Annotated in this window: 97 protein-coding genes, 1 tRNA gene and 4 pseudogenes (1 of these 102 only partly in view); 62 read left to right on the forward strand and 40 right to left on the reverse strand. The window is 60.9% G+C overall.

The genetic code is table 11. The features are described 5' to 3' along the window. The 3 genes and pseudogenes from ASF84_RS29375 to ASF84_RS13345 form a co-directional block, all read left to right on the forward strand. Positions 1-1,537: pseudogene (locus ASF84_RS29375) on the forward strand (DUF4347 domain-containing protein); the annotation flags it as partial. A 4,372-nt stretch (positions 1,538-5,909) separates the two neighbouring features. Next, on the forward strand, positions 5,910-7,385 hold the full coding sequence (locus ASF84_RS13340) for a TolC family protein (protein WP_056839104.1): 1,476 nt from the start codon (positions 5,910-5,912) through the stop codon (positions 7,383-7,385). 520 nt (positions 7,386-7,905) lie between these two features. Then, positions 7,906-8,262 carry a hypothetical protein gene (locus ASF84_RS13345; RefSeq protein ID WP_056839105.1) on the forward strand — a complete coding sequence of 119 codons (357 nt, stop codon included), beginning with the start codon at positions 7,906-7,908 and terminating at the stop codon, positions 8,260-8,262. Between the two features lie 328 nt (positions 8,263-8,590). Here the strand turns inward: ASF84_RS13345 and ASF84_RS13350 are convergent, their stop codons facing one another. After that, on the reverse strand, positions 8,591-9,301 hold the full coding sequence (locus ASF84_RS13350) for a hypothetical protein (protein ID WP_177339467.1): 711 nt from the start codon (positions 9,299-9,301) through the stop codon (positions 8,591-8,593). A gap of 57 nt (positions 9,302-9,358) precedes the next feature. Continuing rightward, positions 9,359-10,543, reverse strand: coding sequence for an aldo/keto reductase (locus ASF84_RS13355; protein ID WP_056839109.1), 1,185 nt, complete (start codon positions 10,541-10,543; stop codon positions 9,359-9,361). A 188-nt stretch (positions 10,544-10,731) separates the two neighbouring features. Between ASF84_RS13355 and ASF84_RS13360 the strand changes: the two genes are divergently transcribed. Next, positions 10,732-11,712 (forward strand): AraC family transcriptional regulator, encoded by a 981-nt coding sequence (locus ASF84_RS13360; protein WP_056839111.1) that lies wholly within the window; start codon positions 10,732-10,734, stop codon positions 11,710-11,712. 22 nt (positions 11,713-11,734) lie between these two features. Continuing rightward, a pseudogene (locus ASF84_RS30210) lies at positions 11,735-11,821 on the forward strand (IS5/IS1182 family transposase); the annotation flags it as partial. 43 nt (positions 11,822-11,864) lie between these two features. On the opposite strand, the gene ASF84_RS13365 reads toward ASF84_RS30210, so the two are convergent. Together ASF84_RS13365 and ASF84_RS28490 are read right to left on the reverse strand one after the other, a co-directional pair. Further along, positions 11,865-12,587, reverse strand: a complete 723-nt coding sequence (locus ASF84_RS13365) for a FadR/GntR family transcriptional regulator (RefSeq protein ID WP_056839113.1) — start codon at positions 12,585-12,587, stop codon at positions 11,865-11,867. A 224-nt stretch (positions 12,588-12,811) separates the two neighbouring features. Continuing rightward, a pseudogene (locus ASF84_RS28490) lies at positions 12,812-13,002 on the reverse strand (dihydroxy-acid dehydratase); the annotation flags it as partial. Positions 13,003-13,192: 190 nt separating this feature from the next. Between ASF84_RS28490 and ASF84_RS13370 the strand changes: the two are divergent. The 5 genes from ASF84_RS13370 to araH are packed head-to-tail and all read left to right on the forward strand — an operon-like array spanning position 13,193 to position 19,194. After that, positions 13,193-14,773, forward strand: coding sequence for an aldehyde dehydrogenase (NADP(+)) (locus ASF84_RS13370; RefSeq protein WP_056839115.1), 1,581 nt, complete (start codon positions 13,193-13,195; stop codon positions 14,771-14,773). Positions 14,774-14,809: 36 nt separating this feature from the next. Beyond that, positions 14,810-15,673: an SMP-30/gluconolactonase/LRE family protein gene (locus tag ASF84_RS13375; RefSeq protein ID WP_056839117.1), complete on the forward strand. Its 864-nt coding sequence runs from the start codon at positions 14,810-14,812 to the stop codon at positions 15,671-15,673. Positions 15,674-15,712: 39 nt separating this feature from the next. Then, complete coding sequence (locus tag ASF84_RS13380; RefSeq protein WP_056839119.1) at positions 15,713-16,717, forward strand: substrate-binding domain-containing protein; 1,005 nt, start codon at positions 15,713-15,715, stop codon at positions 16,715-16,717. Next, positions 16,714-18,216 (forward strand): L-arabinose ABC transporter ATP-binding protein AraG, encoded by a 1,503-nt coding sequence (araG, locus tag ASF84_RS13385; RefSeq protein ID WP_056839121.1) that lies wholly within the window; start codon positions 16,714-16,716, stop codon positions 18,214-18,216. Before ASF84_RS13380 ends, araG begins: the two co-directional genes overlap by 4 nt. A 9-nt stretch (positions 18,217-18,225) precedes the next feature. Further along, on the forward strand, positions 18,226-19,194 hold the full coding sequence (araH, locus tag ASF84_RS13390) for an L-arabinose ABC transporter permease AraH (protein ID WP_056839123.1): 969 nt from the start codon (positions 18,226-18,228) through the stop codon (positions 19,192-19,194). 121 nt (positions 19,195-19,315) lie between these two features. Here the strand turns inward: araH and ASF84_RS13395 are convergent, their stop codons facing one another. Further along, on the reverse strand, positions 19,316-20,464 hold the full coding sequence (locus ASF84_RS13395; protein WP_056839125.1) for an aldose epimerase family protein: 1,149 nt from the start codon (positions 20,462-20,464) through the stop codon (positions 19,316-19,318). A gap of 136 nt (positions 20,465-20,600) precedes the next feature. Here ASF84_RS13395 and ASF84_RS13400 point away from each other — a divergent pair, with 136 nt between their 5' ends. Beyond that, positions 20,601-21,368: an SDR family NAD(P)-dependent oxidoreductase gene (locus ASF84_RS13400; protein WP_056839127.1), complete on the forward strand. Its 768-nt coding sequence runs from the start codon at positions 20,601-20,603 to the stop codon at positions 21,366-21,368. 329 nt (positions 21,369-21,697) lie between these two features. On the opposite strand, the gene ASF84_RS13410 is transcribed toward ASF84_RS13400, so the two are convergent. Beyond that, positions 21,698-22,429: a GntR family transcriptional regulator gene (locus tag ASF84_RS13410; protein ID WP_056839132.1), complete on the reverse strand. Its 732-nt coding sequence runs from the start codon at positions 22,427-22,429 to the stop codon at positions 21,698-21,700. A gap of 145 nt (positions 22,430-22,574) precedes the next feature. On the opposite strand from ASF84_RS13410, the gene ASF84_RS13415 reads away from it, so the two are divergent. The 4 genes from ASF84_RS13415 (at position 22,575) to ASF84_RS13430 (ending at position 27,734) form a co-directional block, all read left to right on the forward strand. After that, positions 22,575-23,414 carry an ABC transporter ATP-binding protein gene (locus ASF84_RS13415; RefSeq protein WP_056839133.1) on the forward strand — a complete coding sequence of 280 codons (840 nt, stop codon included), beginning with the start codon at positions 22,575-22,577 and terminating at the stop codon, positions 23,412-23,414. Then, entirely contained in the window at positions 23,411-24,403 is a 993-nt protein-coding gene (locus tag ASF84_RS13420; RefSeq protein ID WP_056839135.1) for an ABC transporter substrate-binding protein, read from the forward strand. The genes ASF84_RS13415 and ASF84_RS13420 overlap by 4 nt, the downstream gene beginning before the upstream one ends. 7 nt (positions 24,404-24,410) lie before the next feature. After that, a complete protein-coding gene (locus tag ASF84_RS13425; protein ID WP_056839136.1) occupies positions 24,411-25,160 on the forward strand; it encodes an ABC transporter permease in 750 nt (249 codons plus the stop codon). A 189-nt stretch (positions 25,161-25,349) separates the two neighbouring features. After that, a complete protein-coding gene (locus ASF84_RS13430) occupies positions 25,350-27,734 on the forward strand; it encodes a hypothetical protein (protein WP_056839139.1) in 2,385 nt (794 codons plus the stop codon). Between the two features lie 154 nt (positions 27,735-27,888). Here the strand turns inward: ASF84_RS13430 and ASF84_RS13435 are convergent, their stop codons facing one another. From ASF84_RS13435 to ASF84_RS13445, 3 genes are all read right to left on the reverse strand, one after another. Next, the gene (locus tag ASF84_RS13435; protein ID WP_056839141.1) at positions 27,889-29,220 is read right to left on the reverse strand and encodes an OprD family porin; all 1,332 of its coding nucleotides are present in this window, start codon (positions 29,218-29,220) and stop codon (positions 27,889-27,891) included. Between the two features lie 63 nt (positions 29,221-29,283). After that, complete coding sequence (locus tag ASF84_RS13440) at positions 29,284-30,834, reverse strand: MFS transporter (RefSeq protein WP_056839144.1); 1,551 nt, start codon at positions 30,832-30,834, stop codon at positions 29,284-29,286. A gap of 9 nt (positions 30,835-30,843) precedes the next feature. Then, positions 30,844-32,052 (reverse strand): aspartate transaminase, encoded by a 1,209-nt coding sequence (locus ASF84_RS13445; protein ID WP_056839146.1) that lies wholly within the window; start codon positions 32,050-32,052, stop codon positions 30,844-30,846. A 286-nt stretch (positions 32,053-32,338) separates the two neighbouring features. On the opposite strand from ASF84_RS13445, the gene nac reads away from it, so the two are divergent. The 12 genes from nac (at position 32,339) to ASF84_RS13505 (ending at position 41,991) form a co-directional block, all read left to right on the forward strand. Then, the gene (gene nac / locus ASF84_RS13450) at positions 32,339-33,244 is read left to right on the forward strand and encodes a nitrogen assimilation transcriptional regulator NAC (protein ID WP_056839147.1); all 906 of its coding nucleotides are present in this window, start codon (positions 32,339-32,341) and stop codon (positions 33,242-33,244) included. A gap of 114 nt (positions 33,245-33,358) precedes the next feature. Next, entirely contained in the window at positions 33,359-33,772 is a 414-nt protein-coding gene (locus tag ASF84_RS13455) for an acetyl-CoA carboxylase biotin carboxyl carrier protein (RefSeq protein ID WP_056839149.1), read from the forward strand. A gap of 32 nt (positions 33,773-33,804) precedes the next feature. Beyond that, positions 33,805-35,157, forward strand: coding sequence for an acetyl-CoA carboxylase biotin carboxylase subunit (gene accC, locus ASF84_RS13460; RefSeq protein WP_056839150.1), 1,353 nt, complete (start codon positions 33,805-33,807; stop codon positions 35,155-35,157). Continuing rightward, positions 35,154-35,810 carry a 5-oxoprolinase subunit PxpB gene (pxpB, locus tag ASF84_RS13465; protein WP_056839152.1) on the forward strand — a complete coding sequence of 219 codons (657 nt, stop codon included), beginning with the start codon at positions 35,154-35,156 and terminating at the stop codon, positions 35,808-35,810. The genes accC and pxpB overlap by 4 nt, the downstream gene beginning before the upstream one ends. Beyond that, positions 35,807-36,781 (forward strand): biotin-dependent carboxyltransferase family protein, encoded by a 975-nt coding sequence (locus ASF84_RS13470; RefSeq protein ID WP_056839154.1) that lies wholly within the window; start codon positions 35,807-35,809, stop codon positions 36,779-36,781. Before pxpB ends, ASF84_RS13470 begins: the two co-directional genes overlap by 4 nt. Next, positions 36,778-37,170: a hypothetical protein gene (locus ASF84_RS13475; protein ID WP_056839156.1), complete on the forward strand. Its 393-nt coding sequence runs from the start codon at positions 36,778-36,780 to the stop codon at positions 37,168-37,170. Before ASF84_RS13470 ends, ASF84_RS13475 begins: the two co-directional genes overlap by 4 nt. After that, the gene (locus tag ASF84_RS13480) at positions 37,167-37,940 is read left to right on the forward strand and encodes a LamB/YcsF family protein (protein ID WP_056839157.1); all 774 of its coding nucleotides are present in this window, start codon (positions 37,167-37,169) and stop codon (positions 37,938-37,940) included. The genes ASF84_RS13475 and ASF84_RS13480 overlap by 4 nt, the downstream gene beginning before the upstream one ends. A gap of 93 nt (positions 37,941-38,033) precedes the next feature. Beyond that, positions 38,034-38,786 (forward strand): SDR family oxidoreductase, encoded by a 753-nt coding sequence (locus tag ASF84_RS13485; protein ID WP_056839159.1) that lies wholly within the window; start codon positions 38,034-38,036, stop codon positions 38,784-38,786. A gap of 109 nt (positions 38,787-38,895) precedes the next feature. Next, positions 38,896-39,597, forward strand: coding sequence for an amino acid ABC transporter permease (locus ASF84_RS13490; protein ID WP_056839161.1), 702 nt, complete (start codon positions 38,896-38,898; stop codon positions 39,595-39,597). A 6-nt stretch (positions 39,598-39,603) separates the two neighbouring features. Continuing rightward, positions 39,604-40,347, forward strand: coding sequence for an amino acid ABC transporter permease (locus ASF84_RS13495; RefSeq protein ID WP_056839163.1), 744 nt, complete (start codon positions 39,604-39,606; stop codon positions 40,345-40,347). A 23-nt stretch (positions 40,348-40,370) separates the two neighbouring features. Continuing rightward, on the forward strand, positions 40,371-41,099 hold the full coding sequence (locus ASF84_RS13500) for an amino acid ABC transporter ATP-binding protein (RefSeq protein WP_177339473.1): 729 nt from the start codon (positions 40,371-40,373) through the stop codon (positions 41,097-41,099). A gap of 58 nt (positions 41,100-41,157) precedes the next feature. Further along, a complete protein-coding gene (locus ASF84_RS13505) occupies positions 41,158-41,991 on the forward strand; it encodes an ABC transporter substrate-binding protein (RefSeq protein WP_056839167.1) in 834 nt (277 codons plus the stop codon). A gap of 375 nt (positions 41,992-42,366) precedes the next feature. Here the strand turns inward: ASF84_RS13505 and ASF84_RS13510 are convergent, their stop codons facing one another. Then, positions 42,367-43,281, reverse strand: coding sequence for a LysR family transcriptional regulator (locus tag ASF84_RS13510; RefSeq protein ID WP_056839169.1), 915 nt, complete (start codon positions 43,279-43,281; stop codon positions 42,367-42,369). 343 nt (positions 43,282-43,624) lie between these two features. Between ASF84_RS13510 and ASF84_RS13515 the strand changes: the two genes are divergently transcribed. From ASF84_RS13515 to ASF84_RS13525, 3 genes are all read left to right on the forward strand, one after another. Then, entirely contained in the window at positions 43,625-44,647 is a 1,023-nt protein-coding gene (locus ASF84_RS13515) for a zinc-dependent alcohol dehydrogenase family protein (protein ID WP_056839171.1), read from the forward strand. Between the two features lie 571 nt (positions 44,648-45,218). Next, entirely contained in the window at positions 45,219-46,721 is a 1,503-nt protein-coding gene (locus ASF84_RS13520) for a hypothetical protein (RefSeq protein WP_056839174.1), read from the forward strand. Between the two features lie 77 nt (positions 46,722-46,798). Further along, positions 46,799-48,196: an aminotransferase-like domain-containing protein gene (locus ASF84_RS13525; protein WP_056839176.1), complete on the forward strand. Its 1,398-nt coding sequence runs from the start codon at positions 46,799-46,801 to the stop codon at positions 48,194-48,196. Between the two features lie 79 nt (positions 48,197-48,275). Here the strand turns inward: ASF84_RS13525 and ASF84_RS13530 are convergent, their stop codons facing one another. Continuing rightward, entirely contained in the window at positions 48,276-48,536 is a 261-nt protein-coding gene (locus tag ASF84_RS13530; protein WP_056839178.1) for a DUF1652 domain-containing protein, read from the reverse strand. A gap of 325 nt (positions 48,537-48,861) precedes the next feature. On the opposite strand from ASF84_RS13530, the gene ASF84_RS13535 reads away from it, so the two are divergent. Further along, positions 48,862-49,941 carry a polyamine ABC transporter substrate-binding protein gene (locus ASF84_RS13535; protein ID WP_056839180.1) on the forward strand — a complete coding sequence of 360 codons (1,080 nt, stop codon included), beginning with the start codon at positions 48,862-48,864 and terminating at the stop codon, positions 49,939-49,941. Here ASF84_RS13535 and ASF84_RS29105 read toward each other — a convergent pair. Beyond that, complete coding sequence (locus ASF84_RS29105; protein ID WP_152034995.1) at positions 49,925-50,221, reverse strand: hypothetical protein; 297 nt, start codon at positions 50,219-50,221, stop codon at positions 49,925-49,927. The genes ASF84_RS13535 and ASF84_RS29105 overlap by 17 nt on opposite strands. On the opposite strand from ASF84_RS29105, the gene ASF84_RS13540 reads away from it, so the two are divergent. Together ASF84_RS13540 and ASF84_RS13545 are read left to right on the forward strand one after the other, a co-directional pair. After that, the gene (locus tag ASF84_RS13540) at positions 50,204-50,887 is read left to right on the forward strand and encodes a hypothetical protein (RefSeq protein WP_056840133.1); all 684 of its coding nucleotides are present in this window, start codon (positions 50,204-50,206) and stop codon (positions 50,885-50,887) included. The genes ASF84_RS29105 and ASF84_RS13540 overlap by 18 nt on opposite strands. A 102-nt stretch (positions 50,888-50,989) precedes the next feature. After that, complete coding sequence (locus tag ASF84_RS13545; RefSeq protein WP_056839182.1) at positions 50,990-51,886, forward strand: polysaccharide deacetylase family protein; 897 nt, start codon at positions 50,990-50,992, stop codon at positions 51,884-51,886. 278 nt (positions 51,887-52,164) lie between these two features. Here ASF84_RS13545 and ASF84_RS13550 read toward each other — a convergent pair whose 3' ends face one another. Beyond that, entirely contained in the window at positions 52,165-53,061 is an 897-nt protein-coding gene (locus ASF84_RS13550; RefSeq protein ID WP_056839184.1) for a LysR substrate-binding domain-containing protein, read from the reverse strand. Between the two features lie 172 nt (positions 53,062-53,233). Between ASF84_RS13550 and ydiJ the strand changes: the two genes are divergently transcribed. Then, the gene (gene ydiJ / locus ASF84_RS13555; RefSeq protein WP_056839185.1) at positions 53,234-56,275 is read left to right on the forward strand and encodes a D-2-hydroxyglutarate dehydrogenase YdiJ; all 3,042 of its coding nucleotides are present in this window, start codon (positions 53,234-53,236) and stop codon (positions 56,273-56,275) included. Positions 56,276-56,480: 205 nt separating this feature from the next. Continuing rightward, the gene (locus tag ASF84_RS13560) at positions 56,481-57,587 is read left to right on the forward strand and encodes a Gfo/Idh/MocA family protein (RefSeq protein ID WP_056839187.1); all 1,107 of its coding nucleotides are present in this window, start codon (positions 56,481-56,483) and stop codon (positions 57,585-57,587) included. 68 nt (positions 57,588-57,655) lie between these two features. Here ASF84_RS13560 and ASF84_RS13565 read toward each other — a convergent pair whose 3' ends face one another. Continuing rightward, complete coding sequence (locus tag ASF84_RS13565; protein ID WP_056840134.1) at positions 57,656-59,419, reverse strand: glycoside hydrolase family 15 protein; 1,764 nt, start codon at positions 59,417-59,419, stop codon at positions 57,656-57,658. A gap of 451 nt (positions 59,420-59,870) precedes the next feature. Between ASF84_RS13565 and ASF84_RS13570 the strand changes: the two genes are divergently transcribed. The 3 genes from ASF84_RS13570 to ASF84_RS13580 all read left to right on the forward strand — a co-directional run bounded on the left by ASF84_RS13570 (position 59,871) and on the right by ASF84_RS13580 (position 61,100). Beyond that, a tRNA-Gln gene (locus ASF84_RS13570) sits at positions 59,871-59,945 on the forward strand. Between the two features lie 208 nt (positions 59,946-60,153). Further along, positions 60,154-60,612 (forward strand): antitoxin Xre/MbcA/ParS toxin-binding domain-containing protein, encoded by a 459-nt coding sequence (locus ASF84_RS13575; protein ID WP_056839188.1) that lies wholly within the window; start codon positions 60,154-60,156, stop codon positions 60,610-60,612. After that, positions 60,609-61,100: an RES family NAD+ phosphorylase gene (locus ASF84_RS13580; protein ID WP_056839189.1), complete on the forward strand. Its 492-nt coding sequence runs from the start codon at positions 60,609-60,611 to the stop codon at positions 61,098-61,100. Before ASF84_RS13575 ends, ASF84_RS13580 begins: the two co-directional genes overlap by 4 nt. Before the next feature lie 15 nt (positions 61,101-61,115). Here ASF84_RS13580 and ASF84_RS13585 read toward each other — a convergent pair whose 3' ends face one another. The 4 genes from ASF84_RS13585 to ASF84_RS13600 form a co-directional block, all read right to left on the reverse strand. Beyond that, positions 61,116-62,921: a sigma-54-dependent Fis family transcriptional regulator gene (locus ASF84_RS13585; protein ID WP_056839191.1), complete on the reverse strand. Its 1,806-nt coding sequence runs from the start codon at positions 62,919-62,921 to the stop codon at positions 61,116-61,118. An 82-nt stretch (positions 62,922-63,003) separates the two neighbouring features. Next, complete coding sequence (locus tag ASF84_RS13590) at positions 63,004-63,894, reverse strand: transporter (protein WP_056839193.1); 891 nt, start codon at positions 63,892-63,894, stop codon at positions 63,004-63,006. Between the two features lie 70 nt (positions 63,895-63,964). Then, positions 63,965-65,083, reverse strand: a complete 1,119-nt coding sequence (locus ASF84_RS13595) for an NAD(P)-dependent alcohol dehydrogenase (protein ID WP_056839195.1) — start codon at positions 65,081-65,083, stop codon at positions 63,965-63,967. A gap of 42 nt (positions 65,084-65,125) precedes the next feature. After that, on the reverse strand, positions 65,126-66,595 hold the full coding sequence (locus ASF84_RS13600; protein ID WP_056839196.1) for a benzaldehyde dehydrogenase: 1,470 nt from the start codon (positions 66,593-66,595) through the stop codon (positions 65,126-65,128). A 266-nt stretch (positions 66,596-66,861) separates the two neighbouring features. Here ASF84_RS13600 and ASF84_RS13605 point away from each other — a divergent pair, with 266 nt between their 5' ends. Both ASF84_RS13605 and ASF84_RS13610 read left to right on the forward strand, forming a co-directional pair. Next, positions 66,862-68,397 (forward strand): sensor domain-containing diguanylate cyclase, encoded by a 1,536-nt coding sequence (locus ASF84_RS13605; protein ID WP_056839198.1) that lies wholly within the window; start codon positions 66,862-66,864, stop codon positions 68,395-68,397. 75 nt (positions 68,398-68,472) lie between these two features. Continuing rightward, a complete protein-coding gene (locus ASF84_RS13610; protein WP_056839200.1) occupies positions 68,473-68,931 on the forward strand; it encodes a metallophosphoesterase family protein in 459 nt (152 codons plus the stop codon). Between the two features lie 12 nt (positions 68,932-68,943). Here ASF84_RS13610 and mapR read toward each other — a convergent pair whose 3' ends face one another. After that, positions 68,944-70,353, reverse strand: a complete 1,410-nt coding sequence (gene mapR, locus ASF84_RS13615; protein ID WP_056840135.1) for a GntR family transcriptional regulator MpaR — start codon at positions 70,351-70,353, stop codon at positions 68,944-68,946. A gap of 214 nt (positions 70,354-70,567) precedes the next feature. Between mapR and ASF84_RS13620 the strand changes: the two genes are divergently transcribed. Together ASF84_RS13620 and ASF84_RS13625 are read left to right on the forward strand one after the other, a co-directional pair. Beyond that, positions 70,568-71,161 carry an amino acid synthesis family protein gene (locus ASF84_RS13620; protein WP_056839202.1) on the forward strand — a complete coding sequence of 198 codons (594 nt, stop codon included), beginning with the start codon at positions 70,568-70,570 and terminating at the stop codon, positions 71,159-71,161. A 286-nt stretch (positions 71,162-71,447) separates the two neighbouring features. Then, entirely contained in the window at positions 71,448-72,143 is a 696-nt protein-coding gene (locus ASF84_RS13625; RefSeq protein WP_330219667.1) for an alpha/beta fold hydrolase, read from the forward strand. Between the two features lie 87 nt (positions 72,144-72,230). Here ASF84_RS13625 and alkB read toward each other — a convergent pair whose 3' ends face one another. The 3 genes from alkB to ASF84_RS13640 are packed head-to-tail and all read right to left on the reverse strand — an operon-like array spanning position 72,231 to position 73,458. Continuing rightward, positions 72,231-72,890, reverse strand: coding sequence for a DNA oxidative demethylase AlkB (gene alkB / locus ASF84_RS13630; protein ID WP_109511781.1), 660 nt, complete (start codon positions 72,888-72,890; stop codon positions 72,231-72,233). A gap of 59 nt (positions 72,891-72,949) precedes the next feature. Further along, on the reverse strand, positions 72,950-73,129 hold the full coding sequence (locus ASF84_RS13635) for a hypothetical protein (protein ID WP_056839206.1): 180 nt from the start codon (positions 73,127-73,129) through the stop codon (positions 72,950-72,952). 23 nt (positions 73,130-73,152) lie between these two features. Further along, on the reverse strand, positions 73,153-73,458 hold the full coding sequence (locus ASF84_RS13640) for a DUF1883 domain-containing protein (protein ID WP_056839208.1): 306 nt from the start codon (positions 73,456-73,458) through the stop codon (positions 73,153-73,155). A gap of 172 nt (positions 73,459-73,630) precedes the next feature. On the opposite strand from ASF84_RS13640, the gene ASF84_RS13645 reads away from it, so the two are divergent. Beyond that, complete coding sequence (locus ASF84_RS13645) at positions 73,631-73,981, forward strand: hypothetical protein (RefSeq protein ID WP_056839210.1); 351 nt, start codon at positions 73,631-73,633, stop codon at positions 73,979-73,981. A 46-nt stretch (positions 73,982-74,027) separates the two neighbouring features. On the opposite strand, the gene ASF84_RS13650 is transcribed toward ASF84_RS13645, so the two are convergent. After that, complete coding sequence (locus tag ASF84_RS13650) at positions 74,028-74,309, reverse strand: hypothetical protein (RefSeq protein ID WP_056839212.1); 282 nt, start codon at positions 74,307-74,309, stop codon at positions 74,028-74,030. 243 nt (positions 74,310-74,552) lie between these two features. On the opposite strand from ASF84_RS13650, the gene ASF84_RS13655 reads away from it, so the two are divergent. From ASF84_RS13655 to ASF84_RS13670, 5 genes and pseudogenes are all read left to right on the forward strand, one after another. After that, positions 74,553-75,914, forward strand: a complete 1,362-nt coding sequence (locus tag ASF84_RS13655; RefSeq protein WP_056839213.1) for a UDP-glucose dehydrogenase family protein — start codon at positions 74,553-74,555, stop codon at positions 75,912-75,914. Between the two features lie 42 nt (positions 75,915-75,956). Continuing rightward, a complete protein-coding gene (gene galU / locus ASF84_RS13660) occupies positions 75,957-76,796 on the forward strand; it encodes a UTP--glucose-1-phosphate uridylyltransferase GalU (RefSeq protein WP_056839215.1) in 840 nt (279 codons plus the stop codon). 27 nt (positions 76,797-76,823) lie between these two features. Continuing rightward, complete coding sequence (locus ASF84_RS30215; protein WP_156684269.1) at positions 76,824-76,934, forward strand: hypothetical protein; 111 nt, start codon at positions 76,824-76,826, stop codon at positions 76,932-76,934. Continuing rightward, on the forward strand, positions 76,934-78,292 hold the full coding sequence (gene gorA / locus ASF84_RS13665; protein ID WP_056839217.1) for a glutathione-disulfide reductase: 1,359 nt from the start codon (positions 76,934-76,936) through the stop codon (positions 78,290-78,292). The genes ASF84_RS30215 and gorA overlap by 1 nt, the downstream gene beginning before the upstream one ends. Positions 78,293-78,407: 115 nt before the next feature. Further along, a pseudogene (locus tag ASF84_RS13670) lies at positions 78,408-80,075 on the forward strand (ATP-binding protein); the annotation flags it as partial. A gap of 37 nt (positions 80,076-80,112) precedes the next feature. Here the strand turns inward: ASF84_RS13670 and ASF84_RS13675 are convergent. Further along, on the reverse strand, positions 80,113-81,096 hold the full coding sequence (locus tag ASF84_RS13675; RefSeq protein WP_056839219.1) for a DNA-binding protein: 984 nt from the start codon (positions 81,094-81,096) through the stop codon (positions 80,113-80,115). 179 nt (positions 81,097-81,275) lie between these two features. Between ASF84_RS13675 and ASF84_RS13680 the strand changes: the two genes are divergently transcribed. The 3 genes from ASF84_RS13680 (at position 81,276) to ahpF (ending at position 84,599) form a co-directional block, all read left to right on the forward strand. Next, a complete protein-coding gene (locus ASF84_RS13680; protein ID WP_056839221.1) occupies positions 81,276-82,235 on the forward strand; it encodes a site-specific integrase in 960 nt (319 codons plus the stop codon). Positions 82,236-82,348: 113 nt separating this feature from the next. Continuing rightward, positions 82,349-82,912 (forward strand): alkyl hydroperoxide reductase subunit C, encoded by a 564-nt coding sequence (gene ahpC, locus ASF84_RS13685; RefSeq protein ID WP_056839222.1) that lies wholly within the window; start codon positions 82,349-82,351, stop codon positions 82,910-82,912. Positions 82,913-83,036: 124 nt separating this feature from the next. After that, positions 83,037-84,599 (forward strand): alkyl hydroperoxide reductase subunit F, encoded by a 1,563-nt coding sequence (gene ahpF / locus ASF84_RS13690; protein ID WP_056839224.1) that lies wholly within the window; start codon positions 83,037-83,039, stop codon positions 84,597-84,599. A 67-nt stretch (positions 84,600-84,666) separates the two neighbouring features. Here ahpF and gloA read toward each other — a convergent pair whose 3' ends face one another. Continuing rightward, on the reverse strand, positions 84,667-85,188 hold the full coding sequence (gene gloA, locus ASF84_RS13695) for a lactoylglutathione lyase (RefSeq protein ID WP_056839225.1): 522 nt from the start codon (positions 85,186-85,188) through the stop codon (positions 84,667-84,669). Positions 85,189-85,353: 165 nt separating this feature from the next. On the opposite strand from gloA, the gene ASF84_RS13700 reads away from it, so the two are divergent. Further along, entirely contained in the window at positions 85,354-85,911 is a 558-nt protein-coding gene (locus ASF84_RS13700) for a DUF4946 domain-containing protein (protein ID WP_056839227.1), read from the forward strand. A 569-nt stretch (positions 85,912-86,480) separates the two neighbouring features. On the opposite strand, the gene ASF84_RS13705 is transcribed toward ASF84_RS13700, so the two are convergent. The 6 genes from ASF84_RS13705 to ASF84_RS13730 all read right to left on the reverse strand — a co-directional run bounded on the left by ASF84_RS13705 (position 86,481) and on the right by ASF84_RS13730 (position 94,772). Next, positions 86,481-86,846 (reverse strand): histone-like nucleoid-structuring protein, MvaT/MvaU family, encoded by a 366-nt coding sequence (locus ASF84_RS13705; RefSeq protein ID WP_056839228.1) that lies wholly within the window; start codon positions 86,844-86,846, stop codon positions 86,481-86,483. Positions 86,847-87,189: 343 nt separating this feature from the next. Further along, positions 87,190-88,275, reverse strand: a complete 1,086-nt coding sequence (locus tag ASF84_RS13710; protein ID WP_056839231.1) for a tetratricopeptide repeat protein — start codon at positions 88,273-88,275, stop codon at positions 87,190-87,192. Positions 88,276-88,533: 258 nt separating this feature from the next. Then, on the reverse strand, positions 88,534-89,946 hold the full coding sequence (locus ASF84_RS13715) for an efflux transporter outer membrane subunit (protein ID WP_056839233.1): 1,413 nt from the start codon (positions 89,944-89,946) through the stop codon (positions 88,534-88,536). Next, positions 89,946-93,137 carry an efflux RND transporter permease subunit gene (locus ASF84_RS13720; RefSeq protein WP_056839235.1) on the reverse strand — a complete coding sequence of 1,064 codons (3,192 nt, stop codon included), beginning with the start codon at positions 93,135-93,137 and terminating at the stop codon, positions 89,946-89,948. The genes ASF84_RS13715 and ASF84_RS13720 overlap by 1 nt, the downstream gene beginning before the upstream one ends. A gap of 12 nt (positions 93,138-93,149) precedes the next feature. Beyond that, the gene (gene mexE / locus ASF84_RS13725) at positions 93,150-94,391 is read right to left on the reverse strand and encodes a multidrug efflux RND transporter periplasmic adaptor subunit MexE (RefSeq protein WP_056839237.1); all 1,242 of its coding nucleotides are present in this window, start codon (positions 94,389-94,391) and stop codon (positions 93,150-93,152) included. Positions 94,392-94,544: 153 nt separating this feature from the next. Beyond that, the gene (locus ASF84_RS13730) at positions 94,545-94,772 is read right to left on the reverse strand and encodes a hypothetical protein (RefSeq protein WP_056839239.1); all 228 of its coding nucleotides are present in this window, start codon (positions 94,770-94,772) and stop codon (positions 94,545-94,547) included. Between the two features lie 131 nt (positions 94,773-94,903). On the opposite strand from ASF84_RS13730, the gene ASF84_RS13735 reads away from it, so the two are divergent. Then, on the forward strand, positions 94,904-95,821 hold the full coding sequence (locus ASF84_RS13735; RefSeq protein WP_056839241.1) for a LysR family transcriptional regulator: 918 nt from the start codon (positions 94,904-94,906) through the stop codon (positions 95,819-95,821). On the opposite strand, the gene ASF84_RS13740 is transcribed toward ASF84_RS13735, so the two are convergent. Both ASF84_RS13740 and ASF84_RS13745 read right to left on the reverse strand, forming a co-directional pair. Then, positions 95,812-96,255, reverse strand: a complete 444-nt coding sequence (locus tag ASF84_RS13740; RefSeq protein WP_056839243.1) for a GlcG/HbpS family heme-binding protein — start codon at positions 96,253-96,255, stop codon at positions 95,812-95,814. The two genes, ASF84_RS13735 and ASF84_RS13740, sit on opposite strands and share 10 nt — an antisense overlap. Before the next feature lie 2 nt (positions 96,256-96,257). Continuing rightward, the gene (locus tag ASF84_RS13745; RefSeq protein ID WP_056839245.1) at positions 96,258-97,601 is read right to left on the reverse strand and encodes a metal-dependent hydrolase family protein; all 1,344 of its coding nucleotides are present in this window, start codon (positions 97,599-97,601) and stop codon (positions 96,258-96,260) included. Positions 97,602-97,842: 241 nt separating this feature from the next. On the opposite strand from ASF84_RS13745, the gene ASF84_RS28495 reads away from it, so the two are divergent. Both ASF84_RS28495 and ASF84_RS13755 read left to right on the forward strand, forming a co-directional pair. Further along, positions 97,843-98,163, forward strand: a complete 321-nt coding sequence (locus ASF84_RS28495; RefSeq protein WP_082481570.1) for a transcriptional regulator — start codon at positions 97,843-97,845, stop codon at positions 98,161-98,163. Continuing rightward, positions 98,150-98,461: a helix-turn-helix domain-containing protein gene (locus ASF84_RS13755; RefSeq protein ID WP_056839250.1), complete on the forward strand. Its 312-nt coding sequence runs from the start codon at positions 98,150-98,152 to the stop codon at positions 98,459-98,461. Before ASF84_RS28495 ends, ASF84_RS13755 begins: the two co-directional genes overlap by 14 nt. 91 nt (positions 98,462-98,552) lie before the next feature. Here ASF84_RS13755 and ASF84_RS29720 read toward each other — a convergent pair whose 3' ends face one another. The 6 genes from ASF84_RS29720 to ASF84_RS13780 form a co-directional block, all read right to left on the reverse strand. Beyond that, the gene (locus ASF84_RS29720) at positions 98,553-100,223 is read right to left on the reverse strand and encodes an ABC transporter permease subunit (protein WP_082481572.1); all 1,671 of its coding nucleotides are present in this window, start codon (positions 100,221-100,223) and stop codon (positions 98,553-98,555) included. Further along, positions 100,220-100,354, reverse strand: a complete 135-nt coding sequence (locus ASF84_RS29920) for a hypothetical protein (protein WP_269084917.1) — start codon at positions 100,352-100,354, stop codon at positions 100,220-100,222. Before ASF84_RS29920 ends, ASF84_RS29720 begins: the two co-directional genes overlap by 4 nt. A 59-nt stretch (positions 100,355-100,413) precedes the next feature. Next, a complete protein-coding gene (locus ASF84_RS30220) occupies positions 100,414-100,542 on the reverse strand; it encodes an imm11 family protein (RefSeq protein WP_442963048.1) in 129 nt (42 codons plus the stop codon). Beyond that, on the reverse strand, positions 100,535-100,861 hold the full coding sequence (locus ASF84_RS29725) for an imm11 family protein (protein WP_442963049.1): 327 nt from the start codon (positions 100,859-100,861) through the stop codon (positions 100,535-100,537). Before ASF84_RS29725 ends, ASF84_RS30220 begins: the two co-directional genes overlap by 8 nt. A gap of 83 nt (positions 100,862-100,944) precedes the next feature. Next, entirely contained in the window at positions 100,945-102,564 is a 1,620-nt protein-coding gene (locus tag ASF84_RS13775) for an ATP-binding response regulator (protein WP_082481574.1), read from the reverse strand. Between the two features lie 141 nt (positions 102,565-102,705). Next, complete coding sequence (locus ASF84_RS13780) at positions 102,706-103,329, reverse strand: response regulator (protein ID WP_056839253.1); 624 nt, start codon at positions 103,327-103,329, stop codon at positions 102,706-102,708. A gap of 270 nt (positions 103,330-103,599) precedes the next feature. Between ASF84_RS13780 and ASF84_RS13785 the strand changes: the two genes are divergently transcribed. Both ASF84_RS13785 and ASF84_RS13790 read left to right on the forward strand, forming a co-directional pair. After that, positions 103,600-104,271 (forward strand): hypothetical protein, encoded by a 672-nt coding sequence (locus ASF84_RS13785; protein WP_056839255.1) that lies wholly within the window; start codon positions 103,600-103,602, stop codon positions 104,269-104,271. After that, positions 104,265-104,657 carry a hypothetical protein gene (locus tag ASF84_RS13790; protein ID WP_056839257.1) on the forward strand — a complete coding sequence of 131 codons (393 nt, stop codon included), beginning with the start codon at positions 104,265-104,267 and terminating at the stop codon, positions 104,655-104,657. Before ASF84_RS13785 ends, ASF84_RS13790 begins: the two co-directional genes overlap by 7 nt. A gap of 65 nt (positions 104,658-104,722) precedes the next feature. Here the strand turns inward: ASF84_RS13790 and ASF84_RS13795 are convergent, their stop codons facing one another. After that, entirely contained in the window at positions 104,723-105,859 is a 1,137-nt protein-coding gene (locus ASF84_RS13795) for a hypothetical protein (RefSeq protein ID WP_236709424.1), read from the reverse strand. A 332-nt stretch (positions 105,860-106,191) separates the two neighbouring features. Between ASF84_RS13795 and ASF84_RS13800 the strand changes: the two genes are divergently transcribed. The 5 genes in view from ASF84_RS13800 to ASF84_RS13820 are tightly spaced (at most 35 nt apart) and all read left to right on the forward strand, a layout consistent with a single transcriptional unit that may run on beyond the window. Next, positions 106,192-106,974, forward strand: coding sequence for a YfaP family protein (locus tag ASF84_RS13800; protein ID WP_056840140.1), 783 nt, complete (start codon positions 106,192-106,194; stop codon positions 106,972-106,974). A gap of 35 nt (positions 106,975-107,009) precedes the next feature. After that, the gene (locus ASF84_RS13805; RefSeq protein WP_056839261.1) at positions 107,010-108,785 is read left to right on the forward strand and encodes a DUF2138 domain-containing protein; all 1,776 of its coding nucleotides are present in this window, start codon (positions 107,010-107,012) and stop codon (positions 108,783-108,785) included. A 23-nt stretch (positions 108,786-108,808) separates the two neighbouring features. Next, the gene (locus tag ASF84_RS13810) at positions 108,809-109,420 is read left to right on the forward strand and encodes a DUF1175 domain-containing protein (protein ID WP_421957948.1); all 612 of its coding nucleotides are present in this window, start codon (positions 108,809-108,811) and stop codon (positions 109,418-109,420) included. Further along, complete coding sequence (locus ASF84_RS13815; RefSeq protein WP_082481576.1) at positions 109,417-113,991, forward strand: alpha-2-macroglobulin family protein; 4,575 nt, start codon at positions 109,417-109,419, stop codon at positions 113,989-113,991. The genes ASF84_RS13810 and ASF84_RS13815 overlap by 4 nt, the downstream gene beginning before the upstream one ends. Before the next feature lies 1 nt (position 113,992). Beyond that, on the forward strand, positions 113,993-115,107 hold the 5' portion of the coding sequence (locus ASF84_RS13820; protein WP_056839265.1) for a DUF2300 domain-containing protein. The gene runs 508 nt beyond the window's last position; only the first 1,115 of its 1,623 coding nucleotides appear in the window; the start codon lies at positions 113,993-113,995; its stop codon lies off the right edge, out of view.

Genomic DNA, 115,107 nt, shown 5'->3' on the forward strand with positions numbered 1-115,107 from the left:
TGCGACCCGCTATGCCAGTTATGTCTCGGGCGCCACCAGTGGCGCGCTGGTGTTCCAGTACACCGTGCAGGCGGGCGACACCGCCGCCAGCGGCCTGGACATCGGCAGCCCCCTGGACCTCAATGGCGGCAGCGTGCGCGATGCGGCCGGCAACGACCTGAACCTGAACCTCAATGGCCTGGGCAGCGCCGCCGGTGTGTTGGTGGATACCACGGCACCGACCGCCAATAGYATCGCTCTGGTCGATACCAACCCGACCACCAGCAGCAYGGTCAACTACACCGTGACCTTCAGCGAGGYCGTCAGCGGCGTGGACAGCGGCGACTTCGCGCTGGCCTTTACCGGCGGTGTCAGCGGTCGTATCGCCTCGGTCACCCAGGTCGATGCACGGACTTACCGCTTTACCGGCGGTGTCAGCGGTCGTATCGCCTCGGTCACCCAGGTCGATGCACGGACTTACCGTGTGCAGGTTGACAGCCTGACCGGCAACGGCAGCGTGCGCCTGGAYCTCAAKAGCAGCGGCACTGGCATCGTCGATGCCGCCGGCAACACCATCGCCGGTGGCCTGACAGGCGCCAGCTATACCATTGATCGCGTGGCCCCAGCGGTCACCGGTGTGGCCGTTCCGGCCAACGGCACCTATGTAGCCGGGCAGAACCTCGACTTCACGGTCAACTTCAGCGAGACCGTGACGGTGGATACGACAAGTGGTGCGCCGCGTATTGCCGTCACCCTGGAYACCGGCGGCACCGTGTACGCTGACTATGTGTCGGGCTCTGGCAGTAACGCCCTGGTGTTCCGTTTGACTGCCGCCAGCGGACAGTTGGACAGCAACGGCATCAMTTTGGGGAGCAGCCTCGACCTTAATGGCAGCCGCATCACCGACCTGGCCGGCAACAGCAGCGCCGCCGCACTCAACGGCGTGGCCAGCACGGCCGGTGTGAATGTCGATGGCGTGGTTCCGACCGTGCTCAGTGTCGGCACCCCAGTAGCCGATCTGTATAACGCCGGCGATGTGCTGACCTTTACCGTCAAGGCCAGTGAAGYCCTGCAAACCGGCACGCCGGCACCACGGCTGGCACTCGATGTGGGCGGTGTGACCCGTTACGCCACGTATGTCTCCGGCAGCGGCAGCGACACGCTGGTGTTCCAGTACGTGGTGCAGGCCGGTGATACCGACAGCAATGGCATCGCGGTGGGCAGCCTGGACCTGCGCGGTGGCGCGCTGACCGACGTGGCCGGCAACGACCTGAACCTGMCCCTGAACAACATCGGCGACCTGACCGGTGTGCAGGTCGACACCACGGCACCGACCGCCAATAGYATCGCTCTGGTCGATACCAACCCGACCACCAGCAGCAYGGTCAACTACACCGTGACCTTCAGCGAGGCCGTCAGCGGCGTGGACAGCGGCGACTTCGCGCTGGCCTTTACCGGCGGTGTCAGCGGTCGTATCGCCTCGGTCACCCAGGTCGATGCACGGACTTACCGTGTGCAGGTTGACAGCCTGACCGGCAACGGCAGCGTGCGCCTGGACNCTACATGGGCACCTCGACATTCTCCGAGTACACCGTGCTGCCGGAAATCTCGGCTTTACCGGCGGTGTCAGCGGTCGTATCGCCTCGGTCACCCAGGTCGATGCACGGACTTACCGTGTGCAGGTTGACAGCCTGACCGGCAACGGCAGCGTGCGCCTGGACCTCAATAGCAGCGGCACTGGCATCGTCGATGCCGCCGGCAACACCATCGCCGGTGGCCTGACAGGCGCCAGCTACAACATCGACCGCGTCGCGCCTGGCGTTGTCAGTGTTGATGTACCCGCTAACGGCACCTATGTGGCCGGGCAGAACCTCGACTTCACGGTCAACTTCAGTGAAGCGGTGCAGGTGGATACCACAGGCGGCACTCCACGCATCGAGGTGACCCTCGACACCGGCGGTACCGCGTATGCGACCTACTTGTCCGGCGCCGGCACCGATACGCTGGTGTTCCGCCTGACTGTCGCCAGCGGCCAGCTGGATACCACCGGCATCAGTGTCGGCAACAGCTTCCAGCTCAATGGCGGGGCAGTCCGTGACAGCGTCGGCAACAATGTCGCTACCGCCCTCAACGGGCTGGGCGATACCTCGGGTGTACGGGTTGACGCCGCAGTACCGGGGGTGGACTCGGTCGGCCTGCCGGCTGACGGCAGCTACAAGGCCGGCGATGTCCTCAGCTTTACCGTCAATACCAGCGAAGCCGTGGTGGTCGACACCGCCACCGGTACGCCGCGCCTGGTGCTGAGCGTGGGCGGGGTCACCCACTATGCCAGCTATGTTTCCGGCGCCGCCAGTGGCGCACTGGTGTTCCAGTACACCGTGCAGGCCGGCGACACCGCCGCCAGCGGCCTGGTGGTCGGCACTACCCTGGACCTCAATGGCGGCAGCGTGCGCGATGCAGCCGGCAATGACCTGACGCTGAACCTCAATGGTTTGGGCAGTGCCGCCGGCGTGCTGATCGATACTTCGGCGCCGACGGCCAGCAGCCTGGTGCGGGTCGACGGCTCACCAGGCAGCAGCGGTTCGATCAGTTACACATTGACGTTCAGCGAGAACGTCAGCAGCGTGGATGCCTCGGACCTCAGCCTGTTTTTCACCGGTACCGCGTCCGCCAGCATTGCCAGCGTCACCCGGATTGATGGTCGAACCTACACCGTGGTAGTCAATGGCATCGCCGGCAGCGGCAGCCTGCGCCTGGACCTGAATGGCAGCGGTACCGGCATCATGGATACTGCGGGCAATGCCATCGTCGGCGGCCTGACCGGCGCCAGCTACAGCATCGATCAGGTCGCGCCCGGCGTGGTTGATGTCGATGTGCCGGCTGATGGCAGCTACAAGGCCGGTGATGTCTTGAGCTTTACCGTCAACACCGGCGAAGGCGTGGTGGTCGACACCGCCACCGGTACGCCGCGCCTGGTGCTGAGCGCAGGCGGGGTCACCCACTATGCCAGCTATGTTTCCGGCGCCGCCAGTGGCGCACTGGTGTTCCAGTACACCGTGCAGGCCGGCGACACCGCCGCCAGCGGNAGGCGGGGTCACCCACTATGCCAGCTATGTTTCCGGCGCCGCCAGTGGCGCACTGGTGTTCCAGTACACCGTGCAGGCCGGCGACACCGCCGCCAGCGGCCTGGTGGTCGGCACTACCCTGGACCTCAATGGCGGCAGCGTGCGTGATGCGGCCGGCAATAACCTGGCGCTGGCCCTCAATGGCCTGGACAGCACCGCTGGCGTGCGGGTGGACACCACGGCGCCGACGGCCCGCGGCATCGTTCTGGTCGATCCGACACCGGCCAACAGCAGCACGGTCAGCTTTACTGTGACCTTCAGCGAGAACGTCAGCGGCGTCGATGTCTCTGACCTCGGCCTGTTTTTCACCGGCACCGCGTCCGCCAGCATTGCCAGCGTCACCCGGATTGATGGTCGAACCTACACCGTGGTAGTCAACGGCATCGCCGGCAGCGGCAGTCTGCGTCTGGACCTCAATGCCAGTGGCACCGGCATCAATGACGCAGCAGGCAACGCGCTCACCGGCGGCCTGACGGGCGCCAGCTACAGTGTTGATCGTGTCGCACCCGCGATCACCAGCGTGGCCGTTCCGGCCGGTGGCACCTATGTGGCCGGGCAGAATCTGGACTTCACGGTCAACTTCAGTGAAACGGTGCAGGTGAATACCACCGGTGGCATTCCACGCCTCGAAGTGACCCTCGACACCGGTGGCACTGCTTACGCGACCTACCTGTCCGGTAGCGGCACCAATGCCTTGGTATTTCGCCTGACCGTTGCCAGTGGTCAGCTTGACACCAATGGCATCAGCGTCGGCAACAGCCTCCAGCTCAATGGCTCGACTCTGCGTGATGCGATCGGCAACAACGTCGCCACCGTCCTGAACGGGCTGCCGGACACGTCACAGGTACGCATCGATGCCATCGTGCCGACTGTCACCATCGTGGGACTGCCGACAGCAGGGGCCTATAACACCGGCGATGTGTTGCGCTTTACCGTCAACGTCAGCGAGACAGTCAACGTCGATACCAGCACCGGCACCCCGCGTGTCGCGCTGACCCTTGGCGGCGTGACCCGCTATGCCACCTATGTGTCCGGCTCCGGCAGCAATGCGCTGGTATTCGAGTACACCGTGCAGGCTGGCAACAACGCCGCTGGCGGCATTGGCTTGCCAGGTACGCTCGACCTCAACGGCGGCGCCGTGCGTGACGCGGCGGGCAATGCGCTGGACCTGGCCCTGAATACGCCTGGCGTGGTGGGCGGTGTGGTGATCGATACCGTGGCCCCTCAGGTCAGCGATATCGTGCGCGTCGACCTGAGCCCGACCAGTAGTGGCTCGGTGCGCTACACCGTGACCTTCGACGAGAGCGTTTCCGGTGTCGACAACGCCGACTTCGCGCTGGTCTTCAGCGGCTCGGCCAGTGGCCGGATTGCCTCGGTGGAGCAGGTCAACGGCCGCACCTACCTCATTGTCGTCGACAACCTGAGCGGCGTCGGCAATGTGCGCCTGGACCTGAACAGCAGTGCAACCGGCATTGTCGACGCGGCGGGCAACCTGCTCACCGGCGACTTGCAAGGCAGCAGCTATAGCATTGATCGCGTGGCGCCAAGTATCACCGGGGTGGACGTTCCGGCCAGCGGTACCTATGTGGCCGGCCAGAGCCTGAGCTTCACCGTGCGTACCAATGAAGCGGTGCTGGTGGACAGCGGCGACGGTAATCCGCGCCTGGCGATCAGCCTCGACAACGGCACAGTGGTCTATGCCGACTACCTGTCCGGCTCGGGCGGCACAGCTCTGGTGTTCCGTCTCAACGTCACCAGCGGCATGGCTGGCAACACCACTTTTGCGGTGGCGCCGTCCATCGACCTCAATGGCGGCAGTATCCGCGATGCCCGTGGCAACGACGCCAATACCGGTCTGAACAACGTCGGCGACACCCACGGTATCCTCGTCGATGCCAGGGCACCACGTCCCTCCAGCATCGTGGTGGACGGCCCGGTACAACCGGGCGCCAGTACGCTCACCTTCACCCTGACCTTTGACGAGGCTGTCAGCGGCGTCGACCTCAGCGACTTCAGCGTGATCAGTACCGGCAGTGCCAGTGGTGCGGTGCAAGCGGTCCAGCAGCTCGATGCCACGACTTACCGAGTCATTGTGGGCAACATGAGCGGAGCAGGTGCGCTGGCCTTGAGCCTGAGCGCGCTTAACAGCGGCATCCGCGACCAGGCCGGCAACGATCTGGCGCGGGGCTTCGACAGCGCACTGCAGACCATCCAGTCGCAGGATATTGGTGACCTCAATTATCGGATCAATCCACCGGACACCCTCAACACGCCGCAAGCGGCGGTGGTGCAGCCACAGGTGCCGGGCTTGGTGGTCACTGACGCTGTGTCGCCACTGGCTACTCCCGGCCTGTTCGACATCCGCACCGTGGGCGGCAACCTGCAGCCCCTGGGTACTATCTTTCTCGGCAATGGCAGCAGTGCGCCGAGCTTCATTGCTCAGGTATTTGGCAGCAGCGCGATCGGTGGCAGCCAGAGTAGCCAAGGTGGCTTTGGTGGTAGGGAGGGCGGCCTGCTAGGTAGCAGTAGCACCTTTGCCAGCATTTTCAGTCGTGAGGTACCAGGCGTCAGCGAGATGAATGTGTTCGATGGCGACCAATGGAAGCAGAGCGACCTCAACCAGGGTGCGCGTGGTGTTTTCGGCGCACCGACTCTGGGGCAACAACTGCAACAAATCAATGAAGCCGACCGGCGCCATGTGCGCGAGTTGGCCAAGGCCCTGGCTCAATCGGCACAGATCGGCAAGCGGGCATGAAAAACAGCACAACACTTGATACGCAGGCCATACCAGGGGGTGGCCCAAGGATGAATAAAACTCACAAACTGTTTGCCGCGAGTCTGCTGACGCTGGCCATTGGTGGATGCGCCGTGACCAGCGAGCCGATCGATCGCAGTGCCAGCGAGGCGCGAGCACGCACCGACCTGGCGACCATTTTCAAGGATCAGGAAGCCCTCAGCGGGCCGCTGACCCTGCATCAGGCCATGGCCCGTGCGGTGAAGTACAACCTCGAGGCGCGACTGAAAGTGATGGAAGAAGCCCTGGCCAAGCGTCAGGTCGATCTTTCCAGCTTCGACATGTTGCCGCGCATGGCGCTGGCTGCAGGCTACGCCGGACGCAGCAACGTCGGGGCGTCCAGCAGCCAGAGCATCCTGACCAATACCCAGTCTCTGGAGCCCTCGACTTCGCAGGACCGCAATCGTGACGTCGCTGACCTGACCATGGTATGGAACGTGCTGGATTTCGGGGTCAGCTACGTCAGCGCCAAGCAGCAGGCTGACCAACGGTTGATCCTCCAGGAGCGCAAGCGCAAGGTCATCCACACCATCACCCAGGACGTGCGTTCGGCGTACTGGCGCGCGGTGGCGGCGCAGCGCCTGCTGAACCAGATTGACACCCTGATGGGGCGTATCGATCAGGCCCGTGACAACAGCCAGCGCATGAGCGCGGAGCGGGTCGGCGACCCGGTGCAGACCTTGAGCTACCAGCGCGCCCTGATCGAGGCCACCCGCCAGCTGGAGCAGCAGCGCCGTGCGCTGTCGCTGGCCAAGACCGAGCTGGCTGCGCTGGTCAATCTGCCACTGAACACCGACTTCAGCCTGGCACTGGAAGAGGGGTATGCAGTGCCGGTGTTCAAGGGTGACTTCGCTCAGCTGGAGCAACAGGCCCTGGCCAGTCGTCCGGAACTGCGCGAACAGGATTACCAGGCACGCATCAGTGCCGCCGAAACCCGCAAGGCCATGCTGCGCCTGCTGCCGGGCCTGGAGTTCTCGCTGGGCGGGCATTACGACAGCAACTCGTTCCTGACCAACCAGAGCTGGGCCGACTACGGCGTCAAGGTGACCTGGAACCTGTTCAACGTGCTGTCCGCACCGGCAGCGATCAAGGTCGCCGAGGCGGGCGAAGACGTCGCCACGGCGCGCCGGCAGGCCATGTCCATGGCGGTGCTGGCCCAGCTTTACGTGGCCAATGCCAACTACAAGGAAGCGGTGCGTCAGTTCCAGACCAGCGAAGAACTGGCGAAACTCGACGGGGAGATTGCCGTCCAGCTACGCAACCGTTACCAGACGCAGAACATCGGCGAGCTGGAGCTGATCCAGGGCGAGCTGAACAACCTGCAGACCCAGCTCAAGCGTGATCTGTCCTATGCCGAACTGCGCAATGCCTATGCACAGTTGCACGTCAGCTCAGGGGCGGATCCGCTGCCGGATAACCTGCCGGACGACAAACTGCAGACCATTGCCAATGCCTTGCAGAGCAGCGAGGCGGGCTGGGGGCGGTGAGCATTGAGGCTCTTCAAATAGCGGGCAAATCGCCCGCGCCATAAACGTTCCGATACCAGCGCGGACCTTGGAGTCGCGGCTGCAATCATTGGCCGCGGGCTACTGCATCTATGCGCTGTACCCGCGCAGCCGGGGCTGGAGTGAATGGGCGGTGCCCGCCAGTTATCACACGTAATCTCATGTCGAGTCCTTGTGGACCTGATCGCACATCAATGCTCGCTGTGTGACGCGTCTGGGACCACAGCGCATGCTGGGCATCGGCACCCGGCTGGCAGGTACGGCCGGGCTGACGCTGCTGGTGGCCGATTACACAATGGGGCGGGCTGACCAGCATGGTGCTGTGCCTGTGTGCCGGGTGGTGGGCTGTTGCGGGGAGGGGTGCCTGGTGATGTAGGGGTGTTCCCACTGTGCGCACCACCGTTCGTCGCTAATGACCCTACAAACGCCAGCCGGCTCCTTTTCAATTTTCCCTATGCCCAGCCGACGTAACCTTACAAATAGTAATTTCTGGAGGGGCTTCATGTCATTGATTCCTGTACGTATCTCGCGGCGCATGACGTCGGGAATTCTGGGTCTGCTGATACTGACCGCCGTGGCAATATTTGCCGTGATTACGCTGGGCGGCAAACCCCGATTGGTGGCGGCCGGAACGGAGGCGGCCGAGCAGTCGGCCAGTGCCATTACCTCCGAGTTGGCCTTGCCGCTGAACCGCATCGAAGGCACCGCCGCTGCCATGGCTATTCTGGCTCAGACCCTGCCTCGCGATACGGCGATCTTTGAAAGTAACCTCTCGGGCATCAGCGCATTGCGCGAACTGGGCAAGGGCATGCAGTCGATTTCGGGCCGCCTGGGCGAATTGAGCCGGGGCGGACGATAAGGCATTGATTGCATGCCGTTCGAAGCGTTTGCGTGGCAATTCGCGAATAGTAGGCTCGGTGCGGCTTTGCCGCACCGAGCACGGCGACCCCGTTGGCACGCGTGAACGTGCTGCCCGACTGTTTGCCTATGGCAGGCAAGAGGTGGCTGTTTAGCGCTTCACGAAACCCCGCGATGAATGGCCACCCGTTCAGTGGACTTGCAGGCCAACCAATGCTCGGCCATGTAGGCGAAAGTGCGTTTTTCGTGGGGCAATTGACTCTCGACCTTGCAGCTTCTCGACCCAGGCGCGTGCGGGAGTGCCTGTTTTTTCGCTCGACTCTTTATTTTCAAGTCGGAGGGCTGAGCGCAGAAGGTTTTCTTGCGCCTGCTGCAAGGTTTAACCACAGCAGCATGGCAGTGAGAGAGGCGGCCAGTATCAGCGTAAGCCACATCATGACCAGCACGCTGAACGTGACGCGATTGTTTAACTCACGAAAAATGCCGAAGGCAAAAGCGGTGTACCAAGACACACCCGAAACTGCACCTGATGCGAGAAACAAGGCCGCTCTGCTGCGGGCGACGCCAAAGAGCAGGGGGCGGCTCAAGTCGCGTAGTGCTTCTGGCAACACAAACGCATGGATGATGATGCCATTGATGGTCAGGGCGATCACCACAAGTATCTTTGCCCAGAGTTTGGGGTTTTCCAGTTTGTCCGGCGACTCCATCGCGTATAGGGCCAGGAAACCCAGGCCTGACAGCCATAGGAGGCATAGTCCGGTAGTGACCGCGTCGCTGATGAAGTGAAAGGTGCGTCCGATTTCAACCGGTAGGCTCCCCCGGCGCAGCCAGCGGAAAATCCAGAGGTCCAGCATGGTTGCCCCGCCGAGACCGAAGCACATACCGAGCAGGTGTAGACCGACAAGGAGTGTCAGAACGTTCAGCGGTGGGAGTGGATCAGGCAAGGGAATGCTCAGCGCAAGTGTGTCTGCGAATAAGTGACCGCTACTGGAGAGCGCAAGCAGGCCGCCGAAAATCATGAAAGACGTTCGTATCTTCATTGGTTACGACCTCAGGCCAGTGTTCTTATTCGGCAGGTAGCATGGGCGTGGGCCCATTCAGGAAGGAACCGGTGCTTGCGCATCGATCAGGCTCTGGCTCTTGAGCTCCTGCCAAAAGGCTGACGGAATACCGACCTTCATCGCTTGTACGTTAGAAACGATCTGCCCTGGTGAACGCGCCCCCGGAATGATCGCAGACACTTGCGGATGTGCCGCGGCGAATTGCAGGGCGGCGGTATGAATGTCGATGCCATGTCGGCTGGCAATTGCCATGATTCGCGCGCGTTTTTCTACCGCTCCGGCCGGTAGATCCAGGCTGAAGTTATATCGGCTGCGCCCTCCCAGAAATCCATCATTCAGGGGGGTGCCAACCACGACACTGGTGCCCTTGCTTCTCAAGGCCGGAAGGGTGTTGCGCAACGCATCGCTGTGGTCGAGGAGGGAATACTGGCAGGCAAGCAACACGATGTCGGGCGTCGGGTCATTACTGGTTAGCGCCTGAACCACGGCGTTCGGTGTATTGACGCCGAAGCCCCATGCCTTGATGAGTCCTTCATCACGCATTTTTTCAAGCTCAACCATCGCCCCTGTGCGTGCAATCTGATACGCCGCTTCCCATCCCCCTTCCAGCTCGGTGTTATCTGGCGAGAGATCATGGATAAAGACGATATCGATACGGGGTAATCCCAGACGCTGCAGGCTGTCTTCCACGGAGCGACGCGTGCCTGCTGCGGTGTAGTCATATCGGTAGTTAAAGGGCGCCGGCGACTTCCAGATGGCATGGTCCGCGCGCACGCCACCAGCGGCCGTCAATACGCGGCCGACCTTGGTAGAGACCACATAATCACCTGGATTTTTGCCGTGCAGGAAGCGGCCCAGACGATATTCACTCAAGCCAAACCCGTAGAACGGCGACGTGTCATAAAGCCTTACACCTGCCCCCCAGGCGGCCTGCAGAACCAGGGCCGCCTGCTCGTCGCTGATCGGCGCAAAGATATTGCCAATCTGCGTCCCGCCCATACCAAAGCGTTGAGGCGTCATGTATCGCAGTGTATGCGAAGGCAAATTGAGGGGCAGGTCTGAGCGTACGAGCCGTCCTTGCGTAGGCATCACGCTCCCGCGCTCTGTCAGCGAAGAGGGCGCCGGGGCTGCAGCCACCGAACTGGCAAGACTCGATGCGGGCAGTAAAGCGGCTGCAACAGCACCCGCCGCTGAATAAGTAAGAAAATCTCGTCTGTCCATCCAGTGTTCCTTTCGCGACTGAGGGTTCACGGGCTCATCGAAGCCCGTCTTCATGCGAGAAACTAGAACAACGAGGGTTGGCCGGGTGACCCTAATGCGCCCTATCTTTTGCACAATCCTGCCGATGCACTTGTGCTGGTCACGCACTGGCAGCAGACTCGAACATTCCGTAAACAGGGGGGCATATCATGACGAGCGGTTCCTTCTCGCAATTCGGTTTCGGCCGTGTGCAGTCCCTGGCCATGAGCGAACCCGCTCAGCCCAACGAGCGCCTCCAGTTACTCAGACGGCTTATCGAAAAAGTCACCACGCAGATTGGTTTGAACGAGGTATGCGCAACATCGATTCCAGGATTGACCTTTTATCGAATGGCCGAACTGGGTACGCCCACGTACTGCATTTATGAGCCTTGTGTCGCCATCATTCTGCAGGGGGCGAAGGAGATTACATTCGGTGAGGAGGCCTGTGAGTTTGGACAGGGCGCGTTCTTCGTCACGTCGGTCGATATACCCACACTGGCTCGCGTGACCGCGGCCAACGAGCAGACCCCTTATTTATCCGTTGTGTTGAAGCTCGATCTTGCCATGCTCAATGAGGTGATCCAGACCCTGGAACCCACAAGGCAGGAAATGGCTTCTCAAGCACGAGGCTTTGCATCGGGTGCGGCGTCGAGTGAGATGCTCGACGCGTTCACCCGACTCTCCACACTGATCGAACGGCCGCTTGAGGCAGGCTTGATGTCGAACCTTATCAAGCGGGAGATATGCGTTCGGCTGTTGCTCAGTAGCGCAGGCCAGTGGCTGCGCAGCGTCACGCGCGATGGTTACCGAGACAAGGGCATCGTGAGAGCCATTGAATGGTTGAAACATCATTACGACAAACCGCTGCACGTGGCCGATCTCGCCCAGCGATCGGGCATGGCCAGTTCTACGCTGCATCACAACTTTCGCAAGCTGACAGGCACCAGTCCCGTTCAGTATCAAAAGTCGTTACGGCTGCAAGCCGCGCGCAGCCTGATGTTGACCGACAGGGTCGATGTGAACACGGCCGCCTTGCGGGTCGGCTATGAAAGTGTCGCGCAATTCAGTCGCGAATATGCCCGGCGTTTCGGAGCTCCACCCTCGAAAGACATCAAGCACGCACGGGAGAATGGTGGACGGCTCGACTAATCAGGCGACCCAGTCCAGATGAGCATGCGGCGCCAATGATCAGGCCATAGGCAAAAGCCGGGCGGGTAATACCAGCAAGATCCATCGGGCTACCCGTCGACCAGGGCTTCTCACCACAGCAAGCCCCCACCCACATTTTCTTTCACCTGGCTTCAGAGCGGCGTGAGCACATTCATTACCGTATCCAACGCCACCCGCGTGTCATCCAGTTGCACCAGCGAAGCATGTCGGGCACCAAGGGCGTCGCGGTTCTGGATCGCGGTGAGGATCGCCTTGTGCCGGGGCAGGCTCAGGCCCTGGATGTCCGGGCGGCGGTTGGTGATGTTGATCGACTCGCGCAGCGGCAACGACAGCATGTTGCACATATAGGCGAGCAAATCGTTGCGCGTGGCGTCGGCGATGGCGCGGTGGAAGTCCAGGTCGGCTTGCAGCAGGTCCTCGTGGGTCTTGGCGGTTTCCATGCCAGTGTAGGCTTTTTCGATGATGGCGATGTCTTCGTCGGTGGCCGTTGTCGCGGCCATGGCCGCGATTTCCGGTTCGAGGATGCGTCGAACACCGGCCAGGGTATTGAAAAATTCACTGTGAGGCGTGGACTGCATCAACCAGGACAATACGTCCGGGTCGAGCAGGTGCCATTTCAAGCGTGGCCGCACCACTGCGCCGACCCGTGGTTTGGAATACACCAGACCCTTGGCGCTGAGCACCCGCGTCGCCTCACGCAGCACCGAGCGGCTGACCTTGTACTCCTCGCAGAGCGTGGCCTCCATGGGCAGCCGCTCTTCGGGCTTGAAACGACCGGAAACGATGTGCATGCCCAAGTCCTGGACGATCTGGGCATGCATACTCTTGCGCGGCTTGGGCGGTTGGTGATCCATGACGACAGGGAGGCTCTGGCTTGAATTGGCGGCATCATAGCATCCCGATTAGTGGGAATGCCGTGGGACTTCCGCCCTGCGGCAACCTGCCAGGAAGTCGAAGTCGCAACCCTGGTCGGTCCTTGGCACAGGGGCGATGTGCCGTTGGCGATACCCGCCGGCGATGAGTTGGCGGGCAGATCCATGTTGCCGACTTCGGCCATGCCTGGATAAGCCTTGGGCCAGGCGATCTGGCGGAAATGCGCGTTGCATGAGGTCAGCTTCGACCCACTGTTGCAGATGCCGATGATCGGTTTGTCATGGAACTGATGGTCGGCGATGCCTTGGTTCTTCATCCTGCTGCGGTCCATGAAGCCGTTCTGGTCGGCTGTACCCAACCACTGGACGCAGCGGAGGTCGGGCTCTTGTCCGACAGGATTGATGTTCTTATTGTATGACTATATGTTCTTTTTTTCTTAAAAATAAGTAAAGTGTCGAAGATTTTTGAGAGTTGTTTTGTAAATAGTCCTACTATATAGTCGGCCTTAACGGAGGTATGACCTTGGCGGATTTTAGCGAGAGGCGTCCCACGAGCTTTTATAAGAACAACAATCAGAGATCGAGCCATGACCCAGTATTTCGGCCACAACTACATCGGCGGCCAGCGCAGCGCCAACGGCGGCGTCAAGCTGCAGAGCATTGACGCGACCACTGGCGAAGCCTTGCTCCAGGAGTTCTACCAGGCCACCCCGGAGGAGGTCGACGCCGCGGCCAAGGCCGCCGCGCAGGCTTACCCGGCGTACCGCGCCTTGAGTGCCGCGCGCCGCGCACAGTTCCTGGATGCGATAGCGGGCGAACTGGATGCCCTGAGCGATAACTTCATTGAATTGGTTTGTCGTGAAACCGCACTGCCGGCAGCGCGCATCAAAGGCGAGCGTGGGCGTACCAGCGGCCAGATGCGCCTGTTCGCGAGCGTGCTGCGCCGCGGTGATTTCTACGGTGCGCGCATCGACAAGGCACTGCCTGATCGTCAGCCGTTGCCACGCCCGGATTTGCGCCAGTACCGCATCGGTCTCGGCCCGGTGGCGGTGTTCGGCGCGAGCAACTTCCCGCTGGCGTTCTCTACAGCAGGCGGTGATACCGCAGCGGCACTGGCGGCAGGTTGCCCGGTGGTGTTCAAGGCCCATAGCGGGCATATGGCCACGGCTGAGCAGGTGGCCAGTGCAATCATTCGCGCTGCTGAAGCGACCGGGATGCCGGCCGGCGTTTTCAACATGATTTTTGGTGGCGGCGTCGGCGAAGCGCTGGTCAAGCACCCGGCAATCCAGGCCGTGGGCTTCACCGGTTCGCTCAAGGGCGGTCGTGCCTTGTGCGACATGGCCGCGGCACGCCCGCAGCCGATCCCGGTGTTCGCCGAGATGTCGAGCATCAATCCGGTAATTGTGTTGCCCCAGGCCCTCAAGGCCCGGGCTGAGAGCGTGGCCCGCGACCTGACCGCTTCGGTGGTGCAGGGTTGCGGTCAATTCTGCACCAACCCTGGCCTGGTGATCGGCATCGCATCGCCTGAATTTACAGCGTTTACTCAACGTGTGGCTCAACTGATCGGCGATCAACCGGCACAAACCATGCTCAACGCCGGCACCTTGGCCAGCTACAGCAAGGGCCTGGAAAAACTCCTTGTGCACCCTGGCATCCAGCACTTGGCAGGCAATGCCCAGGCGGGCAACCAGGCGCAGCCGCAACTGTTCAAGGCTGATGTACGACTGTTGATAGACGGCGATGAAGTGCTGCAGGAAGAAGTCTTCGGCCCCACTACGGTGTTTGTCGAAGTCGCTGACCAGGCCCAGCTCAGCGCCGCCTTGCACGGACTGCACGGTCAACTGACCGCCACGATCATCGGCGAGCCGGGCGACTTTCAACAGTTCGCCGAACTCACGCCGCTGCTGGAACAGAAAGTCGGGCGTATCTTGCTCAACGGCTACCCGACCGGCGTGGAAGTCTGTGATTCGATGGTGCACGGCGGGCCGTACCCCGCGACATCGGATGCCCGTGGCACCTCGGTCGGCACCTTGTCCATTGACCGGTTCCTGCGTCCCGTGTGCTTCCAGAACTACCCTGACAGCCTGCTGCCGGATGCGTTGAAAAACGCCAATCCGTTGCGTATCCAGCGGCTGGTCGACGGCACGCCCTCGCGCGAATCGCTGTAACGCGTACCTGAGACCAACAAGTATCCAGGAGGCACCATGTCGTTTCACGCTGTGACCGCGCATCGGGCTCAACTGGGGGAGGGCCCGTTCTGGGACGCGCCCACCCAGTCGTTGTACTGGGTCAATATCGCCGGCAAACAGGCGCTGCGCCTGATGGACGGGCACTTGCAGGTATGGCAGTTGCCCGAGCATGTCTCGGCGTTCATCCCCTGTGAAAGCGGCGATGCCCTGGTGACCTTGAGCAGCGGTGTTTATCGCCTCGACCTGGCCACCGAAGCCCTGACGCTGCTGTGCGTGGCCGACCCTCAAGCGGGCAACCGGGGCAATGAAGCCCGTTGCGACGCCCAGGGTCGCCTGTGGCTGGGCACCATGCAGAACAACATCGGCGAGCAGGGTGAAGACCTGCCCATCACCCGACGCTCCGGCGGCCTGTTTCGCATTGATGCCGATGCGCAGGTTACGCCGTTGCTGAGCGGCCTGGGCATTCCCAATACCTTACTGTGGAGCGATGACGGCACGCAGGTGCATTTCGGCGACAGTCTGGACGGCACGCTGTACCGGTACGGGCTTCAGCCGGACGGCCAGCTGCATACGGCGCACGTCTGGTTCGGGCCGCATGAGCGCGGTGGGCCGGACGGCTCGGCCATGGACGTGCAAGGTTGTATCTGGAACGCGCGCTGGGACGGCAGTTGCCTGCTGCGGCTAACGCCTGAAGGCCAGGTGGACCGCATCATCGAGCTGCCGGTCAGCCGTCCCACCAGTTGCGTGTTTGGTGGTCCCAACCTTACCACCCTGTATATCACCAGTGCCGCCAGCCCTTTGCATCACCCCTTGGATGGTGCGGTGCTGGCCATCGAGGTCGACGTGCCAGGCAAACCCTGTCACCGCTTTGCCGGTTAAACCCCAAGACTTGAAAAACAACAACAAGGAGTCACCCGTATGAATCGTCGTCGTGGTTTGCGTTCCCTGTGCTGCGCCGCTGTGGCGGTCTCGGCCATGAGCTTGAGCGGGCTGTTGCTGGCCGCTGAAGAAGTGAAGATTGGCTTTTTGGTCAAGCAAGCCGAAGAGCCGTGGTTCCAGACCGAGTGGGCCTTCGCCGAAAAAGCCGGCAAGGAGCACGGTTTCACCGTGATCAAGATCGCCGTGCCGGATGGCGAAAAAACCCTTTCGGCCATCGACAGCCTGGCCGCCAATGGCGCCAAGGGCTTTGTGATCTGCCCGCCGGACGTGTCCCTGGGCCCGGCCATCGTAGCCAAGGCCAAGGCCAATGGCCTCAAAGTGATCGCCGTGGACGACCGTTTTGTAGACGCCAAAGGCGCCTTCATGGAAGACGTGCCGTACCTGGGCATGGCTGCCTTTGAAGTGGGCCAGAAGCAGGGCGCCGCCATGGCCGCCGAAGCGAAAAACCGCGGTTGGGACTGGAAAGACACCTACGCGGTGATCAACACCTTCAACGAACTCGACACTGGCAAGAAACGCACCGACGGCTCGATCAAATCCCTGGAAGAAGCCGGTATTCCCAAGGACCACATCCTCACTGCCGCGCTTAAAACCCTCGACGTGCCCGGCAGCATGGACGCCACCAACTCGGCCCTGGTCAAGCTGCCCAGCGGTGCGAAAAACCTGCTCATCGGCGGCATGAACGACAACACCGTGCTCGGCGGCGTACGTGCCACCGAAAGCGCTGGCTTCAAGGCAGCCAACGTGATCGGTATCGGCATCAATGGCACCGACGCTATCGGCGAACTGAAAAAAGCCAACAGCGGCTTCTTTGGTTCGATGCTGCCCAGCCCGCATCTCGAAGGCTACAACACCGCACTGATGATGTACGAGTGGGTCACCAAAGGGACTGAGCCGCCGAAGAACACGGCGATTGACGAAGTGACCTTGATCACCCGGGCCAACTTCCAGGAAGAACTGAGCAAAATCGGGCTGTGGAAATGACCCCTGCCGCCTTGCGATTCGACGGCATCGGTAAAACCTTCCCCGGGGTCAAGGCGCTGGATGGCATCAGTTTCATCGCCCACCCGGGGCAGGTGCACGCCTTGATGGGCGAGAACGGCGCGGGCAAGTCGACGCTGCTGAAAATCCTTGGTGGCGCGTACATCCCCAACAGCGGCACGCTGCAGATCGGCGAGCAGACCATGGCCTTTAAAAACGCCGCTGACAGCATTGCAAGCGGCGTGGCGGTGATTCACCAGGAGCTGCACCTGGTGCCGGAAATGACCGTGGCCGAAAACCTGTTCCTCGGGCATTTGCCATCGCGCTTTGGGGTGGTCAATCGCAGCCAGTTGCGCAAGCAGGCGCTGGCGTGCCTCAAAGGCCTGGCGGATGAAATTGATCCGCAGGAAAAGCTGGGTCGCCTGTCCCTCGGCCAGCGCCAACTGGTGGAAATCGCCAAGGCGCTGTCCCGCGGGGCCCATGTGATCGCCTTCGATGAACCCACCAGCAGCCTCTCGGCGCGCGAGATCGACCGCTTGATGGCAATCATCACGCGCCTGCGCAATGAAGGCAAAGTGGTGCTGTATGTGTCGCACCGCATGGAAGAAGTATTCCGCATCTGCAACGCCGTTACGGTGTTCAAGGACGGGCGCTACGTGCGCACGTTCGAGGACATGAGCGCGCTGACCCATGACCAGTTGGTGACCTGCATGGTTGGCCGGGATATCCAGGATATCTACGACTACCGGCCGCGCGAGCACGGCGACGTGGCGCTCAAGGTCGACGGCCTGCTGGGGCCGGGCCTGCGTGAGCCGATCAGTTTCAATGTGCGCCAGGGTGAGATTCTTGGTCTGTTTGGCCTGGTCGGGGCAGGGCGTACCGAGCTGTTGCGCCTGCTTAGCGGCCTGGAGCGCTCCAGTGCCGGGCAACTGCAGCTTTGCGGTCAAGCACTGCAACTGCGCTCACCGCGCGATGCCATCGCCGCAGGCGTGCTGCTGTGCCCGGAAGACCGCAAGAAGGAAGGCATCATCCCGCTGGCCAGCGTCGCCGAGAACATCAATATCAGTGCGCGTGGCGCTCACACGACTTTTGGCTGGCTGCTGCGTGATGGCTGGGAGAAGGACAACGCTGACCAGCAGATCAAGGCCATGAAGGTCAAGACGCCCAATGCAGGGCAGAAGATCATGTACCTCTCCGGCGGCAATCAGCAAAAAGCCATTCTTGGCCGCTGGCTGTCGATGCCGATGAAAGTGTTGCTGCTGGACGAGCCGACCCGTGGCATCGATATCGGCGCCAAGGCCGAGATTTACCAGATCATCCATAACCTCGCGGCCCAAGGCATTGCGGTGATTGTGGTGTCCAGCGATCTGATGGAAGTCATGGGCATTTCCGACCGCATCCTGGTGCTCTGCGAAGGCGCACTGCGGGGTGAGCAAGCCCGCGAACACGCGACTGAATCCAACTTGCTGCAAATGGCCTTGCCACGCAGCCTGGCGAACTGAGAGATGACTATGACAACCCAAGACAACGCGTTGCCCTCGGCACGCAAGCCTATGGATATGCGCGCACTGCTCGACAACTGGGCCATGCTGCTCGCCGCCGTGGGCATCTTTGTGCTCTGTGCCTTGCTGATCGATAACTTCCTTTCGCCACTGAACATGCGTGGCCTGGGCCTGGCGATTTCCACGGTGGGGATTGCTGCCTGCACCATGCTGTTTTGCCTGGCGTCGGGGCACTTCGACCTGTCGGTGGGTTCGGTGATCGCCTGCGCCGGGGTGGTGGCGGCGATTGTGATGCGCGACACCGACAGCGTGATGCTCGGCATCGGCGCCGCACTGGGAATGGGTTTGATCGTCGGTCTGATCAACGGCATCGTGATCGCCAAACTGCGGGTCAATGCGCTGATCACCACGCTGGCGACCATGCAGATCGTGCGTGGGCTGGCGTATATCTTTGCCGACGGCAAGGCGGTGGGCGTTTCCCAGGAGCAGTTCTTCGTATTCGGCAACGGCCAATTGCTGGGCGTGCCGGTGCCGATCCTGATCACCATCGTCTGCTTTGTGTTTTTCGGCTGGCTGCTCAACTACACCACCTATGGACGCAACACCATGGCCATCGGTGGCAACCCGGAAGCTGCGCTGCTGGCGGGCGTCAACGTGGACCGCACCAAGATCCTGATCTTTGCCGTGCACGGTTTGATCGGCGCCTTGGCCGGGGTGATCCTGGCTTCGCGCATGACCTCCGGCCAGCCAATGATCGGCCAGGGTTTCGAGCTGACGGTGATCTCGGCCTGCGTGCTGGGCGGGGTGTCATTGAGCGGCGGTATCGGGATGATTCGCCATGTGATCGCCGGCGTGTTGATCCTGGCGATCATCGAGAATGCGATGAACCTGAAGAACATCGATACCTTTTATCAGTACGTGATCAGGGGTTCGATTTTGCTGCTGGCCGTGGTCATCGACCGCATGAAACAACGCTGAGGCATGGTCCATGAGGACTGAATGTGGGGGGGGGGGGCGGTCTTGCTCGCGAATGCGCAGTGTCGATCAGTCGATCTGTTCCTGACACACCGCAGTTGCGAGCAGGTCCGTTACCACAGTTTTAATCGGCGGAGAATTTGAAGACGGTGTTCTGGGTGTAGGTCTGCCCAGGGTTCAGGCGGGTCGAGGCAAACCCGGGCTGGTTGGGTGCATCTGGATAGTGCTGGGTCTCCAGGGTGAAACCACTCCAGTGCAGGTAAGTCTTGCCGGCCTTGCCCTTGACCGAACCGTCGAGGAAGTTGCTGGTATAGAACTGCACGCCCGGTTCGGTGGTGTAGAGCTGCAACCGCCGCCCCGACTCGGGGTCATGCACTTCGGCCGCCAGTTGCTTCACGTCACCTTGGGTGTCCAGCGCCCAGTTGAAGTCAAACCCGCCTTGTTTGGGCTCGGCAAACTTTAGCTGTGGATGGTCGTCCTTGATGTGCTGGCCGATCGGCGTCGGTTTCAGGAAGTCCATCGGCGTGCCTTTCACTGGCGCCACTTCGCCGGTCGGAATCAAGGTGGCGTTCACCGGCGTGTAATGGCTGGCGTGCAAGGTGGCGACTTGCTTGAGAATGTCGCCATTGCCCGCGCCGGCCAGGTTGAAGTAACTGTGGTTGGTGAGGTTGAGCACCGTCGGTTTGTCGGTGGTGGCCTTGTAGGTGATGTGCAGTTCGTTGTTCTCGTTAAGGCTGTAGGTGACTTCGGTCTTCAGGTTGCCAGGAAAGCCCATCTCACCGTCCTTGGACAGGTAGGTGAGGGTGACACCCACCGAGTCCTTGCCCTTGACCTCGGCGGCCTTCCATAACTGCTTGTCAAAGCCTTGCGCGCCGCCATGCAAGGCGTTGGGGCCATCGTTGAGTGGCACCTGGTAGCGTTTGCCGTCCAGCTCAAAGGCTCCGCCGGCCAGGCGATTGCCGAAGCGGCCGATGGTCGCGCCGAAAAACGCCGTGCCGGCCTGATACCCCTGCACATCGTCAAAGCCCAGCACCACGTCGTCGACCTTGCCGTTTTTGTCCGGCACTTTCAGCGACTGCAGCACGCCGCCATAAGTGATCACCGTGGCTTGCATGCCGTGGCTGTTACGCAGGATGTACTGCTCGACGGCCGTGCCGTCGTTGGTTTTACCGAAGGGCTTGTGTTCGCTGGTGAGTCCTGTGGCCTGGGCGCCGCCGCTGGCGATCAACATGGACATGGCCAGACCGGACAACAGATAACGAGGGTGCTTCATGGTCGAACTTCCTTTTGTTGTTTTGGCTGGAATAGTTCTACTAATATCGGTATTTTGTCGTTTTGACAGCGAATTTATAGCCTTAAATGCCGTATTTTCAAAATAAAATAAGACTAATTGAGCGAGGCAATCCTTCATGACGACTCAGCACGCGATTTATCCCGACCTCGAAGGCAAGACCGTACTGATCTCTGGCGGTGCCTCAGGCATCGGCGAATCCATGGTACGGGCCTTCGCGGTCCAAGGCGCCAAGGTGGGTTTTGTCGACCGTGCGCAGAGCGAGGGCGAACGCCTGGCGGCGCTGTTGAGTTCGCGCGGGCACACCGTGGCGTTTGTGAATTGCGACATCACTGACGAGATCGGCTACAAAGCCGCCATCGACCGCTTCGAACACTCACTGGGGCCGATCACCGTGCTGGTGAACAACGCGGCCAATGACGTGCGCCACACGCTCGAAGAAGTCGACTCGCAGATGTTCGACAGTTTGATTTCGGTCAACCTCAAGCACGCCTTCTTCGCCGCCAAGGCGGTGGTGCCGATGATGAAAAACGCAGGTTGCGGGGCGATCATCAACCTCGGTTCGGTGGGCTGGATGATGGCCTCCGCCGGCTACCCGGTGTACGCCGCCAGCAAGGCCGCCGCCCACGGTATGACCCGCGCCCTGGCCCGGGAACTGGGGCCGAGCGGCATCCGCGTCAATACCCTGGTGCCAGGTTGGGTGATGACCGAAAAACAGCTGGCGATGTGGGTCGACGATGCGGCCAGGGAACTGATCAGCCGCAGCCAGTGTTTGCCGGGCAGCGTACTGCCGGAACACATCGCCAATATGGCGCTGTTTCTCGCCTCCGATGCCTCGGCGATGTGTTCGGCGCAGAACTTTATTGTCGATGGCGGGTGGGTCTGAGTTGGAGCACTTTTGCTCAGGCAACACAGATCCGAAGCATGTGCTGTTGGGCTGGACCCGTTCCTTGTGCATCGTCACCGAAGGTCCGGTGCCGACTGCGGATACTAACCCGGACGCTGCGTTTCGCCTTGCCGTGGATACCGTGAAGGAAAAGCCGCAGGCCGCGTCACCTGACTTTCGGCAGAGCCAGATGGCTTTCAGTCATTCGTCGGTGGAGGGTAGCGGCCTCATCCTGGAGCGAACAAGTCTGGAGTTGTCGGTCATGTCGATGACCCACACTGTTGAATTCTATGACATCGAATCAAGGCATAGAGGCTGTGAGTCCGTATCTAAATACCTGCTTTAAAAACCCCACTGATCACAAACGAGTAGCGTTCCGGCTTTATGTAGAAGGTCGTGCGATCGCAGCAGCGGCCGTCGGCAAACCAGGAGGTGCGTTCCATCACCAGTAATGCCGCGCCACGCTTGATACCCAGTGCACCTGCCAGGCCTTTATCAGCCTGCTGTGCCCGTATTGCCATGTCGGCTCGGCTAACCGGACAACCGGTGACTTGCTCCAGTACTGAATAGATGGGCTGTTGTTCCACTTCCTTCCACACTACACCGGCCAGTTCGGCAGGGAGGTGGCTGCGCCCCAACGCGATGGGTTCGTCGTCGACGTAATGCAGGCGCTCCACGCAGAGTAACTTAGCTGCTTGCGGAAACAGGGGCCGCAGGCCTTCCGGGGTGGGCACCAACTGATGACCAATCACCTGCATGGTCGACTTCAGACCTTGAAGCAGCAACGCCTCATGAAAGCTGCGCAATGCATCCAGCCCATGGCGCAATTGTTTAGCGGCCACGAAAGTGCCTTTGCCTTGCTTGCGCTCAACCACTCCTTCGTCGCAAAGCTTGCCGATGGCCAACCGCACGGTCACGCGGCTAACAGCAAAGCGCTCACCGATTTCGGCCTCTGAGGGCAGCTTGCCTGACGGTTCAAAATCACCTCGGTGGATTTCCTCCAGCAGTTGCTGGGCGATTTGCTGATAAAGCGAAGTGCTGCTGTCGCGAAGAATCGTCACTGTTCTATTCCATGAGCGCTCAGGGCAGCCTCGCAGGGCTGAACCGTATTTGCTTCTAAGGTTATGACTAGATGATATTACTTCAACTTGTATTAATACGTATTATGTCGAGACATCCATTGTAAACGACCTGATCGCACTTGCCATGTCTTCCCAGTCTCCAAAACCAAACCCGCCGACCAATGCCTTGAGCGTTGAAGCGATCAGCTTCAGTTACGCCAATGGTCATCAGGTGTTCGACCAGTTCAGTCTCAGTGCTCGTCCGGGGGAATTCGTCGCGATTCTTGGCCCTTCAGGGTGTGGCAAAACTACGCTGCTCAACCTGCTGTCAGGTTTTCAGCAGCCGAGTCAGGGACAGGTTCAAATCAATGGCAAGCCGATACGTCCTGAGCGCGAAGAACTGGGATACGTATTCCAGTCACCTCAACTCTTTCCATGGCTGAGCGCGTTGGAAAATGTCCGCTTCGGCCTGCGTATGGCGGGGCAGGGCAGCGTCGGCGAGCAGCGCGATAAAGCACTTTCGTACTTACGGCTGGTAGGACTGGAGCACGCGGCGCAACGGTTGCCTCAGCAGTTATCCGGAGGGATGCAGCAGCGCGTCTCGCTGGCCAGAACGCTGGCATTAGAGCCCAGCGTATTGCTGATGGATGAGCCTTTTGCAGCCCTGGACGCTATCAGTCGCAATAGCATGAACGAAGAAATCCTGCGCATCTGGGCGCAGCTGGGTCAGACCGTTTTGTTCATCACTCATGACATTGATGAGGCGGTTTTTCTGGCTGATCGCGTGGTGGTGCTGAACATCGCCCCTGGCGGTATTCACAGCGAACTGCAGGTCGATTTGCCCCGTCCGCGCAGTAATCTGCAAACCCGCCGCTTGCCAGCGTTTCTTGACTATCGCAATGAACTCATGGCGCATATTTCCCACGTCATGGCGCAGGCTCCTGGCGCCATTCAAACTTATTCCTCACCCGAGTTGACCGCATGATCAGACGCACGCTCCTGGCCGCTTCTCTGGCTGCTTTTACTTTTGCCAGCAACGCTTCGGCCGCTGATCAACCTCTGCGTATCGGCTATGTCTTTGCCATGGCCAACGCACCGGCGCTGATTGCTGACAAGGAGGGTTTCTACAAGCAGGAAGGGCTGAACGTAGACCTCAAGGCGCTGAGTGACGGCCCGGTGATCCAGCAAGCTCTGGCGGCAGGCGAACTGGACGTCGCCTATGTGGGGACGCCACCGGTTTACCAATGGTACTCACGGGGTCTGAAAAGCACGATTTTGGCCAAGGTCAACTATGGCCAGGCAGCAGTCATCGTCGATAACAAAAGTCCAATCCACGATTTGGCCGGGCTGAACGGCAAGAAGCTGGCGGGTGTCAAGAAAGGCAGCGGCATGGACGTGCTCTTGCGTGGCTACGTGCTCAAGGAAGCCGCCGGTCTCAACCCGGACAGCGATGTCGACATCATCGACATGCCTGCGGGCAACATGAATGCAGCGCTGGAGCGGGGCATCGTCGATGCCGCTTTCACCTGGGAACCCTTTGTCAGCCAAGCGCTTTTGCGTGGCAATAGCCGGGTGCTGTTCGATGTGAACCAGGCGCTGCCGCAATACCCGTGGTATGTGGTCATTGCATTGCCCAAGACGTTGCAGGATCGCCCGGATGATGTGGTCAAGCTGCTCCGTGCACACCGCAAAGCCGTAGATTTTCTCAATCAGCATCCCGAGGAGTCGAACACAATAATCGCCGAGGCTTTCAAGCTCGAGGCCGTTCAAAGCGCCGATGGTAAAACTATCAGCCCAGAGCAGATTGTCGCGCAGGCACGCTCGCGCCTGGGATGGTCAGCCGATTTGCAGCCCTCTGATCTCCAGTTCATCCAGCGCCTGATGAATGACTCGACGCAGCTGGGCTTCATGAATACCCACCTGGATGCCAAAGATCTGGTGGACACTTCTTACCTGGATAAAGCCTCGCGCTGAGCCTCTGATGTCGATACCAAAACCCAACTGGGGCTGGGCCTCGCTACCATTTTTGCTGGTGGTCTGGATCATCCTGGCTTCACGCTTCCCGAGCTATGTGCTGCCGCAACCCTGGGTGGTTGCCCAAGAGGCGATCCGCTGGATCAACGATGGATCGCTGTGGAAGCAATTTCGCGCCAGCATGCTGGAGGAGCTGGCCGGATTTACATCCGCCGTTCTGGTCGCTGTGCTACTGGGCACGGCTGGTGGGTTGTCGCGCCGTTTTCGCGACTTCATCGCGCCGCTCAATAGTCTGTTCATGGCGATTCCGCCGATCGCTTGGGCTCCGCTGATTTTGATCATCTTTGGCCTTGGATTCTTCTCCATTGTGCTGGTGATCTTCATCGCTGCGGTATTTCCCATGGCGGTCACTATTCAGGAAGGTGTGCAGAGCATTCGCGGTGGAGAAGTACGCGCCGCGCGCACTCTGGGTGCCAATACCCGGCAACTGCTGGCTCATGTCTACCTGCCCGCTTCGCTGCCATTTCTGACTGCAGCCCTGCGCATTGGCTTCAGCCAGGGATGGCGTGCGCTGGTGGCGGCCGAAATGATCGGCGCTTCTCAGGGCATCGGCTGGATGGTTTCCATGGGGGGACAAATCGGCAACAGCAGTCAGGTCCTGCTCGGCATCGCCTTGATCGGCTTGCTGGCGTGGCTGATGGAGAGCCTGGTTTTCCGCCGTATCGAGCGTCACTACCAGGCGTGGCGTGCCCACTAGGCTTTGTACGTAAAGTGGCTGCGCTCGGCCATGCGGCGTTAAAAATCGACTCGCAATGTTCATTGACACGTGTCAACTGCGCTTGCTCGCCGCTTTTTGCCTTGCCTGACCTTCGCTCACCGACTTTTCGTACAGAGCCTAAAACGTTCTTTGCGAACCGCTTCTATCAGATTCCTCATGAGGTGCATTTTGACGACTTCCTTCGACCCACGCGACGCTGGCGAATACACCGCCCCAATCGGCCTGTATGAACGCAACAAGGCCCGGCCGTTTCTGGGCAGTATCACCGGCGACCGACAAACACTGGTGGCCGGACAGTGGGACGAGATCACCCTGACTTACGAGGTGGGTGCCAGCGGGCTGGCGGATGGTGCCTGGTTAAAGCTGGCGTTCAAGTTTTATTCCGATTGGGCATTGTTTCAAACCTCCAACCCGTCGGGGCCTAATTATGTCAGTGCCGAGTATCAGGCAGGCGATCTAGTGCCGGGGCAGAGTCAGGCCACCGTGCAATACCTGAAGGTGCGTTTTGATCAGAAGGGGCATGAGCGGCCTTTTCAGAAGGCGATCATCATCGACATTATCGACGGCTATCTGAATCCGGGTGATCGTATCGTCATCCGCCTCGGTGATCGTCGTCAGGGCGGGGCGGGCACTCGTGTGCAGAGCTTTGTCGAAAAAGACTTCCGGTTGCGCCTTTTCATCGACCCACTCGGCAGTTCGAAATTTGCTGAAGTTCCAGGTGATCTGTTGTGGGATATCGTGCCGGGTGTCGCGAGTCAGTTACAGGTCATTGCGCCGCGACTGGTCAGCAGTGAAGAGGCTTTTGATGTTTTGCTGCGGGTCGACGATGCCTGGGGTAACACCTGCCGGCAGTTGCCGTTACAGGGCAGTCTGCTACTGGTTTCTCCTGATGGGGCCGAGCGCGACATTACGTTCACGCTCGCCAGCGAGGGCTGGGCTGTGGTGCGGTTGCCCGCGCTGCGCTTGAGTGAAACCGGAGAGTGGCAGTTGCGTGCACAGGTTACCGATGCCCGTGTGCGACCTGCCCAGGCGTTCATCAACGTTGACCCGCAAGGCGTCGGTCTACGGCCACTGTATGCCGACCTGCATGTGCATTCCGATGATACCGTCGGCACCAACGACACCCTTTATAACCTGAGCTATGGCCGTGATGTCGCAGGTCTGGACGTGCTGGGTTACACCGCCAATGACTTCAACATCACTGAGCAGCGCTGGGATCAGGCGGTCAAACTGATTCATGAACTGAATGAGCCGGGACGGTTCGTCTGCTATCCGGGGACTGAGTGGTGTGGCAACTCCTGTGCTGGCGGCGACCGTAATGTAGTGTTCTTGCATGATCGCAAACCGGAGTTTCCCTTCGATAATCAAGGTCGTCTGGTTCGTTCTTTCGAGTGGAACGAGTTCACTGCCGGCACCATCAAGCCAGGAGCGTGGCCGGTGGATGAGCTATACGCAGCTTATGCCAAGGATCCGGAGGGGCATTTGATGATGCCCCATGTGGGCGGACGGCGTTGCAACCTGGACTGGCATCATCCTGCTCTTGAGCGTTTGATTGAGGTCGGCTCGGCGTGGGGACAGTTTCACTGGGTGTATGCCGAAGCTTTACAACGTGGTTATCGAGTGGGTGCGGCAGCCAACAGTGATGAGCACCAGGGGCGTTGCGGCGGTGGCGTGCCTGCTACTGCAGTCTTTGGCTCCCGAGGCGGTTTGACCGGCGTATTGTCGGCAGGTTTTGATCGTAAAAGCGTCGGCCAGGCCTTGCGCGCCCGTCGCACTTTCGCCACCACTGGCGAGCGTTCGTTTGCCAGTCTGAGCTGCGGCGAGCAGCTCATGGGTGAAGTGTTCACGGCCTCGGAAGAGGCCACCCTCGACTACCGTTTGCTCGGAGAAAGCGGCTGGGAGCAAATCGATCTGTTCGATGGCGAGCAATTGATCTGGTCACGCAACTTGCATGAAGAGCTCGGCCTCAGCAGCCAGCGTATTCGCTTGCGTCTGGGCGGCGCGCGGATCAAGGATCGTTACCGTGGAGCCTACTGGGCTGGGGAAATTCGCGTGACCGGCGCTGTCATCAAGCATTTCGCAGCCTGTGGCCTGGATCACCCCGAACAGACGGTATGGCGTCAGGACTCGACCAGTCTTGCGTTCCGCACGGACACCAACGGTGATACCGACAGCATCGAGATTGAACTGTCCCAGTTAGCTGGCGCGCGTCTGAAAGTTCGCAGCCGAATTGACAACTACACAAAGGTGGGTGATCCGGCAAACCCGGAAGCGTTTGTGCACGCTCCCAATGTTGAGGTGGCACTGACCGGGGATGATTTGTTAGCTCAGGGGCAGCACGTTGTACAACTGCCAGGTGCAGAACTGAAATTATCGTTGGAGCGCATGACTGCCCTGACTCTGCCGCGAGAGATTCAGGGGGAGATTCAGCTCTCGGAGCTGCGTTTGCAGCCAGGCCGCGAACATCCGTTGTTCATCTGCGCACGTCAGCGCGATCAGTCGCGGGTCTGGACGTCGGCGTTATTTTTGACGTTGCCTACAGCAGGGTGCTAAAGGCAATACAGGTCAGTCAGACGAAATGAAGATTGTCCGGACTATCCTCCTGTAAATGACTCAGGAGGACATGCCTGTGGCTCGGGCACGGAAGTCCTTGCGGACTAACAACACACGATTGAAGAAACCCGACGTCACGTCGGGTTTCAGGGCCTTATAGAATATTCAGCGGGTAACTCACAATGACCCGATGCTCATCGCTGTCGCGCTGTGTCGTCACTTCGGTGCGCAGTGAAGCATGGCGTAACGCGATGCTCAAATTTTTCAGCGGCCCTTGCTGGATGACATAGCTTACCGTCAGGTTGCGTTCCCACTCGCGTTTATCGCCCGTTGGCGTGCGGATATTCGAGCCGCTTTCGTACATGCCCATGAAGCTCAGGCCCGATACGCCTACGCTGGCAAAGTCATAGCCGTAACGCACCTGCCAGGTGGTTTCCCCGGCGCGCTGGAATTTGCCGATCATCGACTCGGTCATGAAGTACGCGGTGGAACCGTCACCCTGATTCAGCCACACCGCGTCGCTGTCGCCGCTGACCTGTTGCAGGCCGGCGGCAATCGTGTGGCCGTTGACCAGGTAGGTAAACAGGGCGCTGCTCAGGCGGCTGTCGACCTTGCCCTTGGTCACGCCGTCGCCGTAGTAGCCGAAGGTGTAGAACGCCGGCTCGTTGTCGTTGGCACCGTCGGAGCGGTTGTCGAAGTGGCGCAGGTCGGTGCGCAGGGTGCCCGGGCCGATCTGCCAGTCGTACTTGAGGCCTAGGAAGTTCTGCTTATAAAAGTCCTGCAGGTTGCTGTAGTAGTACTGCAAGGTGAGGTCTTTGGTGGGTTTGTAGTCGACGCCGCCGTAGTAGAACTTGTTGACGAACTTACCGCTGACCGCGTTGTTGGCGCCCGGGATCGACATGCCCATCTGGTTACTCGAGCCACGACCCTTCACGTGTTCCAGCTGGCCGAGAGTGAAGGTGAAATGGTCCAGGTCCCTGGACTGGACCTGTCCGCCATTGAAGGTCTGTTGCAGCATGCGGTCGGTGGACATCACCACCGGCAGCATTGGCACCAGTGTGCCGTATTTCAGCTCGGTCTTGGCAAAGCGCGCCTTGGCGGTGAGGCCCAGGCTGCCGAACTCGTCCACCGCGCGGCCATCGTGATCGGTGGGGAACACGTTGCCGTTGAACGCGGTACTTTGTGGGTTGTAGTGGCGGCCCTTGCCGGAGTCCAGGCGCACGCCGAACATGCCGATAGCGTCGACACCGAAGCCCACCGTGCCTTGGGTGAAGCCCGACTCGAAGTTGGCGATAAACCCCTGGCCCCATTCCTGGGTGTAGTTGGGGTTGGCGGCGCCGCTGCGGTTGTCGGCGTTACTGAAGAAGTTGCGGGCCAGCACATTGAGCTTGCTGTCTTCCACCAGGCCGGCGGCATAGCCCTGTTGAGCAATCAGCAGGCCACAAAGACCGGCGAGCATTGTCGGTGCGCGATTGAAAAGCTCCATCGGTGTCATCCCCATGTGTGTTTGGTTTTTTTGAGGGCAGTCAAAAGCTGCAGTGAAGGCTTTCTATTTGTTTTGAGGAGCAGGTTGTTCCGGAGCAACGGTGGCCGGCACGACGTACAGTCGCACCGGCGGCAAGCGGTACAGGATGAACAGCGCCAACACGCCGATCCCGGCGCACAGCAACAGGCCGACGCCCACGGACTGTGCCAGTGCATCGCGGGCCAGGTTCAGCCACGGCGAGGCATCGAGGTTGGAATGCAACAGCGTTTGTGGGTCGGCATACACGGCAATACCCTCGGCGTGATTCGCCGCGAGAAACACCCGCTGCACGTTGGCGCTGTACAGCAGGTTGACCAGCACCCCCATACCTGCGGTGCCGAGCAGCCCGCCGACCAGGCGCAGCGACTGGATCAGCGCCGTGGCAATCCCCAAGAACTGCCGTTCGGCCAGGGTCTGGGTGAAAACCGTGAGGTTGAGCAGGATAAATCCCAGCCCCAGGCCTGCCAGCAGGATCAAACCGAGCAACAGGTTGAATGAGGCCCCGCGCCCGACCACGGCCAGGCCCAGGCACGCCAGCAGCAGCGCGACAAAGCCCGCCAGCGGCAAATGGTTGGGGTTGCGCAAACGGGTCACGATGCGGCTGTTGGCGATGGCTCCCAAGGTGATGCTCAACGCCAGCGGTGTGATCAACAGGCCGGCGTCCTTGGGCGAGTAGCCGTAAGCGCCTTGCAGTAACAGCGGCAGGTAGAACAACAGCGAAAACATGATCGCGCCGGCTGCCACCGACAGCACGAACAACAATCGCAGGCTTGGCAAACTGAACAGCGCTGCCGGCAACAGGGCATGCGGGCAACGCCGCTCCCACTGCCACAGCGCGGTGATTGCGGCCATGCAGCCCACGCCCAGGGTGGCGCTCAATCCCAGGCTCGAATGTCCCAGCCACTCCACAAATAGCTGCAGGCTACCCAGGGCCAGCGCGATCAATAGCGCACCGGGCCAGTCCGGGCGAATGCCGCTACGCTGTTGCGGGCGGTACCAAGGCAGAAAGCGCCAGGCGATCAACAGCGCCAGGCACCCCAGGGGCAGGTTGAGGTAGAACACCGAGCGCCAGCCAAAGGCGCCGGTCAGGTAACCCCCCAGGCCCGGACCGATGGCATTGACCACGCTGAACAGCGCACTCAATAGCATTTGCCAGCGCAGGCGTTGACGGGTATCGGGAAACAGTTCAGGAATGCAGGCGAACGCGGTGCCGATCAACATACCGCCGCCCACGCCTTGCAAGGCGCGGCCGATCACCAGCACCAGCATGTCATTGGCCACGGCGCATGCCAGTGAGGCCAGGGTGAAAATCAGCGTGGCGGCGAGTACGAACGGCTTGCGCCCGTAGTAATCCCCCAGTCGCCCGAAAATCGGAATGGTGACGATGGACGCCAGCAGGTAACCGGTAGCAACCCACGCATAGAGTTCAAAGCCATTGAGCTCAGCAACGATGCTCGGCAAGGCGTTGCCGATCACCGTCTGGTCGAGTGCCGAGAGCATCAGCACCAGGGAGATGCCGAGCATGGCCAGCAAGGCTTGTTGGAAACTCAGGGGCGGATGGGCTGCCACAGTCATGGTCGGCCCTCAGCGCAACGCAGCGACGGCGGCTTTGATGCGCGCACAGCCTTGGTCGAGGGTGGTGATCGCGGTAGCGATCGACATGCGGAAAAACGGCGCCAGGCCATACGCCGTGCCCGCCACCACCGCCACGCCCTGGCTTTCCAGCAGGTACATCACTATCTCGCTGTCGTTGTGCAGCACTTTGCCGTCGGGTGTGGTCTTGCCCAGCAGGCCGGCGCAATTCACATACAGGTAGAACGCGCCATCAGGCTTGCGGCAACTGAGCCCGGGAATTGCATTGAGCAGCTTCAGGCAGCGGTCGCGGCGTTGCTGGTAGACCACCACGCTGTGCTTGACGAAGCTTTGGTCGCCGTTGAGCGCTTCCACCGCCGCCGCCTGGCTGATCGAGCAGGCGTTGCTGGTGGACTGTGACTGCAGGGTGGCCATGGCGTCGATCAGGTCGGTGGGGCCTGCGGCGTAGCCGATGCGCCAGCCGGTCATGGCGTAGGTCTTGGACACGCCGTTGACCACCAGGCTGCGCTCGCTCAAGGCCGGCTCGATAGCGAGGATGTGTGGGTTGTCCAGGCCGTCGAAACGGATGTGCTCGTAGATGTCATCGGTCATCAGCAGCACATGGGGATAGTCCAGCAGCACATCGGCCAGGGCGCGCAATTCGCTGTGGCTGTAGCTGGCACCGGTGGGGTTGCTGGGGGAGTTGAGCAGCAGCCAGCGGGTACGGGGGGTGATTGCCGCGCGCAGTTGTCCTGGGGTCAGCTTGAAGCCGTTGTGTTCAGGGCAGGCGAGGGGCACAGGTTCGCCTTCGCAGGCCAGCACCATGTCCGGGTACGACACCCAGTACGGCGCCGGGATCAGCACCTCATCGCCAGCGCCAAGGGTAGCGGCGAAAGCGTTGAAGATCGCACTCTTGGCGCCGCTGGTCACCAGCACTTGCCGGGCGGTGTAGGTCAGGGCGTTTTCCCGCGCCAGCTTATCGACGATGGCCTGGCGCAGTTCCGGGGTACCGGCGTTCTGGGTGTAGCGGGTTTCACCGCGCTCAATGGCGGCACTGGCGGCCTGGCGAATATTGGGCGGTGTATCGAAATCCGGCTCGCCCACCACCAGATTGATAATGGACTGGCCCTGGCGACGCAGCTCGTTGGCGCGGTCGGACGCGGCGCTGCTGGGCGATGGTTTGATGCGTTGCATACGGGCGGCGATGCGGGAGGCAGTCACGGGCGTTCCTCGTTGATGGTGTTGACGGGGTCACAGTACGAGGGGTGGGAGAGGGCGCCATAAGATGAGTTTGTTCTGGTTTGATAGGCAGTGCTTATGGCTGGGGTTGCGCTGTTGTGGTGCGTCCAGTCCTGGCTGCTCCGGGCGGGTGCTTTGGGTGGGGGATCAAAGGCAGCCATAGCAAAGCCTTATGGCTAGTTGTGCGGCTGGCCTGTCTTTTGCAAACCTGTCAGGTGTACAAAAATCCTTCAAGGCATCATTTTTCCCTTACATGAGCACCGCTATTTTGAACCTGCGCCGCCTGAAGTATTTCGTGAAACTGGTCGACATCGGCAGCATGACCCAGGCCGCCGATGTGCTGCATGTGGCGCAACCGGCGTTGAGCCAACAACTGGCGACCCTGGAAGCGGAGTTGCAGCAACAGTTGTTGATTCGCACCAAGCGGGGCGTCACGCCGACTGAGGCGGGCAAGGTGTTGTATGGTCATGCGCAGATCATCCTGCGGCAGTGCGAGCAGGCCCAGAGCGATATCAATGCCACCGGCCAGGCGTTGTCCGGGCAGGTGTCGGTGGGATTGGCGCCCGGTACTGCGGCGTCGGCGCTGTCGTTGCCGTTGCTGCGCACGGTGCGTGAGCGCCATCCGGGCATTTTGCTGTACCTGAATGAAAACTTCGGCACCACCTTGAGCGAACTGATCATGAACGGTCGCATGGACATGGCGGTGCTCTACGGTGGGCGTGAGGTGCATGGCTTGAGTTTTGTCTCGCTGCTACGCGAGCCGTTGTATCTGGTGAGTGCCGAGCCGGGAATTGCCCGTAGCGAAGCGATCCCGCTGGCCGAACTGGCCAATATGGACATGCTGCTGCCGCGTCCCTACAACGTCATGCGCCGGTTGGTGGATGAAGCCTTCCTGCGCATTGGCCTGAGTGCGCGGGTGGTGGCCGAGATCGAGTCGTCCACCACGCTCACCGCTGCGGTGGCCGACCATTTCGGATCGACCATCCTGCCCGAGTCGTCGGCGCGGGTGATGGTGGCGGCCACTTCGGCGCATATGTGCCGCATCGTCGAACCCGAGGTGGAGGCACCGTTGGCGCTGTGCCTGTCGGGACATTTGCCGTTGTCGGTGCCGGCCCAGGCGGTCAAGGCGATCCTGCTGGAGCTGGTGGCGAAGATGCGTGGCAGCCTGATTTGAGCAGTCATAAGGTCGGCTTATCACCCCAAAGCCAAAGCGTCTTGGCCGCTTTTCGGGGGGCTCTGTAGATTGGGCCCATCCACTCAAGACACGCTCGACAGGCAGGGGCCATACATGGATTCAGCACGTATCAAGGGGTTGATGGATTTGTTGGCCGAATCCGATCTGCTGGAACTGAGCCTGACCGAAGGCGACAGCACGCTGCGGCTGTTCAAACAGGCGGGTCAGGTGATCACCAGCGTCGCGCCGATCGGGACCGCCGCGCCCAAAACCGCAACCCCCGTGGTCAGCACCGCCGTGGAGATCAAGGCCAGCCTCTATGGCGTCTTGCACTTGACACCCGCCGTCGCAGAGGCGCCGTTTGTCACGGTGGGCCAAGCCATCGAAGCCGGCCAGACGGTGGCGGTGATCGAGGCGATGAAGATGTTCCATCCGGTCAAGGCCAAGGTCGCTGGCAAGCTGATTGAGATCCTCGCCCATGCCGGCGTCGAAGTGGAAGCGGGCCAAGCCCTGTTCCGGCTCGGTTGACCCCACGCGTATTCGTTATTCAGGTGAATTCAATGTTCGACAAAGTGCTGATCGCCAACCGTGGCGAAATCGCCCTGCGCATTCAGCGTGCCTGCCATGGCCTGGGCATCAAGACTGTGGCGGTGCACTCCGAAGCGGACCGCCATGCGCAGTATGTGCAAAACGCCGAGGAGTCGTTGTGCATCGGCCCGGCCGCACCGGGACTGAGCTACTTGAACCAGACGGCGCTGCTGTTTGCCGCCAAGGTCAGTGGCGCTCAGGCGATCCACCCAGGTTACGGGTTTCTGTCGGAAAACGCCGGGTTTGCCGAACGCATCGAAGCGGCCGGACTGACCTTTATTGGGCCGAGTGCCGCGTGCATTCGCACCATGGGCGACAAGGTGGCAGCCAAGCGCGCCATGCGTGAAGCCGGTGTTCCGTGCGTGCCGGGGCCGGATTCGAGCATGCCCACCGACGATGCGAGCATCCTCGCCATTGCCGCTGAAATCGGCTACCCGGTGATCGTCAAGGCCGCCGGTGGCGGCGGTGGTCGTGGCATGCGGGTGGTGCAGGAGGAGGCCGAGTTGTTGGCCGCTATCGGCCTTACCCGCGAAGAAGCGCGGTTGGCGTTCGGCAACCCTGAACTGTATATCGAGAAATTTCTCGGTCACCCCCGGCATGTGGAAATCCAGGTGCTATGCGATGCCCATGGCCATGCGATCTGGCTCGGCTGCCGCGACTGTTCCCTGCAACGCCGCCACCAGAAAGTGTTGGAAGAAGCGCCGGCGCCAGGCATTGATCCCGCGTTGATCGCCACGGTTGGCGAACGCTGCGCCGAGGCCTGCCGCCGTCTCGGCTATCGCGGCGTGGGCACTTTCGAGTTTTTGTATGAGAACGGCGAGTTCTTCTTTATCGAGATGAACACGCGCCTGCAGGTCGAACACCCGGTCACCGAGATGACCACCGGCATCGATATTGTCCAGCAGCAACTGCGCATGGCGCGCGGTGAAGTGTTGAGTGTGCGCCAGGAAGACGTGCAACTGAACGGTCACTCCTTGGAGTGCCGCATCAACGCTGAAGACCCGCTGACCTTTATGCCGAACCCCGGCCTGATCCAGCGCTGGGAAGTGCCGGGCGGCTTTGGTGTGCGGGTCGATTCCCATGTCACCACCGGCTACCGCGTCCCGCCGTACTACGACTCGATGGTCGCCAAGGTCATCACGCACGGCGCCACACGCGAGGAAGCCATGGCACGCATGCGCCTGGCCTTGAGCGAGATGGTTGTGGACGGTGTCAGCACCAATATTGCGCTGCACCGCGACATTCTTGATGACCCAGCCTTTTGCGAAGGCGGCGTCGATATTCATCACCTGGAGCGCTGGTTGCAGCAAAGGAGTCCGACATGAACACCGCCCCTGTCATCAGCCTGCTGGGCTCCAGCGCCTTGTTGTTCGAGGCGCCGGGTGAACTGGACCTGGCCGCTCAGCAGCGTATCTGGCGCTTGGCCCTGCAAGCTGGCGAATGGCCCGAGATCCACGAAGCCGTGCCCGGCATGAATAACCTGATGCTCACCTTCCTCACACCGCCTCGTGAACTGAACGGCCTGTGCCAGCGCCTGCTGGAGGCCTGGGAACAGAGCCAGCCGCTGCCCCTGGAGGGACGCATCGTCGAATTGCCGGTGGTGTACGGCGGCGAGTTCGGCCCGCACATGGCGGACGTGATTGCCCACACCGGACTGGATATCGAGACCATCGCCAACCTGCACTGCGAACCGCTGTACCCGGTATACGCCCTGGGCAGCCACCCCGGTTATTGCTACCTCGGTGGCATGGATCCGCGCCTGGCCACGCCACGGCGCCAGGTTCCGGTGCTGAATATCGGGGCGGGCTCGGTGTCCATCGGCGGGGTGCAGACCGGGGTGTCCGCCTCGGACGGCCCTAGCGGCTGGAACACCATCGGCCGCACTGAAATGGCGTTTTTCGACCCCGCCCAAACCCCGCCCGCGATCTTGCGACCAGGTGATTTCCTGCGCTTGCGCATCGAGAGGATCATTCGATGATCGAGATTTTATCGGCCACCGCCCTGGCCACCGTGCAGGACTTCGGCCGCTTCGGCCGCCTGGGTTATGGCGTGGGCACATCGGGCGCCATGGACCACCTGGCCCTGGCCTTGGGCAACCTGTTGCTGGGCAATCCCGAAGACGCCGCCGCGATTGAAATGCCGCTGTTTCCGTTCGACGTGCGGCTGCTGCAGGACTGTGCCTTCGCGGTGACCGGCGCCGCTTGCGACGCTACCCTGGACGGCCAGCCCTTGCCACCGAACTGGGTGTGCCAGGGCCGTGAAGGCCAGATCTTGAGCCTGGGCTATCCGACGTCTGGCAGCCGTGCCTATCTGTGTCTGGCGGGTGGTGTGGATGTGCCGTCGGTGCTGGGCTCGCGCAGCACTCAATTGCGCGGCGAGTTCGGCGGCCTCGACGGCCGCGCTCTGCAACAGGGTGATCGGCTGAGGGCGCTGCGCCCCGGTATCAGCCCATTGCCATTGGATGTCGGGGTGTTGGCACCAAGTCAGGCGCTGCCGTTGCAGGTCGACGGGGTGCCCGCCGTGCGCGTGTTGCCTGCCGCCGAATACGAGCGTTTCCAAGAAGGTTCCCGCGCGGCGTTCTGGGCCGGTGAATGGAAGATCACCACCCAAAGCAATCGTTACGGCTACCGGATGGAAGGCCAGCCGCTGCTGCCCATCGCCCCGATGGAAATTCGCTCCCACGGCATCGTGCCGGGGGTGATCCAGGTGCCCCACGGCGGCCAGCCCATTATCCAGATGCGCGACGCCCAGCCCAGCGGCGGCTACCCCAAGTTCGGCAGCGTGATCGAGGCCGACCTCTGGCGCCTGGGCCAGGCGCCCATTGGCGGCAAGGTGCGCTTTATCGAGTGCAGCTACCTGGAGGCCGTCGAGGCCCTGGAAACCAATCGCGCGTATCTGCGTGAAGTCAGCCGCCTGCTGGAACTGCACCGCGAAGGAGTGAAAGCATGACTCTTGAGGAAATTCGCCAATTGGCGCTGTGGCTCAAGGAGTACCACTTGGCCGGTGCCGAACTGAGCGGCCCCGGTGTGCACCTGACGCTCAAACGCGGTACCCCGGCCGCTGCTGTTGCGGCGCCAGCCGTCGCCGAGGTGCAGGACCAGATGCTGCGCACCACCGGCCTGGGGCGCTTGCTGCTGACCCATCCCCAACTCGATCAACCGTTCGTGGCGGTGGGCGATCAGCTCAGCGCCGGGCAACTGGTTGCGCTGCTGCAAGTGGGGGCGTTGCTGCTGCCCTTGCGCGCACCCCGCGCCGCGCGGGTTGTCGATGTGCGTGTACCGTGCGGCACCACCGTCGGCTACGGCGAAGCTTTCCTTGGTGTGGAGTACCCCGCATGAAGATTGATTTGAACGCCGATCTGGGCGAAGGCTTCGGCCCGTGGCGCATGGGTGAGGATGAAGCACTGATGCGCCTGATTTCATCGGCCAATGTAGCCTGTGGTTTTCATGCCGGCGACCCGCTGATCATGGACAACACGGTGCGCCTGGCCAAGGACGGTGGCATCGATCTGGGGGCGCATGTGGGCTTCCCTGACCTGATGGGCTTTGGCCGTCGGCAGATGAACATCGAGACCAAGGAACTCGTCACCCATGTGATCTACCAGCTCGGCGCGCTCGCCGGGATCGCGGCGGTCAATGGCCATCGCATGACTCACATGAGCTTCCACGGCGCTCTGGGCAATATGGCCGCAGCCGATGCGGCGCTGGCCGAGCCGTTGGTGCGGGCGGTGGCGGCGTTTGACCCGACCCTGATCATCAGCTCCTCCAGCAGCCGCGCCATTGAGGGTGCTGCCGAGAAGTGCGGCCTGCGCGTCGCCACCACGTTTCTCGCCGACCGCGCCTATGACGATGATTGTCTGCTGGTGCCGCGCAAGGTCGACGGCTCGATTATCAAGGCGCCGGCAGCGGTGCTGCGCCGGGTGCGGCAGTTGTTGGAGGAGGGCACCGTGACCGCCCTCAGCGGCAAGGTGCTGCGGGTGCCGGCCCATTCGATCCTGTTGCATGGCGACACCTCCGGTGCGGTCGAACTGGCGCGCACCATTCGCGCTGAAATCGAGCAACTGGGCGGGCGCATCACGCCGATTTCCCAGCTGCTGGCCGCATCATAAGCAGGCCTTATCGCCACACAATCATTGCGTCTTGGTCCAGCGCCCGAAGGCTGGATAGAGTCGAACCATAACCCGTAGCACAAGGACCACCCCATGCCATTTTCCGACTACAAAACCGCGCTGGTCACCGGGGCTTCCTCCGGCATCGGCGCCGCCGTTGTCGAGCGTCTGTGCGAGGAAGGCGTGCAGGTGCATGCCCTGGCCCGCAGTGCCGACAAGTTGCAGGAACTGGCGGCCAGGACTGGCTGCATCGCCCACCCCATCGACGTGACCGACCTTGACGGGCTGACCAAACTGTTTGCCGAAAACACCTTCGACATCCTGGTCAACAACGCCGGCGTCGACAAACCCGGCTCCCTGCTCAAGGCCGACGCCGACGGCATCGACCTGCTGATCGACGTCAACCTGCGCGCCGTGTTGCACTTGGCACGGCTGGCGCTGCCGGGCATGGTCGAGCGCGACTGCGGGCACATCATCAACATCAGTTCGATTGCGGCGGCCTATAACTTTGGCGGCAACTCCACCTACCACGCGACGAAGGCGGCGGTGAGCATGCTTTCTCGCCAGTTGCGCATTGATGCGTTCGGCAAGCGCGTGCGGGTCACCGAAATCTGCCCTGGCCGGGTCGCCACGGATATTTTTGCCCACGTGCACGGCGATTCCGAAGCCACCTTCAAGCGCTTCGTCGAGGGCTTTGAATTGCCCCAGGCCGCGGACATCGCTAATGCCATCGCCTTCGCGATCGCCGCGCCGATTGCGGTCAACATCGGGCACATGGAAATCACCCCGACCTTGCAGGTGCCGGGCGGGCTTTCCACCGCACGGCCCCAGGACTACCAAGGCTGAATGCCAGCCCCAGCAAAAGAACGGATCAATCCGTCAGCGCTGCATCCCGCCACGGCCACGCCGGGTGATTTTGATTTCTGCCCTAGCCCAATGCCGATAGGGATTGACCATGAAGCAAGACTTCGATTTGGCCGCGATTCTGCAAGGCGAGTACGCCGAGCTGATCGTCAAGGGCATCGAAATGACCTTGCAGCTGGCGTTGTTTGCCTGGCTGCTGGCGATGCTGCTGGCGCTGACACTGGTCACGGTGCGCCTGACAGGTAACACGCTGGCCGACCGCCTGGTGGCGGGGTATGTGTCGTACCACCGCAATGTGCCGACCCTGGTGCAACTGATGCTGTGGTACTTCGGCGTGCCGACGGTGCTTGGCGAGTCCACACAACTGTGGCTGGCCAACTACAACACTGAATACCTGTTCTCGGTGATCGCCCTGGGCCTGTGCCAGGCCGCGTATTTCTGTGAAGACATGCGCAGCGGTCTACGCGCCATTCCCGACGGGCAGACCGAAGCGTCCAGGGCCTTGGGCCTGGGCTACGTGCGTTCGATGCGCTACGTGATCCTGCCCCAGGGCGTGCGCAACTGTCTGCCGTCGCTGATCAACCACACCGTGCTGCTGTTCAAGAACACCAGCCTGGCGATGGCAATCGGCGTGATGGAGCTGACCTACGCCAGCCGCGAAGTGGAGAACTACACGTTCCGCACCTTTGAGTCGTATCTGCTGGCCACGGTTTTCTACCTGGTTTTTTCACTGCTGCTGATGGGCGCGGGGGCGTTGCTCGCCCGCCGCTTCAGCAAAGCCCTGGCGAGGTAGACCGCGATGTTCGATATGTTTTCAATCGTGCAGCAGAACTGGACGCTGTTCCTGATCGGCCAATACCCCCACGGTCCGCTGGGCGGCCTGGCGAGTACCCTGATCCTGGCGGCGCTGGCGTTGTTGCTGGCGTTCCCGTTCGGTCTGCTGCTGGCCTTGGCGCGGGTGTCGCCGTGGAAGGGTTTGTTCTGGGTCGCCACGGTGTGGGTCTACGTGCTGCGTGGCATCCCGTTGCTGATGGTGATCTTCTGGACCTACTTCCTGGTGCCGTTGCTGATCGGCCATAACATCACCGGCTTCATGACCATGCTTTGCACCCTGGTGATCTACCAGAGCGCCTATCTGTGCGAAATCATTCGCGGCGGCATCCAGGCGCTGCCGGCCGGGCAGTACGAGGCGTCTCGCGCCCTGGGCCTGGGCTATGTGCGCACCACGGTCTGGGTGATCCTGCCCCAGGCGCTGTACAACGCGCTGCCGAGCCTGATCAGCCAGTTCATCTCGATCATCAAGGAAACCTCCCTGGGCTATGTGATCAACGTGCAGGAAGTGACCTTCGCCGCCAACCAGGTCAACAACCAGCTGCTGACCAAGCCGTTCCAGGTGTTTTTCATCCTGGCGATCATCTACTACCTGCTGTGTTTTGGCCTGACCCGCCTGGCCGGTTGGGTGGAGCAACGTATTGCCCGTAAGCGCCTGGGCGATGGCGGGCAAACCGTGGCGGGCGGTCCGTTGCTGACCACCGATAATTGAAGAGGGCTGCGCTCATGCATCCAATGATCATGTTTTCGAAAATCAATAAATGGTACGGCGAGTATCAGGCGCTCACCGACATCACCGCCGAGGTGCAACCCGGTGAAGTGGTGGTGCTGTGCGGCCCGTCGGGCTCAGGCAAGTCGACCCTGATCCGCACGGTCAACCGCCTGGAAGACATTCAGGCCGGCCAGATCCTGTTCGACGGCCAGGACGTGCACGGCACTGATGCGCAGATCAACCGCCTGCGCAGCCGCGTGGGGTTTGTGTTCCAGAGCTTTAACTTGTTCCCACACCTGTCGGTGCTGGAAAACATCACTCTGGCGCCGAACAAGCTGCGCAACCTCAAGGGCGCCGCGGCCAAACAGAAGGCCATGGAATTGCTCGACCGCGTCGGCCTGGCCCACAAGGCCGGTGCCTATCCGGCGCAGCTCTCCGGCGGCCAACAGCAGCGCGTGGCGATTGCCCGGGCATTGGCGATGGAACCGCCGGTGATGCTGTTCGACGAGCCCACCAGCGCCCTCGACCCGGAGATGGTCGGTGAGGTGCTGAGCGTCATGAAGGGCCTGGCCAAGGACGGCATGACCATGATGTGCGTGACCCACGAGATGAACTTCGCCCGCGAAGTGGCCGACACCATCTGGTTTATGGACGCCGGGCAGATTCTGGAAAAGAGCAGCCCCGACGCCTTCTTCGCCCAGCCTTCGCACCCGCGAGCGCAACGTTTTATCGCCGACCTGCGGGCCCATTGAGCTGCGGCGGCTTTGCTCTCTCTGCCATTTTGCTGGTTCAACTTTCTGGAGATTTCCCATGGGTATGAAGCATCTTTTTACCGCACTGGCATTGGGGCCATTGGCGATCGCCGTCGCACAGGCCGACCAGTTGAGCGACATTATGGCCAAGCAGTCCCTGAGTTGCGGCGTCTACGCCGACGTGCCGCCATTCTCCGCGCCGGACCCCAAAACCCGCGAGCTGGTGGGCATGGATGTGGACCTATGCAAAGCCCTTGCCAAGACCATGGGCGTGGCCCTGGAACTCAAGCCGCTGTCGGTTGAAGCGCGGATTCCCGAAGTGAAAATGGGCCGCGTCGACGTGATCTTCGCCAACCTGGCCTACACCAAGACCCGCGCCGAACAGATCCAGTTCAGCGACCCGTACTACATCGCCAAGGAAACCTTGGTGGTGCGCGTGGCGAATGCCGACCAGCCGAAAAGCTTCTTCAAGGACAAGCGCATCAGCTCCACCAAGGGCTCCACCTCCGAGCAGTCGATCCGCCTTGCCGGGGCTACCCCAGTGACCTTCCAGGACACCGGCTCGGCCTACATGGCGTTGCAACAGAACAAGGTGGTAGGCCTGGTGACCAACACCATGACCGCGCTGAAACTGGTCAACCAAGCCAGGGCCAGTGGTGTCGAGCTGGCCCTGGCCAAGGAGCCGATGGCCCTTGAACCGATTGGCGCCGGAATGCGCCGCGATGAGCCGGCGTTTCTGGCCAAGGTCAACGAGTCGTTGATGGCGATGGAGAAGGCTGGGGAGATTGATGCGATCTGGGAGCGTTGGATCGGGCCGAACACTGAGTACAAGATGGTGCGTGAAGACAAGGTGCAGAGCTTGAGCGCGTTGAAGTTTGATCCTTTGCCCTGAGCACATCCCAGTAGAGGGAATGCCGGAATCGTACAGCGGTTCTGGCTTTTTATGTTCCTTATACATTTGAAGGACTGTGTAGTCATGCATTTCCCAATAGCGCCACTGCCACCGAGCAACACGATGCTTTAAAAACACGGCGTGTTTACCTGGTTCGGTCAGAGAGCAGATCAAGGCATCGCTGAGTTTTCGTTTGAAAACAACCACATGATCTGGGGGCATCAGTGGGGGCATCCTTTTTAAGGAACCAAAATTTGCCCCCAATAATGCCCCCATGAGTCGTGGAATCCATTGGATTTAGACAGGCGGCAATAGACTGATTTTCTGGATAACTTAATGTTATGAAACGGCTTTATGGAATTTAATGGAATTCCATCACAGACTCTCAGGATCCCCAAAAAACATCTGAATCCGCGACCTCAACCACCTCTCCGCCGGGTCATTGTCCTGTGCCCCGCGCCAGGCCATGTGCAACTCGAAGGTCTGCGACTCCAGCGGCAGGTCCTCGGACCTGACCCCGCCGTTGGCGGTCAGCACTTCGGCGGCATAGTCCGGCACCGTGGCAATGATGTCGGTGCCGGCCAGCAAGGTCGCCAAGCCGTTGAACTGCGGCACCGCCAGCACTACATGGCGCTTGCGCCCCAGTTTTTCCAGGTATTCATCCATGAACCCCGACAGGTCGCCGGCAAAGGACACCAGGGCGTGCGGGCGGTTGCAGAAGTCGTCCAGGCTCAGCGGGCCGGGGATGGTGTCGGCGCGCAGCACTTGTGGGCGGCTGCGGCGCAGGACCTTGCGCTTGGCATTGGCCGGCAGGTCGCTGGTGTAGCTGACGCCCACCGAGATTTCGCCCGAGGCCAGCAGGGCCGGCATCAGGATGTAGTTGACCCGGCGCACCACCAGCACGATGCCCGGGGCTTCGGAGCGCAGGCGCTTGAGCAGTGAGGGCAGCAGGGCGAATTCCACTTCATCGGACAGGCCGATGCGGAACACGGCATTGCTGGTGGCCGGGTCGAACTCCGAGGCGCGGCTGACGGCCGTGGAAATCGAGTCCAGGGCCGGTGACAACAGGCTGAAGATTTCCGTGGCCCTGGCAGTGGGCTCCATGCTGCGCCCGGTGCGCACGAACAACGGGTCGTCGAACAGCCCGCGCAGGCGCGACAGGGCGGCGCTGATGGCGGGCTGGCCGAGAAACAGTTTTTCGGCGGCACGGGTCACGCTGCGCTCGTGCATCAGGGTTTCAAAGACGATCAGCAGGTTGAGGTCGACACGACGCAGGTCATTGCGGTTCATACGTGGGGGCTCGGGCCATTTGTCGATTCGGACATGTCGCGTAGGGCTGTAGGAAAACGCCTTGTATCGACACCGGTGCGCATAGTACGGGCAAACGGCACGGGGGCGGAACGATTAATTCGTACGGGGCAGGATGCGGGTCAACGGTGTCGAACGGTTGCAAAGTGCCGGCCACATGCGAACAATGGCCGCCGCCTGTGCCGGGAAGGGAACGTCTCGACAGCAGATCGTATCTATTGCGAATCGATGACAGGCATGTCGACTATTAACAGCCACTGACTGGTTCTGCCGGGAAAGCCCGGATAAAGTGCAGGGCATCTAGGTTCAAAAGGCGAGGTTCTCAATGTCCCGCACGATCCGTTTTCACCAGTTTGGCCCGGCCGAGGTGCTCAAGCTCGAAGAGCATCCCGCCGCGCTGCCTGCGCCTGGCGAAGTGCAAATACGCGTCCAGGCGATTGGCATCAGCTGGTACGACGTTCTCTGGCGGCAGAACCTGGCCAGTTCCAAGGCGCGCCTGCCGGCAGGCCTGGGCTATGAAATGGCCGGTGTGGTGACGGCTGTGGGCGTCGGTGTCGAGGACCTGGCGGTGGGCGACAAGGTGGCCAGCTTTCCGGCAGCCGACCCCAACCAGCATCCGGTGTACGGCGAAGTGATCGTGTTGCCGCGTACGGCCCTGACCCGCTATCCCGACGTGCTGACGCCTGCCCAGGCCAGTGTGCATTACACCCCCTTGCTGATTGCTTATTTCGCCTATGTCGATCTGGCGCGCATCAAGGCCGGGCAGACCGTGCTGGTGACCGACGCCAGCCACTGCGCAGGACCGTGCTTTGTGCAACTGGGCAAGGCCCTGGGCGTGAAGGTCATTGCCGCCACCAAGACCGCCGATGCCCGCGACTACCTGTTGTCGCTGGGTGCCGACAAGGTGGTGGTTACCGAAGAGCAGGACCTGTTGATGACCATCAACAAATACACGGCCAATCGCGGTGTGGATGGGGTGTTCGACGGGCTTGGCGGGCCGCAGATGTCGCTGATGGGCGATGTGCTCGCGCCGCGTGGCAGCCTGGTCCTGTACGGCCTGCAAGGTGGCAACCAGACGCCGTTTCCGGCCTGTGCAGCGTTTCAGAAGAACATCCAGTTCTATGTGCATTGCCTGGGTAACTTCACCGGCAAGCCGGAGCTGGGCATTGATCAGGACGCCGAGTCGTTGCAGCGCGCCTTGCGCGACATCAACCAATTGACTGCCGATCGTGTGTTGCAGCCGCTGGCGATTCGCCCGTTTGCCTTTGAGCAAGTGGTGCAGGCACACCGTTACATGGACGGTTGTCCGATTGGCGGGCGAGCGGTGCTGGAAGTGACGACTGACTGATCACGTTGGCGCGGTTAGCAGCTACTTTTCTTCAGGCCGATACAGTAAGGCCGAATTTTTAGAGCATTCCCCAAGTCAAGGCATTGATTGTTTCCAATCAATGCCTTTTTCTGCTTTTGGCTCCTACACGGGGCTGCCGTTGTTGTAGGAAAGTTCTCTACTAACCAGGGTCTGTGTCTGGTATTTCAATGCGTGATTAAACGGCGCGGGTCTGTAGGGCTCTATGGCTTCAAGTGGCCTGGACCCTGACTGTTTTTCCAGGTGCCTTGGCGCGGGCCAGTCGCCACCGGTCTGGCGCCTGGAATTCACGGTTTCAAACCTTGAGTAAAACGGCGTTTTCAGGTGTTTAAAAAGGCAGGAGTATCCGGTCGATGTTTAATTCGATGCGTGTATTCATGCCGCTGAGTTAATGTTTTGCGCCTGGCCTGTCGCTTGTAATCGAGGGAGTGATATTGATAATGAATTGATAACTACTACTCAGGGAATGAGCCATGTTCGGTTGTCAGATCCATTGTCTACTCCGCTTCACGCTATCGGCGGTTTCAACTTCGCGACGGGCAGGGCCAGCATGATGAGTGCCATTCATGAACAAGCCATGAACTATGTCTACCAGCAAGTGCTGCAACGGCTGCTGGGTTATTTCACCCGGGCCGAACGCACCGCCCTGCAATTGCTGATACAGCGCCTGATCGTGGCCGCTGGCGGCATTGAGCGCATGAGCAGCTTCACGGTCATGATTGCCTTTGGTGGCGGCAAGGACAGCGCCTATACCGTGGCCTTGCTGCGTGCAGCCCAGTTGAGCATTGCGGCAAGGGCGCCCGGCACCTTCAACCTGCGTGTGGCCACCCTGCGCCATGCCGGCATCACGCCGGCGGTGATGGGTAACATTCATCGGGTCTACTCGGCGCTGTTCCTGTATGACGATCCGCGGGTCGAAATGCTGGTGTTCGACCATCAGTACACACATGCCTTCGAGCCGGACCTGCCATTTTCCAGTGCCGGACGCGAGCAGAATCGCTGCGACATGCTGCAGGCCGGGCACCTGTCGGCGGGTGATGCACGCACCACGTTCTGCAACAGTTGCTACCTGGGGCTGGCGCAATTTCTGGGGCGGGCCATCAGTTGGGGCAATGGCGCCGACGCGGTGGTCAGTGGCGACTCGCGCAAGGAACAGAAGCAATACATCACCTGGCTGATGCGCCTGGCTCAGGGCAGCGGCCTGCACACCGGGCACTGGCGTAACCAGAGCCTGCAGAGCGTCATGCGCAGTCTGGATCATATCGGCCAGGCCTGGCTGCATGAGCTGTACGGTGAGGACGAGCCAGTGGTGTCCTGCGTTCGGCCACCGCTGCTGCCGGCCAAACCGCTGAACCCGACCTTCGTGCCCATCAATGACCTGGTGTGCGGCAAGGCCGATGATCACTGGAACCTGCTGACCGAGTTTCTGGCGTTTCGCTTCGAGGACCTGGCCTTCAGCTTCAGTGAGTCCGATTGCGCCAACCCGTTGCTCATGGCCCATATGCAGGGGCTGCGGGCGCAGTGGGTCGAGCAGCGCGAGTATGCCGACGGGATTGCCGACTACCTGGTCCTGGCACGCAGCCTGATGCGCAGCAAACAGATGCCGGTGCGACTGATCGAGCAAGCCATGGCCGCCTATGACGGCGAGCAGCGCATCGAGGCGCGACGCGAACTGGCGGCTGATTTTGCCCAGCAAGCCTATGACCTGAGCGAGGCACAACTGGTGTGCATGCTGTTCTCGCCCTTTGTCGATGGCGGGGCAGGGCTGGAAGCGTTCCTGCGCCGTTGTCATCCCGGCATGCTGGTGGCCCTGGCTGACCTGCACCGGGCGCTGGACGGCCAGAGTGCGCCGGATCAGGTGCTACTGTGGCTGGTGGAAATCAGCGGGCTGAGCCTGCCCGGCTTGCAAGGGCTGTACAAGCGCCAGTCCCTGACGCGCACCGACCCTACCTCCATCATCGCCCGTATCCGCCTGGCCGACCCTGATCAGCGGCGTATCCGCCGGGTCGACCCACACAGCGGCGAACTTCAGGTCGTCAGGCTTACGGGCCGCTGATCGCTGTGCCGATGCCGGCTTGCCTGAACGCAAAGCCCGGCGCTTGATTTCCATGCTCGATCCCCCGGTTGCCTGCCATGAAAGACAAAAACGATTTCGCCTACCAGGCGGTGTATCGCTATCTCGTTCGCCTGATCAACGAGGTGCAGACCGATTCGACCCTCAAGATGCCTTCGCTGCGCCAGTTGGCACGACGCCTGCGGGTGTCGATCTCGACCATCCAGAGCGCCTACTCGCTGTTGGAACAGGAGGGGCGGATCTGCTCGGTGCCCAAGTCGGGGTACTACGCCTTGCCCGCCAGTTGTGAAGAAACGCTGACGGGTGAGGGCGGCAGTGTGCTCGACAGGCTTTACCATAACGTGCGCAGGCCCGGGGTAAACATGCTCTCGGGCGACGAGCCGAGCCTGTTGCTGGCATCGCAGGGTGTATTGCTGGGCACCGAGCGCGAGCTGGTGCGCCAATACCCGCAACGGCTGGATACCGGCTTCCAGCCGTTCGGCGACATGGAGCTGCGCAGCGCCCTGGCCGCACGCTATACCCACGATGCCCAGGACTGCTGGCATGCCGAGCAGGTGTACATCGGGCCCGACCTGCTGGGCATGCTCAAGGCGGTGGTGCACACCTTGCGCCTGGCCGGAAGCTGCGTGCTGGTCGAGTCACCCTGCCACTGGACTCAGCTGCGGTTGCTGCAATCCTTGCAGGTGCAGGTGGTGGAAATGCCGCTGGATGATGACGGAGGGGTGCGCCTGGCCGAACTGGATCAACTGCTGACGGAACACAGCATCAGCCTGGCGATCCTGTCTTCACGGCTCAACCCGGTACGCGGCAGTGTCGCCCCTTTGCATAACCGCCAGGCCATGGCACATCAACTCAATCGCCAGCAGATCTGGGTGCTGGAAAATGACAGCCACGGCGAACTGGCCTTCGAACCGCGCGACACTTGCCTGCGCGAGTGGATTGATCCGCAGCGGCTGTTGATTCTGGGCAGTTTCGACAAATTGCTCGGGCCCGAGGCGCCCTACGGTTATCTGTTGTGCCGGCATTTCGAGCCGTTATGGCAAGACTATTTTTTGCTGCGAGCCTTCGATCTGCCACCGGTGCGACAGAAAGCCATTGCCCGGCTGTGCAGCAGTGGACGGATGGATCAGCACCTGACCGAGTTGCGTGGCTTGCTTGAAGCCCGCATGCAGGTCATGGGGCAACTGATGGATCAGCACCTGGGCCGCTGGGTTCGCTTTGAAATGCCCCGGGGCGGCAGCGGTATCTGGGCCGAAACCCAGCAAGGTGTAGATCTGCGCCAGGTGTTCGATACATTGCTGGCCCGTCGGCTGGTCATCGCGCCGGGCGAATTGTTCAGCCTGAGCGGTTTGCACCGCCAGTACCTGCGCATCGGCTACGCGCTGGACTGGCACCAGGATGTGCCAAAAATGCTTGAAACCGTTGGCGAGGCCATCAGGCTCAGTCAAATTCGCTGAGTAGCCGATGTGTCAGGCCCCGGACCAGGCGCCCCAAGTCTGTCAGGTCGCTGTCGGTGAGTGCTCGCTGTGCGGCTGTTCAAGACAACTGCAGCAGATTGCCTGGCAGGCTGAAAAGCTCCATTTCGGCCTCGATGGCTTCAATGATCACTTCCACGTCGCGGGCGTTCATCACCGTAGCGCAGGGCAGGCCCGCGATGGCCACGAGGGTTTCACCGCTGGCGCGATCGAACAGGCGGGCAATCATGCTGCAGGGGGCATCCATGGTGGCTTCAAAGCCCACAGGATGGAAATGCCAGCGCATGAGTTGGCAGGCATTGGGAAAGGTGACCTTGTTCATGAGACCCACCTGTTACAGACGAGCACCATCCGATGCCAGAGTGTCAGGGCAAGACGTCTCTGCGCAGGGCCGTGTGTCAGTGCCCCAAGGGGCGGACAAATTCCTGCAGGTTTGTCAGAAATGTCTTGAACGAGCACTGAAAATAGCACTGCATTGCGACAGGCAACAAACAATCAGGCAAACGGTCGCTTATTATTTCGATTTGTTGAGGTGGGTCATGTTTGTAACAACCTCTGCTGCGGTTCATGCCGCGCCAGCCTTGTTTTTCCATTGAAGCGTGAGCGTATAGAAGGCAAGCTGAGGCCTCGACGTCGAGGACTGTGCAATGCTGAGAATCACCCTGTCGGGATTACTGCTGGCGTCGCCGGTTCTGCAGGCGGCCGACACCGTCAATATCCATAACTGGACTGACTACATTGCGGCCGACACCCTCAAGGGTTTTCAGTCTGCCACCGGTATCAAGGGCAACTACAGCACCTTCCTGAGCAACGAAGACCTCAATACTCAATTGCTGGCGCGTGCCTCTGGCTACGACGTGGTGTTTCCCTCGGTGCACTTCCTGGCCCGGCAGGTCGATGCCGGCGCGCTCAAGGCACTGGACCGGCGTCAATTGCCGAACTGGAACAACCTCAATCCGGTGCTGCTGCAAGCCTTGCAGGTCAACGACCCGGGCAATGCCCATGGTTTCCCTTACCTGTGGGGCAGCACCGGCATTGGCTTCAATCGAGCCAGGGTCAAGGCTGCACTGGGCGACAACGTGCCTCTGGACTCCTGGGACCTGGTGCTCAAGCCCGGGAACATGAAAAAACTGGCCGAGTGCGGTGTGGCCCTGATCGACAATGCCCCCGAGATGCTGCCCATCGCCCTGAATTACCTGAACCTGGCTGCGCATAGCGAAGACCCGGCCGACTACGTCAAGGCTGAGGCCCTGTTGGCCAGCGTGCGACCTTATGTGCGCTATTTTCACCAGAACAGCTACATCGCCGATCTGGCCGAGGGCAAGATATGCGTGGCCGTGGGTTTTTCCGGTGACATTTCCCAGGCCCAGGCGCTCGCCGCCAAGGCTGGCCGCCATGAAGCTATCGATTATGTGGTGCCCAGGGAAGGGGCGCCGATGTGGTTCGACATGGTGGCGATGCCGATCGATGCGCCTAACGAAAAGGCCGCCTATGCCTTCATGAACTATTTGCTGCGCCCTGAGGTGATTGCCAACATCACCAACCAGATGCATTACGCCAACGGCAACGAAAAGGCTGACGCCCTGATCGCGCCGAAGCTGTGGAACAACACCACAATCTACCCCAATGCCGACATGGTCAGCCGCATGTTCGTCCTCGAAGCCGTAAAACCCGAGGTTGAAACATGGCGTAACCAGATCTGGGAGCGCATCAAACGCCCGCAATGACGCGCCAATAACCCGTATTGGCAGGGGGTTCTTCACGCTTTTTTGACGCCCGAGCGCATATTTTTCCCGGGCGCTTGCAACGGTGTGCCTTTTTTCGACTCTCATGCAGGTCTTCTTCATACCGCAACATACGGCGACTAGCCTCTGGACAGGCTGTTGCAAGGACGTAATACCCACCGGATGGATTCATGAAGCCACCAGGTCTGGCAATGTTGCCGCAGTGACTGGACAAAATTGCATTGATAAAAACCTGCACCGGATTCTGAATATGATCAAGCATCTCACCTCTTCCCTGGGCCATTGGCGCAAAGCCCGCTGGCTGGCTTTGCCGCTGGCGCTCAGCGCGTCGGCGGTCTTCTGGTTTTCCAGCGGCCAGGGCGTGCATGCCGAGCCCAAGAACGGCACCCAGACTCTGGTATTTCTGCGCCACGCCGAGAAGCCGGCCATGGGCCTGGGGCAACTCAATTGCCAGGGGCTTAATCGTGCGCTGGACCTGGCCGAACTGTTGCCCAACGAGTTCGGCAAGGCCGACTTCATCTTCGCCGCCAACCCCAGCCGCCAGGTGGAAGAGGGTGAGGGCGACCATTCCTATAGCTACATCCGGCCACTGATGACCATCGGTCCGAGCGCCATCAAGCTTGGCCTGCCGGTGAATATCGACTTCAGCGCCAACGACACCAGCGATCTGGCCCATGAATTGATGGAAGCCAAGTACCACGACGCCACTATTTATACCGCCTGGTCTCATGGCTACCTGCCGGACCTGGTCAACAAGGTGGCCGAGGAGGCTTCAGGCAAGAAAACCCGGCTGATCGATGACTGGACCGGCGACGACTTTGACTCGTTGCTGGTGATGACCCTCAAGTGGACCAATGGCAAGGCCACCCTCGATTATCAGATTCACAAGCAGAACCTCAACAACGGCACCGTCAGTTGCCCGACCTGATGCCGGTGGCCGGTAGGCTGCGCTGGTGTTAATGCACGACGGCCGCTAGTGTGTGCAGCTTTTCGCTCAAGCCTTCGCTGAGCGGAGCTGCCCGGGTCAATCATGAAAACCGTTCTTGCCGTTTTTTGGCTGTTTGTCGCCTGCCTGTTATCGGGCTGCATTGGCGCTCCTTTACCCCTGACCCAACAGACCGCCGAGCAACTGCGCCAGGTGCCGCCGGTGCGGTTTGTCCTGACTTTCGACGACGGGCCCAGTGGTTCGGGTTTTTATAACCCCACCGAGCAGGTGCTTGAAGGGCTGGCCGATAATCCGGTGCAGGCCGGGATCAAGGCGGTGTTCTTTGTGCAGACCGGTGCTGTTGGCGGTGGGCGAACCGAAACAGGCCGTGAGCTGATGCGCCGTGAAGGCCGTGAGCAACACATCCTGGGGTTTCACAGCGCCACGCCACGCCACACCAACCACCGCTCGCTCAGTCCCGAGGCGCTGGAACAGTCACTGACCGACGGCCTGCAGATCATCCAGGCCCAGAGCGGCCAGCAGGCCACGCTGGTGCGTCCGCCGTTCTGGAACTACGACCAGCGCACCTTCGCGGCCTACACGCGCCATGGCCTGCATGTGTTGCTCACCGACCTGAGTGCCAACGACGGCAAGATCTGGGGCTTCAACATGAGCCCGCGGCGCCGTGCGCACTTTCTGCGAGAGATGTCGCTGGTGCGAGAACGCATGGTGCGTGGTCAATTGCCAGCGGTGGATGGCGCCACGCCAGTGGTGGTGACCTTCCATGACATCAACCGCTACAGCGCCCGGCATGTCCAGGAATACCTGCAGATCCTTATCGACAGCGCCCGCCAGAACGGTGTGCCCCTGGCGCCCAAGCCCTTCTATGACAACCCCGCCGAGCTGCAGCGTGCAGCCATGGCCCGCACCGTGCAAAATGGCCAGACCCTCGTGCATCTGCCCGGGCTATGGGATTGGGTGTGGGATCAGAATGGGCATTGAGTGTGCACAGGCGAGGCGGTACGACGCTGCGCATAACCCATGCAGGAACGGCTTGAGCCTGGAAAGGCGCCACACGGTGTAAGCCTTGCCTTGGCGTTGTGTCACTGACACCCGCTAAGGCACAGCGCTGTCGTGCAGCAAATACAGTTCAGGTAGGAGCGCGCTTGCCGGTATGCCGGACCACCGCGACCGAGTGCGTAGCGCTCGCAGAAATCTCGGAAACGCTGAAATTTTACGACTGCTACGCAGCCGGTCGCGGGCAAGCGCGCTCCTACAGATCACGTGTTCGTATTGGCCAGCAACCAGTCCCGAAACACACACAACGACGGCAAATTCTGAAACCGTGTGGCATACGCCAGGTAATAGCTGCGCCCGCTGTTCATCGGCTCGAACAGGCTGACCAGCTCGCCACGGGCCAGTTCGTCACGCACCAGCACGCTGGGCACCAGGGCGATACCGATACCGGCGGCCACGGCCTGGATCAGGTGTGAGGTGACCTCGAAGCTCGGGCCGGGTCGCAGGATATGATGGTCAAGTCCGTTATGCTCGAACCAGTCCGACCAGGCATTGGGCCGCGAGACCACACTCAGCAGCGAGTGTTGGGCCACGTCCTGTGGGCGCATCCCGGCATGGCCGGGCAGGGCGTCGGGGCTGGCGATCACTAGCAAGGTCTCGGCCATCAGCGGGTGGGCGATATAGCCTGGCCAGTTGCCGTTGCCTGCGCAGATCAGCGCGTGCATGTCCTGGGCGGCCGAGCTGAGGTCGTTCAGGGCGATACGCGAATGAATGTGCACCACAGACCCCGGATGCCGGGCGTAAAAGTCATGCATCTGCGGCAGCAGCCAGCGTGAACCGAAGGTCGGCAGCACCGCCAGGTTCAGGGTGCCGCTTTCGGATTTATGCGCAATGGTCTGCAACGTCGCACTGCGGATCCGCCCCAGCGCAGCGGCCAGTTCATGCTGGTACAGGGCGCCGGCCGTGGTCAGTTCGATGCGCCGGCCGTCGCGCTTGAACAGCTCGACGTCCAGTTGTGCTTCCAGGGCCTGCACCTGGCGGCTGATCGCGCTCTGGGTCAGTGCCAGTTCGTCGGCGGCCTTGGTAAAGCTGCCATGGCGCGCCGCCGCCTCGAAAGCGATCAACAGCGACATCGAAGGGGTCAGGCGTCGTGGGTTCATAGGCGTCAACATTGCTCATTCATAAAACTCATGCAAAACCGCCGGGTTTTACATTTGCCAGTACGTCGGTTGTGGCCGAAAATCCACCTCAACCGTTGATAGGCCGTAGCCGGGCGTTGGCGCCAGCATACGTGTTCTGCATATAAAAAGTCTTCGAGACAGGAAGTACGCCATGATTGCCTTGCTCAAACCCGCGACCGGACAGGCCGACCTGTATGACCGCTTCCTCACCGCCCTGGCCGGTGCAGGCTTTGCCGGCGACATTGCCCGTGACCATGGGCTGCGCACCGTGCTGGCCACGGACAACTCGATCTATCAGCGCCTGCCGCAAGCGGCGGTGTTTCCCCGCGACAGCGGCGATGTCGAAATCGTGGCGCGCCTGGCCGCCCGGCCGGAATTCCACAGCATCGTCCTGACCCCGCGCGGCGGCGGCACGGGCACCAATGGCCAGTCGCTGACTGACGGGGTGATCGTCGACCTGTCACGGCACATGAACCGCATCCTGGAAATCAATGTCGAGGAGCGCTGGGTGCGGGTGCAGACCGGTGTGGTCAAGGACCAGCTCAATGCCGCACTCAAGCCGCACGGGCTGTTCTTCGCCCCGGAGCTGTCGACTTCCAACCGCGCCACCATCGGCGGCATGATCAACACCGACGCCAGCGGCCAGGGCAGTTGCACCTACGGCAAGACCCGCGACCACGTGCTCGACCTGTCCACCGTGCTGCTCGGCGGCGCCCGGGTGTACAGTCATGTGATGGATGATCAGGCCGTGGCCGCCGAGCAGGCCCGCAACGACCGCGGCGCCGAGGTGTATCGCTGCGCGCAGGGCATTGCCGATGAACAGGCGCAACTGATCAAGGACATCTTTCCGCCCCTCAACCGCTGCCTGACCGGCTACGACCTGGCGCACCTGCGCGAAGCAGACGGGCGCTTCAACCTCAACAGCGTGCTGTGTGGTTCGGAGGGCTCGCTGGGCTTTATCGTCGAGGCGCGCCTGAACGTGCTGCCGATCCCCAGGCACTCGATCCTGGTCAATGTGCGCTATGCCGGCTTCATGGATGCCCTGCGTGACGCCAAGGCGCTGATGGCGCTCAAGCCACTGTCGATCGAAACCGTCGACTCCAAGGTCCTGATGCTGGCCATGCAGGACATCGTCTGGCACGGCGTGGCCGAATATTTTCCGGAAAATCCCGAGACCCCGACCCTGGGCATCAACCTGATCGAGTTCAGCGGCGATGACCTGGACGACGTCGAACGCCAGGTGCATGGTTTCGTCGAGCATTTGCAGCGCGACACCTCGGTGGTGCGCCTGGGCCATACCCTGGCCGTGGGCCACGCCGCCATGACCCGCATCTACGCCATGCGCAAGCGCGCCGTCGGCCTGCTGGGCAACGTCAAGGGTGAGGCGCGGCCGCAGCCGTTCGTGGAAGACACTGCCGTGCCACCGGAGAACCTGGCCGATTTCATCCAGGAATTTCGTGACCTGCTCGACAGCTACGGCCTGCAATACGGCATGTTCGGCCATGTCGACGCCGGCGTGCTGCATGTGCGGCCGATCCTGGACATGAAAGACCCGGCCCAGGCGGCGTTGATCCGCCCGATCTCCGACCAGGTGGCGGCGCTGACGCAAAAGCACGGCGGCCTGTTGTGGGGCGAGCATGGCAAGGGCCTGCGTTCACAGTACGTGCCGGGCTACTTTGGCGAGCTGTATCCGTCGTTGCAGGCGCTCAAGGCGGCCTTCGACCCCCACAACCAGCTCAACCCCGGCAAGATCGCCACGCCGGCCACGGTGCCGGCCGCCCGCCTGACATTGGTCGATGAAGTGGAGCTGCGCGGCGAACTGGACCGGACCATTGATGAGCGCGTGTGGCAGAGTTATGAAAGTGCCGTGCATTGCAACGGCAACGGTGCCTGCTACAACTACGACCCCAACGACGCCATGTGCCCGTCGTGGAAAGCCACCCGCGACCGCATTCACTCGCCCAAGGGCCGTGCCTCGCTGATCCGCGAATGGCTGCGCCTGCAAGGCGAACAGAACATCGACGTCCTGGCGGCCAGCATCAAGGCCCGCTCCGGCAACGCCCTGAGCGGGCTGCTGGACAAGGCGCGCAACAGTCTGGCCCGGCGCCGTGGCCAGCAGGACTTCTCGCACGAGGTCTATGACGCCATGGCCGGCTGCCTGGCATGCAAGTCCTGTGCGGGACAATGCCCGGTCAAAGTCAACGTGCCGGACTTCCGCTCGCGGTTTCTCGAGCTGTATCACACCCGCTACCTGCGCCCGCTCAAGGACTACCTGATCGGCTCGCTGGAGTTCACCATCCCGTACCTGGCGCGTTTCCCCAGGCTGTATAACGCCACCATGAGCGCCAGGCCAGTGCGCTATCTGCTGGAGCACGTGGCCGGCATGGTCGACAGCCCGTTGCTGAGCCTGATGGATTTCCGCGCCGCCTGTGCCCGCTGGAACGTTGGCATCGCGACGCCCGAGCGCCTGGCGGCCCTGAGCCCCGCACAGCGCGAGCGCACCGTGATCCTGGTGCAGGACGCCTTCACGCGTTATTTCGAGACCCACCTGGCTGCCGACTGGCTGGAACTGATCAGCCGCCTGGGCTACCAGGTGTACCTGGCACCCTATGCCCCCAACGGCAAGCCGCTGCAAGTGCAGGGTTTCATGGCTGCGTTCGAAAAGGCCGCCCATTACAACAGCCAGACCCTGGGCCGCCTGCAAGGCTTCGACATCCCGCTGGTGGGCCTGGACCCGGCCATGACCCTGGTCTATCGCCAGGAATACGCCAAGACCGTAGGCGCCGAAGCCCCCACGGTGTTGTTGCCGCAGGAATGGCTGGCCACCGCGCAACTGCCCGAGCGCGAAGACACCGGCAAGGTGTTCCGCTTCCTGCCGCACTGTACCGAAAAGACCAACGAGCCGGGCAGCATCGGCTTGTGGCAGAAAGCCTACTCGCGTCTAGGCCTGAAGCTCGATGTACTGCCCAGCGGCTGCTGCGGCATGTCGGGCACCTACGGGCACGAAACCCGCAATGCCGGCACTTCGGCCATTATCTATGCACAGTCCTGGCAACCGCTGGTGGCCAGGCACGCGACGGATGGCGGGCTGGTGGCGGATGGTTACTCGTGCCGCAGCCAGGTCAAGCGCCAGGACGGCAAGGTGGTGTTGCATCCGTTGCAGGTGGTGCTGCAGCAGGTGAGGGCGGGCTGATAGTGCTTGTAAGGGCCGGGACTGTCCAGATGCATGTGGCGCCCGGTCTGCAGTATTCCCGGCTGAAGCCGGTCCTGCACGATGGTATTGATCAGCGCGGTGGGGTTGGTCGTTATTCCTGAAAATCCCACTGAACTTCCCGGCCCGTCACAGGCCCATCTTGAAAGGGCTATCTACAGTTACCCATTCAAGAGGAGATTCAAGGATGCCTACAGCAGACGGCAAGATTCGCTACGGCGTAGTGGGTGGCGGGTCGATTTCCCAAGGGGCGTTCATGTCGGGCGTCGGTCAGACCGAGAACTCGGTGCTGACCGCCCTGGTGACCGGCGACCCGCAAAAGGCCGATCAACTGGCGGCGTTGTACGGGCTCAAGGCCTATCGGTATGAGGACTACGATTCGCTGCTCAAGTCCGGTGAGGTCGACGCCGTCTATATTGCCACGCCCAACTTCCGCCACCGCGAGTTCGTTCTGCCAGCCCTGGAGGCAGGGGTCCATGTGCTGCTGGAAAAGCCCATGGCCACTAACGAGGCTGATTGTCACGCCATGATCGAAGCGGCCAATCGCACCGGCACCAAGCTGATGATCGCCTATCGTCTGCACCACGAGCCGGGCACGCTGGAGATCATCGAGCGGGTGCGGGCGGGCGACTTTGGCGAGCCGCGCCTGTTTACCTCGACCTTCACCCAGACAGTGAAAACCAGCAATCATCGGGCGCAGCATGGTTTTGGTGCCGGCCCTGTACCCGACATGGGGCCTTACCCGCTGAATATGGTGCGCCAGCTGTTTGCCGACGAACCCATCGAAGTCAGCGCCTTTGGCACCAAAACGCCGGGCCGGGACATCAGCACCTGGGATACGGTGACGGTGGCCTTGCGCTTTCCGGGCGAGCGGCTGGCGCATTTCACGGTCAGCTACAGCCTGCCGGACAGTGAGCGTTTCCAGTTGATCGGCAGCAAGGGCGAGGTCGAAGCCTCGCCGTGCTTTGGCTACGGGGAGGGCGTGAGCATCGGTTACCGGGCACGTATCGGCGACAACACACGTGAGCATCTGCAACCGGTGGTGGACCAGTTTGCCGGCGAGACCGCGTATTTCTCCGACTGCATTCTCAATAACGAGATGCCCGAAGCCGATGGCCAGGAAGGCTGGCGCGATGTGCGCGTAGTGGCGGCCATCGAACGTGCACTGGAAACCGGACAGCCCCAGGTGCTGGAAAAACTGCCAGCCCGACGCGGCACCGACCGGCAACAGCAGCGCCAGTTTGAACTGGCCGAAGTGCCTGGGTATATCGATACCGAATCGCCTACGGAGTAAAAAACAAGCGGTCTATAAACGGGGCCGGTGACGTAAGGGGCAATGACAGCCTTACGTCACTGGCTTTTTCATGCAGGCCGTCGGCGGTGATTGGAGCCAGACAGCGCTCGCGCCGCGCCCAGCAACGCCAGGTGCGTCAGGCCCTGAGGCAGGTTGCCCAGGTAGCTGCCAGTGTGCGGGTCAACCATTTCCGAATAGATACCCACGCCGCGCTCCAGCCCCTGCACGGTGGCCTCGAACACCCTGGCCGCCCGTCCGCGATCACCCAACAGCGCAATGGCCTCGACCATCCAGAAGCTGCAGGCCAGGAAACAGCCTTCTTCGTGCTCGACATCGGTGTAGCGGTAATGAAAGGCGCCGCAGCCAAGCTCTCGATCGATGGTGTCCAGCGTACTTTGCAAGCGTGTGGCGTGTGGATAGCCGAAGCGCACGGCCAGCGCCAGTGAAGCGTCCAGACGGTCACTGCCTGGATAGAACAGGTAGGCCTGACGCTCTTCGCTCCAGCAATGGGTTTCGATCCAGGTCTCGATGCGCTGGCGCTCGCGGTCCCAGCGCTCACAACAGGTCGTGGGCAGATGACCGTCCCGGGCCAGCTCTACTGCACGGCTCAGGGCTTGCCAGCAACTGATTTTCGACATGCTGTAGTGCTGTTGTTCGGGCAGTTCCCAGATACCGGCATCCTTGCGGCGCCATTGGTCCGCGCATTGATCGGCCAGGGCTGACAAGGTCGTGGCACTGGTGGCATCGAGGATATTGCCGGTATCGATAAAGCACTTGGCGGTCTCGAAGATATCGCCGTACACCCCGTGCTGGGTCTGGTCGGTCGCGTCGTTGCCCACGCGCGGCGGCGAATGCTTGTAACCGGGCAGATCCAGCATGCTTGCACGTTGGGCCAGGTCGCCGCACAGCGTATAGCACACATGTGGGCCGTGTTCGGCCAGACGCTTCAGAAGCCAGGTAAAAGCCGCCTTGGACTCCGGCTGCGCGCCAATGCTGAGAAAAGCCTCGATGGTGTAGCCGGCATCACGGATCCAGGCAAAGCGGTAGTCATAGTTCTTGTCACCGCCGATGCGCTCGGGCAACGAGGTGGTGGCCGCCGCCATGATCGATCCGCTGGGCGAGGACAGCAGCAGCTTGAGCGCCAGCGCGCTGCGGGTCACCAGTGCCTTGTACTCGCCTTCATAGGTGAGACCCTCGCTCCACAGGCGCCACTCGCGGTCAGAGCCATCAATGCGCGCATCGATCAGTTCCAGCGGCGGCACCACCAGCGGCTCATCGCGTCCGGCCACAATGGCCACCACTTCTTTCTGGCCTTGATGCAGGCTCAACCGGGCCTTGATGCCCAAGTCGTTGTTTTCTTCAACGTGCAGGCTGTCACTGTGTAGAAACATGCCCAGCACCCGCCCGGCATGAAACACATTGCCGTTGCCGGTCGGCGTGATATACGGGCTGACCTTGTCGGCCTGGGTGCCGAAGCTGATGCGCACCTGAAAGTCGACATGACCCTCGATACCTTCCAGGCGCCGGCCCAGTTCAGCCCACGGCAGGCGCCCGGCCGGCCCACTGTTGAGCGACTCGGTCAGGCGCGCCTGGCCCGTTGCGGTCAGGAACAGCGTTTCCACCACGTTGCTGTCCGGCAGATAGCGACGCTCTACGCTGTAGGCGCCTTCCGGCGTGATCAGAAAAAATCCGCCGGATACCGGGTCCAGCAAGCGGTCGAACAACGGCGGTGAATCCATGTGCGGCACGCACCACCAGTCGATGGAGCCATCCTTGCCCACCAGTGCCACCGAGCGACCATCGCCCAGGGCGGCATAGTCCTCCAGAGCCAGATAGCCATCGGCGTCGCGTTGCGGCATGCCTTGCCGTTCACCGGGAGGAAACGTTGAGTTCATGGAATCTGCCAGGCCAAGTAGGAAAAACCGGACACACGCCTATATTCGCGTGCATCCACATGAGGATTCCGACTTCACTCGACAGGCAGGGTTCGGGGTATTTGCGTGAGGGGCCATACCGTCACTGTCGCCAGCAGAAGCGGCCGGGCGGCGATCCGTTTACGCCATGAACCGGCCTCATGGTTGGCCAGGCTTTTCAGCCTGAAATGCCCAGTGACTGCAGCCTGATTCTGATCAATCAGTAACCAGCTGTTTTAAAAGTAATTTTTTATGGCATAAGGGCTTCACAGATGTAAGAAAAGTTGTTAAATTGCCGGCCATTCCAGCGCAGTGCAGCAACAGCGCTTGCGGGAATGTTCAAACGAGTGCCAGCCACTCACTGCAATACAGGGGCGTCGCCAAGCGGTAAGGCAGCAGGTTTTGATCCTGCCATGCGTTGGTTCGAATCCAGCCGCCCCTGCCATTTCTACCTTTCTTCTGTAAATCCCTCACTCATCCAGTCGCTGATCACCAGGCGGGCCGGATTTTTTGCGTTTCCTGATTTTTGCCTGGGCTCACGGCTGTTCTGCGCCAACTCATGGGTGTGGATGACACGCTCTGTTCAATGCGGTGTGCGCGATGCGTCAAATGGCGCTACACTCGCGCCATATGTCGCACAGGGAGATGTCCCCATGATTACCGCACAAGCCCGCACCTCTGAACGCACGCCCACAGAGTACTTGTTACGCATCGATGCGGGCCAGCTCAGCCCGATGATGGTCTACCGGCTGACCGCCAAGGGTTTCGAGCTCAAGGACGTGCTGGACATGCTGTCGCTTTCCGATCTGTATTCCAACCGGAAGATCATGAGCCGTATCGTGGGCAAGTCCGTCAGGACGCTCCAGCGACAGGGCAGTCGTGAGCAACCGGCTCATCTCAACTCCCAGCAAAGCGCCGTGGCTTTCCAGTACGCCAAGGTGCTGGAGCATGCCATCAACGTGTTTGGCGATCAGAAGCTGGCCGAGGAATGGCTGGGACGTCCCTGCAAGTACCTGGACGGCAATGTGCCGCTGGACGTTATCGACAATCCCGTAGGATTCCAGGCCGTCGAGGATTACCTGGAACGCATCGAGTACGGGGTTTACCAGTGAATCCATTGCCCTGGTCCGGCGCCTGGTACGCCTGGCGCCTGGACCGTGAGGTGTACAAGGATTCCTGGGACAGCGGCATCGGTGCCCACAAGCTCGGCGGCCGCTGGAACCCGGCGGGGCGCAATGTCGTCTACGCGTCGGCTGATCCTTCGACCGCCATTCTGGAGGTGGCGGTGCATGCCGGCTTCGATGCGCTGGACACCGTGGCCCATGTGCTCACCTGCTTCGAGGTAATCGAGCCGAGCCTGATCAAGGTCGTGCAGTCCGAGGACGTGCCCAACCCGGTGTGGCTGTCGAGCGCATCCGCCTCGCCCAACCAGCAGAAGTTTGCCGATGCCTTGCTGGCTGAACACCCCTTCGTGTTGATTCCTTCTGCCGTCACCCGCCACTCCTGGAACCTGCTGGTCAGTTGCGAACTCGCCGAAGGCAAGTATCGCTTGATCAGCCAGGAGCGCTTCGGTCTCGATACACGCCTGATCAAGGGCTGATCCGGCCTGGATGGGCTACGTCAGCCTTCCTCCTTCGCGCAGTTTTTTATACAGCGTGGTGCGTGAAATCCCCAGTGCCTGTGCGGTGGCAGAGATGTTGCCGCCATGGGCCTGCAAGGTTTGTTCGATGGTTCGCTGTTGCATGGCCTTGAGTGACGCCACAGGCGCTGCTGTGCCCGTTGAAAGGCCGCACAGGTGTTCCGGCAGAATCACGGTGCTGTCTTCGGCCAGGGCGCAGGCCAGGCGCAAGGTCTGCTCCAGCTGGCGAATATTGCCCGGCCAGCGCTGCGCCAGCAGGCAGGCCAGGCTGTCCGGGTGCAACGGGCGACTGCGCAGTTGACGCAGCAGGCTGTCGATCAGGTGTTCGAGGTCCTTGCGTTCGCGCAGGGGCGGCAAGTGAGCGGTCAGGCCGTTGAGCCGGTAGTACAGGTCTTCACGAAAACGTCGCTCGTCAATCAAGGCCGGCAGGTCACAATGCGTCGCGCTGATGAGGCGCACTTCCAGCGGCCGGCTCTCTGAACTGCCCAGGCGGGTTACGCGCCGTTCTTGCAGCACGCGCAACAGGCGGGTCTGCAAGGGCGCGGGCATGTCGCCGATTTCATCCAGCAGCAGCGTGCCGCCGTGGGCCTCTTCAAGCCGGCCGCTGGCGCCGCCTTTGCGCGCGCCGGTGAAGGTGCCGTCGCTGTAGCCGAACAGTTCGGCTTCGATCAGGCTTTCCGGAATCGCCGAGCAGTTGATTGCGACAAAAGGCGCGTCCGGACACAGGTCATCATGCAGTGCGCGGGCAAAGACTTCCTTGCCGGTGCCGGTTTCACCCAGCAACAGCACCGGGATGCTGGCGCCGAAGGCTTTGCGTGCCGCCTCGAACTGGCGATTGAGCTGGGGGTCGCGGCCCAGCGGGGTCAGGTCGTGGTGACTGAGCGCAGAGTGCCTGCGCGCTCGGGTCCCCACTCGATGGGCATACAGGTTGGAGCCGTCGTTGAGCTGGACCAGTCCCGGGGTATGACGCTGGGCGTCGGGCGCCGGGTCGCGGGCAAAGCACTGTTGCCAGTGCGCCAGCGGCCCGGACAAGCCCAGCAGCCGGCGTGCCGTGGCGTTGGCTGCGCGAATCTGGCCGTCACCGCCCAGCGCCAGCAAGCCTTGCAACGGCGTACCGATCAGGCGTGGGTCGTGTTGCAGGCTGAGGATCTGGCAATCGTCCAGATGGGCAAACAGGCGGTTTTCCGTGGCCATGGCGGCCAGGCGCAACTGATCGAGCACCGCCTGGGCATTGCGCTCGCCAATGCCGGTGATGTCCAGGGCGCCGATCAGCTCGCCGTGCACGCCATGCACAGGCATCGACACACAGAAGAACCGTTCGAATTCGCTCAAGTAATGCTGCCAGCCGTGTAATACCACCGGCAGGTCTTCGGCCAGGGTGCAGCTGGGGGCGGTGGTGCCGATATCGGCCTCGTGGATTCGCCGGCCGATCTGCAACGGCCCCAGCGTGTCGGTGCTTCCAGCGTGGCGGGCCTGGACGATCACCCCGCGGGTATTGACGCAAAACAATGTCCAGGACTGCCCGCCGAAGACCTGCCACAGGCGTTCGATTTCCGGCTGCACGCAGGCACCCAGTTGGCGGTCGCTGTCATCAAGCTCGAAGATCGGCACGTCGGGGCGGTGCAGGCGCGACTCCCAAGGGGTCAGCCCGGCATCGCGCGAGCGCTCCCAGGAGCGGGCAACGGAGTCGGGCAACAGCCCGGCAGGCAAGGAAGCCCCTTCAAGCAAACGCCGGCGAGCGCCGGCAAGGCGCTGGGGATCGGGCAGCAGTTGGCTATCCATCAAGGCACCCTGATTTTTTATTAGTGGTGGCTGCTGAGTAGAACCCCGCACAGCCACCGGTGTAAAGGGTGACAGTAGCGGGTCAGAACAGCAGCAGTGCCCGCAGGTTGACGCCGACATCCTCGCGAAAGCCCCCTTCGGCCTGCACGTCGTGGGTCAGTTGCGCACTGAGCTGTACATTGCGGGCGACCATCTGCTGGAATTCGAAGCGAACCTGTTGCACCTCGGTCTTCTGGCCAATGTAATCACCGTCAATGAACTGCTTGCCGCCCGTGCTGGCCGAATAGCCCAGGGCAATGCGCTGGCTGGGGTTGAAGTCATAACGCAGGTTGGCCTGCACCTGGTAGGTCGGGTCTTGCTCCAGGGTCTGGCGGCCGCTGCCAGCGTCGTCGTTATCGCCATACAACACCGCATCGCCGTACAGCTCCAGCGAGGTCTTGCCCCACAGCGGTTCGACCCAGCCCAGTTGCAGGTCGAACTTGTAGCGGTTCTCGCCCAGGTTCAGCGCGTCGCCCTTGTGGTAGCTGCCCCACGGCACATACAGCAGCGGCGTGACGCCGAAGTAGCGCCCGCTGGCGCCGGCGCCTGGCTGGTTGACCAGCCAGAAGGTCGCGCCAAAGATCGGGTCGGCCATGCCGCTGGCGCTGCCCAAGGACTGTCCGCCGATTTTGGCGCCATAGACATGGCCGAACGGCAACAGCACTTGCGGGTCGACGGTGATCCCGGCGATTTCAGTGAAGTGGATCAGGCGCAGGATGCTGATATTGCTGCGCAACCGGGTGTTGTCCGACACCGTGCCGCCGCCGTCGGGGTTGAAGCTACTGGCGCGACCGTGTTGCTGATACCAGGCGGCGACGCTGGTGCCAGGGGGCAGGGCGGTGTAGTCACCGGCATTGACGTCGACGGCGTGGGCGTTGGCAGACAGCCACAGGCTGGCCGCCAGAATCGAAGACTGGAGGGCTAAAAAGCGCATGATCGGTTCCTGTTATTTTTCTAATGGGAAGGAGGGCCGCCACGGCCGGGGCCGTGGCGGTGGCAGTACTTCAACTGCCGATCATCAGCACCGGCTTGAGAGTGATGCCTTTTTCGCTGTCTTCAGCGGCCTGGTTGATCTGTTCGAAGGGGTAGAACTTCACCAGCTTGTCGAAGGCAAAGCGTCCTTGCAGGTGCAGTTCGACCAGTTGCGGAATGAACTGCTGCGGCACGCTGTCACCTTCGACGATGCCGCGGATGCTCTTGCCACCGAGCAGCAGGTCATTGACGTCAAACTCGGCCGTGGTGCCCAGCGGCGGCGCGCCGACCACGCCCACGCAGCCCAGGCTACCCAGGGCGTCCACGGCCTGGCGCAATACTTGCGGACGGCCGGTGGACTCCAGGGCGAAGTTCACCCCGCCGGTGATCTCGCGAATGGCCGCCACCGCGTCGCTGTCCCTGCTGTTGATCACATGGGTGGCGCCCAGCTCCAGCGCCAGTTCCAGGCGTGACGGCACCACGTCCACGGCAATGATCACCGAGGCGCCTGCAACCTTTGCCGCCAGCACCGCCGACAGGCCCACGGCCCCGGCGCCAAAGGCGACAAAGCTGCTGCCGGGGGTGACCTTCAGCGAGTTGATGACCGCGCCGGCCCCGGTCTGGATGCCACACCCCAACGGGCCGAGCAATGCCAGCGGGGCTTCCTTGGGCACCTTGACGGCATTGTTCTCGCGGCTGATGGCATAGGTGGCGAACGATGACTGGGCGAAAAAGTGGTCATTCAGCGCGGCGCCGCTTTCATCCTGCAACGCATGCCCGCCATGCGGGTCGGCACCGCTGAAATTGCGTCCGAAAAATTCCTGGCAGTAGGACGCATGGCCGCCACCGCAAGGTTTGCAATAGCCGCAGTAGCCGTAGGTGAGCACCACATGGTCGCCCACCGCCAGGCCGCGTACCTGCGGGCCGATGGCTTCGACCACGCCAGAGCCTTCATGGCCCAGCACGGCCGGCAGTGGCACCGGGTAATACTGGTCACGCACGATCATGTCGGTGTGGCACATGCCGGTGGCGACAATGCGCACCAGCACTTCATCGTCCTTGGGTTCGCGGATGCGCGCCGGTTCGATCACGAACGGTGCGCCCTTGCTACGGGTGACAGCGGCTTTGATGGCTCGAGAAGGTGTGCTCATTATTATTGTGCTCGTGTGGGTGTCAGTACAGGTTGAGGTTGCTTAAAGCGGGTAGAGCGGCGCATCGCCCTTGAGCGTCAGCCATTGCCACTGGGTGAATTCTTCCCAGTTGGCCGGGCCGCCGATGCTGGTGCCGTTGCCAGAGGCGCCCACGCCTCCGAACGGATTGATCACCTCATCGTTTACCGTCTGGTCATTGATGTGCAAAAGACCTGTGCGCAGGCGCTCACCCAGTTTCAGGGCGCGGCCCACATCACGGGAAATGATCGCGGCCGACAGGCCGTATTCAGTGTCGTTGGCCAGGCGGATGGCGTCTTCGTCGGTATCGAACGGCACCACCACGGCAACCGGGCCGAAGATCTCTTCATGAAAGGCCGGGTTATCCGGCTGTACACCGCTGAGCACCGTGGCCTGGAAAAACAGTCCGTCGTACTCGCCGCCGGTTTCGAGGCGGGCACCGGCCTGCCGGGCGGCCTGCACCACCTGGTAGGCGTGGTCACGTTGCCGGGCATTGATCAGCGGGCCCAGGTGCACCTCGCCCTTGGCCGGGTCGCCCACGGTCAGGCTGCGGGCCTTGGCGGTCAGGCGCTCGACAAAGGCGTCGTAGATGCCACGCTGCACCAGCAGCCGACCGGTGGACATGCAAATCTGTCCCTGATGCAGGTACACGCCCCAGGTGGCGTTGGCCAGGGCGGTGTCCAGGTCGGCGTCGTCCAGCACGATCAACGAGTTCTTGCCGCCCAGCTCCAACGACACTTTCTTCAAGTGGCGGCCGGCCGCTTCACCGACCTTGCGCCCGGCGCCGGTGGAGCCGGTGAACTGGATCATGGCCACATTCGGTTCGGCCACCAGCGCCGCGCCGGCCTCGGCCGCGCCCGGCAAGACATGCAGGGCACCGGCTGGCAGGCCGGCCAGTTCGAACAGTCGCGCCAGGATCAGACCGCCGCACACGGCAGTGCGTGGATCGGGCTTGAGGATCACGCTGTTACCCACCGCCAGCGCCGGCGCCACCGCACGAGCAGCCAGGTACAGCGGGAAGTTGAACGGTGAAATGACCCCGATCACGCCCAGTGGTCGCCGCCGCGCCAGGCTCAGGCGGCCAGCCGAGGTCGGCAACACTTCGCCCTGGCTGCGCGAAGGCAGGCCTGCGCTTTCATAAAAGGCCTTGATGGTCAGGCTGGTTTCAAACGCTGCCTTGGGCCGGGTGGAGCCGCTTTCGCGGACCAGCCACTGGACGATCTCGTCGAAGTGCTGTTCGGCCAGTTGTGCCGCTTTACGCAAGACGCGGGCACGTTCGTCGTAGGGCTGGGCAAACCAGTGCACTTGCGCATCGCGCGCCACCTTGGCCGAGCGGGCCACGGTGTCGGCATCGGCCAGGCCAATGCGGCCGAGGGTGGCACCGCTGGCCGGCTCGATCACATTCTCGGGTGGCAGTGGCGCGTTGACCCAGGCGCCATTGAACAGGCGCTCGTTCCACAGGGCGTTGGGCAGCAGGGTTGACGTATCAGGCATGACGCATCCTCGTTGTGCTTGTTATCGGCGCCGCGCAGGGCTGCGTGGCGTTGCTGATGAAGGATGCTCAGCAGGAGATGTGCCAACCCGGATTCATTGGGGTTGGCATGGTTTGAATGTACAGGAGGTGAACAACTGAACAGTGCAGTGTCCAGAACCTGCACACGCAGGCGAGGGCGTGTTTTCGTATGGCTGACATGCCTCTGCGTTTCAGGGTACGAAACCTGCATAATGCACGCCGTGCGTCAGAATAATAACGAGGTTCCATGAAGCGCGTTTCGGACGGCCTGCAGCGACTGCCGCACAAGACTCTGTCAGGCTGGCTGGCGGTGTTCATCGCGCTGGTCTGCATTTCCCTGACCCTGGCCACCGCCTGGCAGATCTGGGAGTCCGCCAGTGATCGTCTGGCCAGTGCGCGCGCAGGTGTGTTCAACGTGGCCCGGGGCGTCGAGCAGCATGCGATCGACACCGTGCGCCAGGCCGACAATACCCTCAGGAATCTCGCCGAGCGCATCGAGGTCGATGGCATGGGCCCGGAGCAGCGCTTGCGCCTGCATGCGCTGATGGCGCGTAACGTGGTGGATGTCGAGGGCTTGCAAGGGCTGTTCATCTACGACGAGCAAGGCAACTGGGTCGCCAATTCCTTTACCCAGGAGCCCAGCAACAAGAACAACAGTGATCGCGATTATTTTATCTATCACCGGGACAATCCCTCGGTGCTGGTCAATGTGGGTTCGATCGTGGTCAGCCGCACCACCGGTGAACTGATCATTCCGGTCAGCCGCCGGCTCGAAACGGCTGAGGGGCGCTTTGCCGGGGTGGTACTGGCGACGTTGCCAGTCGCTTATTTCCAGACCTTTTTTGCCAGCCTGAACGTTGAAAACGATGGCGTGATCCTGCTGGCGCGCGACAATGGCGACCTGCTGGCGCGCCGGCCAACGCTCGATGCACTGATGACCACCAACATCACCAAGGGAGAAATCTTCAGCAAGCACTTGCCTTATCACGCCAGTGGTGTGGTGTTTGTCACCTCGGTGGTCGACAAGGTCGAGCGACTCTACGCTTACCGCCGTGTCGACGGATTGCCATTGGTGATTGCCGCCGGGCTGTCTTCGGCCTCGGTATATGCCTCATGGTGGGACTATGTGCTGCGCTCGCTGCTGATCACCGGCCTGCTGATTGTTGTGCTGTCGGCATTGGGCTACCTGATCTGGCGGCAGATCCAGCAATTGCTGGTGGCTCAACGCGAGCTGGGCGCGGCGCATCGCGAACTGGAGCAGATCGCCCACACCGACGGGCTGACCGGCATCGCCAACCGGCGTCGGTTTGATACGGTACTGGCCAGTGAATGGACGCGTAGCCGTCTTGATCAGGTGCCGCTGGCGCTCATCCTGCTGGATATCGACTGGTTCAAGCAGTACAACGATCGTTACGGTCATGTGCAGGGTGACGAATGCCTGAAGCGTGTTGCACGCCTGATACGCGACGCCCTGCCAACGCAGGGGCTGGCCGCACGCTATGGGGGAGAGGAGTTCGTGGTGCTGCTGCCCGGCATGGCGCAAGGCGATGCCTGCGCGGTGGCCGAGCGTATTTGCGCTGCGATTGCCGAGGATCGACTGGAGCATGCGGGCAGCCCCTTAGGCTACGTGACCATCAGCGCCGGTGTGGTCAGCACGCTATCAACGGCGGCAGCCACGGCGACTGACCTTCTGGCGTGCGCCGACCACTGCTTGTATGGTGCCAAGAAGCAAGGCCGCAACAGGGTGTGTGCCGAGTCGAGCGCTGAGTGTGCGACGGCTTGAGCCAGACCCGACCAGGTCGAGAGGCTGTTCAAGTGCGGGTTTGCCAAGCCTGAATAATCGGTTCAAGGACGTTGCATGAAAGTTGGCGTGATTTCCGATACCCACGGTCTGCTGCGTCCTGAAGCGCTCGCCGCGCTGCAGGGGTGCGAGCGGATCATTCATGCCGGTGATATCGGCAAGGCCGACATTCTGGAGCAACTGGCGCAGATAGCCCCGGTGCAAGTGGTGCGCGGCAATAACGACCTCAAGGCCGACTGGGCCGCGGGCTTGCCTGATCAGCTGGCGTTCGAGCTGAACGGCTGGCCGGTATTGCTGGTGCATGACAAGGCCGATGTGCCCGCCGATCTCGAGGCAGCGGTCAGGCTGGTGATTACCGGGCATTCGCATAAACCGCTGATCGAATGGTGCGGCGCACGCCTGTACCTCAACCCTGGCAGCGCCGGGCCACGACGCTTCAAGTTGCCGGTGACACTGGCGATATTGGACGTACAGGCTTCAGGGATGGAGGCACGGCTGGTGAGCTTGCTGGATTGACTGAACGCTGGCTCAGAACGATCCCAATAACCGGCCCAGCACCCCCATCGACGCTTCACTCTGCGTGGTCCACGGATAACCGCTGTTCAGCCGCGCGCAGTGGGTAAAACCGCGAGTGGCCGAGAACATCGGGCCTGGAGCGATGCTGATGCCTTGCGCCAGGGCCATTTGATACAGCTTCAAGGAATCGACCCGCTCGGGAAATTCGAACCATAGAAAGTAACCGCCGCCAGGGCGGGTCACCCGGGTTTCGTCGGGGAAGTGGCGCGCGGCAGAGGCGAGCATCGCCCCTTGTTGCATTTCCAGGGTGTGGCGCAGCTTGCGCAAATGGCGATCAAAACCTCCGTGTTGCAGGTAGTCGGCAATCGCGGCCTGGGCCGGTACGGATGGAGAGATGCTGGTCATCAGTTTCAGGCGGCTGATCGCTTGCGCGTAGCGCCCGCCCGCCACCCAGCCCACCCGATAGCCGGGTGCCAGGCATTTCGAGAACGAGCCGCAATGCATGACCAGGCCTTCAGTGTCCAGGCTCTTGACCGGGCGTGGGGCGCGGGCGCCGTAGTACAGCTCGGCATAGACATCGTCTTCGATCAGCGGCAGTTCATGGGTCTTGAGCAGTTCATAGAGGGCATGCTTGTTGGCGTCGGGCATGCTGGCGCCCAGCGGGTTCTGCAGGCTGCTCATGAACCAGCAGGCCTTGATCGGCAGGCGCTTGAGGCTGTCGGCCAGGCTGTCGAGATCAACGCCTTCGCGCGGATGCACCGGGATTTCCACGGCCTTGAGCTTGAGCCGTTCAAGCATCTGCAGGCAGGCATAGAAGCCCGGCGCTTCGATGGCCACCAGGTCGCCGGGCTGGGTCACGGTTTGCAGGCAAAGGCTCAGAGCCTCCATCGCACCGTTGGTGATGACCAGTTCCTCCCGGGCCGGGTGCACGCCGCTGTTGAGGTAGCGCAGGGCGATCTGCCGGCGCAGTTCCTGATTGCCGGTGGTCATGTCGGCAATGACCGCATGGGGCGAGAGGCCGCGCACGCTGTGCGCCATGGAGCGCGCCAGGCGTTGCAGCGGAAACAGGTCAGGGCTGGGGAAGGCCGAGCCAAAGGGCACCGTATGCGCGTCCTGCAGGCTGGCCAGCACCGAGAACACCAGCTCGCTGACATCCACATCGGTGCCTGTGCCAGGATTGGCATGGATCACCGGCTCGCTGAGGGTCTTGCTGGCGTGCTCACGCACGTAATAGCCGGAGCGCTCGCGGGCCTGGATCAGGCCGCGGTCCTCAAGTCGGTAATAGGCCTGGAACACGGTCGAGGGGCTGACTGCAAAGCGCTGGCTGGCGACCCGCACCGAGGGCAGCTTTTCGCCGCCCTTCAGGGTTCGGGTGCGGATCATCTGGGCAATGTCTTCGGCGAGCTGTTCGTAGCGTTTCATAAAGGCGCAGACAATCCGGGAGTCGAAAGCATCAGCATGCCCGGCCTGAAAAAACAACACCAGACGCATTTTCCGGATTTTTTTGCATATCAGATGCGACAGTGCGCCGGGATCTGATCCGCTTCAATTACGCGGATCTGGACCTGTCTGACACTGAAATGTCCCTGCAAACTATTGGCATACCGTAATACGGCATGCAAAAATCGGAGGAAATATGGCATTTCAGATTCGCAAGATCGTCACCTATACAGAGCAGATCCTGATCGAGGGTGGCAAAACAGCCGAGACGCCGCTGACCATGGTCGCCGTGGCAGCCATCATCACCAATCCCTGGCATGGCCCGGGTTTTGTTGAAGACCTCAAGCCGCAGATTCGCGAGCACTGTTCGTCCCTGGGACAGTTGATGGTGGCGCAACTGAGCAAGGCGATTGGCGGTGCCGATCGTATCCAGGCGTATGGCAAGGCCGCTGTGGTCGGTGAGGAGGGCGAGATCGAGCATGCCTCGGCGGTCATTCACACGCTGCGTTTCGGAAATCACTTCCGCGAGGCTGTGGATGCCAAGAGCTATCTGGTCTTTACCAACAAGCGGGGCGGGGCGGGCACTTCGATTCAAGTGCCGATGATGCACAAGGACGATGAGGGGCTGCGCTCGCATTACCTGACGCTGGAAATGCGTATTGACGATGCACCGCGCCGTGATGAAATCGTCGTAGTGCTGGGCGCCGCTGACGGCGGCCGGCCGCATGCGCGGATCGGTAACCGTTACCTTGATCATCAGGAGCTGGAGGCCGAAGCCGTAAGAGGGTGATCTGATATGGTTTTTATTGTGGTTTCTGCCTCTGTAACCGGATCAGTCCAGGGCTCATCATCTGTTTCATGATCACTGATGTGCAATGGGGGCAACCTGATGGGCAAGATGGCGATTTTCATGCTGGGTTTTCTGGCGGTGACAATATTGATCGGTGCATTGGCGACCATACCGCCGCCGCTGTAAACCCTTGAGTCAGAGCCCTTGAGCAATCAAGGGCTTTTGGCGTTTCGGACAGGGCTGTATACACTGCGCGGCATTTGTACGCTGCGGCAGGGCCTCTTCTGTGACACTTCCCCTCATCATGCTTCCCGGGTTGCTCAATGATGCACGCCTGTGGGCGCAACAACAGGCTGTTCTGGAAAAAGACCGATCAGTCCATATCCCTGATCTGACCCGGGACAACAGCATTGCCGGCATGGCAGCGCGGGTGCTGGAGACCGCGCCTGAACGCTTTGCCCTGGCGGCACTGTCCATGGGCGGTTATGTTGCGCTGGAAATCCTGCGACAGGCACCTGGGCGGGTGGAGCGGCTGGCGTTGTTCGACACCATGGCTCGTCCGGACAGCCCGGCCCGTGCGCGCGTACGCCGGGGGCTGCTGGAGCTGGCGCACATGGGCACCTTCAAGGGCGTGACCCCTCAGTTGCTGCCCAAGCTGATGCACCATCGCAGCCTGGGCACACCGGCTGCCGATCTGGTTCGTGCCATGGCGCAGACCATTGGCCGCGAAGGGTTTATCTCTCAGCAACAGGCCATTATCGGTCGCGCCGATTATTCGGCGCTGCTGGCGCAGATTCGTCCTCCAACGCTGATTGTGGTGGGCGAGGACGATCAGATCACACCGGTGGAAGAGGCGCAATTCATGCACCAGCAGATTGCCGGATCACGGCTGGTGGTGATTCCAGAGTGCGGGCATTTACCCCCCTTGGAGCATCCGCAGCACACGTGTCGGTTGTTACAGGAATGGCTGGTGGGCGCTTAGCTGTTTTACGTCGCTTGTAATACCACCCCATAATAAACACGGGGCGATTTTACACCTCAACTTCCGGGAAGCAGGGTCAATCAGGGTTTAACCTGCCTTGCGAAACGTCAGGTTGATACGCTGTGAGCCCAGCAGGGGATGATGACCTTCGGCAATCGGCAGAATGCCGTGAAAGCGCAGGCGGTCTTCACGCCCCCATACCAGCACGTCACCATGAAACAACGGCACACGCTGCGCCTTGTCACTGCGGTGCAGGCCACCGAACTGGAAGATCGCCGGCAGGCCCAGTGAAACCGAAACCACCGGCCAGCGATGGTCGCGTTCGTCCTTGTCCTGGTGCAGGGCCATTCTGGCGCCAGGTACATAGCGGTTTATCAGGCAGGCATCGGGGGAGAAGTCTTCGAAACCTGTGTGCTGTGCCGCCAGGCGTGCCAGCGCCAGCCAGGATTCAGGTATGGCCGGCCAGGGTTGGCCGCTGAGCGGGTCGAGTTCGGTGTAGCGATAACCGTGTCGATCAGTGATCCATCCCAGTCGTCCACAGCAGGTCATGGCGACCGACATGCGGTGACCACCTGGGGTGTGCATGTGACGAAAGGGGGCGGCGGCTTCGATCCGGTCAAGCAAGGGCAGCCAGCTTTCCAGATCAGGCAAGGCAAATCCACGCAGCAGTGTCGCTGCCGGAGCAATGGACTCGCGGCCCTGTGGGGTATCGTCAGCGAAAAGGTCTAGGGTCAGCGAGGGAGGCATGGCCGTTTTTCGTTCGTTGGCTCATGACCCGCCAGACGGGTCTGGCGGGAGGCGACAGGTCAAAGCGCTTTACTGACCTTGACGTCGCTGATCACGTCGTCGCCCTGGCCGTGTATTTTTTCCAGCGCAGCGCGCGCTTCTTCGACCGAGGCCGATTGCAGTTGGGCGAATTCGAAACGGCGTTCGCCGTTGAGTTTGTAGCTGATGGCAAACTTGGTAGTCGGGGCAGGGCTGGTCACGGTCACTCCTGAATGGGCAAGGGTCAGCTCAGATTCGAATGCGAACGACGCACGATCTTGATCGAGTGGGTAAAGGTGGGCTTGTGGCCGGGGTTCTTGTCGGGCTTGCGTCCGGTGGTATCGATGGTGATGTTCCAGAAACCACTGCTCGGCACGGCGATCTTGGCCGGAAACCGGTCGAATGCACCGCCATGATAGGTATGCCGGCCGCCGTTTTTGAAGCTGCGAAAGTTCGCGTCGCTCATCAGGCGTATATTGCAGGGCCGTGAGCACTCGATGACGACCAGATCGTCTTCGTTGAGGTGCTCACGCTGGTGTACGAACTTCATGAATATCTCCGCAACAGGCTTCTTGCAAAAGCGGAACGATACCACGAGGCACCGGGCGTTTTGCCAATTGGCTCACAGTTATTTGCAGGGTGATGGCAAAAAGTCTGCAGGGTCGGGATTTTATTGCGTTAATGCGTGTCGTAAGCGCTTTGGATTTGGAGGGATTGATTGTATGAAAATGGCCGTGGTGATACTGGCCCTGGCGATGGCCGGGTGTGCATCCGTCGAGGATATCGAGCACTCTCCGGCAACGTTGAGCGTTATTTCCGGCAAGAAGCCGAACGAATATGCCACCTGTTTTATCGAAAAGATTGGCGACAGCCGTACGCCTCCGTTGAAAGAAGCCCGTAACGATGGCGTACGCTTGATTATTGCGCAAAAGCTGAGCGATGCGCCTGCTGCGATCGTTGATATCGAAGATCGCTCGGGCGGCAGCTCGATCAAGGTGCATGAGCGCCTCAATAACCTGCCTGTACGTGGCGGTGACGTCCAGCGGGCTGCCGAGGCGTGTATTTCGGGTTGATCGCTGTTGCTGTCGGCCCGTCAGACCGAACACCGGCGGGCTGCCATTACTTGCAGACCACCAGGACGTTGCGATGCTTGTAGTTGCCGACGTCCATGCCAAGCGTCTGGTCTTCGGCTTCGGTGCGAGCGGTGCCATCAGTGCCGACAATTTCATAGCCGGTGCCCGCGCAGGAGTCTTCGGCTTTCTCGTAGCATTTGGCCCAGGACATGGCTTCGCCGGAGCAATCGATGCTCAATCCTTGCTGGCCGTTCTTCAGGTGCGTAGGGGAGGCCGTGGCGCAACCGGTGAGCACCAGTACGGCAAAGAGAGGCAAAAATCTGATCATGGTGTTCACTTCTACAATCGGGCTGTAAAGACGCTTCAGACACGGCCTGGCGTCACACCTTCACCAACAGGCAGACGCATAGACCCCCCGGAATGCGGTTCATGCGTTTTGGACCGGGGAAGAGTGCCATCGTTCCGCCATGTATTGAGCGTGATGCAGCATCATGTGCCTGTCGCACGTTGGTCATGACAGTGCAATGGGTTGGCGGTGCAATTGTCGCAAATCCTGTCAGGAGTGACGAGCATGCGACTTTGCATCATTGGGGCCGGCTATGTTGGCCTGGTGACCGCCACCTGCTTTGCTGAAATGGGCAACCGTGTCGTGTGCGTCGAGCACCAGCCGTCGCGCCTGCTCCTCTTGCAAGGCGGCGAATGCCCGATCCATGAGCCGGGTCTGGAAGCCATGCTCAAGGAGCATCTGGCCAGCGGGCAATTGAGCTTTACCGGCAGCCTGGCTGAAGGCCTGCAGTTTGCAGACATTATCTTTATTGCCGTGGGCACGCCCTGCCAGGAAGACGGCTCGGCCGATGTGTCACATGTGCTTGCGGTGGCTGACCAGATCGGCCAGTGCCTGGTGCGAGCAAGCCTGGTAGTGAATAAATCCACCGTACCCGTCGGTACGTGCGAGACGGTAGGGCGACGCATCAATCAGCATCTGGTGCAGCGTGGCCTGGACATGCGCATTACGGTGGCAAGTAACCCCGAGTTTCTCAAGGAGGGGGCTGCCATCGAAGACTTCATGCGCCCTGACCGGGTCATCATCGGGTGTAACGAGCCGCAATCGGCCGAGTTGCTGCAACGGCTCTACAGCCCGTTCCTGCGTAATCGCGAGCGGGCACTGGTCATGGACCTGCGTGCTGCAGAGTTTACCAAGTACGCGGCCAATGCGTTTCTGGCCACGAAAATTTCCTTTATCAATGAAATGGCCGATTTATGTGCACATCTGGGTGTGGATATTGAGCAGGTTCGACGCGGCATCGGCAGCGATCGACGTATTGGCACACATTTTATCTATGCCGGTTGTGGTTACGGGGGTTCATGCTTCCCAAAGGATGTTCAAGCATTGATCCATACAGCGGGTCAGCAAGGGTTCGATGCCCGCATTCTACAAGCCGTGCAGGCGCGTAATACCACCCAACGACGTTGGTTGTTCAACGCCATAAACCTTTATTTCGAAGGTGCACTTAAAAATCGGGTAATCGCGGTTTGGGGGCTGGCTTTCAAACCCGGTACGGACGACATACGTGAAGCGCCCAGTCTGGTGCTGATCGATGCGCTGCTGGCGGCCGGTGCGCGTGTCCAGGCCACTGATCCGGCCGCCATGGCAGCCGTGGCCGAGCGCTGTAAAGAGGCAGTCCAGAGCGGTCAGCTGCAGTTGCATGAGTCGCCGTATCGCTGTGTCGAAGGGGCTGACGCGGTGGTACTGGTCACGGAGTGGAAGCCATATCGCCAACCGGATTTCATCCGTATCCGCAGCGTCATGCGCAGCCCGGTGATGTTCGATGGCCGTAATATCTACGATTCAACGGAACTATCTGCGCGAGGATTTCTCTACCATGGTATAGGAAGGCCAGTGGCGGGGCATTGTAAGGTGAGCGCCGCCTGATTAGACTGCGCCGACAATGCCACGCCTTACATAAGGACTTATATGATCAAGAAATGCTTGTTCCCCGCAGCCGGCTACGGCACTCGCTTTTTGCCAGCGACCAAAGCCATGCCTAAAGAGATGCTGCCCGTGGTCAACAAGCCACTGATTCAATACGGCGTGGAAGAGGCGCTGGCAGCAGGCCTGAATGAAATCTCCATCGTTACGGGTCGTGGCAAGCGTGCCCTGGAAGACCACTTCGACATCAGCTATGAGCTGGAGCACCAGATCAAGGGCACCGACAAGGAAAAATACCTGGTCGGTATTCGTCGCCTGATCGACGAGTGCAGCTTCTCGTACACCCGCCAGACCGAAATGAAAGGTCTGGGCCACGCCATCCTCAGTGGTCGTCCACTGATCGGCAACGAGCCTTTCGCCGTAGTCCTGGCGGACGACCTGTGTGTCAACCTCGACGGTGATACTGTACTGGCGCAGATGGTCAAGCTGTACAAGCACTACCGTTGCTCGATCGTCGCCATTCAGGAAGTCGATCCTCAGGAAACCAACAAGTATGGCGTCATTGCCGGTGAAGAGATCAAGCCAGGTCTGTTCCGTGTCAATGACATGGTCGAAAAGCCAAAGCCGGAAGATGCGCCATCGAACCTGGCCATTATCGGTCGTTACATTCTGACTCCGGATATTTTCGAGCTGATCGAGCAAACCGAGCCAGGCAAGGGCGGCGAGATCCAGATCACCGACGCACTGATGAAGCAAGCGGCGCAAGGCAACGTGCTGGCCTATAAATTCAAGGGTCAGCGTTTTGACTGCGGCGGCGCCGAAGGTTATATCGAAGCCACCAACTTCTGTTTTGAAAACTTCTACAAGACTGGCAAGGCGTTCTGATTCTTCACGCCTGTTAATCTCAAGCCACTGCGGCCTGGCGGCGAACCTTCAAGGTTCGTCGTGATGGCCGCAGTGGCTTTTTGGTTTCTGCGGGATTGCACAGCAGTTATGCTGTCAACCTGCTCAAGGAGACAGTAATGGCTTACGACTTCGATTTGTTTGTCATCGGCGCAGGTTCCGGTGGTGTGCGTGCGGCACGCTTTGCTGCAGGGTTTGGGGCGCGTGTGGCTGTGGCCGAGAGCCGCTATCTGGGCGGGACGTGCGTCAACGTGGGGTGCGTGCCCAAGAAATTGCTGGTCTACGGCGCGCATTTTGCCGAAGACTTCGAACACGCCAAGGGGTTTGGCTGGTCGCTGGACTCGCCTGAGTTTGACTGGCCGACCCTGATCGCCAACAAGGACCGTGAGATACAACGGCTCAATGGCATCTACCGCACATTGCTGCTCGACAGCGGCGTAACGCTGCTTGAAGGTCATGCCAGGCTGACCGGGCCCAATGGCATCGAGATCAATGGCAAGCAATACAGTGCCGAGCGCATCCTGATCGCCACGGGCGGCTGGCCACAGGTGCCGGACGTGCCGGGACGCGAGCATGCAATCACCTCGAACGAAGCCTTTCATCTCAAGGTCCTGCCCAAGCGCATTGTGGTAGTCGGAGGCGGTTACATCGCCGTAGAGTTTGCCTCGATCTTCAATGGCCTGGGTGCGCAAACCCTTCAGGCGTACCGTGGCGACCTGTTCCTGCGAGGTTTCGATGGCAGCGTGCGCAAGCATCTGCACGAAGAGCTGCTCAAGCGCGGTGTGGAGGTGCGTTTCAATTGCGATATCGAGCGCATCGACAAGCAGGCCGATGGCAGCCTGAAGCTGACGCTCAAGGATGGCGGTACGCTGGAAACCGATTGCGTGTTCTATGCCACCGGTCGCCGGCCAATGCTCGACAATCTTGGCCTGGAAAGCGTTGATGTCCAGCTCGACAAGGAAGGTTATATCCAGGTCGATGAGCATTACCAGACCAGCGAGCCCTCGATCCTGGCCCTGGGTGACGTGATTGGCGGCGTGCAGTTGACGCCGGTGGCACTGGCTGAAGGCATGGCCATTGCCCGTCGTCTTTTCCAGCCTGAACACTATCGTCCAGTGGACTACAATCACATCCCGACGGCAGTCTTCAGCCTGCCCAATATCGGGACGGTGGGGCTGACAGAAGAACAGGCCGTCGAGCAAGGCCACTCGATTCAGGTGTTCGAGAGCCGTTTTCGACCGATGAAGCTGACCCTGACCGATGATCAGGAGAGGACCTTCATGAAGCTGGTCGTCGACAGTTCGACGGATCGGGTGCTGGGATGTCATATGGTGGGGCCGGACGCCGGTGAGATTGTCCAGAGTCTGGCTATCGCCTTGAAAGCCGGCGCAACCAAGCGAGTATTCGACGACACCATGGGCGTGCACCCGACGGCGGCTGAAGAGTTTGTGACCATGCGCAGCCCGGTATCGCGCTAGCCAGACAGCAATACCTGTGCCCCACACTCAGGATGAGAATGGGGCTGGACACGGTTTGAGGATGGATCCTGTATTGAACAACCAGACGCCGGCGGCGGCAATGCCATTGAATCCAGCACAGTCCGACAACGAATGCGTGCGCGAACTCGATGCGCTGCGCGAGAGCGAGCGTCAGTTCAGGACCCTGGCCGACAACATGAGCCAGTTGGCCTGGACAGCGGACCCTGCCGGTGTCATCCATTGGTATAACGAGCGCTGGTATGCCTATACCGGCGCTTCGCTCGAAGCGATGCAGGCCTTGGGTTGGCGCTCGGTGCATCATCCCGAGCACCGCGAGCGGGTTGTCGCGCACCTGCAGTACTGCTTTGCCACAGGCTCCGTATGGGAAGACACCTTCCCCCTGCGCGGCAAGGATGGCAATTTCAACTGGTTCTTGTCGCGCGCGTTGCCGATTCGCAATGAGCGCGGGCACATCACCCACTGGTTGGGCACTCACACCGACATCACCGCCCAGGTCAATGCTGAAGAGGCATTGCGCGAGCTCAACGACAGCCTTGAGTTGCGTGTAGCCGAGCGCACTCGGGAGCTTGCAGAGGCCAACCAGCGCTTGCAGGTCGAGATTGCCGAGCGTGCACAAGCCGAAGAAGCTCTGCGCCACGCCCAGAAAATGGATGCCATCGGCCAGCTCACCGGCGGTATTGCCCATGACTTCAATAACATGCTCACCGGTGTGCTCGGCGCGCTGGACCTGATCCGGCGACGCCTGGCGGCGGGGCGGGTCAATGAGGTAGAGCGTTACATTGATGCAGCCGTCACCTCCGGCAACCGTGCGGCAGCGCTGACGCAGCGCCTGCTGGCTTTCGCCCGGCGCCAGTCGCTCAAGACCTGCGATGTGCAGGTCAATGCCATGGTGACCTCCATGGAAGAGTTGTTGCGCCGCACCATTGGCGAAAGCATCGAGTTGCATATCGAGCTTGAAGATCACGGCCAGGTGATTCGCACCGACGAGCATCAATTGGAGAATGCACTGCTCAACCTGGTGATCAATGCGCGCGATGCCATGCCCGAGGGCGGTCAGTTGTGGGTACGCAGCCAGCTCACGGTGCTGAAGGTTCGCGACGGTGAGTTGATGCCCGGTCAATACCTGCAGCTCAGCGTGCAGGACACTGGCTGCGGTATTGCCGACGAGGTGATTGCACGGGTGTTCGATCCGTTTTTTACCACCAAGCCCATTGGTCAGGGTACCGGTCTTGGGCTGTCGATGGTGTATGGCTTCATGAAGCAGACCGGCGGGCATGTGCGTATCGACAGTGTGCAGGGGCAAGGCACCTGTATCCGCTTGTTCATGCCCTGTGAGGCGCCGTGTGCGGTCGGCCGCGAAGATGCGCTTGTGGCGCCGCTATCGCCTCGCGCCAGCCAGGGTGAACGTGTGCTGGTGGTGGAGGATGAAGATGCCGTGCGGATGCTGGTGGTCGATGCGTTGCGTGAATTGGGTTATGCCACCCAGCAGGCCGGCGACGGGGCCGGTGCGATTACTCGCTTGCAAGGTGCGGAGCGTATTGACCTGTTGGTGACCGACGTAGGGTTGCCAGGACTCAATGGCCGCCAGCTGGCCGAAATTGCCCGCCAGTTCCGGCCGGGCATCAAGGTGTTGTTCATGACCGGCTACGCCGGCAATACCCAGGCCCGGCAGGACTTGCTGGAGCAGGGCATGGACATGCTGATCAAGCCGTTCAACGTCGATGAGCTGGCTGTCCGTGTGCGCGGGATGCTGGAAGCATAATCGCTCTGGCTTGAAGCAGCGTCCTGTCAGGCGTCTTCTACAGGGGCGGTGGCAGTGGCTGCTGTATCTGCGCTTGCAGGTTTTCCAGGGCTGCTTCCTTGCGGCCCAACAGCAGTTCCAATACACGATTCTGCTGCAGTGCATCGTTCAGGTCCTGCTTGAACCCCGCGCCGTCCGCCAGCGCGGCTTGCAGGCGTACTTCCAGCTGTGCGCTGCGGGTGATGGCTTTCTGTTGCTCGGTGAGTGCCTTTTCCGTCTGCTTTTGCGCCTTGTCCAGTTGGGTCTGGCAGCTGTGCAGTTCGCGAGCGGTATTGCGCTGTTCGACCAGCAGTCGTTCGTTATCCCGATTCAGCACGGTGATCGACTCCTGGTGCAGGGACAGGGTCTGCCGGGCCTGGCGCAACTCCATCTGCACCTGTTGCAACTGGCCTTCATGACGCTGTTGATCCTGCTCACGCTGTTCCTTGACGGCCGTGCGGTAGTGCTCAAGTGCGTCCCGGGCGTGACGGTGCTTGTCTTCCAGCGACTCGATCTGCTTGTCGCGATCAAGCAGGCGTGACTGCAGGTCCTGGCTGGCCTGGGTGAGGCGGGTGTTTTCGGTCCTTTGCTGTGTCAGTGCCTCGCGTGTCAGTGCCAAGGCCTGACGCTCCTGAGCCAGGTGTTCACTCTGGGTGTCATGCAGTTGCTGCAATTGCGCCAGCTGTTTCTGTACAGCTGCCATCTCCTGCTGCAGGCCCAGGCGCTGACGTTGTATTTCTTCCTGGGCCTGATCGATACGCTCCTGGGCCTGGCCCTGAAGGCGCTCAGCCAGGCGCGCAACCAGTTCGCCCAGTTCTTCATTGATTGCCGGGGCAGGGCTGTCCTGTTCTTCAAGTTCGCGCAAGTAGCGGTGAATAGTCGTCTTTGAGCCGGTATTGCCCATTTCGACGCGTACGGCATCAATGCTCGGATTTTCCCCGCGCGCCAGCAATGCCAGTCTTGCCTTATGCACCAATGCCTTGTTGATACCGCCGCGTGCCATGCTGGCTCCTACGATTTCGTACTGTGGTATGTATCCTGTAATTACATACTATTTATGATTCAAAAGTTAGTGTTTTTTACATTTTTATCAAGCGGGATATTGGCGTATTATCCCGTGTCATACCCCTTCAGACGGCGTTTGACCCGTCCAGGCAGTACGAAACCAGGCGGTGCTTAACCATGAGTGATGTAAATCGCTATATCGAGGCCGCCACGCGCGACAACACCCGGCGCAGCTATCGCGCGGCCATCGAGCATTTTGAAGTGAGTTTTGGCGGGTTTCTGCCGGCCACCAGCGAAAGCGTGGCGCGTTATCTCGCCGCGTATGCCGGCGAGTTGTCGGTCAATACCTTGAAGCTGCGCCTGTCCGCGCTGGCTCAGTGGCACACCAGTCAAGGCTTCGTCGATCCGACCAAGGCGCCGATGGTGCGCAAGGTGCTCAAGGGCATTCGCGCCCTGCATCCGGTGCAGGAGAAACAGGCCGAGCCTTTGCAACTGGCCGACCTGCAGCGCGTGGTCATCAACCTTGACGCGCAGGCACGCCTGGCGCTCAGCGTGCAGGATCATGCTCAAGTGCTGCGCTGCCGCCGTGATGCCGCGTTGATTCTGCTGGGGTTCTGGCGCGGCTTTCGCAGTGACGAGCTGTGTCGCCTGCAGGTCGAGCACATCAAGGCAGTGGCCGGGTCCGGCATTACGCTGTACCTGCCTCGCAGCAAGAGCGATCGCGACAATACCGGGCGCACCTTCCAGACGCCGGCCCTGCAGCGGCTTTGTCCGGTGCAGGCCTACCTCGACTGGATCGACTGCGCGGCACTGGACAGCGGTCCGGTGTTTCGCGGCATCGACCGCTGGGGCAACCTGGGCGGGCAGGGGCTGCACGCCAACAGCGTGATTACCCTGTTGCGCCAGGCCTTCGAGCGCGCCGGCCTGGCCGCCGAGGCCTACAGCAGCCACTCATTGCGTCGCGGTTTTGCAACATGGGCGCATCAAAGTGGATGGGACTTGAAGTCGCTTATGGCCTATGTGGGCTGGAAGGACATGAAGTCGGCCATGCGCTACATTGAAACCTCGCCTTTTGGCCCCCATGTAGGTCAGGAGCAGGCGATAAAGGTTTCTTCTATTAATAGTGAGCCTTTATAGAGAAAACCAATCGATGGCATCGACTTTGCCAATGAGCCATGCCCATCGATTGTGCGTAAGCTTCACCTCATCGAATTCAAACACACCTCTTCACCAACCATGGAGATTCACCGATGCCTATCATCAACAGCCAAGTAAAACCGTTCAAAGCCACCGCTTACAAGAACGGCAATTTCGTTGACGTCTCGGAAGCCGACCTGAAAGGCAAATGGTCTGTGGTGTTCTTCTACCCAGCCGACTTCACCTTCGTCTGCCCGACCGAGCTGGAAGACCTGGCTGACAACTACGCTGAATTCCAGAAGCTGGGCGTTGAAATCTACAGCGTTTCGACCGACACCCACTTCGCCCACGCGGCCTGGCACAACACCTCGCCAGCCATTGGCAAGATCCAGTACACCATGATCGGCGACCCGACCCTGACCATCTCGCGCAACTTCGACGTACTGATCGAAGAAGCCGGTCTGGCTGACCGCGGTACTTTCGTGATCAACCCTGAAGGCCAGATCAAGATCGTCGAACTGAATGACGGCGGCGTAGGCCGTGACGCTTCCGAGCTGCTGCGCAAGATCAAGGCCGCTCAGTACGTCGCTGCCCACCCAGGCGAAGTCTGCCCAGCCAAGTGGAAAGAAGGCGAGGCTACCCTGGCACCGTCCCTGGACCTGGTCGGCAAGATCTGATCTGCATGACATCGATCGGGGCGCCGCACGCTTGAACACGTAAACCGCATCGCCCCATCAAACGCCCGGGCGGTCATCGCCTGGGCGTTGTTATTTCTACCGCCTGAAAACAGGAAGCCGAAACATGTTGGACGCCAATCTTAAAGCCCAGTTGAAATCCTACCTGGAACGGGTCACTCGCCCCATCGAGATCACAGCGTCCCTCGATGACGGCGCCAAGTCCCAGGAAATGCTTGCCCTGCTGCAAGACGTGGTCAGCGTCGGCAAGGACATCACCCTGTCCACCGAAGGCACTGATGCACGCACCCCTTCGTTTGCACTGAACAGCCCGGGCCAGAACATCAGCCTGCGCTTTGCCGGCATCCCGATGGGTCACGAATTTACCTCCCTGGTGCTCGCTCTGCTGCAAACCGGTGGTTACCCGCCAAAAGTCAGTGCCGAGACCATCGAACAGGTGCGCGCCCTGCAAGGCGAGTTCAGGTTTGAAACCTATTTTTCGCAGTCCTGCCAGAACTGCCCGGACGTCGTCCAGGCCCTGAACCTGATGGCAGTACTCAACCCGAACATCCAGCACGTCGCCATCGACGGCGCGCTGTTCCAGGATGAAGTCACCGACCGCAAAGTCATGTCGGTGCCCAGCATCTACCTCAATGGCGAAGTGTTTGGCCAGGGCCGCATGGGCCTGGAAGAAATTCTTGCCAAAATCGACACCGGCGCCAGCGCTCGCCAGGCCGACAAACTCAACGCCAAGCAGGCCTTTGACGTACTGGTTATCGGTGGCGGTCCGGCGGGCTCTGCGGCGGCGGTGTACGCGGCACGCAAAGGCATTCGTACGGGCGTGGCTGCCGAGCGTTTTGGCGGGCAGGTGCTCGACACCATGGCCATCGAGAACTTCATTTCGGTGCAGCACACCGAAGGGCCCAAGCTGGCCATGGCGCTTGAAGAGCACGTCAAGCAGTACGAAGTCGACATCATGAACCTGCAGCGGGCCGATCAGTTGATTCCAGGCAAGGCCGGCGAGCTGCACGAAGTGAAATTTGCCAGCGGCGCCAGCCTCAAGGCCAAGACCCTGATCCTGAGCACCGGTGCGCGGTGGCGTGAAATGAACGTGCCTGGTGAGCAGGAATACCGCAACAAGGGCGTGGCTTACTGCCCGCACTGCGACGGCCCGCTGTTCAAGGGCAAGCGTGTGGCCGTGATCGGCGGCGGTAACTCGGGCGTAGAGGCCGCCATCGACCTGGCTGGCATCGTTTCGCATGTCACGCTGCTGGAGTTCGACAGCCAGTTGCGCGCCGATGCGGTGTTGCAACGCAAGCTCAACAGCTTGCCCAATGTGACTGTGCTGACCAATGCCCAGACCACTGAAGTGACGGGCGATAGCGAGAAGGTCAACGGCCTGCGTTACAAGGATCGTGTAAGCGGTGAGGCGCGTGCGGTCGAGCTGGAAGGCATCTTTGTGCAGATCGGCCTGTTGCCTAACAGTGAATGGCTCAAGGGCACCGTCGAGCTGTCGCCTCGTGGCGAAATTGTGGTCGACGCTCGTGGTGAAACCTCGATCCCGGGCATCTTCGCGGCCGGTGACGTGACCACCACGCCTTACAAGCAGATCATCATCGCCTTGGGCGAAGGTGCCAAGGCCTCGCTGAGCGCCTTCGACCACCTGATCCGTAGCAGCGCACCGGCCTGATCAATCCAGGCGCGCCATAAAAAAGCCCCATGAGCGATCATGGGGCTTTTTTGTGCTCGCCAGGCTGTTACAGCGGCGCAGGCTGGATGATTTCGACCCAGTAGCCATCCGGGTCCTTGATAAAGGCCAGGCTATTCATGCGCCCGTCAGCCAGACGTTTCTGAAACGTCACGCCCAGTTGTTCGAAACGCTCGCAGGCCTTTACCACGTCAGGCACCGACACGCAGATATGGCCGAAGCCGCGCGGATCACTGTTGCCATCGTGATAGGAAAATTGCGCGTCCTTCTCGGTGCCGTGGTTATGCGTCAACTCCAGTACACCCGGGATCGACTTCATCCACTGGTGACGGGCGGCGTCATCGGCCGGGATCTGCGTCTTGTCGACCAGCGCCAGAAAGTACAGACTGAACTCCGCTTGCGCAAAGTCACGCTTGTCCACCAGGCTGAAGCCCAGCACGCGGGTATAGAAGTCCAGCGAGGCGGTGATGTCCTTGACCCGCAGCATGGTGTGGTTGAACACAAAACCCTGGGTGGCCGCTTCAGGCGCGGCAGTCACGCCAGGGAAGGTGTCGAGGTCGTGCAGGCTCATGGAGGTCTCCGGCTTGAGGGGGGTACAAAAAGGTAAATGATACGGGGCAGGGAGGGGCGATGCCAAACCGATACCTGCGCCAGGGTTAATATTGAGGGCATGCCCCTTGCTCCGGTTCCCTAACGGCCTCAGACTTTTCCGCTCCTCTCGCCGTAAGGGCTCGTCATGCTTTTCACTGTTTACCGATCCTCACTGGTCGGCTTCGCGCTTGGGCTGTCGGCCCTGGTGGGGAGTGCCCAGGCTGCGGATGCCATGATTCTCTGGCCGGCCGGCTGGGAAGTGGAGTCGCTGCCAGCCACATCTGAAAGCAGTGGCAAGCCATCGATCCAGCTCAGGCAGCGGGCGGTCAAGAAAGACTCGACCGGTGAGCCGAGCATGATCATGGAATTGACCCAGACACGCCTGACCGAAGGCCATGAAGTCAACGTTCAGGGGGTACTGCTGGAAATGCGCAAGGCCATTCAGGTCAACTTTGCCCGCAGCGGTCTGCAAAGTGCCTGTACCCATGCGCGTGAAGTGAAGCTTGGCGGCGTACCGGCGATGGAGAGCACCTGCACCATCACCCAGAACGGCGTGCATGTCATGACCCAGACCCTGGTCGCGGCGGCCACGGCGCAACAGGCCTGGTCGTTATCTTATGCCGGCTCGGCCCAGGCGTTCGAGGCCAGCAAGCCAGAGGTGATGAGCATTCGCGACAGCCTGCGGTTGGGCGAGGCGCCTTGAGGTTTTCTGCAGGCAAAATAAAGCCCGCGTGAGCGGGCATGGGGCGCTAGTCCTTTAGCAGCCTTCATCTTGAAAGATGGCATGTGAAAAAAGCGTGAATGTTTTGAGCCTTTCGATCATTCAGCACCCTTCTGTAGCCGGTCACAGGGAAATGGCCTACACACAAGACATAAGCGTCTGATTGCCTGTTCCATGAATGTGTGTCCCCCCCCCCCTTAAGGGCGCCTCTAAAAACCACAGGTATTGGCAGCACTGTATTAACGCAGGCCCCGCCGTGATTCCGGTCCTTTCTCGTCTAGTGTCTCGGCACCCCGTCCCTTAAGGCTTTTATACGTTTAAAAGTGCCGAACATTTATTGACGCCATTATTCTAACGGCCGTCGTTTATATGACATGCTTCACTTTTTTTATATAGCGTCGCCTGCCGGGATGCGCAGGAAAATATCTTCACAGGCTGACCTTGCCTCAATACGGCGCGCGCTGCACCGACGGCGAGCACAAGTTTGTCTATTAATAGGACTGTCATAAAAAAGCCCTGCAGGGCAGGGCTTTTCAAAGTGCCAGGTGCAGTCAGGTGCGCACCCAAGTGTCGACAGTGTCGACGCCATATTGCTCTTTCCAGGCTTTCAGGCCCCGATGATTACCGCCTTTGGTTTCGATCAGTTCCTGTGTGTGCGGGTTCTGATAGACCTTGACCACACGGGCGCGGCGACGCTTGGGGCCAGCCGGTGCTGCGATCAGGGTCGTGGCGCTGCCTGGATCAAGGATCGAGATGACGTCGCGCAGGCTTTTGCCATAGCTGCCCATCAGGTCCTTGAGCTGTTGTTCGAATTCAATTTCTTTCTGCAACCCAGTGTCTTTCTTCAAGGTTTCCAGCTGTGCAAGCTGTTCCTGGAGAGCTTTTTCTGCGGCGCGAAACTCGGCAAGTCTGGACAAAACATATACTCCGACAGTCTATTGGCCGTGACCGGCCAAACAAAGTGATAAGACAAAAATCTTTGACCCGATTCGCTTATTCGAGGCCTGGCCTGAGGCCGGACCCATGATAAAAACTAACCGTTCCATCGATCACCCCCCCGCTCACCGGGCGGTAATAAATCAGTGGCCCGTGAATAATGCCCTTTTTTCTTCGGTTAGAAAATAGTCTTGTGCAACGGTCGAATTCAACAGGCACTTCAAAATGCACAGTCGGGTGTTATCCGCCGCGCAGGTTGTAAGTTATTTCTGAAAGTTTGAGGGGCATTGTCGCCCCCTCGGCACCTGTAACTTTGCAGGGTTTCTACAGTCCCTGTTGCAGGGCAGGATCGTCCGGGTTCTGCTGCTCGAGTTCGGCCAGCAGAACCTGAACATGTTGTAACTGGCCGCTTTCACGGGCGTACTGGATCAACAATACCCGCGCCTGCCGATGGGCCGGCTGGGCTTGCAGAATATGCGTCAGTTGCTGCTGCGCCGCTTCCATTTGCTCCAGCGCATGCAGGGCCACCGCCAGGTCGTAACGATAGGCTGTGTTCTCTGGCGCCAGTTCCGACGCCTTGGCCAGGCTGAGCAGGGCATATTCGGTCTGCTCGTGCTCAAGCAGCCATTGACCCAACGCATGTTGCAGCACTGGCGAATCCGGATGACGCTCCAGCAGTCGGGCAAATGCCTGGCGAGCCTGTTCCTGGTGTCCGGTTTCATCCATCAGCGCCAGCCGCGCCAAGGCAGCGTCAAGATTGTCCGGCGCCAGGTTGACGGCTTCCTCAAGAGCGCCCAGGGCCTGGATCTTGCGACCGGTCTGCTCGTACAGGCTGGCCAGTTGCAGGCGATTCTCGGCAGTAGGCATTTGCTGTTGCAGGCTTTGCTGGAACGTCTCGGCGCTGTGTTGCATGGCCGCGAAATAAAGCCCTAACTCGTCGGGTGATAGCTGGGTCAATGCCAGGGTGGCGTCGAAGCGCACGCTTGTATCGGGGTCGCTGAGTAATGGGCCCAGCAGCACGCTGCGATGGCTGCGCGGTAAAAGATCGAGGGTTGCCTTGATGGCAGCCTGGCGTACAGCAGGTGAATCGTTGCCAAGATGGGCATCGAGCAGTTTGAGGGCTTGCGGGCTGGGGTAGTTGTGCAGTTCGGCCAGCAGATTGATACGCTGTTCGTCCTGCAGGTCACTGCGTGCCAGTTGCTGGTACAGCATCCTGGCCGCGCCAGGCTTGCCATCATGCGCCTGGTCAAGCGCTTGTTGATAGGTATGACTGAGCTTGACCGGGACGGTGCTGACCGGTGTATGGCGCCAGGCCAGGAATGCCACGAGCAACGCGCACGCCAGCGAAGCGCTCAGTAGCACGCGACGCCAGCGGCGCAGATGAGGCTGAAGAGTTGAGTCCTTGGGCATACCGATATCCACTCTTTGAGACACGCAGCTTCAAAGAGACGAGCGCGGCTGTCAAATCCGTAGGAGCGCGCTCTGCCCGCGACCGAGTGCGTTAGCAGTCGTAAATTTTCAGCGTTTCCGAGATTTTTCGGTCATTCGCTGTAGATTTTCAGCGTTTCCGCAATTTTGCGAGCGCTACGCACTCGGTCGCGGGCAAGCGCGCTCCTACAGGGGGTAAATCCAATGGCCAATAAAATCAATGATTTTTGAAGGTCAGGCTTACGCCTGCGGCTGCCAGCCGCCGCCCAGCGCCTTGTAGATGGCCACGATGCCCTGATACAGCTCGATCTGGGCCTGCGCCTGGGCGTCTTCGGCGGCCAGGCGTTCGCGCTCGGCGTCGAGCAGCACCAGAAAATCCGCCGTGCCTTCACGGTACTGCACCGAGGCCAGGCGGGCTGCCTCCCGGCTGGCATCGCTCTGGCGCAGCAGCGAAAGCAGACGCTGTTGACGTTTTCCATAGTCGCTGAAAGCGTTTTCGGACTCTTCCAGCGCCAGCAGCACCTGTTGTTCGTAACCGGCCAGGGCGCCTTCGGCGTCGGCGTCGGCGCTGCGAATCTGCGCCCGCACACTGCCCAGGTCGAAAGCCGCCCAGGTGATGCTCGGGCCCAGACTCCAGGCCTTGGCGGCCGAAGCGCCTATTTGCGAGCCCCGGCCGGCCGTGAAACCGAGAAAGCCACTGAGGCTGACACGGGGAAACAGATCGGCCGTGGCCACGCCAATACGTGCGGTGGCCGCGGCCAGTTGCCGCTCGGCGGCGCGGACATCAGGACGCTGGCGCAGCACCTGCGTGGGATCACCCACTGCCAGGGTCTTGGTGATCGCCGGCAGCTCGCCCGGGCTCAGGTCGACGCTCAGGGCGTTCGGGCGCTCACCCAGCAGGGTGGCGATCCGGTTACGCTGTCGCACCTGCTCGGCCTGCAATTGCGGCAGGCTGGCTTCAACCGCGGCCAGACGCGCATCGGCACGCACCACATCGAGCTCATTGCCGACCCCGGCGTCGCGCAACTGACCGGTGACATTGCGCGAATCCTGCTGGTTTTTCAGGTTGTCGCGGGCAATGGCTTCGCGCAGTTGCGCGCCGCGCAACTTGCCATAGGCATCCACCACGTCGGCAATCAAGGTGACCTGCAGTTGATACAGGTTGGCCTCGGCCACCTGTTGATCGGCATCACTGGCTTCCAGTTGACGCTGGATGCGACCGAACAGGTCCACTTCCCAGGCCATGTCCAGGCCCAGGTCATAGCGCTCGGTGTTGACTCGTTGCTCAGTCTGGCCGGGCACCTGGCCCTTGCCGATGTCACTGCTGGCCCGGCTGGTAATCACCGGCATACGGTCATTGGCCACGTCATCACGAATCGCCCGGGCGGCCTTGAGGCGGGCAAACGCCACCCGCAGGTCACGGTTGCCGGCCAGCGACTGGTTGACCAGCTTGTCCAGCGTCGGGTCCTGGAACTGCTGCCACCAGTTGGCGGCGCTGCGGCTGCGATCGTAGGCGGCTTTTTCAGTGCCGGCCTGCTCGCTGGCCAGAATCTGCGCGGCGGCGGTGTCAGGGGCCTTGTAGTCAGGGCCGACGGCACAGGCCGCCAGCGCCAGCACCAACAGGCTCGGGACGAAGAGTTTTACCGCGCTCATCAGTGTGCCTCCACAGGCAGGTTCGGTTGTTGCGCACGACGGGCCGCCTTGCGTGCCTCGCGGCGTTCGACAAAGTTACGGATCAAGACATAGAACACCGGCGTCAGCAGCAGACCGAAGAAGGTCACCCCCAACATGCCGGAGAATACCGCCACACCCATGGCGTGACGCATTTCGGCACCGGCGCCGCTCGACAGCACCAGGGGCACCACGCCCATGATGAAGGCGAACGAGGTCATCAGGATCGGCCGCAGACGCAGGCGGCACGCTTCGAGCACCGCATCCAGCGGGCTCAGTCCCTCGGCTTGCTTGTCCTTGGCAAACTCGACGATCAGGATCGCGTTCTTGCACGCCAGGCCTACCAGCACGATCAGGCCGATCTGGGTAAAGATATTGTTGTCACTGCCCGCAATGATCACCCCGGCAATGGCCGACAACAGGGTCATCGGTACAATCAGGATCACCGCCAGCGGCAGGCTCCAGCTTTCGTACTGCGCCGCCAACACCAGGAAGGCCAGCAACACGCACAGCGGGAACACGAACAGCGCGGTATTGCCCGACAGGATCTGCTGGTAGGTCAGGTCGGTCCACTCGAAGGTCATGCCGTTGGGCAATTCGCTGTTGAGCAGTTTCTCGATGGCCGCTTCCGCCTGGCCCGAGCTGTAGCCGGGCGCTGCTGCACCGTTGATCTCGGCGGTGATAAAGCCGTTGTAGTGCATTACACGGTCGGGACCTGCGGTGTCGGTGACCTTGACGAAGGTGGCCAGCGGGATCATTTCACCCAGGTTGTTGCGCACTTTCAGCTGGCCGATCTGGTCAGCGTCCTGGCGGAACTGCTGCTCGGACTGCACGTTGACCTGATAGGTGCGGCCAAAACGGTTGAAGTCGTTGGCGTACAGCGAGCCCAGGTAGACCTGCAAGGTATCGAAGATGTCGCTGATCGCCACGCCGTGGGTCTTGGCTTTCTCCCGGTCGATGGCCGCGTCGACTTGCGGCACGTTCACGGTGTAGCTGGTGAACAGCCCGGCCAGTTCCGGCACGCTGCGGCTCTTGGTGATGATGTTCTGGGTTTCCTGGTACAGCGCGTCATAGCCCAGGTTGCCACGGTCCTGAATCTGCAGGCGGAAACCACCAATGGTACCCAGGCCTTGTACCGGCGGCGGCGGGAAGATCGCCATGTAGGCTTCCTGGATCGACGCATACTGGCCGTTCAGGGCGCCCGCAATGGCATTGGCCGACTGGCTGGGATCCTTGCGCTGGTCAAACGGCTTGAGTGCCACGAACACCACGCCGTTGTTGGGGCTGTTGGTAAAGCCGTTGATCGACAGGCCCGGGAAGGCGATGGCGTTCTCGACGCCGGGTTGCTTGAGGGCAATCTCCGACATGCGCTTGATCACGTCTTCTGTGCGATCCAGGCTCGCCGCATCCGGCAACTGGGCAAAAGCCACCAGGTATTGCTTGTCCTGGCTGGGCACAAAGCCGGTCGGGGTGCTGGCAAAGCCCATCCAGGTCAGGACCATGAGACCGGCATACACCACCAGCGCAATGCCGCTGCTGCGAATGACCCGCGCCACGGTGCCGACATAGCCACGACTGGCCTTGTCGAAGAAGCGGTTGAACGGACGGAACAACCAGCCACCGAGCAAGCGGTCGAGAAACCTGGAGACACGGTCTTTCGGTGCATCGTGGCCCTTGAGCAGCACAGCGGCCAGCGCCGGCGACAGGGTCAGCGAGTTGAATGCCGAGATCACGGTGGAAATGGCAATGGTCAGCGCAAACTGTTTATAGAACTGCCCGGTAAGCCCGGAAATGAACGCCGCCGGGATAAACACCGCACACAGCACCAGGGCGGTGGCGATGATGGGGCCGGTCACTTCGCCCATGGCCTTGTGGGTGGCCGCGTAAGGGTCCAGGCCCAGCTCGATGTTACGCTCGACGTTCTCCACCACCACGATGGCGTCGTCGACCACGATGCCGATGGCCAGTACCAGGCCGAACAGCGACAGCGCGTTGAGCGAAAAGCCGAACATGTGCATCACGGCAAACGTACCGATCAGCGACACCGGCACGGCCACCAGCGGGATGATCGAGGCGCGCCAGGTCTGCAGGAACAGGATCACCACCAGCACGACCAGAATCAGCGCTTCGAACAGCGTATGGATCACCGCCTCGATGGAGCCGCGCACGAAGATGGTCGGGTCATAGACGATTTCGTAGTCCATGCCTTGGGGGAAGCCTTTCTTCAGCTCGGCCATGCGCGCACGTACATCGTTGGAGATGTCGATGGCATTGGAGCCCGGACGCTGGAAGATCGGAATGGCCACGGCCGGCTTGTTGTTGAGCAACGAGCGCAGTGCATACTGGCTGGAGCCCAGTTCGATACGGGCCACATCCTTCAGGCGGGTGATTTCGCCGTCGGCGCCGGCGCGTACCACGATGTTCTCGAACTCTTCTTCACTGACCAGGCGACCCTGGGTGTTGATCGACATCTGGAAGCTGGTGGCACTGGGCGAGGGCGGGGCGCCCAACTGGCCGGCGGCGACCTGGCGGTTCTGCTCGCGAATGGCATTGACCACATCGGTGGCGGTCAGGTTGCGCGAGGCGGTCTTGTTGGGATCCAGCCAGACCCGCAGCGAGTAGTCGCCCATGCCGAACAGCTGCACATCGCCCACACCGCCCAGGCGCGCCAGCTCATCCTTGATATTGAGCACCGCGTAGTTGGACAGGTAGAGCATGTCGTAGCGGTTATCCGGCGAGGTCAAGTGCACGACCATGGTCAGGTCGGGCGAAGCCTTGTCGACGGTGATGCCGATACGCGTCACTTCCTCAGGCAGCTTGGGCTCGGTTCGCGTCACGCGGTTCTGCACCTGCACCTGGGCGTTGTCCAGGTCAGTGCCCAGCGCAAAGGTGATGGTCAGGGCCAGCTTGCCGTCGGCCGTGGCCTGGGACGACATGTACAGCATGCCCTCGACGCCAGTGATGGCCTGTTCCAGCGGCGAGGCTACGGTTTCACCGATGACCTTGGGGTTGGCACCCGGGAAGTTGGCACGTACCACCACGGTGGGTGGCACGACTTCAGGGTATTCACTGATCGGCAACTGAAACAGCGAGATGGAGCCGGCAATCAGCACCAGCAAGGACAACACCGCGGCGAAAATGGGCCGGGATATGAAAAAGGTCGAGAAATTCATTGGATGTGTCCCTTAACCGCGCGGCGCAGTGGCGCCGGCGAGTCTGGCGGTGGCCTTGTTGTTGATTTGCGGGGCGTTGCTGGCTTCGAGCGCCTGGCGTTGCTGACGCAGGGCGGCCAGGGTCTGCTCGCTGGCCATCGGCGTCACCTCGGGCTCGACGGGCTGGCCGGGGCGTACACGTTGCAGGCCCTTGACCACAATGGTGTCGTCCTTGGCCAGGCCGCTGCGCACGATGCGCAAACCTTCAAGCTTGGGCCCCAGCTCGACCGGGCGGTAGGTCGGCTTGTTGTCCTTGTCCATGACCAGCACGAATTTCTTGCCAAGGTCGGTGCCTACCGCCTCGTCCTGGATCAGCACTGCCGTATAGGTCGCGCTGCCGACCAGCTTCAGGCGGGCATACAGGCCCGGGGTAAAACGACCATCGCTGTTATCGAACACCGCACGGCCACGGATGGTGCCGGTGCGCGGGTTGACCTGATTGTCGACAAAGTTCATCTGCCCCAGGTGCGGGTTATCGGCTTCGTTGGACAGGCCCAGGTACACCGGAGTGGCCTGGCCCCGCTGGCCCTGGCGTGCCAGTTCGTTGTATTTGAGGAAGACGCGCTCGTCGGCGTCGAAGTAGGCGTAGACCTTGTCGGTGGACACCACACTGGTCAGTGCGGTGACGTCGGCCGTAACGATGTTGCCGGTGGTGATCTCGGCGCGGCTGACCCGGCCTGTGATCGGGGCAGTGACGCGGGTGAAGCTCAGGTTCAGGCGGGCCAGGTCCAGTTGCGCCTGGATGGCGGCCACACCGGCCTTGGCTTCCTGTGCCGAGGTACTGCGTGAATCGGCCAGTTCGGCGGAGATGGCGTTATTGGCGCGCAGGCGGTCACCACGCTGGGCTTCGTTCTCGCTGCGGTTGGCAACGGCTCGCGCTTGTTGCAGCTGTGCTTCCAGGCGGCGGACTTCAGCCTGGAACGGCCGCGGGTCGATCTGGAACAAAAGGTCGCCTTTCTTGACCAGCGCGCCATCGGTAAACGCCACCTGATCGATCTGCCCGGAGACGCGTGGCCGCACTTCGACGGTTTCCGGTGCTTCAAGGCGCCCGGTGAACTCGTCCCATTCATTGATTGGCTGTTCCAGCACCTTGGCCACGGTGACCTTGGGGGCCGACGGCGCAAGGGTGGCTTGCGGCGCCTGGCCGCAGGCGCTGATCACCACCAGGGCCAGGGCAGTGAGGGGGTAGCGCAAATGATGAAGAGACCGAGCCATGGGAAATCCGCCAGAAAGGGTTGTAGATGGGCGGATTCTGTTGCGCGAGGGAACTATTAACGAATCGAATGAAGCAAAGGTTAATATCGATCTGAATGATGTAAGACAGCGTCGCGGTTGAAGCCGCTCCTGCAGCGCCAACCGCGAAATGAATCAGCGCCCGTCGGCGACGTGACGCTCGACCTCGTCGACCTTGCGTTGCAGTTCTTCGGCTTCCTGCTCCTTGGTCCTGATCGAGGTGGGGGTAATGACTTCATCCACGGCCTGGGTCTTGTCGCTGTGGTCTTCAAGATCACGGCGGACCACATCAACAGGGTTGCCTTGTGCATCGGTGGCCCGGCCGGCAGTGTCGTCGCGTTCGTAAGTGCTGTTGTCGCTCATGGGACTTCCTCCTGTGCATGTAAGGTTTCGAGATCGTAGCGCACCAGGAGTTCGGGTTTTTTTACCGCCAGGTGAACGGGCGGTAAACCCCGGCGTAGAATCCGCTCCACCCGTCATCAACAGGCAATTGCATGCGCTACCGTCGTCTTGATCTGAACCTGCTGGTCGCGCTGGATGCGTTACTGGCCGAGTGCAATGTCAGCCGTGCCGCGCAGCGCCTCAATCTGGGCCAATCGGCGACCAGTGCGGCGTTGGCACGCTTGCGTGAACATTTTCAGGATCCGCTGCTGATTGCCGTTGGCCGTAACCTGGAGCCTACGGCCCTGGCGCGCCAACTGGCACCCAAGGTGCAGGACATGCTGGCCCTGGCCGGTGAGCTGCTGGACACCGCGGTGCTGTTCGACCCGGCACAGTGTGAGCGTCGCTTCACCGTGGTGGCTTCCGATTATGTGGCGGCCACCTTGCTGCCACGGGTGAGTCGCGAACTGGCGCAGGTTGCGCCTGGCATTACCCTGATGGTGCGTGATTTTCCCTTGCCACGCGACGGTGATGTAGTGGCCGAAGCCCTGGAGTATCGGCGCAGCGACCTGGTGGTCGTGCCACAGCAGCGCCTCAACCCGCGTTACCCACAAGCGCCGCTGTTGCGTGATGAGCTGTGCTGCATCGTGTGTGCCGGGCAGTCAGCCTGGGCAGCGGACCTGAGCCTGGCTGACTACTGCGCCGCCGAGCATGTCGTGCGCGAGTTCGCTGACGGCCAGAACCTCTCGCTTGATGCTCAATACCTGCGCGACATTGGCCTGGAGCGTCGGGTGGCAGTTACAGTGCAAAGCTTTTCGTTGATGGCTGACTACGTGGTCGGCACGGCCCGTATCGCTACGCTGTTTCGTCGTCAGGCCCAGGCCCTGGCACAACGTTATCCGCTGCAGCTGCTGCCTGCCCCCATCGCGTTTCCCGCCGCCGAGCAATTCGTGCAGTGGCACCCCCAGCAGGATCAGGACCCGGCCCTGGCCTGGTTGCGCCAGCAACTGCTTGCCCAGGTTCAGGCCTGAGGATCACCCGTATCGCCGTAAAGACCCAGCTCGTCAATGGCCAGCAGGGCGCACTGCTCATCGTTGTCCGAGGTGTCGCCGCTGACACCGATCGCGCCCAGCACCTCGCCCTCGGCAGTGCGCAGCAGCACGCCGCCGGCCACCGGGATCACTTCACCGCCGGTCAGGCTGTTGATGGCATCGAAGAATCCCGGCATGGCGTGCGCCCGTCGCGCCAGCTCGCGTCCGCCAAAGCCCAGGCCCAGGCAGCCCTTGGCCTTGCCTGTGGCAATGGACGGACGCAGAAAGCTGGCCTGCTCGTCGCGCAATACCGCCAGAGGATGACCAGCGGCGTCCAGCACCGCAGCCGCCAGAGGGCGCAGGCCCAGGTGCCGCGCATGTTGCAAGGTAGCGGACGCCAGTTGCAGCGCCATTTCGACTGTCAATGCACGCATCTTCACAAGCCCCCTCTGCCCAGTTGCGCGACCCGGTCGCGGGTGTACAGGTCGGTCCATTTCAGGCTGTTGAAGTCCGAGACCTGCTTGGGGTTGTAGGCGGTGCGCGTCAGCGTGACCGGCACGCCGGCCTTGTACACCGCGTGCAGGCGCTGACGGTCCTGCAATAAGCGGATGTCGTCCAGCGGTGAGCCATCGAGCACCAGCAGGTCTGCCTGTTTGCCGGGCACCAGCGTGCCGAGGGTCTCGCCACGCGGCATCAGCCGCGCACCGACGTTGGTGGCGGCATACAGCGCTTCGGCGGGGGTAAAACCCAGGCGGGTCACCAGCAATTCCAGCTCTTTGGCATGCCATTCGCCGTAAGGCGTTACGGCAAAGCCGCTGTCGCTGCCACAGGCAAACGGAATGCCGGCCGCTTTGGCGCGCTTGAGCACCGGCGTGCCCAGTTCCAGCGTGCGTGCACAATAACCGGCGTAGCCGGTGGTAACCGCCGGATCATGGGGCTGGCAGAAATCCACGGTGTTTTGTGGAAAGGTCATGGTCGGCGCCAGCACGCTGCCGGCCTGCAACAGCGCCTCGATGCAGGCGTCATCCATGTAGAACGCATGAAACACCAGGTCGACACCGGCCCTGGCGGCATACATCACCGCTTCCCGGCCATAGGCATGGGTGGCGACCCGACAGCCCAGGCGGTGGATCTCGTCGACCATCTCGCGGGTTTCATCCAGGGTAAAGGCGGCGATGATCTCGCCATTGGGGCGCCTGTGAGTGCCGTCCATGGCGATCTTGATCAGGTCGACACCGTCCTTGGCCTGCCTGCGAATCTCGGCAATGGCCTCGGTGCGGCTGGTGACCAGCGCCGCGGTGAAGAACTCCGGCGCACCGACCCGGCTGGGGAACCAGTCATTGAGGCTTTGCCGGTTGGTGATCACCCGGCTGCTGGCTGCGATGCGCGGGCCTTCAAATAGCCCGGCGTTCACCGTGTTGCGCACGGCGATGCTCAACTGGCCGCTGTCGCCGGGGCAGATCATCGACGTCACGCCGGCCGCCAGCACATGCTGGGCGAAGAACATGCCGCGCAGGGCGCGAAATTCGTCGCTGGTCCACAGGTCGATGTCTTCTTCGCTCTGGGCATTGCCAAAGGCCAGGTGCGTGTGTACATCCACCAGGCCTGGCATGACGAAATCTGCGCGCATCTCGCGGTCGCCAGGCTGCGGCTGTGGCGCCTGGGCGCTAGGCCCCACATGACGGATCAGGCCATTTTCGATGATCAGGGTCTGGTTGTGGCGGGCCAGCAGGTCAGTGCTGTCGAACAGGGTAGAGCAGTGCAGGTGCAACGCGCCCATGGGTCAATCTCCTCGTTTTGTTATGAGCGAGGAGGCTGATCGATACCGAGCCGCGGGACCAACAGTTCCTGTCGATGGGCAAGTATCGATGCGCTCGATGGTGGCAAGGCAACCTTTACCCCGGCTTCGGTCATGTCGCTTTTGCGTCACAGCATGGCCGACTCGCCACGCTCAAAAAGGACAGATGACCGTAAGAACAAGGGGTTGTTGTAAATACGTCAGAGACGTATGATTCCCGCCCATGCTTACCATTATTGAATCACCTTTGTTCAGCAAGCTTTGGTCAGACTATTGGACCGAAGAAGAACGAGGTCTCTTTATGTCTTTTCTGGCAAACAATCCAGAGGCGGGTGCTGTCATTCCTGGATCTGATGGTTGCCGAAAAATACGCTGGAATACGGATGGTCGTGGCAAAAGCGGCGCAGTGAGGGTGATCTACACCGCACAGCTTGCCAGCGGTGCCCTGGTTGCGCTGCTCATTTATGGTAAAGGCGCGACCGATAACATACCCGCACACATTCTGCGCAAAATCGCAAAGGAGCTGAATCATGGTCCTGACTGAAAAAGAGCTGTTTGAGCGTGATGCCAAACGTGACATTGGCGAAGAATTATTGGCTTCTATCAGGGAAGTCAAAGCCGGGCGCTACGGTAGTGTGCATAAAGTACAGCTGACCGAGGCGGCCGAAGCTCGCGGCAAGACCGGCCTGTCGCAACCGAAATTTGCAGAGCTGCTCGGGGTGTCTGTCAGGACCCTGCAGGAGTGGGAACAGGGCCGACGCACACCTTCGGGCGCTGCACGGTCGTTGTTGCACATTGCCGCACTGCGCCCGGATGTGTTCCGGGATGTGTTGATGGCTTAGTGGTATCACCGCTCTGGCGCAGGCAAAGGCGCAGAACAGGCTCAGGACATTGAAATCGGTGACCGCGATCAACAATGGCAAGCCTGTGGGGTTATCGCCTGGGTGCGCGGCCTATCAACATCAGTGAAAACGTCATGAGAAAGAGCGCAACCATGGGCAGTGCGAGGCTCAAGGGGGCGGCGGCGTAGTACCGCAGAAGCTCGGTAATCATGAGGCCAGGCTCGGCAGCCGGAGCGCTGACGCCCAGGCCCAGAAAGCCCAGTGTCGCCAACAGCATGATCGTTAACGCCGCCCCGAATGTGGAGAGGGTCATGAGCATCGCAGACAACTCAGGCCATACATGCCGGCGTAGCACGTAGAGCAGCCCCAAGCCCTTCAGACGGCTTTCAGCCACGGCCGGCAACGCCAGTACGGTACGGCAGAGCGCGCGGGTCATGCAGAAGTATTCAGTCCATAACACCAGGGCGATAGCGCCATACACTGTCAGCAAGGCGCCCGGCATGATCGCGACGATGAGCAGTATCAACAGTAACCTGGGCAGCACGAGCAACATGTCAGCCAACAGCCCCAGGCATTTGTCGATGACACCGCCTTTACAGGCGGCCAGGATGCCCAACAGGATTCCCGGCACTGCAGCTGTGATGACGGTGACCAGAGCGAACCCCAGCGCCAGCCGCACAGCGGCTGATAGCCGTGCCAGCATGTCGCGCCCAAGGCTGTCTGTGCCCAGGGGATGTGCCTGCACGGGGCCTGACAGGATCATCGCAAAATCCTGATCCGCGATACCCACTTCCCAGATGAAAGGGACCAGCACGGCAAACACAACCAGGCCTGCGAGGATAGAGCGTCCGACGATGCGGGACAGCGCACGCATGGCTGGAGGTTTGCTCTGGACAGCGATTTGAGGGTTCATGATGGGCTCCGGCAAGAATCGATGGCTTGCCAGGTCACCCAGGAACTTGAGCATCACGAACATCAGTCCGATCGCCAAAGCGGTCCCCTGTATCATGGGCACATCGCGCTGGACGATGGCATGCACCAGTTCCCGGCCGATGCCGGGCCAGGAAAAAAGCATCTCGACGACAATCACGCCCTCGATCAGAGACACCCATTGCACACCGAGACCGCTCACCAACGGCGCCACGATAGTGCGCAGGCCCTGCTGCCTGAGTGCGCCAAAGGCACTGAGCCCTGCACGTCGTTCGGATGCGTAGTGGGGTGAGGAAACGATTGCGCGGGTGGCGTCGCGTGCGACCGGTGCAGATACGGCCGCCAGGCCTAGCGCAAGGGTGACCGTTGGAAGGACCGAGTGAGCCACTGTGCCGTACCCGCCAGGTGGCAATACACCCAGTGCCACGGCGAAGATCATTAGAAGAATGATCCCAAGGACGAAGTGCGCAATGGCGCGTGTCGCTGTGCTCAAGAACAGGAGTGTGCGATCCACCAATGCCCCCGGGCGCAAGCCCGCCATAATCCCCAAGGCAGGCCCGATGAGCAGGGAAATCAGCATCGCGCCGATGGCCAGGGTGATTGAATGGCCCAAGCCTTGAGCGACGCTGTCCGCTACGGATTCTCCGGAAATCATCGATACGCCTGGATCAAAGATCATCAGCGTCATCCAGCGGAAAAAAAGCCCAGGCAGCGACTCGTCAGGGGACACGTTGGCACCGCGCTGGAGGATGACTGACAAAAACGTCAGTGCGCCAACCAGTAATGCAACCATCACGGCGTGCAACAGGCGAACGCTCAACAAGCGAATCATTGCGTGCACTCCTCAGCCAGGGCAGGTTGCGGATTGAAAGGGGCATACACCTTGCGGCCAAGGGCGAGTGCCGACGCCCCTGTCGTCATGGCTGACGGCGCGTGCACCAGTGAAATGGTCTTGATGAGCATTGAATGTCCATGGCTTGAAAATATAAAAAGTCTGTTCGGGCAAACGGCGTCGATGGGCATTACAACCCGGCAGTGTCGCGCAGTGATACACCGTTCAGATTCGCAGCGTTCAAGGCGTCAAACATCACTCGATCACAAATCGGTTGGGTTCCGAGCCGAGGCTGCCGGAAGACGTGCGCGTTACCCACAACCGCCGGTTTGAAGATCAGACTGGCGCCCCCCTGAAACGCTGTAAAACCTGAGGTCTTCCCCGGCGTCGTGATCCCGTTCGTACTTGATCCTGACGCGCGAGGCCTCTTCATCAAGCGCGTCCAGAACGCGCACTACATTACACAGGTAGTAGGGCGGGCCGGCAGAACCGTCGGCTTGCGTAAACGCACAGGCCGTAAACGCAAACGCCTCGGGATCGACAGATTCAAAGACCTGCTTCAGGGCGTTTGAAACTATCATGGCAGCCTCAAGGTCAGGTGCGGTGTCATGTGTTGTTGACCGGGACGGACCTAACATAAATCAATAGCGGCTATTTGAAATAGCACACCTGTACTATTGCGCACACCGTGTCAGGTTCACCTTATTCATCGGTGGACGTGCTATCCGCTCAATAACGGCGTCGCATAGCCCGGGTCCTGCACCTGGCTCATTTTAAAACTCAGCAGCAATGATCGAAGTTCAGCAGGTCGCACGGGCTTGGACAGAATGGGTATATCCGGGTCATCAAGTGATTGCTTTACATGCTGTAATTCATGGCCGGTAATGACAATGGCGGGTATGCGACGGCCGTGCAGTTCGCGCAGATAAGCAAGGCTGTCGGCACCGGTCGCGGTCCGGTCAAGGTCAAAGTCGGTGACGACAAGGTCGCAGTCCACGCGGGTCTGGGGGATGGCTGAGGCGGTGTGTACATCACACCCCCACTTTCGCAGCAACATCGCGGTCGCCTGCAGCACGTTGTGGTTATCTTCGATCAGCAAGACCCGCAAGCCACCGAGCAGGCGTTTGTTCCAGTCGATATCAGGCACGGGCGCTACGGCGTGGGCAGGTACGATGGGCAAGCCGCTGATGATCACGGACGTGCCGTGGTCCGGGCGTGACTTGATGTCGAGCTGAAGTTTCAATAACCGGGCAATACGGCTGACAATGCTCAACCCCAGGCCGACACCCTCGATGTCTTGATCGCGCTTTTCCCGTACCCGATAAAACTCACTGCACACATGCGGTAGATGTTCGGCCGCGATGCCGCGACCCAGGTCGTAAACGCCAATGCTCAGTTTGCCTTTATGCTGGCGACAGCCAATCAGGACCGGTTTGTCGGGCGCATATTTGAAGGCGTTTGAAAGCAGGTTCTGCACCAGGGTACGCAATAAGGCAGCGTCGCATCGTACATGTTGGCGGCACGGCCGCAGCCGGACTTCAACACCGGCCCAGTTGGCAGCTTCACTGTTCTGACTGACAAGGTTGCCCAGTAACGCATCGACATCGATACTTTCCAGGTGCGGCTTCATATCGCTCTGGTTAAGGGTGTAGATATCCAGCAGCGAGCGGAACAGTTGCTCAACAGCGCTCAAGGCCCGGTCGATGTTGTCGACCAGGCGCCGCTCATCAGTGCCCAGGTGCCCGTCACGCAGGCAGGCGGTGAACAAACTGATGGAGTGAATCGGCTGACGCAGGTCATGACTGGCCTGGGCCAGAAAGCGTGACTTCGCCTCGTTCGCAGTCTGGGTTTCCTCCAGTGCGATATGCAGACGCGAGAGCAGGAAATAAACGAATAACGGCAGCACCAGCATCGTCAGGATCATCATCACGGCCACGGCCGGGTGCTCCTGCAGAAAGGGGGTGAACTGGATGATCAGCGCCAGTGATACCAGGGCAAGACCTGTGGCCAGCAACAGGTAGGTACGCCCATAGCGCATGCCGTAGCCAACGGTCATGCTCAACATGACCGAATAGACGGGCAGCATCGCCTCGCCCCCGACGGTAATGGTGACAATGCCGGCCAGATTATCGACCACCAGCGCAAACATTCGGCGCGGCGTGGATTTTCCAGGCCGTTGAGCGATCAGCACGATCAAGCCGGTATTGACGGCACCGAAGGCCAGGCAATAAGCCAGAATCACCCACATCTTCGTGGCTGACATGTCCTGCAAGGCATAGGCGATCAGGGTGTACAGGGAGGAGGTCACAATGACCGCCATCCGCAGCAGCGCCTGGATCATCTCCAGGTCTTTGTACTTGGAAAGTATCGACATCATGGCTATCGCGGTCCGTGCTCCGGGGGCGGGCGAAAATCAATGCAGGCTTTACCAGACGGTGGCTGCGATAAAAAGCGCCTGATCCGGTATGAAATGAGCGCAGGCTTACTTGATCGCCAGGCTGGAAAACTGGGCGGCCGCCGCAGAGCGGGTGGAAACGCCCAGTACCTTGAGCAGGCTCGATACATGGATGCGAACGGTAAAGGGTGATACGCCCAGTTCCTTGGCAATTTCCTTGTTGGTTTTTCCAGAGGCCACCAGGCTCAATACCTGTTTCTGGCGAGACGTCAGATGACTGAGAATTTTCGAGTCTGCATCATTCATGATCGAGCCGCCGGGCTTGTACTTGACGATGATTTCACCTTCGCGAATGGCGAGGATGGACTCGGCGATCTCCTGAGGGTCAATGTTTTTACCAATGAAGCCGTCTGCGCCATGAGACATGACCAGGGAGATGGTGTCCAGATCATCGACCATCGACACCACGATAATTGACGTGCGTTTGAACTCGGCACGCAATTGGGAAATGCTTTGCATCGAACTTAAGCCGGGGAAGTGCAGGTCAAGAAAGAGCGTATCAACTTCAGGGCCGGATCGGGCCAGTGTCAGCACTTCATCCAGGCTGCTGGCTTGTTCGATAACCGCCTCAGGCAAGAGGCGCTCGAGGGTGCGGAACATACCTTCACGAAACAGCGGGTGGTCGTCAGCCACGATAATTCTGCACGACATTCGTCTGTCTCCGTAAATGGGTGGTCTCCTACCGGCCCTGATGCCACCTGTCTGAAAAACGCTACGCACTCAGACTTCAAACCGACCGACAAGTTGCACTAAGGTAGAAAATATTTTCCCGATATCAATGGCATGCCCAGGCCATGCTTCTCGTGCGTCTTATTGCCTCATTCACTAGCACATGTGTGCTATGGAGCGTTCGCATCAATTCAAATACTGTTTCCTGAATGAACATCCTCTAACTTGCCGCGCTTCGTCAGGATTCAATCAATGACTGTGAACACGCTAAAACCCCTGGCGCCTTTCGCCCTGTTGGTGCTGCTCTGCGCCTGCGCAGGCCCACCGCCAACACCGCCGAACACTGCGCCCTACACCCCGACGCAGTGTGGCGCGATCAAGACCGATGCCATGGTGTTTCTGACCAAGGCCTGCGACAGCCAACTGCAGTCGGGAGGCGAGCCGGTCACCTGTGGTCCTTTGCGTGACGAGATTGCCAAAGTGATCACCCAGGTGCGGCAGGAACCGGCTCGCATCATGGCCGCACAGCGTGGCAACGATTGCCCCGAGCCGGTGATGGCAAAGATCAGTGCCGACATGGACAACGCCATGCAAACATTGAACAGGTACCAGGCCGCGCAACTCGATGAGTTGATTCCCAAACAGTGCGCGCGCATTGACTTCAGAACGCTTGATGCACTCAGCCAGCAGTGTGAACAGCAATTGGGCGAGCCGGGCAAGTCAAGTACAAAGACGGCGTGCATCAGCCTGGCTAAAGAATTCGACAGGATGGCGCCTGTGCTTGACAAAGCCGATGCACAAAACAGGCAGGATCCGCAGGCGTGCAGTCACTCGGCCAAGATGATAAACGCCCATGTCGGCAAGGCGTTGAAGCCGGTGCAGGAGTACCACACGCGCAAGTTTGATGAGAATCCGACATGGTGATCAATACGCTCAAGTCTTTGTTGCTCGCCAGCCTCACGTTGCTCGGTGCCTGCGCCTCGGTGCCAGAACTGATGGCTCGCTCGGCCTGGGAAGGCCGCAATGTCAATGAAGCCTACCAGCAGTGGGGCGGGGCCCAACAGATGAGCCAGAATGCAGACGGCGTCTTTGTCCTGGTCTGGTTCAAATCCCATTGGAAAACGGACACGGTGTACCAGGGCAGCAGTGAAAACGTCAGCGCTGGTGTGCGCAACATTACCAACTACTACGCCGACGAGACGAGAAACGTGGAGTGCAGGATCACCCTTTATGTCGGACCGAATCAGATTATTCGCAAGGCGGACTCCGAAGGCGGGTGTGGGCCACACATGACGCCGCCCGGGAAATGACCAACAGCCAGGCGACAGGCAGCACCGCCACGAGATGCGCACGTGGCGGCGCGACGCAGGCCGGCTTACTCGACTTTCAGTACATACGTGGGTCCCCAGGTTGAATCACCCCGGGCTTCTCGGGCCTTGATCTGAAGGGGGCGGTAAGTCAGGCCTTTGAGGGTCTGCGCCAGTTTGGGTAAGCCCCAGTCCGCGGGATTGTCGGCCTGCCTGACGCCTTCAAGCTCTCCAGGCAGTTGCACCAGCGAGAGTTGTTGAAGCTCGCAACGCATCTGTTGCTGATCCGCCTGCTTGCAGCTGTTCTGCTTGAAGGTGGCGGCAGGAGGTTCTGCAAAGAAACCATCAATCAGAATGACCTCGCCAGCGGCTATGTCGAAGGCGGCAAACGCCTTGTCCAGCGTGACATCCACCGCACGGGCTTCGCGGGTTTGTTGTTCGATGCTCGGCGTCCAGCCCCCTGCAGAGGTCTGTTGCTTGACGTCGTAGGATGAGGTCCCCCAACTGGTGCATTCGTTGTTGACGACACGCCTGGAGGTGCAGTAATCCTCCTGGACCGTCGCATTCCTGTAGCTGGGGTCTTCCCATTTCTGGCCGCGCTTGAACTCATCGATGGTGAATGACTTGAGCATTGCATGACCAAGCGGCGAGGAGCTGAGGGTGCGTGCACCGGGCGTTTCGAAACCCGGCGTGCGTGGCAGGTTGTAGCTCACGCCGCTGATTGAGTAATGGCCGGGGTCGACCAGATAAATCATGTACATCGTGCGCCCGAAAACCACCTGGAAGTAAGCATGCGTCGGGTCGTCCTCATCACCGCGGTTCTTGGTGTCGTAGCCCACCTTGATCATTGAAGAGGGCCGCGAAGTGTTCGTCCACTCTGTGGTTCCTGAACGCAACCTCAGGAAATCGGCGATTGAGTCATTGTTATTGAAGTCGGTGTGCAAGCTGTCAAGGCTCGCAGTGGGCACGACCAGGATCGCTTTGCCTGCACGCTTGAATTGCGCCAGCATTTCATCTTGTTCATTATTGCGGGCAAACCTCGACGCGGCGGGCGTAGCACTTTGTGCAGCAACCCCCTGCGCGTTGCCGTACGGCGAGGCGGCAGAATAAGGGGAGGGCGTCATCGGTATGCAGCCGCTCAAAACGACACCCAATACAGCGGTCACAGTCCCCGGTGCCCGAATAAACGTTTCATTGAAGATCATGATGCTGCACCTGTTCAGTCGTATGTCGCGCTCGTGCTTCGTGCGTGGAGACTAATGGCAGCCCGGTCACGCGCAAATAGTACACGTGTGCTATTGATAGACACGGGTCTGCTGGCTCACCCTGCTCACAAGAACAGCGCACGAAGGGGTCAGGCCTTGATGTGCCACACCTTGCAAGGGCAGGTCGATGCACGCACTACCATTACAGAGGCGAAAGCGGCGCGCCGGACTTACCCGGCAAGGGCTTGGCGTTTGATTCGCATAAATTACAGGGTGCCTTCATGCGCGTGACCAATGACAAGGTGTTTGGAAGTGCACGCGTGCGTTGCCTGATGGCGCTGGCGATCACGTTTTTTGCGATTACGACGGCGTCGGCCGAGCCATCGTCAGCGCTTTCGGAGCCGGTGGGCGGCTGGCGTTACAACGGTCTTCTGGATACCAGTGAAGCCCCGCGCGTCGCTTATCCTACACCGCCCATCGACCGAGGCGCGCAGCGCAGTCGCACAATGATCGAGGGCCAGATAAAGGCCCTTGGCAAACAGCGCGGCCCCAATGTCCTGGCCGTCAACGGCAACCCGTTGAACCTTTACACCGATGAACAGGGGCGCTTTGCCCGGCCATACGCCTTCGGTGCGGGCTCCAACAGCGTCGAGGTGCGTAGCGCCGAAGGCAAATCCCTCAAGCGTGTGCAGTTTTACGAAGCCAACAACCAGCGTACGCCCGCGCGAATTCGTGTGGTGCTGGGGTGGGATGATCCGAACGCCGAACTCGACTTGCACATCGTGACACCTGACGGTCAGCACGCGTTCTTCGGCCACCCGGAGTTGACCAACGGCGGCGGTCTGGACCTCGACAGCGTTGATGGACCCGGCCCTGAAATGTTCACCATGACGGCGCCGCTGCAGGGCACCTACCTGATTTACGTGAACTACTGGGGTAATTTCAGCAGCGCCGGCGGTTACAACTTCGATGAAACCAGCAACGAAAAAGAAATGATTACCTCGCAGATCAACCTGGTGCTCAACGAAAACACCGTCAATGAAAAGCGCGAGACATTCATTGTGCCCTTGCGCGGTATCGGTGACCTGCTCTTGGTCAAGACATTCAACTATTGATCATCCCCTCCCACGGATGAATTGGGTTTGTGAACATGAGCGATACCTCGACTTCAGTGATTGACGAGTCAACCGGCACGCCTGCCCTGAAAACTTCCCGGCGCTGGCCGTTGCTGTTGGGCGGGCTTTGTGTCGCCGCCGGTGTTGCCGGTGCAATGGGTTGGTTCATGCACAATCCCAAGGCGCCGATGGCCGAGATTGCCAGCGATAAACTGCGCTTGAGCCGCCCGGATGGCTTGCTTGAAACCGTCTCCCTGAGCCAGTTGCCCAAGGATTTGCTGGCGGTGCCGTTCCTGAAGGACACCCTCACCGAAGATTTTGTTTTCTATTATGAAACCCACGTCGACCGCCTCGGGCTGATCGGCAGCCTGCGCAGGATCATCTACGAATATGACCTGACCTTGCAGGACACCTTGATTGAGCAACTCCTTGACCAGCCGGCGGACATCGCCCTGTGGCGGGGCAAGGACGGGCGCCTCAAAGACTTCCTGATGGTGATGGATCGCGGCGGCATGGCCAAGATGCTGGAGCCATTGCTCAAAGTGCTCTACGACCCGCAATTGAGTCAGATCGGTGTGGTGAAGATCGGCTCGGACGAGGTGCCGCTTTATCTGCTCAATTACAACGCCAGCAAGTCGCTGGCATTCGCCTCCTATGGCGACAAGCTGGTGGTGGTGTCGAACCCGAACAAGCTCGCCGGTCGCGATTCGTCCACTTATGAACGCGAGCCCTCCAGCCTGAGCCAGCCTTTGGGCGCAGAAATCGGCAGATCCGTCCCGGAGTCAGGCAGTATTTCGCCTGAAGCGCTCGCCGCATTGCTCAGTGGCGAAAAACTGTTCAACGAGGCGTTCGGGCTGCCGCCACGCGCACCGCAGGTCAAGCAACGGTTGTCGGTCAACACCAGTGTTCTGGCCATGGGGTATCAGCGCTTCATTCCGAACTTTGCCGGGCTGCGTTTCGAAATGGACGAAAAGGGCTGGCACAGCTTTCTGGCGCTGAACGAAACCGAAAATCAACCCGACCTTGATTTCAAGCCCATCTGGCAGGCGATGCCGATGGGGGCCAGTGCCTGTGTGGCCTTGCCCCTGGCGGTGGCGCAGCAAAAGCCCTTGCTGGTGAAGCTGGGGGCGCAAGAGCCGGTTGCGCAGGCGCTCACTGCGCATGTCTCTGATGCTGCCGGTCTTTGCTGGTACGCCGAGTCACGGTTGTACACACCGTTGCTGGTTGCCCACCTGACCGACAAGAACAGCGCCAGCCTCGATGACGATCTGGGCACGCTGTTTGGGGCCATGGTCGGCGCCCGCGAAGCCAGGACCGAGGGGCATCTGTTCCCGGTGGTCGATAAGCAAGAGGGCGATACCCATCAATGGCAGCGACAAGTCAGCACCCGCTTTGGCCCGTATCTGGCCAGTGAAGCGCAAAATCCTGACGCGGTCAGCGGCAAGGCTTTCATGAAGGTCAGCCTGGCGCGTCATGGTTCGACCCTGTTGTTCTCCCTTGATGACCGACTCGTGGACAAAGCGATCGGCACCCTCGACAAACGCTTCCCGCCGCTGGCTGATGTGTTGCCAGGCGATCAACTGGTCCCGATCTATTTCAACCCTGGCGCCATTGCGCAATTGCTGCAGCAGGAAACCCTGGGCAGTCTGCCCAAGGACATGGAGCCGGTTTTCTACAATGCCGCACAGACTCATCTGATCCCCAAGCTGCAGAAACTCGGTGGCTACGGCAAGTACGCGCTGACGCTGCCGCAAGGCACTGAACCCGATGGCTACTGGCAGTGGCTGCCACTGGAGTGGAAGCCGCTGTGAGGGCTCTGAGCCGAGGCCTCGTTCTGCTGGCGATACTGTTCGGCAATAGCGCGTTTGCCGGTGACGTACCTGCGCTCGACGCCCAGCAATCCCAGGTGTTTCGTGCCTGGTTTGTACGCATTGCCCAAGAGCAACTGACCCAAGGCCCCAGCCCGCGCTGGTACCAGCAGGATTGCGCCGGCCTGGTGCGCTTTGCCAGCAACGAGGCGCTGAAGGTGCATGACGATAAGTGGCTGCGCAGCAATGGCTTGTCCAACCGCTACCTGCCGCCCGAGATGCAACTGAGTGACGCGCAGAGAGGGCTCGCGCAGCAGTGGCAGCAAGGCGATGGAAACACCGGACCGTATGTGAACGCGATCAAGCTGATTCAATTCAACAGTCACCTGGTAGGGCGCGACCTGGCCCAGGCCCGGCCCGGTGACCTGATGTTTTTCGACCAGGGCGACGACCAGCACCTGATGATCTGGATGGGCCGTTACATCGCCTATCACACCGGCACCACGACCCCCACTGATAACGGCATGCGCTCGGCAAGCCTGCAGCAACTCATGACATGGAAGGACACCCGATGGATACCCGACGCTGCCAACCCGAATTTTATCGGTGTCTATCGACTCAACTTTCTCTCCCAATGATCGGTGCCCGCATGCTGCGTATTTGCTCTCTGATTTCATTGTCGCTGGCGCTTCTGGTGCCTGCTACGTGCGTCAACGCCGATGACAGCGTCCCGTCAAGCGGCTACAGCGCAGTGCCGGGAGAAAGCTTTTTCCTGCTGGCGGACAGCAGCTTTTCCAGTGATGAACAGGCCAAGGTGCGCCTTGAGGCGCCGGGCCGCGACTATCGACGGTTCCGCATGCAGCCGTATGGCGGCGCGGACATCCGCGTGTATCGCATTGACAAGCCCATGGAGTTCCTCAAGCGCCAGAAAAACCTGCACCGCGTGGTCAGTGAGGGGCAGTTCAAGGGCGAAGGGCTGTCCAACACCCTCGCGTATCTGTGGGACAGCTGGTATCGCCAGTCCCGACGCGTCATGCAGCGGGCGTTTTCCTATGAGTCGCGCAAGCAGGTCACAGAGGAAGTGCCTGAACTGAAGATGGGTAAAGCGATGTCTGCGCCGACCCCTTACGAGGCGCAAGCGCAGTTTGCGTTGATTCCTGGCTTGCCGGTGGTCAGTCAGTTCCGTTACCCGATCTGGGATGCAAAACCGATCCAGCCACCGGCCGGCGTTGACCTGGACGGCTCGTCCAGCGAGTTCATCAATGTAGTGCCCGGTAACGTTTACATCCCGCTGGGCAAGTTGAAGCCGGGGCTGTACCTGGTCGAAGCGCTGGTGGGCAAGTACCGCGCCACGACCATGGTGTTCGTTTCCAATACCGTTGCAGTGAGCAAGGTGGCCGGTGATGAGCTTCTGGTGTGGGCCGCCCGCAAAAACGAAGGCCGCCCGGCCGGGAAGGTCAACGTGCTCTGGACCGATGGCCTGGGCGTCATGAGCAGCGGCGCGACCGACGCGCAGGGTTTGCTCAGGCTCAACCACGTGAGCCCCGAGCGCTCATTCTTGATCGGTGAAGACGACGAGGGCGGTGTTTTTATCGCGGAAAACTTCTATTACGACAGCGAGATCTACGACACCAAGCTGTTCGCGTTCACTGACCGGCCGCTTTACCGCCCAGGCGACTGGGTGTCGCTGAAGATCGTCGGGCGGGAATTCAAAAATGCCCGTGATTCCGTTGCCCCAGCGGCTGCCGATGTCGAGGTGACTATCCTCGATGCCACCGGTACGGCGTTGCAATCGCTGGTGCTGAAGCTTGATTCGCAGGCGGGCGCCCAAGGCCGTTTTCAACTTCCGGACAATGCCGTTGCCGGTGGCTACGAAATGCGTTTCAGCTACAAGGGCCAGGCCTATAGCAGTGCGTTTCGCGTGGCGGAGTACATCAAGCCGCACTTTGAGATTTCGCTGAACCTGGCCAGACAGGACTACAGCATCAACGAGCCGGTAACGGGCAACCTGACCTTGCTCTATCCGGACGGCAAGCCGGTCGCGAATGCAAAGCTGACCCTGAGCTTGCGTGCTCAGCAACTGTCGACCGTCGATAACGAGCTGCAATACCTCGGGCAGTTTCCGGTGGAATTGAAGAGCACCGAACTCACCACGGATGCCAAGGGTAACGCCACGCTCGACCTGCCGCCGGCGGTCAGGCCCAGTCGCTACATGCTCACCGTGTTTGCCAGCGACGGTGCTGCCTACCGGGTCAGGACCACCAAAGAAATACTGATTGACCGTGGCGCCGCCAGCTACCGCATTACCGCGGCGCAACGGTTTAGTGCAGTCGGCGAAAAGGTTGACTTCAGCTATAGCCATGAAGGTGGCAGCGAACAAACCCGGTCCGTCACACCCGCCAGCTATAAATGGGTGCGGCTGGAGGACCAGACCAGCGGCGGCGACAAGCTTGTGGCGGCGAGTCCGCGTTTCAGCGTGAGCTTTGATCGTCCCGGCACTTACAACCTGACCCTGATGGATGAAAACGGGCGCTTGCTGGGCGCCACGGGACATTCAGTCAGCGGCGACGGCATCAAGGCAGTGGCCGGCACCGTAGAGATCGTGTTCGACAAGCCAGAGTACAAGGTCGGCGACGAAGCGTCGGCGCTGATCACCTTCCCTGAACCTGTCGGCGATGCCTTGCTGTCTCTGGAGCGGGACAAGGTCGAAGCCACGGCGTTGCTGTCCCAGGGCGGCGACTGGTTGAAGCTGGAAAAGCTCAACGACACCCAGTACCGCGTGCGCCTTGGCGTGAAAGAACACTTTGCACCGAACCTGACCTTTTCGGTTCTGTACACCAAAGGGGGTCAGTACAGCTTCCAGAATGCCGGGATCAAGGTGGTGACACCGCAGATCGACGTGACCATCACGACCGACAAAGACACTTATCGGCCCGGTGACACCGTGTCGGTCGACCTGACAACCCGGTTCGCCGGCAAGTCGATTCCCGCGCACCTGACGGTCAGCGTGGTCGACGAGATGATCTATGCGCTGCAGCCGGAAATTGCACCGGCCATCGACCAGTTCTTCCACCATCCGCGCCGCAACAATGTGCGCACCAGTGCCAGTTTGTCCTTTATCAGCTACGACGTCGCGTTGCCCGGCAGCCCGACGGCGCCTGGCAAGGCCAACCGCAGTGATCGCGGGGTAAAAGTGCTGGAGCGGCCGCGTCGTGAAGACGTCGACACCGCCGCGTGGGCGCCTGAACTGGTGACCGATGCGAACGGCAAAGTGCGCTTCACCTTCAAAATGCCTGACTCGCTGACGCGCTGGCGCATCACGGCCCGGGCCATCGACCAGGCCGGACAAGTGGGGCAGAAAAAGCAGTTCGTGCGCTCGGAAAAACCGTTGTACCTGAAATGGAGCGGGCCAACCCGCTTCCGTGCCGGTGATAAGCCGGACCTGGGTGTCTTCGCATTCAGCCAGGCCGACCAGGCGGTCAAGGCAGAACTCGTGACCCATTTCGGGGGCGTCGAGCAGCGCCTGCCGGTGACCTTGAACAAAGGCATCAACTACATTGCGTTACCTGCCTTCGCGCTGGCCAGTGGTGAATGGAAGGCCGAGCTGGTGCAGGACGGTAAAATTGCCGATGCATTGGCGGTCAGCCTGACGGCTACCGGGGAGGGCTGGCAGGTTACACAAAGCCAGAGTCTGGACGCGGTCAGTGGCGAGACACCGCTGACCTTGCCAGCCGATGCGACGGCCATTCAACTGCGCCTGGACGACAGCGCACAAGCGTTGTTCCGCTCGGCACTGGATGATCTGCTGAGCGACCCCTATGGCGGTGTCGAGCAGATAGCCAGTCGTTTGCTGCCCCTGGGCATGGCGTATCCGGTGCTGTCATCCGACCCTCAAGTCAGGGACCGGTTGCGCCTGATCATGCAAAACAGTCGCTTGCGCCTGGTGCATCTGGCGGACCCGTCGGCGAGCTTCAACTGGTGGGGCCAGGGCAGTGAGCCGGACGCGTTCCTTACCGCTTATGCCTATTACGCTGACTGGCACGCCAGCAAGGCGCTGGAGTTGTCGTTGCCGCCGGAGCACTGGCAGCGCCTGCTGGACGTTTATGCCAGGCAGGCGGGCCACACGCCGCTGTTGCAGCGCGCACTGATTCTCTCGTTTGCCAGGCACATGCAATTGCCAGTAAACACGTTGCTCAGTGGCTTGATGAGTGACCTGGCAAAGGTCGGCGAGGGCGCTCAGGCCAATGTGATGGACATGCAAGAAGGCAGCATCGTCATGAATGCCCCGGATTCTGCCTTGGGCCTTGCGGCTGCGCGGGTCATGACGGCTTCGCTGGCCAGGCAGAACAAGGTGGTCATGCCTGAGGCGTTCAGCCGTCAGTTGCCGGATGCCCAGCAGCGTCTGGATGTCAGTTCCGAGCCATTCGCTGAAGCCTTGAACCTGTCGCTCAAAGGCTTCGATCAAGAACGTGCGCGTGCGTTGCTGCAACGGTTACTGCCGCAGCAATCAACCCTTGAGCGCGCCTTGGCGCTGAGCTGGTTGCAGCGCAGCATCGAGCAGGCGTCGCCGACTGTCGCGCTGGCGCCGGGTGAAGGCTGGAAGAAGCGCTACGGTGCCAGCGGTGAAATGTACTGGACGTGGGAGGGTGCCGGCCCGGTACCGTCATCGTTGTCATTGGCCGGAGCCCAGGAACGGCCTCTGCGTGCACAGCTCAGCTATCAGACCCGACAACCAGCGGCGCAGCCACTGCCTGTGACCGTCACTCGGCGCCTTTCTCGCCTTGTGCCGGGCACTGAAGCGTTCACCTTCACCCTTGAAGCCGTCAATGGCAAGCCGCTGTCCAGTGACAGCCTCTATCTGGATGAGGTCATCATCACCAGCAAGGCTGCCAAGCCACTGCGCTACGGCATGATCGAGGTGCCATTGCCACCGGGCGCTGATATCGAGCAAACGACCTGGGGTATCAAACTGCAGGGCAAGGCGGGCACGCAAGCGACGGCGCTTGAGAAGGCGCGCTTCGAGCCGGGTCAACTGGGCTATGCCATGGCGGTGGATACGTTGAACGGTGAGCTGCGCATGCGGCATCTGGTGCGCTTCTCGCAAAAAGGCCAGTTCAATCTGCCGCCGGTGCGCTTCACCCAGGTCTACGCACCGCAGTACCAGGCCTTTGAGCAAACACCTGCATTCGGTCAGATCAAGGTCAACTGACATGCGTTCACGCAGGCTGTGGCTGATGTTGCTTTTACTGCCTGCGCTGACCTTGGCGCAAGAGGACCAGATTCAGGTCGCCTTGAAAGGGGAGCTGTTGTCCCTCAACCGTTCCGGGCTTGTTTCGCGAGCACCGCTGCCAGCGGCGTTACAGGCCCCGTTGGGCAGTCTGTGGAAGTTGTTTGTCTATGCCTGGCTGGTGGACACAGGCGCCACCGAGCCTGCCTATCAGTGCCTAGGGCAATCCAGGGAAGAGGTGTATTGCTGCACGGCCGGTGGCAGCATCGGCCGCGATCAGGCCTTGGTAAAGTCCTGTGGTCTGTATTTCGAGCCCCGGCGTCTGGGCATATCCGAGCCTGACTGGCGGGCGTATTGGCAAGCGCGCAAGGCACCGCAATGGCTGCTCGGTACGTCCACACTGCAGCCACAGACCCGGGTGCCCGTGGCGCAATTACTGGACACCCTCGCCACGCTGCCGGCACAGGACCAGGCACGACGGGTGCTGCTTGATGTAGTGCTGGGCGCGGCCGACAGCAATGTCGTCGGCGCTCTGGGCGGTCTTCTACGGGTCAAGACCTGGAGCTGGTTTGCCGACAACGACGACGCTGCGCAGCGCGAGGGCGGTTTTGCTGGCTGGACCGCGGAGGGTACGCCCCTCTGGGCACAGGCACAGGGCACCAGCCAGACGGTGCTGCGCAATTACAGCGAGGCGCTGGCGTCGGTCCTGCCCGCAGGCTGGCCCGCTGAGCCTGGACGATGCGTGAAGGTCGACCTGTTTTCACGTTACCCGATCGGCCATGTACTCAAGGCGGGCCGCGCCGTTGAGTCAGGCCCCTTGCTGGGCGACTATCGCGTCGAGTTTTTGAATGGCAATCAACTGGACATTCACAGCAACGGCGAACTCTTTCTTGAGAAAGACACGCTCGTCGCCAGGCTTGATCGCGAAGAGTACGTTGCCCGGGTGCTGCAACGTGAAGCCCAGGCGGAGCCGGCCGAAGCGGCCAAGGCGCTGGCCGTCGCGATTCGTACTTACCTGCTGCAAAATGCTGGCCGCTCCGGCGAATGCCTGACCATCGATGACAGCAGCAACCGGCAGCGCGTAGCGCCACGCCCGGC

This window comes from Pseudomonas sp. Leaf127 (assembly GCF_001423155.1).
In the GTDB taxonomy this organism is placed as follows: domain Bacteria; phylum Pseudomonadota; class Gammaproteobacteria; order Pseudomonadales; family Pseudomonadaceae; genus Aquipseudomonas; species Aquipseudomonas ovata.

Bases quoted from the DNA above. Each gene is read 5' to 3' on its own strand.
- ASF84_RS28495 (WP_082481570.1), top strand. From the start codon at position 97,843: ATGCTTACCATTATTGAATCACCTTTGTTCAGCAAGCTTTGGTCAGAC.
- ahpF (WP_056839224.1), top strand. From the start codon at position 83,037: ATGTTGGACGCCAATCTTAAAGCCCAGTTGAAATCCTACCTGGAACGG.
- ASF84_RS13530 (WP_056839178.1), bottom strand. From the start codon at position 48,536: ATGAACAAGGTCACCTTTCCCAATGCCTGCCAACTCATGCGCTGGCAT.
- ASF84_RS13510 (WP_056839169.1), bottom strand. From the start codon at position 43,281: ATGAACCGCAATGACCTGCGTCGTGTCGACCTCAACCTGCTGATCGTC.
- ASF84_RS13440 (WP_056839144.1), bottom strand. From the start codon at position 30,834: ATGACTGTGGCAGCCCATCCGCCCCTGAGTTTCCAACAAGCCTTGCTG.
- ASF84_RS13585 (WP_056839191.1), bottom strand. From the start codon at position 62,921: ATGGATAGCCAACTGCTGCCCGATCCCCAGCGCCTTGCCGGCGCTCGC.
- ASF84_RS13355 (WP_056839109.1), bottom strand. From the start codon at position 10,543: ATGGACAGACGAGATTTTCTTACTTATTCAGCGGCGGGTGCTGTTGCA.
- mapR (WP_056840135.1), bottom strand. From the start codon at position 70,353: ATGAAACGCTACGAACAGCTCGCCGAAGACATTGCCCAGATGATCCGC.
- ASF84_RS13745 (WP_056839245.1), bottom strand. From the start codon at position 97,601: ATGGGCGCGTTGCACCTGCACTGCTCTACCCTGTTCGACAGCACTGAC.
- ASF84_RS13805 (WP_056839261.1), top strand. From the start codon at position 107,010: ATGAGCGATACCTCGACTTCAGTGATTGACGAGTCAACCGGCACGCCT.
- ASF84_RS13455 (WP_056839149.1), top strand. From the start codon at position 33,359: ATGGATTCAGCACGTATCAAGGGGTTGATGGATTTGTTGGCCGAATCC.
- ASF84_RS13365 (WP_056839113.1), bottom strand. From the start codon at position 12,587: ATGGATCACCAACCGCCCAAGCCGCGCAAGAGTATGCATGCCCAGATC.
- ASF84_RS13375 (WP_056839117.1), top strand. From the start codon at position 14,810: ATGTCGTTTCACGCTGTGACCGCGCATCGGGCTCAACTGGGGGAGGGC.
- ASF84_RS13420 (WP_056839135.1), top strand. From the start codon at position 23,411: ATGATCAGACGCACGCTCCTGGCCGCTTCTCTGGCTGCTTTTACTTTT.
- ASF84_RS13815 (WP_082481576.1), top strand. From the start codon at position 109,417: ATGATCGGTGCCCGCATGCTGCGTATTTGCTCTCTGATTTCATTGTCG.
- araG (WP_056839121.1), top strand. From the start codon at position 16,714: ATGACCCCTGCCGCCTTGCGATTCGACGGCATCGGTAAAACCTTCCCC.
- ASF84_RS13600 (WP_056839196.1), bottom strand. From the start codon at position 66,595: ATGCCTGATACGTCAACCCTGCTGCCCAACGCCCTGTGGAACGAGCGC.
- alkB (WP_109511781.1), bottom strand. From the start codon at position 72,890: ATGCCTCCCTCGCTGACCCTAGACCTTTTCGCTGACGATACCCCACAG.
- ASF84_RS13605 (WP_056839198.1), top strand. From the start codon at position 66,862: ATGAAGCGCGTTTCGGACGGCCTGCAGCGACTGCCGCACAAGACTCTG.
- gloA (WP_056839225.1), bottom strand. From the start codon at position 85,188: ATGAGCCTGCACGACCTCGACACCTTCCCTGGCGTGACTGCCGCGCCT.
- ASF84_RS13545 (WP_056839182.1), top strand. From the start codon at position 50,990: ATGAAAACCGTTCTTGCCGTTTTTTGGCTGTTTGTCGCCTGCCTGTTA.
- ASF84_RS13485 (WP_056839159.1), top strand. From the start codon at position 38,034: ATGCCATTTTCCGACTACAAAACCGCGCTGGTCACCGGGGCTTCCTCC.
- ASF84_RS13720 (WP_056839235.1), bottom strand. From the start codon at position 93,137: ATGAATTTCTCGACCTTTTTCATATCCCGGCCCATTTTCGCCGCGGTG.
- ASF84_RS13345 (WP_056839105.1), top strand. From the start codon at position 7,906: ATGTCATTGATTCCTGTACGTATCTCGCGGCGCATGACGTCGGGAATT.
- ASF84_RS13480 (WP_056839157.1), top strand. From the start codon at position 37,167: ATGAAGATTGATTTGAACGCCGATCTGGGCGAAGGCTTCGGCCCGTGG.
- ASF84_RS13755 (WP_056839250.1), top strand. From the start codon at position 98,150: ATGGTCCTGACTGAAAAAGAGCTGTTTGAGCGTGATGCCAAACGTGAC.
- ASF84_RS13350 (WP_177339467.1), bottom strand. From the start codon at position 9,301: ATGAAGATACGAACGTCTTTCATGATTTTCGGCGGCCTGCTTGCGCTC.
- accC (WP_056839150.1), top strand. From the start codon at position 33,805: ATGTTCGACAAAGTGCTGATCGCCAACCGTGGCGAAATCGCCCTGCGC.
- ASF84_RS13680 (WP_056839221.1), top strand. From the start codon at position 81,276: ATGAGTGATGTAAATCGCTATATCGAGGCCGCCACGCGCGACAACACC.
- ASF84_RS13535 (WP_056839180.1), top strand. From the start codon at position 48,862: ATGCTGAGAATCACCCTGTCGGGATTACTGCTGGCGTCGCCGGTTCTG.
- ASF84_RS13415 (WP_056839133.1), top strand. From the start codon at position 22,575: ATGTCTTCCCAGTCTCCAAAACCAAACCCGCCGACCAATGCCTTGAGC.
- ASF84_RS13575 (WP_056839188.1), top strand. From the start codon at position 60,154: ATGATTACCGCACAAGCCCGCACCTCTGAACGCACGCCCACAGAGTAC.
- ASF84_RS13610 (WP_056839200.1), top strand. From the start codon at position 68,473: ATGAAAGTTGGCGTGATTTCCGATACCCACGGTCTGCTGCGTCCTGAA.
- ASF84_RS13505 (WP_056839167.1), top strand. From the start codon at position 41,158: ATGGGTATGAAGCATCTTTTTACCGCACTGGCATTGGGGCCATTGGCG.
- ASF84_RS13590 (WP_056839193.1), bottom strand. From the start codon at position 63,894: ATGCGCTTTTTAGCCCTCCAGTCTTCGATTCTGGCGGCCAGCCTGTGG.
- ASF84_RS13425 (WP_056839136.1), top strand. From the start codon at position 24,411: ATGTCGATACCAAAACCCAACTGGGGCTGGGCCTCGCTACCATTTTTG.
- ASF84_RS13710 (WP_056839231.1), bottom strand. From the start codon at position 88,275: ATGCCCAAGGACTCAACTCTTCAGCCTCATCTGCGCCGCTGGCGTCGC.
- ASF84_RS13515 (WP_056839171.1), top strand. From the start codon at position 43,625: ATGTCCCGCACGATCCGTTTTCACCAGTTTGGCCCGGCCGAGGTGCTC.
- ahpC (WP_056839222.1), top strand. From the start codon at position 82,349: ATGCCTATCATCAACAGCCAAGTAAAACCGTTCAAAGCCACCGCTTAC.
- pxpB (WP_056839152.1), top strand. From the start codon at position 35,154: ATGAACACCGCCCCTGTCATCAGCCTGCTGGGCTCCAGCGCCTTGTTG.
- ASF84_RS13655 (WP_056839213.1), top strand. From the start codon at position 74,553: ATGCGACTTTGCATCATTGGGGCCGGCTATGTTGGCCTGGTGACCGCC.
- ASF84_RS13650 (WP_056839212.1), bottom strand. From the start codon at position 74,309: ATGATCAGATTTTTGCCTCTCTTTGCCGTACTGGTGCTCACCGGTTGC.
- ASF84_RS13470 (WP_056839154.1), top strand. From the start codon at position 35,807: ATGATCGAGATTTTATCGGCCACCGCCCTGGCCACCGTGCAGGACTTC.
- gorA (WP_056839217.1), top strand. From the start codon at position 76,934: ATGGCTTACGACTTCGATTTGTTTGTCATCGGCGCAGGTTCCGGTGGT.
- ASF84_RS13520 (WP_056839174.1), top strand. From the start codon at position 45,219: ATGAGTGCCATTCATGAACAAGCCATGAACTATGTCTACCAGCAAGTG.
- ASF84_RS13500 (WP_177339473.1), top strand. From the start codon at position 40,371: ATGATCATGTTTTCGAAAATCAATAAATGGTACGGCGAGTATCAGGCG.
- ASF84_RS13675 (WP_056839219.1), bottom strand. From the start codon at position 81,096: ATGGCACGCGGCGGTATCAACAAGGCATTGGTGCATAAGGCAAGACTG.
- ASF84_RS13785 (WP_056839255.1), top strand. From the start codon at position 103,600: ATGACTGTGAACACGCTAAAACCCCTGGCGCCTTTCGCCCTGTTGGTG.
- araH (WP_056839123.1), top strand. From the start codon at position 18,226: ATGACAACCCAAGACAACGCGTTGCCCTCGGCACGCAAGCCTATGGAT.
- ASF84_RS13380 (WP_056839119.1), top strand. From the start codon at position 15,713: ATGAATCGTCGTCGTGGTTTGCGTTCCCTGTGCTGCGCCGCTGTGGCG.
- ydiJ (WP_056839185.1), top strand. From the start codon at position 53,234: ATGATTGCCTTGCTCAAACCCGCGACCGGACAGGCCGACCTGTATGAC.
- mexE (WP_056839237.1), bottom strand. From the start codon at position 94,391: ATGGCTCGGTCTCTTCATCATTTGCGCTACCCCCTCACTGCCCTGGCC.
- ASF84_RS13700 (WP_056839227.1), top strand. From the start codon at position 85,354: ATGCTTTTCACTGTTTACCGATCCTCACTGGTCGGCTTCGCGCTTGGG.
- ASF84_RS13525 (WP_056839176.1), top strand. From the start codon at position 46,799: ATGAAAGACAAAAACGATTTCGCCTACCAGGCGGTGTATCGCTATCTC.
- ASF84_RS13715 (WP_056839233.1), bottom strand. From the start codon at position 89,946: ATGAGCGCGGTAAAACTCTTCGTCCCGAGCCTGTTGGTGCTGGCGCTG.
- ASF84_RS13800 (WP_056840140.1), top strand. From the start codon at position 106,192: ATGGCGCTGGCGATCACGTTTTTTGCGATTACGACGGCGTCGGCCGAG.
- ASF84_RS29105 (WP_152034995.1), bottom strand. From the start codon at position 50,221: ATGCTTGATCATATTCAGAATCCGGTGCAGGTTTTTATCAATGCAATT.
- ASF84_RS13730 (WP_056839239.1), bottom strand. From the start codon at position 94,772: ATGAGCGACAACAGCACTTACGAACGCGACGACACTGCCGGCCGGGCC.
- ASF84_RS13775 (WP_082481574.1), bottom strand. From the start codon at position 102,564: ATGATCCAGGCGCTGCTGCGGATGGCGGTCATTGTGACCTCCTCCCTG.
- ASF84_RS13560 (WP_056839187.1), top strand. From the start codon at position 56,481: ATGCCTACAGCAGACGGCAAGATTCGCTACGGCGTAGTGGGTGGCGGG.
- ASF84_RS29725 (WP_442963049.1), bottom strand. From the start codon at position 100,861: ATGTTAGGTCCGTCCCGGTCAACAACACATGACACCGCACCTGACCTT.
- ASF84_RS13435 (WP_056839141.1), bottom strand. From the start codon at position 29,220: ATGGAGCTTTTCAATCGCGCACCGACAATGCTCGCCGGTCTTTGTGGC.
- ASF84_RS13370 (WP_056839115.1), top strand. From the start codon at position 13,193: ATGACCCAGTATTTCGGCCACAACTACATCGGCGGCCAGCGCAGCGCC.
- ASF84_RS29920 (WP_269084917.1), bottom strand. From the start codon at position 100,354: ATGCTCATCAAGACCATTTCACTGGTGCACGCGCCGTCAGCCATGACG.
- ASF84_RS13360 (WP_056839111.1), top strand. From the start codon at position 10,732: ATGACGAGCGGTTCCTTCTCGCAATTCGGTTTCGGCCGTGTGCAGTCC.
- ASF84_RS13595 (WP_056839195.1), bottom strand. From the start codon at position 65,083: ATGAGCACACCTTCTCGAGCCATCAAAGCCGCTGTCACCCGTAGCAAG.
- ASF84_RS13780 (WP_056839253.1), bottom strand. From the start codon at position 103,329: ATGTCGTGCAGAATTATCGTGGCTGACGACCACCCGCTGTTTCGTGAA.
- ASF84_RS13645 (WP_056839210.1), top strand. From the start codon at position 73,631: ATGAAAATGGCCGTGGTGATACTGGCCCTGGCGATGGCCGGGTGTGCA.
- ASF84_RS13740 (WP_056839243.1), bottom strand. From the start codon at position 96,255: ATGCGTGCATTGACAGTCGAAATGGCGCTGCAACTGGCGTCCGCTACC.
- ASF84_RS13550 (WP_056839184.1), bottom strand. From the start codon at position 53,061: ATGAACCCACGACGCCTGACCCCTTCGATGTCGCTGTTGATCGCTTTC.
- ASF84_RS13790 (WP_056839257.1), top strand. From the start codon at position 104,265: ATGGTGATCAATACGCTCAAGTCTTTGTTGCTCGCCAGCCTCACGTTG.
- ASF84_RS13640 (WP_056839208.1), bottom strand. From the start codon at position 73,458: ATGAAGTTCGTACACCAGCGTGAGCACCTCAACGAAGACGATCTGGTC.
- ASF84_RS13735 (WP_056839241.1), top strand. From the start codon at position 94,904: ATGCGCTACCGTCGTCTTGATCTGAACCTGCTGGTCGCGCTGGATGCG.
- galU (WP_056839215.1), top strand. From the start codon at position 75,957: ATGATCAAGAAATGCTTGTTCCCCGCAGCCGGCTACGGCACTCGCTTT.
- ASF84_RS13620 (WP_056839202.1), top strand. From the start codon at position 70,568: ATGGCATTTCAGATTCGCAAGATCGTCACCTATACAGAGCAGATCCTG.
- ASF84_RS13400 (WP_056839127.1), top strand. From the start codon at position 20,601: ATGACGACTCAGCACGCGATTTATCCCGACCTCGAAGGCAAGACCGTA.
- ASF84_RS13395 (WP_056839125.1), bottom strand. From the start codon at position 20,464: ATGAAGCACCCTCGTTATCTGTTGTCCGGTCTGGCCATGTCCATGTTG.
- ASF84_RS13340 (WP_056839104.1), top strand. From the start codon at position 5,910: ATGAATAAAACTCACAAACTGTTTGCCGCGAGTCTGCTGACGCTGGCC.
- ASF84_RS13475 (WP_056839156.1), top strand. From the start codon at position 36,778: ATGACTCTTGAGGAAATTCGCCAATTGGCGCTGTGGCTCAAGGAGTAC.
- ASF84_RS13795 (WP_236709424.1), bottom strand. From the start codon at position 105,859: ATGATCTTCAATGAAACGTTTATTCGGGCACCGGGGACTGTGACCGCT.
- ASF84_RS13490 (WP_056839161.1), top strand. From the start codon at position 38,896: ATGAAGCAAGACTTCGATTTGGCCGCGATTCTGCAAGGCGAGTACGCC.
- ASF84_RS13495 (WP_056839163.1), top strand. From the start codon at position 39,604: ATGTTCGATATGTTTTCAATCGTGCAGCAGAACTGGACGCTGTTCCTG.
- ASF84_RS29720 (WP_082481572.1), bottom strand. From the start codon at position 100,223: ATGATTCGCTTGTTGAGCGTTCGCCTGTTGCACGCCGTGATGGTTGCA.